The sequence below is a fragment of the Cellvibrio sp. UBA7671 genome (genome assembly GCA_002483145.1).
Classification (GTDB): domain Bacteria; phylum Pseudomonadota; class Gammaproteobacteria; order Pseudomonadales; family Cellvibrionaceae; genus Cellvibrio; species Cellvibrio fibrivorans.
Window position 1 is genome coordinate 115,343 of record DLHJ01000002.1, and the last position, 115,343, is coordinate 230,685.

General features: G+C 48.4%; 82 protein-coding genes, 1 tRNA gene and 1 other RNA gene (2 of these 84 running past the window's edge). 38 read left to right on the forward strand and 46 right to left on the reverse strand.

What is annotated here, in order from left to right:
• From alaS to B4E62_RS01045, 5 genes are all read left to right on the forward strand, one after another.
• Positions 1-2,600: the 3' portion of an alanine--tRNA ligase gene (gene alaS / locus B4E62_RS01025; protein WP_310071772.1), read on the forward strand. The gene continues 31 nt to the left of window position 1, outside the view; only the last 2,600 of its 2,631 coding nucleotides appear in the window; the start codon falls outside the window, past its left edge; the stop codon is at positions 2,598-2,600.
• Between the two features lie 309 nt (positions 2,601-2,909).
• On the forward strand, positions 2,910-3,449 hold the full coding sequence (locus tag B4E62_RS01030; protein ID WP_331350722.1) for a hypothetical protein: 540 nt from the start codon (positions 2,910-2,912) through the stop codon (positions 3,447-3,449).
• 34 nt (positions 3,450-3,483) lie between these two features.
• On the forward strand, positions 3,484-4,731 hold the full coding sequence (locus B4E62_RS01035) for an aspartate kinase (RefSeq protein WP_310071776.1): 1,248 nt from the start codon (positions 3,484-3,486) through the stop codon (positions 4,729-4,731).
• Between the two features lie 223 nt (positions 4,732-4,954).
• Positions 4,955-5,146 carry a carbon storage regulator CsrA gene (csrA, locus tag B4E62_RS01040; RefSeq protein WP_062060719.1) on the forward strand — a complete coding sequence of 64 codons (192 nt, stop codon included), beginning with the start codon at positions 4,955-4,957 and terminating at the stop codon, positions 5,144-5,146.
• A gap of 245 nt (positions 5,147-5,391) precedes the next feature.
• Positions 5,392-5,482 (forward strand) — tRNA-Ser (locus tag B4E62_RS01045).
• A gap of 211 nt (positions 5,483-5,693) precedes the next feature.
• On the opposite strand, the gene B4E62_RS01050 is transcribed toward B4E62_RS01045, so the two are convergent.
• The gene (locus B4E62_RS01050; protein WP_331350723.1) at positions 5,694-8,549 is read right to left on the reverse strand and encodes a valine--tRNA ligase; all 2,856 of its coding nucleotides are present in this window, start codon (positions 8,547-8,549) and stop codon (positions 5,694-5,696) included.
• Between the two features lie 155 nt (positions 8,550-8,704).
• On the opposite strand from B4E62_RS01050, the gene B4E62_RS01055 reads away from it, so the two are divergent.
• Positions 8,705-9,775 carry a Stealth CR1 domain-containing protein gene (locus B4E62_RS01055; RefSeq protein ID WP_331350724.1) on the forward strand — a complete coding sequence of 357 codons (1,071 nt, stop codon included), beginning with the start codon at positions 8,705-8,707 and terminating at the stop codon, positions 9,773-9,775.
• A 14-nt stretch (positions 9,776-9,789) separates the two neighbouring features.
• Here B4E62_RS01055 and B4E62_RS01060 read toward each other — a convergent pair whose 3' ends face one another.
• Positions 9,790-10,950, reverse strand: a complete 1,161-nt coding sequence (locus tag B4E62_RS01060) for a glycosyltransferase (RefSeq protein WP_310071788.1) — start codon at positions 10,948-10,950, stop codon at positions 9,790-9,792.
• A gap of 247 nt (positions 10,951-11,197) precedes the next feature.
• Between B4E62_RS01060 and B4E62_RS01065 the strand changes: the two genes are divergently transcribed.
• A complete protein-coding gene (locus tag B4E62_RS01065) occupies positions 11,198-12,187 on the forward strand; it encodes a glycosyltransferase family 2 protein (RefSeq protein ID WP_331350725.1) in 990 nt (329 codons plus the stop codon).
• A gap of 66 nt (positions 12,188-12,253) precedes the next feature.
• On the opposite strand, the gene B4E62_RS01070 is transcribed toward B4E62_RS01065, so the two are convergent.
• The 3 genes from B4E62_RS01070 to B4E62_RS01080 form a co-directional block, all read right to left on the reverse strand.
• Entirely contained in the window at positions 12,254-13,432 is a 1,179-nt protein-coding gene (locus B4E62_RS01070; protein WP_331350726.1) for an acyltransferase, read from the reverse strand.
• An 81-nt stretch (positions 13,433-13,513) separates the two neighbouring features.
• Complete coding sequence (locus B4E62_RS01075) at positions 13,514-13,879, reverse strand: DUF2956 family protein (RefSeq protein WP_331350727.1); 366 nt, start codon at positions 13,877-13,879, stop codon at positions 13,514-13,516.
• A gap of 35 nt (positions 13,880-13,914) precedes the next feature.
• The gene (locus B4E62_RS01080) at positions 13,915-14,388 is read right to left on the reverse strand and encodes an acyl-CoA thioesterase (protein ID WP_310071799.1); all 474 of its coding nucleotides are present in this window, start codon (positions 14,386-14,388) and stop codon (positions 13,915-13,917) included.
• A gap of 252 nt (positions 14,389-14,640) precedes the next feature.
• On the opposite strand from B4E62_RS01080, the gene B4E62_RS01085 reads away from it, so the two are divergent.
• Both B4E62_RS01085 and B4E62_RS01090 read left to right on the forward strand, forming a co-directional pair.
• Positions 14,641-16,155 (forward strand): mannan-binding lectin, encoded by a 1,515-nt coding sequence (locus tag B4E62_RS01085; protein WP_331350728.1) that lies wholly within the window; start codon positions 14,641-14,643, stop codon positions 16,153-16,155.
• Positions 16,156-16,773: 618 nt separating this feature from the next.
• Complete coding sequence (locus tag B4E62_RS01090; RefSeq protein ID WP_331350729.1) at positions 16,774-19,488, forward strand: TonB-dependent receptor; 2,715 nt, start codon at positions 16,774-16,776, stop codon at positions 19,486-19,488.
• 88 nt (positions 19,489-19,576) lie between these two features.
• On the opposite strand, the gene B4E62_RS01095 is transcribed toward B4E62_RS01090, so the two are convergent.
• The 22 genes from B4E62_RS01095 to B4E62_RS01200 all read right to left on the reverse strand — a co-directional run bounded on the left by B4E62_RS01095 (position 19,577) and on the right by B4E62_RS01200 (position 48,200).
• A complete protein-coding gene (locus tag B4E62_RS01095) occupies positions 19,577-21,220 on the reverse strand; it encodes a family 43 glycosylhydrolase (RefSeq protein WP_331350730.1) in 1,644 nt (547 codons plus the stop codon).
• A gap of 416 nt (positions 21,221-21,636) precedes the next feature.
• On the reverse strand, positions 21,637-23,196 hold the full coding sequence (locus B4E62_RS01100; protein ID WP_331350731.1) for a pectate lyase: 1,560 nt from the start codon (positions 23,194-23,196) through the stop codon (positions 21,637-21,639).
• Positions 23,197-23,523: 327 nt separating this feature from the next.
• Positions 23,524-24,168, reverse strand: a complete 645-nt coding sequence (locus B4E62_RS01105; protein WP_310071811.1) for a sulfotransferase — start codon at positions 24,166-24,168, stop codon at positions 23,524-23,526.
• Between the two features lie 19 nt (positions 24,169-24,187).
• On the reverse strand, positions 24,188-24,712 hold the full coding sequence (locus B4E62_RS01110) for a lipocalin family protein (RefSeq protein ID WP_310071813.1): 525 nt from the start codon (positions 24,710-24,712) through the stop codon (positions 24,188-24,190).
• A gap of 134 nt (positions 24,713-24,846) precedes the next feature.
• The gene (locus B4E62_RS01115; RefSeq protein ID WP_310071814.1) at positions 24,847-26,031 is read right to left on the reverse strand and encodes an immunoglobulin-like domain-containing protein; all 1,185 of its coding nucleotides are present in this window, start codon (positions 26,029-26,031) and stop codon (positions 24,847-24,849) included.
• A gap of 160 nt (positions 26,032-26,191) precedes the next feature.
• Positions 26,192-26,587: a hypothetical protein gene (locus B4E62_RS01120; protein ID WP_310071815.1), complete on the reverse strand. Its 396-nt coding sequence runs from the start codon at positions 26,585-26,587 to the stop codon at positions 26,192-26,194.
• A gap of 48 nt (positions 26,588-26,635) precedes the next feature.
• Complete coding sequence (locus B4E62_RS01125) at positions 26,636-27,802, reverse strand: hypothetical protein (RefSeq protein WP_331350732.1); 1,167 nt, start codon at positions 27,800-27,802, stop codon at positions 26,636-26,638.
• A 34-nt stretch (positions 27,803-27,836) separates the two neighbouring features.
• On the reverse strand, positions 27,837-28,478 hold the full coding sequence (gene tmpT / locus B4E62_RS01130; protein WP_310071817.1) for a thiopurine S-methyltransferase: 642 nt from the start codon (positions 28,476-28,478) through the stop codon (positions 27,837-27,839).
• Positions 28,479-28,505: 27 nt separating this feature from the next.
• Positions 28,506-28,904 carry a hypothetical protein gene (locus B4E62_RS01135; RefSeq protein ID WP_310071819.1) on the reverse strand — a complete coding sequence of 133 codons (399 nt, stop codon included), beginning with the start codon at positions 28,902-28,904 and terminating at the stop codon, positions 28,506-28,508.
• 221 nt (positions 28,905-29,125) lie between these two features.
• On the reverse strand, positions 29,126-30,301 hold the full coding sequence (locus B4E62_RS01140; protein ID WP_331350733.1) for a polysaccharide lyase family 7 protein: 1,176 nt from the start codon (positions 30,299-30,301) through the stop codon (positions 29,126-29,128).
• Between the two features lie 790 nt (positions 30,302-31,091).
• Complete coding sequence (locus B4E62_RS01145; protein WP_331350734.1) at positions 31,092-32,105, reverse strand: energy transducer TonB; 1,014 nt, start codon at positions 32,103-32,105, stop codon at positions 31,092-31,094.
• 66 nt (positions 32,106-32,171) lie between these two features.
• Positions 32,172-32,804, reverse strand: coding sequence for a hypothetical protein (locus B4E62_RS01150; RefSeq protein WP_331350735.1), 633 nt, complete (start codon positions 32,802-32,804; stop codon positions 32,172-32,174).
• A gap of 105 nt (positions 32,805-32,909) precedes the next feature.
• The gene (locus tag B4E62_RS01155) at positions 32,910-33,746 is read right to left on the reverse strand and encodes a hypothetical protein (RefSeq protein WP_331350736.1); all 837 of its coding nucleotides are present in this window, start codon (positions 33,744-33,746) and stop codon (positions 32,910-32,912) included.
• 245 nt (positions 33,747-33,991) lie between these two features.
• Entirely contained in the window at positions 33,992-34,453 is a 462-nt protein-coding gene (locus tag B4E62_RS01160; protein WP_331350737.1) for a hypothetical protein, read from the reverse strand.
• A 112-nt stretch (positions 34,454-34,565) separates the two neighbouring features.
• The gene (locus B4E62_RS01165) at positions 34,566-34,793 is read right to left on the reverse strand and encodes a hypothetical protein (RefSeq protein WP_331350738.1); all 228 of its coding nucleotides are present in this window, start codon (positions 34,791-34,793) and stop codon (positions 34,566-34,568) included.
• 137 nt (positions 34,794-34,930) lie between these two features.
• A complete protein-coding gene (locus B4E62_RS01170; RefSeq protein WP_331350739.1) occupies positions 34,931-36,148 on the reverse strand; it encodes a hypothetical protein in 1,218 nt (405 codons plus the stop codon).
• 181 nt (positions 36,149-36,329) lie between these two features.
• Positions 36,330-37,619: a hypothetical protein gene (locus B4E62_RS01175; RefSeq protein ID WP_331350740.1), complete on the reverse strand. Its 1,290-nt coding sequence runs from the start codon at positions 37,617-37,619 to the stop codon at positions 36,330-36,332.
• 185 nt (positions 37,620-37,804) lie between these two features.
• Positions 37,805-39,115: a ribonucleotide-diphosphate reductase subunit beta gene (locus tag B4E62_RS01180; protein ID WP_331350741.1), complete on the reverse strand. Its 1,311-nt coding sequence runs from the start codon at positions 39,113-39,115 to the stop codon at positions 37,805-37,807.
• 154 nt (positions 39,116-39,269) lie between these two features.
• Positions 39,270-42,212: a ribonucleoside-diphosphate reductase subunit alpha gene (locus tag B4E62_RS01185; RefSeq protein WP_331350742.1), complete on the reverse strand. Its 2,943-nt coding sequence runs from the start codon at positions 42,210-42,212 to the stop codon at positions 39,270-39,272.
• 742 nt (positions 42,213-42,954) lie between these two features.
• Positions 42,955-44,247, reverse strand: coding sequence for an AGE family epimerase/isomerase (locus B4E62_RS01190; RefSeq protein WP_331350743.1), 1,293 nt, complete (start codon positions 44,245-44,247; stop codon positions 42,955-42,957).
• 238 nt (positions 44,248-44,485) lie between these two features.
• Positions 44,486-46,273 carry an alkaline phosphatase PhoX gene (locus tag B4E62_RS01195; RefSeq protein ID WP_331350744.1) on the reverse strand — a complete coding sequence of 596 codons (1,788 nt, stop codon included), beginning with the start codon at positions 46,271-46,273 and terminating at the stop codon, positions 44,486-44,488.
• Positions 46,274-46,517: 244 nt separating this feature from the next.
• The gene (locus B4E62_RS01200) at positions 46,518-48,200 is read right to left on the reverse strand and encodes a hypothetical protein (protein WP_331350745.1); all 1,683 of its coding nucleotides are present in this window, start codon (positions 48,198-48,200) and stop codon (positions 46,518-46,520) included.
• Positions 48,201-48,438: 238 nt separating this feature from the next.
• Here B4E62_RS01200 and B4E62_RS01205 point away from each other — a divergent pair, with 238 nt between their 5' ends.
• Positions 48,439-49,299 (forward strand): HDOD domain-containing protein, encoded by an 861-nt coding sequence (locus B4E62_RS01205; RefSeq protein ID WP_331350746.1) that lies wholly within the window; start codon positions 48,439-48,441, stop codon positions 49,297-49,299.
• A 59-nt stretch (positions 49,300-49,358) separates the two neighbouring features.
• On the opposite strand, the gene B4E62_RS01210 is transcribed toward B4E62_RS01205, so the two are convergent.
• Positions 49,359-50,384, reverse strand: coding sequence for a DUF72 domain-containing protein (locus B4E62_RS01210; RefSeq protein WP_331350747.1), 1,026 nt, complete (start codon positions 50,382-50,384; stop codon positions 49,359-49,361).
• A 113-nt stretch (positions 50,385-50,497) separates the two neighbouring features.
• On the reverse strand, positions 50,498-51,979 hold the full coding sequence (locus tag B4E62_RS01215; protein WP_310071891.1) for a tryptophan 7-halogenase: 1,482 nt from the start codon (positions 51,977-51,979) through the stop codon (positions 50,498-50,500).
• Between the two features lie 288 nt (positions 51,980-52,267).
• Between B4E62_RS01215 and B4E62_RS01220 the strand changes: the two genes are divergently transcribed.
• From B4E62_RS01220 to B4E62_RS01245, 6 genes are all read left to right on the forward strand, one after another.
• The gene (locus tag B4E62_RS01220; protein WP_310071896.1) at positions 52,268-53,158 is read left to right on the forward strand and encodes an AEC family transporter; all 891 of its coding nucleotides are present in this window, start codon (positions 52,268-52,270) and stop codon (positions 53,156-53,158) included.
• A gap of 64 nt (positions 53,159-53,222) precedes the next feature.
• Positions 53,223-53,828 carry an aspartyl/asparaginyl beta-hydroxylase domain-containing protein gene (locus B4E62_RS01225; RefSeq protein ID WP_331350748.1) on the forward strand — a complete coding sequence of 202 codons (606 nt, stop codon included), beginning with the start codon at positions 53,223-53,225 and terminating at the stop codon, positions 53,826-53,828.
• Complete coding sequence (locus tag B4E62_RS01230; protein WP_331350749.1) at positions 53,825-54,991, forward strand: sulfotransferase family protein; 1,167 nt, start codon at positions 53,825-53,827, stop codon at positions 54,989-54,991. The genes B4E62_RS01225 and B4E62_RS01230 overlap by 4 nt, the downstream gene beginning before the upstream one ends.
• Entirely contained in the window at positions 54,981-55,463 is a 483-nt protein-coding gene (locus B4E62_RS01235) for a GNAT family N-acetyltransferase (RefSeq protein ID WP_310071903.1), read from the forward strand. Before B4E62_RS01230 ends, B4E62_RS01235 begins: the two co-directional genes overlap by 11 nt.
• A 302-nt stretch (positions 55,464-55,765) precedes the next feature.
• Positions 55,766-56,335: a phage tail protein gene (locus B4E62_RS01240; RefSeq protein WP_331350750.1), complete on the forward strand. Its 570-nt coding sequence runs from the start codon at positions 55,766-55,768 to the stop codon at positions 56,333-56,335.
• Between the two features lie 152 nt (positions 56,336-56,487).
• Complete coding sequence (locus tag B4E62_RS01245; RefSeq protein WP_331350751.1) at positions 56,488-63,675, forward strand: fibronectin type III domain-containing protein; 7,188 nt, start codon at positions 56,488-56,490, stop codon at positions 63,673-63,675.
• A gap of 106 nt (positions 63,676-63,781) precedes the next feature.
• On the opposite strand, the gene fusA is transcribed toward B4E62_RS01245, so the two are convergent.
• Complete coding sequence (gene fusA, locus B4E62_RS01250; RefSeq protein WP_310071909.1) at positions 63,782-65,872, reverse strand: elongation factor G; 2,091 nt, start codon at positions 65,870-65,872, stop codon at positions 63,782-63,784.
• A 220-nt stretch (positions 65,873-66,092) separates the two neighbouring features.
• The gene (locus B4E62_RS01255) at positions 66,093-67,490 is read right to left on the reverse strand and encodes a PLP-dependent aminotransferase family protein (RefSeq protein ID WP_331350752.1); all 1,398 of its coding nucleotides are present in this window, start codon (positions 67,488-67,490) and stop codon (positions 66,093-66,095) included.
• Positions 67,491-67,676: 186 nt separating this feature from the next.
• Between B4E62_RS01255 and B4E62_RS01260 the strand changes: the two genes are divergently transcribed.
• Both B4E62_RS01260 and ilvE read left to right on the forward strand, forming a co-directional pair.
• Positions 67,677-68,489, forward strand: coding sequence for a PhzF family phenazine biosynthesis protein (locus tag B4E62_RS01260; protein WP_331350753.1), 813 nt, complete (start codon positions 67,677-67,679; stop codon positions 68,487-68,489).
• A complete protein-coding gene (ilvE, locus tag B4E62_RS01265; RefSeq protein ID WP_331350754.1) occupies positions 68,482-69,396 on the forward strand; it encodes a branched-chain-amino-acid transaminase in 915 nt (304 codons plus the stop codon). Before B4E62_RS01260 ends, ilvE begins: the two co-directional genes overlap by 8 nt.
• A gap of 37 nt (positions 69,397-69,433) precedes the next feature.
• Here the strand turns inward: ilvE and B4E62_RS01270 are convergent, their stop codons facing one another.
• The gene (locus B4E62_RS01270) at positions 69,434-70,555 is read right to left on the reverse strand and encodes an acyltransferase family protein (protein WP_331350755.1); all 1,122 of its coding nucleotides are present in this window, start codon (positions 70,553-70,555) and stop codon (positions 69,434-69,436) included.
• Between the two features lie 504 nt (positions 70,556-71,059).
• On the opposite strand from B4E62_RS01270, the gene purU reads away from it, so the two are divergent.
• Positions 71,060-71,920, forward strand: a complete 861-nt coding sequence (gene purU, locus B4E62_RS01275) for a formyltetrahydrofolate deformylase (protein ID WP_310071918.1) — start codon at positions 71,060-71,062, stop codon at positions 71,918-71,920.
• A 97-nt stretch (positions 71,921-72,017) separates the two neighbouring features.
• Here purU and B4E62_RS01280 read toward each other — a convergent pair whose 3' ends face one another.
• Positions 72,018-73,223 carry an MFS transporter gene (locus B4E62_RS01280; protein WP_331350756.1) on the reverse strand — a complete coding sequence of 402 codons (1,206 nt, stop codon included), beginning with the start codon at positions 73,221-73,223 and terminating at the stop codon, positions 72,018-72,020.
• A gap of 178 nt (positions 73,224-73,401) precedes the next feature.
• Between B4E62_RS01280 and B4E62_RS01285 the strand changes: the two genes are divergently transcribed.
• Positions 73,402-73,842 (forward strand): DUF4174 domain-containing protein, encoded by a 441-nt coding sequence (locus B4E62_RS01285; protein WP_331350757.1) that lies wholly within the window; start codon positions 73,402-73,404, stop codon positions 73,840-73,842.
• A gap of 37 nt (positions 73,843-73,879) precedes the next feature.
• Here the strand turns inward: B4E62_RS01285 and glgP are convergent, their stop codons facing one another.
• The 3 genes from glgP to B4E62_RS01300 are packed head-to-tail and all read right to left on the reverse strand — an operon-like array spanning position 73,880 to position 80,230.
• On the reverse strand, positions 73,880-76,426 hold the full coding sequence (gene glgP / locus B4E62_RS01290; RefSeq protein ID WP_331350758.1) for an alpha-glucan family phosphorylase: 2,547 nt from the start codon (positions 76,424-76,426) through the stop codon (positions 73,880-73,882).
• Entirely contained in the window at positions 76,413-79,199 is a 2,787-nt protein-coding gene (locus B4E62_RS01295; RefSeq protein WP_331350759.1) for an HAD-IC family P-type ATPase, read from the reverse strand. The genes glgP and B4E62_RS01295 overlap by 14 nt, the downstream gene beginning before the upstream one ends.
• 32 nt (positions 79,200-79,231) lie before the next feature.
• Positions 79,232-80,230: a 2-hydroxyacid dehydrogenase gene (locus B4E62_RS01300; protein ID WP_331350760.1), complete on the reverse strand. Its 999-nt coding sequence runs from the start codon at positions 80,228-80,230 to the stop codon at positions 79,232-79,234.
• 176 nt (positions 80,231-80,406) lie between these two features.
• Here B4E62_RS01300 and B4E62_RS01305 point away from each other — a divergent pair, with 176 nt between their 5' ends.
• Entirely contained in the window at positions 80,407-82,371 is a 1,965-nt protein-coding gene (locus tag B4E62_RS01305) for an AsmA family protein (protein ID WP_331350761.1), read from the forward strand.
• A 32-nt stretch (positions 82,372-82,403) separates the two neighbouring features.
• Here B4E62_RS01305 and B4E62_RS01310 read toward each other — a convergent pair whose 3' ends face one another.
• The 4 genes from B4E62_RS01310 to B4E62_RS01325 are packed head-to-tail and all read right to left on the reverse strand — an operon-like array spanning position 82,404 to position 85,924.
• Positions 82,404-82,985 carry a PqiC family protein gene (locus B4E62_RS01310; protein WP_331350762.1) on the reverse strand — a complete coding sequence of 194 codons (582 nt, stop codon included), beginning with the start codon at positions 82,983-82,985 and terminating at the stop codon, positions 82,404-82,406.
• Complete coding sequence (locus B4E62_RS01315; protein ID WP_310071934.1) at positions 82,978-83,982, reverse strand: MlaD family protein; 1,005 nt, start codon at positions 83,980-83,982, stop codon at positions 82,978-82,980. The genes B4E62_RS01310 and B4E62_RS01315 overlap by 8 nt, the downstream gene beginning before the upstream one ends.
• On the reverse strand, positions 83,979-84,749 hold the full coding sequence (locus B4E62_RS01320; protein ID WP_331350763.1) for an ABC transporter ATP-binding protein: 771 nt from the start codon (positions 84,747-84,749) through the stop codon (positions 83,979-83,981). The genes B4E62_RS01315 and B4E62_RS01320 overlap by 4 nt, the downstream gene beginning before the upstream one ends.
• A gap of 2 nt (positions 84,750-84,751) precedes the next feature.
• Positions 84,752-85,924, reverse strand: a complete 1,173-nt coding sequence (locus tag B4E62_RS01325; protein WP_310071937.1) for an ABC transporter permease — start codon at positions 85,922-85,924, stop codon at positions 84,752-84,754.
• 150 nt (positions 85,925-86,074) lie between these two features.
• Between B4E62_RS01325 and B4E62_RS01330 the strand changes: the two genes are divergently transcribed.
• Positions 86,075-86,446, forward strand: a complete 372-nt coding sequence (locus B4E62_RS01330; protein WP_310071938.1) for a DUF6164 family protein — start codon at positions 86,075-86,077, stop codon at positions 86,444-86,446.
• Positions 86,447-86,493: 47 nt separating this feature from the next.
• Here B4E62_RS01330 and B4E62_RS01335 read toward each other — a convergent pair whose 3' ends face one another.
• On the reverse strand, positions 86,494-87,348 hold the full coding sequence (locus tag B4E62_RS01335; protein WP_331350764.1) for a 6-carboxytetrahydropterin synthase: 855 nt from the start codon (positions 87,346-87,348) through the stop codon (positions 86,494-86,496).
• A 245-nt stretch (positions 87,349-87,593) separates the two neighbouring features.
• Here B4E62_RS01335 and B4E62_RS01340 point away from each other — a divergent pair, with 245 nt between their 5' ends.
• The 6 genes from B4E62_RS01340 to B4E62_RS01365 are packed head-to-tail and all read left to right on the forward strand — an operon-like array spanning position 87,594 to position 99,428.
• On the forward strand, positions 87,594-88,148 hold the full coding sequence (locus tag B4E62_RS01340; RefSeq protein WP_310071942.1) for a YfiR family protein: 555 nt from the start codon (positions 87,594-87,596) through the stop codon (positions 88,146-88,148).
• A gap of 1 nt (position 88,149) precedes the next feature.
• A complete protein-coding gene (locus tag B4E62_RS01345; protein ID WP_310071946.1) occupies positions 88,150-90,867 on the forward strand; it encodes a response regulator in 2,718 nt (905 codons plus the stop codon).
• Positions 90,864-93,323, forward strand: coding sequence for an EAL domain-containing protein (locus B4E62_RS01350; protein WP_331350765.1), 2,460 nt, complete (start codon positions 90,864-90,866; stop codon positions 93,321-93,323). Before B4E62_RS01345 ends, B4E62_RS01350 begins: the two co-directional genes overlap by 4 nt.
• Position 93,324: 1 nt before the next feature.
• Entirely contained in the window at positions 93,325-95,328 is a 2,004-nt protein-coding gene (locus tag B4E62_RS01355; RefSeq protein WP_331350766.1) for a TonB-dependent receptor, read from the forward strand.
• A gap of 45 nt (positions 95,329-95,373) precedes the next feature.
• The gene (locus B4E62_RS01360) at positions 95,374-97,407 is read left to right on the forward strand and encodes a TonB-dependent receptor (RefSeq protein WP_331350767.1); all 2,034 of its coding nucleotides are present in this window, start codon (positions 95,374-95,376) and stop codon (positions 97,405-97,407) included.
• A 23-nt stretch (positions 97,408-97,430) separates the two neighbouring features.
• Positions 97,431-99,428 (forward strand): TonB-dependent receptor plug domain-containing protein, encoded by a 1,998-nt coding sequence (locus tag B4E62_RS01365; RefSeq protein WP_331350768.1) that lies wholly within the window; start codon positions 97,431-97,433, stop codon positions 99,426-99,428.
• A gap of 58 nt (positions 99,429-99,486) precedes the next feature.
• Here the strand turns inward: B4E62_RS01365 and metE are convergent, their stop codons facing one another.
• A complete protein-coding gene (metE, locus tag B4E62_RS01370) occupies positions 99,487-101,913 on the reverse strand; it encodes a 5-methyltetrahydropteroyltriglutamate--homocysteine S-methyltransferase (protein ID WP_331350769.1) in 2,427 nt (808 codons plus the stop codon).
• Positions 101,914-102,167: 254 nt separating this feature from the next.
• Here metE and B4E62_RS01375 point away from each other — a divergent pair, with 254 nt between their 5' ends.
• Positions 102,168-103,085: a LysR family transcriptional regulator gene (locus B4E62_RS01375; RefSeq protein ID WP_310071961.1), complete on the forward strand. Its 918-nt coding sequence runs from the start codon at positions 102,168-102,170 to the stop codon at positions 103,083-103,085.
• Here B4E62_RS01375 and B4E62_RS01380 read toward each other — a convergent pair.
• The 4 genes from B4E62_RS01380 to tpx form a co-directional block, all read right to left on the reverse strand.
• A complete protein-coding gene (locus B4E62_RS01380; protein WP_331350770.1) occupies positions 103,082-105,553 on the reverse strand; it encodes a two-component system response regulator in 2,472 nt (823 codons plus the stop codon). The genes B4E62_RS01375 and B4E62_RS01380 overlap by 4 nt on opposite strands.
• A 29-nt stretch (positions 105,554-105,582) precedes the next feature.
• Positions 105,583-106,014: a response regulator gene (locus B4E62_RS01385; protein ID WP_310071965.1), complete on the reverse strand. Its 432-nt coding sequence runs from the start codon at positions 106,012-106,014 to the stop codon at positions 105,583-105,585.
• Complete coding sequence (locus B4E62_RS01390; protein ID WP_331350771.1) at positions 106,007-107,473, reverse strand: PAS domain-containing sensor histidine kinase; 1,467 nt, start codon at positions 107,471-107,473, stop codon at positions 106,007-106,009. Before B4E62_RS01390 ends, B4E62_RS01385 begins: the two co-directional genes overlap by 8 nt.
• Before the next feature lie 248 nt (positions 107,474-107,721).
• Positions 107,722-108,219 carry a thiol peroxidase gene (gene tpx, locus B4E62_RS01395; RefSeq protein WP_310071968.1) on the reverse strand — a complete coding sequence of 166 codons (498 nt, stop codon included), beginning with the start codon at positions 108,217-108,219 and terminating at the stop codon, positions 107,722-107,724.
• A gap of 275 nt (positions 108,220-108,494) precedes the next feature.
• Here tpx and ffs point away from each other — a divergent pair.
• The 9 genes from ffs to B4E62_RS01440 form a co-directional block, all read left to right on the forward strand.
• An RNA gene (ffs, locus tag B4E62_RS01400) (signal recognition particle sRNA small type) lies at positions 108,495-108,590 on the forward strand.
• A 195-nt stretch (positions 108,591-108,785) separates the two neighbouring features.
• A complete protein-coding gene (gene dnaX, locus B4E62_RS01405) occupies positions 108,786-110,744 on the forward strand; it encodes a DNA polymerase III subunit gamma/tau (protein ID WP_331350772.1) in 1,959 nt (652 codons plus the stop codon).
• 31 nt (positions 110,745-110,775) lie between these two features.
• Positions 110,776-111,096: a YbaB/EbfC family nucleoid-associated protein gene (locus tag B4E62_RS01410; protein WP_310071974.1), complete on the forward strand. Its 321-nt coding sequence runs from the start codon at positions 110,776-110,778 to the stop codon at positions 111,094-111,096.
• Between the two features lie 112 nt (positions 111,097-111,208).
• Positions 111,209-111,802 (forward strand): recombination mediator RecR, encoded by a 594-nt coding sequence (gene recR, locus B4E62_RS01415; RefSeq protein ID WP_331350773.1) that lies wholly within the window; start codon positions 111,209-111,211, stop codon positions 111,800-111,802.
• 5 nt (positions 111,803-111,807) lie between these two features.
• The gene (gene rnd / locus B4E62_RS01420) at positions 111,808-112,959 is read left to right on the forward strand and encodes a ribonuclease D (protein WP_331350774.1); all 1,152 of its coding nucleotides are present in this window, start codon (positions 111,808-111,810) and stop codon (positions 112,957-112,959) included.
• A gap of 17 nt (positions 112,960-112,976) precedes the next feature.
• A complete protein-coding gene (locus tag B4E62_RS01425) occupies positions 112,977-113,273 on the forward strand; it encodes a YcgL domain-containing protein (protein ID WP_310071980.1) in 297 nt (98 codons plus the stop codon).
• 36 nt (positions 113,274-113,309) lie between these two features.
• The gene (locus tag B4E62_RS01430) at positions 113,310-113,753 is read left to right on the forward strand and encodes a YcgN family cysteine cluster protein (protein WP_310071982.1); all 444 of its coding nucleotides are present in this window, start codon (positions 113,310-113,312) and stop codon (positions 113,751-113,753) included.
• A gap of 42 nt (positions 113,754-113,795) precedes the next feature.
• Entirely contained in the window at positions 113,796-114,311 is a 516-nt protein-coding gene (locus tag B4E62_RS01435) for a hypothetical protein (RefSeq protein ID WP_310071986.1), read from the forward strand.
• Between the two features lie 201 nt (positions 114,312-114,512).
• Positions 114,513-115,343, forward strand: the start of a protein-coding gene (locus B4E62_RS01440; protein WP_331350775.1) for a vWA domain-containing protein. 1,149 nt of this gene lie beyond the right edge of the window; only the first 831 of its 1,980 coding nucleotides appear in the window; it begins with the start codon at positions 114,513-114,515; its stop codon lies off the right edge, out of view.

Consider the following 115,343-nt stretch of genomic DNA (forward strand, 5'->3'; position numbering starts at 1 on the left):
TGAAATACTTTGAGAGCAAAGGTCACACCATTGTCGCCAGCAGTTCGCTGGTTCCTGAAAATGACCCTACGCTGCTGTTTACTAACGCGGGCATGAATCAGTTCAAAGATGTTTTTCTTGGCGGTGACAAGCGCTCCTACAATCGCGCTACCAGTTCCCAACGCTGCGTGCGCGCTGGCGGTAAACACAACGATCTGGAAAATGTTGGTTATACCGCACGTCACCACACTTTCTTTGAAATGCTGGGCAACTTCAGTTTTGGCGATTACTTTAAACACGACGCTATTCGCTACGCATGGGAATTCCTCACCGCAAAAGATTGGCTCAATATTCCCGCAGAAAAACTCTGGGTTACCGTCTATGCATCAGACGATGAGGCCTACGATATTTGGAATAAAGAGGTGGGCGTACCTGCAGAACGCATCATCCGGATTGGTGACAATAAGGGTGCTCCTTACGCATCCGATAACTTTTGGGCTATGGGTGATACTGGACCATGTGGCCCCTGCACCGAGATTTTCTACGATCACGGCGCGGATATCTGGGGTGGCCCACCGGGTTCGCCAGAAGAAGATGGTGATCGCTACATAGAAATCTGGAACAACGTGTTCATGCAGTTCAACCGTACTGCAGACGGTGTTTTACATCCGCTGCCAGCGCCATCCGTCGATACGGGAATGGGCTTGGAGCGTATTTCAGCCGTAATGCAGCATGTGCATTCCAACTATGAAATCGACCTGTTTCAGCATTTGTTGCAAGCTGCCGCTGATGCGACTGGCAACCACGACATGGAAAACAAATCCCTGCGTGTGATTGCTGACCATATCCGCTCCTGCTCCTTTCTGATCAGCGATGGTGTTGTGCCATCCAATGAAGGCCGCGGCTATGTGCTGCGCCGCATCATTCGCCGCGCGATCCGCCATGGCAACCAACTCGGCCAAAAGCAACCTTTCTTCCACAAGTTGGCTAAAGCTCTGGCGGAAGTAATGGGTGATGCATACCCCGAGTTGCATAAGAACCAAGCGCAAATCGAGCGTGTGCTGCTGCAAGAAGAAGAGCAGTTTGAAAAGACGCTCGATAAAGGCATCGCCGTCCTTGAGGATGCTCTGGGCAAACTCTCCGGGACTGAAGTCCCTGGCAAAATCGTTTTTACCCTTTATGACACCTATGGGTTTCCGGTTGATCTGACAGCTGATATTGCTCGTGAGCGAGGCCTGACCATTGATCAGGAGGGTTATGAAGCCGCTATGGCTGAACAGCGCGCTCGCGCTCGCGCTGCTGGTAGTTTCAAAGTGGATTACAACGCTGCCGGCCTCGATTTGCCCGCCAGTGAATTCCTTGGTTATAGCTCTTTGGCAGAGCAGGGCAAGGTTCTCGCACTGGTTAAGGATGGCAAAAAAGTAGAGCGTTTGGTTGAAGGTGAAGATGGTGCAGTAGTGCTTGATCGCACTCCTTTCTACGCTGAATCCGGTGGTCAGGCAGGCGACTGTGGCTATCTGGAGTTAGGTGGTAATCGCCTCGAGGTGCGCGACTGCCAGAAGCAGGGCGCATCGCATGTGCATGTTGTACGTGTGCTGCAAGGTGCTGTATCGGTGGGCGACGGTTTTGCCGCCAAGGTTGATGCCAATGTGCGTCAGGCGACTGCCTTAAACCACTCGGCCACCCACTTGATGCATGCTGCGCTGCGTAAAATTCTGGGTGAGCATGTGACTCAAAAGGGCTCGTTGGTAGATTCCGAGCGCCTGCGTTTCGATTTTTCTCATTTTGAGGCATTGACTGCCGAGCAGTTAAAAGCCATTGAATTGTTGGTCAATGACCAGATTCGCGCCAACTCGGCGGTTGCCACCGAGCTGTGTAATATGGATGCAGCCAAAGCCAAAGGTGCGATGGCGCTGTTTGGCGAAAAATATGGCGATACTGTGCGTGTACTGACCATGGGTGATGGCTTCTCTGTCGAACTTTGCGGCGGTACTCACGTTAATCGCACTGGTGATATAGGCTTGTTCCGTATTACCTCTGAATCTGGTGTTGCTGCCGGTGTGCGTCGTATTGAGGCTATTACTGGTGCAAAAGCTCTGGCGTTGTTTGATCAGGTTGAAGCGCTGGTGGATACCGCTGGTCGCAGCTTAAAAGCCAATCGCGACACATTGATTGAAAAACTGGATGCGCTGGTTGCGCACAATCGTAAGTTGGAAAAAGATCTCGCTGTCCTGAAGACCAAACTGGCCACTGCTGGGAGTGGTGATGTGTTGTCACAGGCTGTGGATATCGCAGGTGTTAGAGTACTGGCCTTGAATCTTGAGGGTGCAGATGCCAAATCCTTGCGTGAGACGGCAGATCAATTCAAAAACAAACTTGGCTCGGCGGTAGTGCTATTGGCCACCGTTGAAGACGATAAAGTGGCGCTCATTGCAGGTGTTACCCAGGATGTAACTAGCAAAGTGAAAGCTGGGGATTTGATGGGTTTTGTTGCAGCACAACTGGGTGGCAAAGGCGGCGGCCGTCCAGATATGGCGCAAGGCGGTGGTACCAATGTCGCAGGGCTGGATGCTGCTTTGGCTTCAGTAGTGCCTTGGGTAAAAACCCAACTCGGTCAATAGCTGTACAGAAAGATGAAGGAAGTGTGATTAATCCGCTTTTAATCATCCATTTGGGTTAACTTTTGTCGCAATCTGGTGTTTAATTGGCGCCTTTTTGTGATCTGGTTGCCAGATGATTTAGGGGCTTACCCTAAGTATTTAGTACTAGTGTCAATAGCGGGTAGTAGAAGTTGTCGATTGCTGTGGGCTGATTTTTTCGGTTTAGGCAATCATGTAAGTAGTGAGTGATGTGTTGAGGTGAGATTAAGCAGGAATTTAACGGTGAGTGATATGTTTGCTCACTTTAGTGCACAAATCATGTGCAAGTGAATGCAGTCGACAATAAGTGTTGTTTCAGCGTTCTTTAATCAAAAGGAAAATGCCATGCCGCTAATTCAATCTATCGAAGTTTACGTTGTTGTAAATGGTGCCTCTGCCACCACTGCCGACCCTGTTTATGTCGGTGTAGTTACCAAGCATTATGGTGGTCGGGAGTTTCCGCTCCGCTATCAGCAGACGGGTATGAGTTTTGTTAGTGGCCATACTTACAAGTTTGGTTTTAGTGCGACTGGTGGTGATTATCCACCAGCATGGGATTCTCAAGGCAATGGTAGTAATAGTTTAAGTGCCTACCCATTGGAGGTCTCAGATGGTGCGCAGTTTGATCAGCGTGTTTATCTGAGAAAAGAGCCTATCCGGGCAGAGGGGCAAGCGGATAGCGCTTTATTCTTGGATGATGTTTCAGTGACGTTGCGTCTCGATTCTGGAGAAGCATTTTTTTATCGTACAAGGTACTCAACAAATGAAGAGCCATCTTTGGTTCGTCTTGCCAATGAATATGGTCAGATGGTGTATTTGTACCCGGTGTAAATTAGCTTTCAATTGATAAAGGATAGGCTGTGTAATGAGCTTATTAGTTCAGAAGTATGGTGGTACCTCAGTTGGTTCGATTGAGCGTATAGAGCAGGTTGCCGATAAGGTGGCAGGTTTTCATGCCCAAGGTCATGAAATGGTTGTGGTACTCTCAGCTATGAGCGGGGAAACCAATCGCCTGATCGGCTTGGCGCAACAAATTCAGGATACCCCCGATCCTCGTGAATTGGATGTATTGGTATCTACCGGCGAACAGGTGACTATTGCACTCTTGTGTATGGCACTAAAAAAGCGTGGCGTAGATGCGCGCTCTTACACCGGCGGCCAAGTCCGTATCCTAACGGATAATGCCCACACCAAAGCGCGTATCCAGTCTATCGATGAAGAGAATATGCGTGCCGATCTTAAAGCAGGTCGTGTGGTCGTTGTTGCCGGTTTTCAGGGTGTGGATGAGCAAGGCAATATCACCACGCTTGGTCGCGGCGGTTCAGATACTACCGGTGTTGCGCTTGCTGCTGCACTGAGGGCGGATGAATGCCAGATCTACACCGATGTAGACGGCGTATACACTACTGATCCACGTGTATGCGAGCGTGCGCGTCGTCTGGAAAAGATTACCTTTGAAGAAATGTTGGAAATGGCCAGCCAGGGTTCCAAAGTTCTGCAGATTCGCTCAGTTGAATTTGCCGGCAAATACAAGGTGCCTCTGCGTGTTTTGCACAGTTTCAAAGAAGGCCCTGGAACCCTTATTACCCTCGATGAGGAAGACTCAACTATGGAACAACCTATTGTTTCCGGTATTGCATTTAACCGTGATGAAGCCAAAGTAACCGTTGCTGGTGTACCTGATACTCCTGGCGTGGCAGCAAAAATTCTCGCGCCTATTGGTGCCGCTAATATTGAAGTAGATGTTATTGTTCAGAACGTGTCAGCAGATGGTACTACTGACCTGACGTTTACTGTGCACAAAAATGATATGAGCAAAGCCGTTGCTGTACTGGAAGCGGTTGCCAAAGAAATTGGTGCACGCGAAGTGCGTAGTGATGATAAGGTAGCTAAAGTATCTATCGTGGGTGTTGGTATGCGCTCTCATGCAGGTGTTGCATCGCGCATGTTTACTGCTCTTGCAGAAGATCGTATCAACATTCAAATGATCACCACATCAGAAATTAAAATTTCGGTGATCATCGATGAGCGTTACTTGGAGTTGGCTGTGCGCAGTCTGCACACCGCTTTTGGTTTGGATGCCGAACCGTCAGAAGGCCGAGTGAGGGGCTAGGCCTTCTAATAAAAGGCGGTTTAGTTAAGGTGTTTGAGTCGCATTACTGTTTACTTAAAAAATAGACAGAAAAATGTTGGGGGTTTCTTCCCTTTCGCAAAAAGTAGACGATACTTAAATCCAGGCATTCGGTTGTCAGGACGCGACAGGGGGTATTCGGGGGTCGATGGTGGCAAGGGGTGTCTAAGTCGTACTCTTACAGGATGAGTGAAGGAGATTAAAGATGTTAATTTTAACTCGCCGTATTGGCGAAACCTTGATGGTGGGTGACGAGGTTACCGTTACCGTGTTAGGTGTCAAAGGCAACCAGGTTCGTATTGGTGTCAACGCTCCTAAAGATATTGCTGTGCATCGCGAAGAAATTTATCAGCGTATTCAGCGCGAAAAGCAAAATCAGGAAGAGCAAGACAGCTAAGTTTTTACTTAATTGTTTTGTTGTTCGGCGCTTTTCAACTACGCGGCGGTATGAGAAATCATCCGCCGCGTAGGCGTTTATAGGGGTTAAATTTTTAAATGTTTCTCTAATTGAATGTTAATTATTCATACTCAAAATAATCGTTATTTTGTTCTGTAAATTTGTCTTCAAGACTTTGAATTTTAGAGAATTATGGTATTATGCCGCACCTGCTGAGACGGAGCTTATCCCGCTTCAGCAGATGTGGAGAAGTGGCCGAGTGGCCGAAGGCACTCCCCTGCTAAGGGAGCATACCTCAAAAGGGTATCGGGGGTTCGACTCCCCCCTTCTCCGCCATTGAATTCAATTAAAAAGCTCAATCGAAAGATTGGGCTTTTTATTTTTCTGGGATTAAAAAGTTATTTTGTAGGTTGGGTAAGGCCGCCCAGGTCGAGCGCTATGGCTGAGCGCAGCGATGCCCAGCGCAATCCGTGTTAACACAAAAACCTTCCAATAAAAAAGCCGATGTTTCTGCATCGGCTTTTCATAAATCGCAAATAATTAATAGTTACAGCGCGCTGATTTTTTGAATCTGCTCGCGCAACTTTTCCACTGCAATTTTATTTTCCGCAACACGATTGCGCTCATTGGCAACAACTTCAGCAGGTGCTTTTTCAACAAACGCGGCATTGCCAAGTTTTGCTTCAGTGCGCTCAATATCCTGGATTAATTTATTGCTCTCTTTAGTGAGACGGGCGATCTCGGCATCTTTATCAATCAGTCCGGCCATAGGGACTAAAATTTCCATTTGGCCAACCAAGGCTGTGGCAGACATAGGTTCGGTCTCAACGGTGTTTAGCCAGGTAACGCTTTCCAATGATGCTAATTTCTTCAGGAATTGCTGGTTGTTGTTCAAGCGTTGCTGATCTTCACTGGTCCCATTTTTAAATAGCACCGGTAAATCTTTAGCGGGAGAGATGTTCATCTCGCCGCGAATATTGCGCACACCTGCAACTACCGATTGCAGCCATTCAACATCGTTTAATGCCTGTTGATCGATTTTGCTATCATCCGCTTGCGGATAGGGTGCATGCATGATTGTTTCGCCCGCTGCACCCGAGAGCGGTTTGATAATTTGCCAAATTTCTTCAGTGATAAATGGCATCAGTGGATGTACCAAACGCAAAATGGTTTCGAGCACACGCACCAGTGTTCGACGGGTTCCTTTCTTTTGTGCTGCCGTTGCATCGGCATTAAACAAAACCGCTTTGGTCGCTTCCAGATACCAACTGCAGTATTCGTCCCACACAAACGAATAAATTGCTTGTGAGGCTAAATCCAGTCGATAGTTATCCAGATTTTCCGCTACTATTTTTTCTGCGATTTGTAATTTGCTAATAATCCAACGATCACCTAATGACAATTCGTAATCAGTCGAACCATCCTGCCCGCAATCCTGATTTTCACATTGCATCAATGTAAAACGCATGGCGTTCCAGATTTTGTTGCAGAAGTTGCGATAGCCCTCTACGCGGCCCATATCGAATTTAATATCGCGGCCAGTTGATGCAAGCGAGCAGAACGTGAAGCGCAATGCATCTGTTCCGTAAGCCTGGATTCCTTCCGGAAATTCTTTGCGGGTTTGCTTTTCGATTTTGCCGGCATCTTTTGGATTCATTAAACCGGTTGTGCGTTTTTGTACCAGTGTTTCCAAATCAATACCGTCGATAATATCGAGTGGGTCGAGCACGTTACCCTTGGACTTCGACATTTTCTGGCCTTGGCCATCGCGCACCAAACCATGTACGTATACGGTTTTGAACGGAATTTGCGGCGTGCCATCTTCATGCTTCACCAAATGCATGGTCAGCATAATCATGCGTGCAACCCAGAAGAAAATAATATCGAAACCGGTCACCAACAAATCGGTCGGATGGAATTTTTTCAGGAAGTCTGTTTGCTCTGGCCAGCCGAGTGTTGAGAAGGTCCACAAACCGGAGCTGAACCAAGTATCCAGTACATCTTCATCCTGATTCAGTTTTACATCTGCACCAAGATTATATTTGCTGCGTACTTCCACTTCATTTCGACCAACATACACTTTGCCGCTTGCGTCATACCATGCAGGAATACGGTGGCCCCACCACAATTGACGGCTGATACACCAATCCTGAATGTCGCGCATCCAAGAAAAGTACATATTCTCATATTGCTTCGGTACGAATTGGATGCGGCCGTCTTCAACGGCGGCGATTGCCGGTTCTGCTAATGGTTTGGTGCTTACATACCATTGGTCAGTTAGCCATGGTTCGATTACCACGCCTGAGCGATCACCGCGCGGTACTTTCAATCCATGGTCGTCAATTTTTTCCAGCAATTCAGCTGCTTCAAATGCAGCGACAATTTGCTTGCGCGCTTCGTAGCGATCAAGTCCAGCGTATTGAGCGGGCAGGGTGCCGTCGAGTTGGGTATTGAGGCTTCCATCCAAATTAAAAATTTGTGCAACACCTAAAATCGCGGCGTTTTTATCGAGCACATTAATCAAAGGCAAATTGTGACGCTTGCCTACTTCATAGTCGTTGAAATCGTGTGCGGGAGTAATTTTCACGCAGCCAGTACCAAACTCGCGATCAACGTAATCATCGGCCACAATTGGAATCAAACGATTAACCAATGGCAGCAGAACAAATTTACCGATCAGCGATTTGTAGCGCTCATCTTCAGGGTGAACCGCCACGGCACTATCGCCCAGCATGGTTTCAGGGCGAGTGGTTGCAACGACCAAATAATTTTTCCCATCAGCGGTGGTGGCACCATCCGCTAATGGATAGCGCAGATTCCACAGTGAGCCTTTTTCATCGTGGTTTTCCACTTCCAGGTCAGAAATGGCGGTGTGCAATTTGGGGTCCCAATTCACCAGGCGTTTGCCGCGATAAATCAGGCCATCATCAAACAAACGAACAAACGCTTCTTGTACAGCGGTTGATAAACCATCGTCCATGGTAAAACGCTCACGGCTCCAATCCACCGATGAACCCAAACGGCGAATTTGGCGGGTGATAGTACCGCCAGATTGCTCTTTCCATTCCCAGACTTTTTCGAGGAATTTTTCGCGGCCGAGATCGTGGCGGCTTACACCTTGCGCCGCCAATTGACGCTCAACCACCATTTGGGTCGCAATGCCTGCGTGGTCGGTACCCACTTGCCACAAAGTATCGTCGCCTTTCATGCGGCGATAGCGAATCATGGTGTCCATCACCGCATTGTTAAACCCGTGCCCCATGTGTAGGCTACCAGTGACATTCGGTGGCGGAATCATCATGCAGTAGGGGGTTCCGTCTCCAGCAGGCTTAAAATAGCCTTTTTCTTCCCAGGTTTGGTACCACTGGCGTTCGATAGCATGGGGTTCGTAGGTTTTTTCCATAGCAATAACAGACTCTTGCGGATGCCGCTGCGCGGCTGATCAATAGGCGTAAAAACAGGTTGGCGATTATACATTCTGGCACTGGTATGGCCTAGTCGAACATCTGATAGGTTAGAATAATCACCTACAACTTCCTCAATAGTCTTGGGTTGCTTATGACCGATTCAGTAATACAACATTCTCCTATAGATGCGGTGATAACTTGGGTGGATGGTGCTGATCCTGCTCATAAAGAAAAGCTTGAGAAGTATATTTTGAGTATTGGTGGGCAGCGTCCTAGGGCTGCGAGTACAGCACGTTTTCATAGTCTTAATGAAATTGAATATTGTGTTGTATCCTTACTTAAATTTGCACCTTGGATTGGCACTATATTTGTGGTGAGTGATAATCAGGCTCCCGGTTTTATTAAAAAACTTGTTGGCACAAAATACGAGTCGCGAGTGAAAGTAATAGATCACCGGATAATTTTTTCTGGGTATGAAGATTGCCTTCCGTCATTCAGTAGTATGTCCATTGCGAGTTTGCTTTGGCGAATCCCTGGTTTATCAGAGCGCTTTATATTTTTGAATGATGATTTTTGTTTAATTCGTTCATTGTCTCCTAGTGCATTTTATCGAGATGAAAAGGTGGTGTTGCGTGGCTCATGGAAGGTTCAAACAGAGCGACGATTGATAAAAAAAATAGTCAATTGGTTTAAAAGATGTTTTGGTGTAGGAGAAAAAAATACTTCTAATTCTAGGGTGCGATTTATCGGTGTTCAGGAAAATAGTGCAAGAATGTTTGGTTACATGCAGAATGTGTTTCAGTTAGAGCATAATCCACATCCTTGGCGAAAATCAGTGTGGCGTGACTATTGCGAGCGATATCCAGAAATCTTGAAGACCAATATCAGTTTTCGTTTTCGTTCACCGCTGCAATTTGTTCCAGAGGGCTTCAGCGCCCACTGTCTATTAAAAATGGGGCTGGCAGTAGTAGATAATCAGCTAAGAACATTACAAATTAAGCCTGGTGATCAGGCTTTGATACGGATAAAAGCCAAGCTCGCTCAGGCTGATCGTGACGCGTCCTATGTGTTTGCATGCTTTCAGAGTCTTGAAAACGCATCACCGGAAGCACTGGCTACAATTCTTGGCTGGATTGATAAGCGTATTGGTGATCTAGATCATTTCCTGGCGCAGGAAGCAGCTGCTGACCGTGAATTTTACCCTGAATCTAGGTGTATTTGAGTTTTGACAAGTCATCATTGTTTGGAATAAATGGCGTAGAGATTTTCAAGTTCTAAAGCGCAGCTCCTTAGTTGGAACTTGCTTTTTATTAGCTCCTGCTGATTATTAATGATGTCCAAATAGCTTTCTGGAGTAGCGAGTATGTTGGTCAGTATGCTCGCTAGTGCATTGCTATCTTTCTCGGCAAAAGTAAAACAGGTTTCTCTGTCTATCAGATTATCGCCAACTCCTCCAGATGATGAGCTGACCACGAATACACCACTGGCTTGTGCCTCAAGAATAGAGATCGGCAGGCCTTCTGCGTCACCACTATTGGCTGTAATGCTCGGCAAGCAAAATATTTTGCAATTATCGATTTGCTCTTTGACTTGAGTGCTGGTTAACGCACCAGTGAAAGTGACGTCAGATAAGTTTAATTGATTTATCTGATTGCGTAATTGCTCTTCCATTCCGCCCTTGCCAACAATTATTAGTTCAGCATCTGGAACGGCCTTTTTAACTGCCGCAAAGGCATCAATCAGATATTTTGCTCCCTTCTTTTCCACAAGACGACCAACATAAAGAATTCGGTTTTTTCGCTCTAATATTGGAACTGGACCTGGAGTAAAATCTTCAGTATTTACACCTATATAACTCACGGTAATCTTTTCGGCCGGAATACCGAACTTAATAGCACGCTCTTTAATTGCGCTGGACACTGCCAGAAAATGCACTTTGGGTTCTTGGGCAAGTTTCAATAATTGTTGCGGATACTTACGCTTTCTGCGGCCACGTTTACCGGATTCCCACCATTCTCTATAGATACTTATATCAAAACCATGCAGTGTGACCAACATAGGCAAATCCAATGCTTTTGCATAAGGCCAAATGTCAACCGCCGATGTTCCGAAGTGTGCGTGAACCAGATCCGCATTTATATCTTTTAATGTATTGATGCCAGCTGGATCGGCTTTATTGAGCCAGCGATAAGCCATATAGAGCAAGCGGCGGGGGAGAGGGCTTCTCTTCGGTAAGAGTAATTGCGACTGAATCATCGAGAAGTCAAGGCTGCGACCAAGATATTTATGCCCGACTAAAATAGGCTTCCAAGAAACAAGCGCAAGCGCCTGCTGCTTGATAAACGTTTCGGAATAAGACAGCAAACCATCTTGATAAATAATGACTTTTTTGCTCATAAGCATTCTTTGAATATTAGGTCTTAACTGGAGGTGGTTGTATCGGATGGTATTGCAATCAAAAGTTACACAGGTCATTACAAAGTGGCAAGTTAATTATGAATTTTGCGGGCTCTATCTTGTTTGCTTTTTATGCTTGTAGGTATAAAATGCGAGCACAAGTATAGTGGCTGTTAAAAAAGGACAATAACAAGAATAGTTAACACTTTTTTGATCTACGAAAATGAAGTGCTAAAGGAATATAACTATGGCGACGCCTTGGTTAAGTGTTTTAATTCCCGTATACAACGTCAAGGATTATCTTGATGATTGTCTTCAATCCATTCTTTCTCAGTGCGATGAGAATATTGAAATCGTCGCTCTCGACGACCAGTCAACCGATGGTTCATTCGAGTATTTACACGCACTTGCAACAAAAACCCCTCATCCTATAAAAATTCTGCAACATGCACATAATCGTGGACTTAGTGCTGCGCGTAATTCGCTCGTGGCTGCGGCGACCGGTGAGTATGTATGGTTTCTGGACTCCGATGATGTAATAGCTGATGGAGCAATTGATCAGCTTAGAGGTATTGTCAATCGTCATTCACCAGATTTGGTTATGTGTGACTATCAGATATGGCGGCCTGGCGTTGGCATCAATTCTCGCAAGCACAAAAAGGAGTCGCAGGTTACTACCTTCGATGGCAATACAAATTGTTTGTTGGAAGATCCTGAAAGCCTGTTTAAAGGGTTGTATAAAAAGGGGAAGTTGCATGCATGGTCAAAAGTATCAAAGCGCAGCTTGTGGTCGCAGGGGCTGCAATTTCCAGAAGGGAAATATTTTGAGGATATGGTGACGACTCCGCGCCTTGCGTTGGACGTGCGCACTTATTACTACTGTCCGCAAGTGTGGGTTCGCTATCGCCAGCGCGAAGGAAGTATTCTTGCGTCATTCTCGGTTAAAAAAGTGGATCACATGATGTCGGGAGTCGATGGTGTGTGGGCGCTATGGTCTAAAAAATTGCCAAAAATGAAAGTCGCTACCCGTTATTTTTTTGTCCGATTTTGTGTACGAAATTACATTTCTGCTGTTAAAGAAAGTCGGCGTATTGGTGAAAATATTACGTTAGATAAAGCTGCCTATAGATCGCGTCTCTACCATAATATTGGCATGGGCAGAAAGGGGTTGGTTAAGTATTACCTGCTTAATGGTGATTTCTTTCGACTAATGAAGGCGTTGAAAGTGCTGCAGTAATGCAGCACTGCTTTTCTGGTTATAGCTGGTAGGGGAGGGATCTCCTGGGGTGCCAATTTTTTGGTTCTACTGACTTGGTTGTAGATTTTTATCTAGCGTTAATTCTGCTCTTGAATTTGATGGGAAATATTTTCCCCTAATATTCATAAAGGGTGTTTCTACAAAAAAGTAGAGCGCCCATCCGCAAACAATACTCACCGCCATAATAATCACCACCCCGAGCCAGCCATTAATATCAATGCCATATTCTGTGAGCGGCGCCTTCAATACCTGAAATATGGGTTTGTGAATTAAATAAATTGCATAAGACCAAAGTGCGATGCTCGCAGCGCCAGGAATTCGCATGCGATGCAATACTGAGTTTGGGCTGAGTGCGGCGAGTACCAAAATGGCAAAGCAGATTGCCAGAAGCGAATAACCCAAAGCGGTTACCGTCAATGTGGTTCCGTAGGCTTCGATGTAGGCGTAGTTTTTAAATACATAAAACATTATTCCTGTACTTATCAATCCAATAGCTAATAAAAGATTCCCTCTGCGCAGTACTGCAGCATAGGTAGCAGGATGGAAATTTTTCAGTAGCGCAATCGCTACCCCGGGTAATAATTCATCAAAGCGGGTAAAGCTGGAGTAATAGATATGCTCCATAAAGGATTGCATGGAAATTGCAGCCTCCTCATGTTTATACCAATTAAATCCCCGTAAAAATATAGCGAGCAACATGGCGGCGGCAATTGCCACCCATGCAAGAGGGATGGATCGTTTGGCATAAGCAATAAGTAAGGCGATAACTGGAAAAATTAAATAAAACTGCTCTTCAATACACAGCGACCAGGAATGAGTGAAGGTTTCACCTGCGCGCAAATCCAGATTTTGGGTAAAGGTGAGAAACGACCAGAGTGGTGCTGTGTCTGTTCCACTCAGTGCAACTGGAAAAATAAAATAGAGCGCAAGCACAAAATAATAATTAGGCAGGGTGCGCAGGAAGCGGCGAATGTAAAACAGTTTGAGGGAAAAATCCTGCCCTTTGGCAAAGGCTGAGAGAATCTGGTTGCCAATCAAATAACCGCTCAATACAAAAAATAAATCGACACCAGTCCAGCCCAGTTGGCTCATAAACCCGAAAATATTTTCCCTGCTTACCACCACTTTGTAGTGATAGATCAGCACGATAAGAATAGCGATAGCGCGAAGGGTATCCAGTCCGTAGAGACGATTATTGTCATGTATATCCATAGGGTGATGCATAGATCTTCCTGATTTCCTCGGGTTATTGTTAAAAATGTATTGTCATAGGTTGAAGTGTGGCTTCATCATCAATTGCTTTATTTAAATAAAAGCCTTTACAGCTCCTACCACCAAAAACAACCCCCACGAGAGCGCAAGTAGCACCCAAGGTAAGTGGGGATTGGTTTGTACAGTTATGTTTACTTCTTTTTCATCTGCTGGTTTTTGTTGCGTTATTTGATTGGATAGTTGTTTCACTTTTTTTACCCGCTTATCCAACTCGCGTGTTTTTTCACTTTGCTGCCGCAAAAACATTTCCATTCCCCGTTGGATACCATTGGCAATCGCTTTGGTCTCAACCGGAGTCTGGCCTTCTGTTTTTATAGTGTTAGCTATTTTTAACGCTTCAGCACGAAGATCGCGCGCGTCTTTTTTCTGTTTGGTTTTTGCTGCTGGGGGCTGTGTCATAACTTGGATCTCAAATGTCGCGGGGTGAACAGTGGTCAAACAAAAATCTGCATTTCTTCGCCAATTTTTTTGCGCATTTCCATCAGTTTTATTGCGGTGGCGTGTTGTTCTTTATCTTCATCGGTTTTCGGTATCCACGTAGGCACTTGGACGGGTTGGCCGGATTCATCCACGGCGACCATGATTACTATGCAATGGGTTGTCAGGCGACGGTTGAGTGATTTGGGGTCGCATGCGTTCACTTCTATTGCAATATGCATGGACGATTTTCCGGTGTAGATAATTTTTGCGCTCACTTCAACCAGGTTGCCTACATGGATGGGCGATACAAAGCGAATTCCGCCTGCATAAACGGTAACGCAGTAGCGGCTGCTCCAACCGGCTGAGCAAGCGTAGGCCGCTAGGTCAATCCATTTCATGACGGCACCACCGTGAACTTTTCCGCCGAAGTTGACATCTTGTGGCTCTGCCAAAAAACGTAGGGTGATATCGCGCTGTGGGCTGCTCATGTTGGTGCCTCTCTGGGTAATCATTGGTCTGGCTGGGAGGATAAATCACTTTGGCGTTTTAATCACTCCATCTTGTGTAATCCCTACTCAACTTGCCCTTGCGTAATAGGCTGTAATAACTCATTCGCAATTCGCCAACTAGGCTGGTTACGTCTAGCGTTATTGACAGGGCGGATCATTCAGGGATTTGCCTTTATCGTTGCTGATACTTTGTATCGGTGTGATTATTTTCTGCTGAAGGATGAGATAGTTATGATGAAGAATAAATTCAATAACAAAACCCGTGTAGCTTTAAGCGTCGCACTCTTGTGTGCAACTGGTTTTGGTGCAGCCAGTTTAATGGCTGCGAATGAAAAAGCAGCAACGTCGTCAGCGGCTGCTGTGCCTTGTGCTGCTGACCCCACTTGGTTTACTGCACCCAGTATGCCCACTGAGGTGAAACAAAGTGCAGGTGTTGGCGATTCAACCTTCTGCGATTTTTACCAGTTCTCCTGGCAAACCTTTGCTTATTTAATGGCGCAATCCAAAACTGATCCTAAAATCCGGAACTTTGAAGACACTAACCAATATCATGAGCTTGAAGTTAATGCCGATGGAGCACCGGCAAATTCTTGCGATGATAAACATGATTCACACACATTTTTCATTCGCACCAGCAAACCAGAAGAGGCGGGCACTGCTTTTGTCATTCCCGAGCGCATCGGCCAAGCTGGAGGTGGAGCGACTATTTATGACCAGAATCGCAATGTGGTCTATTACGATGTGCGCTTTAGTAAAAATATGTGTGATGTTAACGGTATCAAACAGCAACAAAATTTTCCCGGTGGCACCACCGAATTAAAAACTGCATGGAAGGTATTAGGGAAGGGCGATGATGCCAGTCAGTTTATTACCGTTGATGCACAAATCGGTTCGGAAAAAGGCACTACCAAATTGGGGATGATTGGTTTCCACGTAGCGGTAGCAACACCGGATCACCCTGAATTTGTGTGGGCGACCTATGAGCATAAAATCAATGCACCCGATTGCTCTGCGCCCTCCACTAAAACAGGCTGGTCGTTTGCAAGCCAAACCTGCACGGCCGATTTGCAAAGCAAAGATGCACTCGGCATTGTGCAGTGCCGATTTAATAATCCCTCCGCGCAAAAAAAGGTTACTGGCAACCCAACAGAAATTTGCCGTGAATATCCTTACGGTTCTGCTGAAGGTGATCTGAAATATTCGGAAAATGTTAGCGATATTCAATCGGTAAATGCGGGTGTGCAGCCGTATCTAACGGGTAATTTTGCGGTGTTGACGAATTATTTTAATGTGGGTGCACTTTGGGTTAGCGATATTACACAGGATTCGAATATCCCGAATAAAACTGGCTTGGCGCAAATTTCAAATCAACGCGGCTCATTGCGCCTGGCTAATACGGTTGCTGAAACGGAATATCAGGCGGTGAATACGGCCCCGGGCACGCAATTTATATCCAATTGTTTCGGTTGCCATAATTACACCGGTACAGCATCTCCTGCTTCCGGGAAAAATACGACATCAGGCAGCTTGAGCCATATTTTTGATGATATCGCTATAGGTTCCGGCCAGTGTTTGGATGTGCAGGCAGCAAACCTTATTAACAACCAACAGCAGGCGAATGCTAACTGCCCAACCACCTGTGGTAATTCTTCGTCGCAATTACAATGGAATGGCCAGTGGACAAATCAGGATGCAAAATCCGGCCAGCAATTACCTATGACAGTATGTGGTTGTTGTGGAAAATAATTAACACTTTTTTCGATTCACTTGTTAAACAAAAACCGCGCCCCTCAAAAAGGTGCGGTTTTTCGTTTAATGGGTTCCATATTGTTTGGCTGGTCAACTTCACCCCCGAAAGCAGCCCGGTTCCTGCAACAGGGCAATTCAGGCTCCGGCTTGAACCTGGTTTTGATGCTTATCTTATTGGGATGTTTATCCTACTTTTTTATATTTATTGATGTTTAAATTGTTTTTGTCGTTTATCCCGGTTTTTCACCATTTTATATTACAAGTTTAATGTAACCGTTATCAAATTGGTGTAACTGTGCAATGTAAACGTATTCATTGCAAAAAGTGTGTATTAAATACACAAAAATATATTATCCGATAAAAAGACTCAGTGGGTGATTGCAAATATTCCTGGTGAACATAATAATAATTTTAGGCCATCTGTGAGGATGCCTATTCCCCATGCTTGCCACTGCGTTGTGGTGGCTTTTTTAACGAATAGGTTTCTTGTGGTTGTCGGCCATAAAAAAGCACTTATAAAAAATTAGCTCTGCAGCTAAATCCCATCGGCATGTTCGCGTCTCTAATACCAATAAAAACGAATTGAGTTCATCACAATAAAACCTGGGAATAGCCATGAGAAAATTCACTCTTAATCCGCTTGTGTTAGCCATTGCAGCTGCATCGCTGGCACCTGTTGTTCATTCACAAGACAATACTGTTGAAGAAGTTGTAGTGACGGGTAGTTATGCGCAGAGTTTGAAAAATGCGCTTAACGTAAAGCGCGAAGCAACCGGTATCGTCGATTCAGTATTTGCTGAAGACGTAGGTAAATTTCCAGACCAAAACCTGGCTGAATCACTCGGGCGTATTCCAGGTGTTGCAATTGAGCAGGACGATGGAGAAGGTCGTTCTATCACCGTGCGCGGCTTGGGTGATGCCTACACCATGATTACCGTAAACGGTATGCCAGCACAGTCACTTGCAGCGGGTTCAGGTGGTGTGCGCACCAGCCGTGCGTTTGACTTTAACGTATTTGCTTCTGAGCTGTTCAGCCGTTTGGATGTATACAAATCGACTTCCGGTGAATTGGAAGACGGTTCGCTCGGTGCGACTGTGGGTCTGCGTACCGCGCGTCCATTTGATTACGATTCATTTGCAGCCGCCGCAAACGTTGAAGCAGGCTACTACGATGGTTCGGGCAGTGTTAAGCCGCGCTTGTCCGGTTTGCTGAGTTTCAATAACGATGTATTTGGCTTTCTGACGTCAATTGCCTATTCACAAAAAGAAGCGCCTTTAACTGGTGCTGAAACAGGCCGTTGGAACCAACAGTCAGGATCTAACCGTTTTGTTTGTACTACTGCAAATTGCGGTGCAGATGCAAATTTGGTTCGCTCCTCGTGGCATCCACGTATTGCGCGCTACGCCGATAAAACTAACGACCAGGATCGTTTGGGTGTTACTACCAGTTTTCAATGGCAAATTGCTGATGCGACTTTGCTAAGTGTTGATGGTCTCTATTCAAAAATTGATGTGACTCGCGATGAGCCATTTATGGAAGCCATTTCACTTGCGCGTAACGATGCCACCGGTATGCGTCAAATGAGCGTGTTGGATTATCTGGTTGATTCCAATATGACGTTGGTGAAAGCCGAAGTTACCGATGCTGACTTCCGCTCTGAAGCGTTTCGTGCGGATTGGTCTTCTGAATTCACGCAGTTTTCTTTGGACTTGAAACATGAGTTCTCTGACAACTTCCGCATGAATATCTTGGCTGGTCAAACAGAATCTGTATTGGATAACCGCGAAGTGACTGTAATCTACGAACACTTTAGCAGCAACGATACGCGCGACTACGTTACCTATGCCGACCCGAGCGATACCATCAGTTGGGATTACACCAACATGAAATCGCCGGTGCTCAATTACAGTTTCGATACCTCAAACCCTGCTAACTGGGAATTCTCTGAATATCGTGACCGTATTTACGATGCCACATCAGACACTGATATGGCGCGAATCGATTTTGCCTACGATATCGCTGATGGCTACACCGTCAAGTTTGGTGCAACGCAAAAATCATACGGTTATGAAATTACCCAAATGCAAGCCGATAACCCGTTCTCTACTGTTGATGTAGCCAACGGTGGTGCAAAAGATGGTAATGCTTGCGGAATTACGCCAGCGCTCACTGCCGATGATGGTTTTGTTAAAACTGCTGGTGGCCAAACATTCTTCTACCCTGACTTTAACCGTAGAACTGAATTCCTTGATTCAGGCTGCTGGAAGTTCACTGCTGTTGCTAACAACACCCGCCAGGTAGAGGAAGAGGTGTTTGGTTACTTCGCGCAGTTGGATATAGATACCGAATTATTTGGCAACCGTTTGCGCGGTAATGTTGGTGTGCGTGAAGCGGAAACCGATTTGGTTGCAGGTGGCATCACCGTTGTAAATGGCACTGTGATGCCCGTTGTGTCTAAAAATAACTACAGCGATACGCTGCCGTCGTTAAGTTTGGCTTATAACCTGACTGAAGATTTAGTGGTACGCGCTGCGGCAGCCAAAGTCTTGGCGCGCCCTGAATTAACTGATTTGAACCCGGGTGGATCTGTTTCTACTTTTGGTAACTATCAAGTGAGTTACGGCAACCCATTGATTGAACCATTCCGTGCAGACTCTTTTGATTTGGGGTTGGAGTGGTACTACTCGGAAGATGCTTTGGCGGGTGTAACTCTCTTCCAAAAAGATGTTGAATCTTTCCCAACGTCTGAAGTTACTCAAGACGTTCCGTGGTCGCAACTCGGCTTGCCTGACAGCCTGCTCGGTGCTCAAGCTGACAGTCTGCGCAATGAACCTTTTGATGTGAGCCGTAAAGTTAATGGCGGTGGCGGTAATATCCAGGGCGCAGAAATTTCCTGGCAACAACAGCTGTCATTCCTTCCTGGTCCAGATTGGGTACGTGGTTTTGGTATTCAGTCGAACTACACTCTGGTGGATGAGGCAGAGCTCGACAGCGGCTCGCCGATGAGAAACGTATCGAAAGATTCTTACAACTTCACTCTTTATTGGGAAGGTGAGAGATTTCAGGCGCGTATCAGCAACTCTTATCGTGGTGAATACTATTCCAATACTTCCAGCACTACTCCATGGCAGACTCGTGTAGTGGATGATAGTAATTACGTTGGTGTGTCAGCAAGCTATGATGTTACCGACCAGCTGAAGATTACCTTCAAAGGCGTCAACATCACCGATGAGTCCAAGCATGAATACGAGACTGAAGGTGTTGCTCGTTTAGTGTTGGATCACTCAGCCGGCGCAAGTTACTTTGTAGGTGCCAGCTACAAGTTTTAATTAACGTTGTAAGTTGTTAAAAAGGGATGCCAGTTAACTGGCATCCCTTTTTTATTTATTGCTGATCAAGAAATTGAAATGGTTTTATTTACGGCAGTGCGCGATACACCAAATTGCTAAAACGCACTTTACCTTTGCCCGCAGCATAAATTGCTGGACGCAAACTCATAAATCCGTAAGCAACGTTGTGGTTGTAGCCAGTCACGTCCATTTGCACACCGTATTTCACCCAGGTTTTTCCTGCATCAGTACTGGTGTGAATTGTTAAGATATGGCGATTGTTGGTAACGCGGATGCGCAATGTGTTTTGCATATCAGCGGGTTTGGCTGTGGTGCGTTGATCCATGCCGTAGCGATGCAACACCATGCCATTTTTATTAATTCCCACACCGGCATAAAGTTTATCGTTGTAAAACAACAGCGCGCCACCTTGTGCATCCGGGTCGATTTCCATGTCCACTTCAAATTGGTACGCTTGATCACCCGTTAAAAATGTCAGCGGTGATGTGTTACTGGGCGAAGTGCCTTTTGCGGTTAATTCGAGTGCACCATTTTTATAATTCACTCGCTTGTTTTCAGTGACATCGCCGCGGAAAAAACTCCACTGGATGCCAAATTTATTAGTGGAGAAATCATCGGATAACGCCATGCCGTGCGGCACGACTTTACCACCTTTTGGTTTGCGAATCGGTTTACCTACATCAACGCCTTTGGCTTTGAACCAGCCATCTTTGGTCCACTCAATCGGCTCCATCATCGCTTGGCGGCCGAGCGTGTGAAAACCATTTTCGTAAGCGTGATACATCATGTACCAATCAGGTTTCTTGCTAGAGCTGGCGGGTCCCGCTACTAAGGTTGCGTGACCTTTTGACCACCATTTCTCTGCTGCTGATTCAGTGCGGATAATCGGATTGTAAGGTGAATTTTCCCAGGGGCCATGAATCGATTTTGCGCGCGCAGAAACCACCATATGGCCTGTTGGTGGGCCAGCGGTGCCGCCGAGTGCGAGCGTCATGTAAAAGTAGTCCCCGTGCTTCATCATTTTGGGGCCTTCTTGCGCGTAACTTTCTACGTCCCACTCTTCCGGATATTGCCAACCATCGTAGACGTGCTCCATTTCGCCCACAATTTTTAACCCGTCATCACTTAATTGCACGCGGTCACCGTGGGATAAAAACAAATAGCGCTTGCCGTCTTCGCCTACAATATGGCCCGGATCAATTCGGTCATTATTGAGTGCGACAGGCTCAGACCAAGGGCCGCGAATATCATCCGCCCAGATCACGTAAATATTGTTGTTGCCGGGTAATTTTGCGGGGATGTACAAATAAAATCGGCCGTTGTGTTTGGTCAATTCCGGCGCCCAAATACTGCCCACATATTTTGTCAGCGCGGGGCCGATGGGCTGCCAGTTCACCAAATCTTTTGAATGCCAGATGGTCAGGGCAGGGTAGGCCTCAAACGATGAAAACGTCATGTAGTAATCATCGCCATCTTTAAGCACGCTGGGGTCGGGATGATCGCCAGCCATAATCGGATTTAAATAGTTGCCATTGCCGAGATCAGCTTTACGCTGGCCTTCAATGCCCTGTGCCCATTGCTGGCAATGTTTCAAAAACGCGTTGCCTAAATGCGGAGTACATTGATTGTTGGTGCGGCTTTCGCCAGCGTGGCTTCCGGCACTTGCCGCGACCAATAACATACTGAATAACAGTTGATAATTCTTTTTCATAATCGTCTCGCAATCATTTTTATGCGGGTAGTTCTTGAATATAACTGTCTTGCTGATGGTTATATCTACTGAGCTACTTTGGATTGGTTGAGACCGAAAATACATGCCGGATAAAAGATTTTATTATTGATTCGATGCAAACAATTCAGGTTTGCAGGATCGCGCAAAACCGGAAAGCTGTCAGCTCTGATTGAAATTTATTACATATCATTACCTAAGTATCGATGATAGTTCAGCTGGCAAAACGCAAGTGCCGGTGATACGTAAGGGGTGCATATTGATGATGAATAAAGTAAAACGCAGGAAACTGGTCAGGCGAGGGGAGGTACTTAATCGAGCCAGCACATTGCTGTAGATAGTATGTTTGAGCACATGGCATCAGGCAAAACGGCCGGAGCCGTTTTGCCGCCACACAATTAACGCTTATAAGAACACTTGTTAGGATCGCCCAGTGGATCGGAACCAAATGCAGCAACGGTACATGCGATTGAACCCGGTACAGAAACGCGCTTGGTGACCCACTTGCCTTTGCGGCCGAAGGCTACCCAACCATCGCCAGAAGTGACTGAACAGGTACCACCCAAGTCAGCGCATTTGGAGAAACCATCGGGATAATCACCGGTGCCCGTTAACACCGGAGCGCCACTGGCTGAGCTTGCTGGTTTGCTGGATGCGGCAGTTGAGCTTGCTGGCCTGCTGGATGCAGCTACTGAGCTTGCTGGTCTGCTGGAAGCTGCCACTGAACTGGCAGGTTTGCTTGATGCAGCCACGGACGATGCGGCGCCACCACAAGCTGCTGCCGTCAGTTGCGCACCGTTTTTACCAACACCCGCAAATTGCGCAAGCTTATCCTTCACGCACTGTGGCGTTACCGGTGCGTAGCTGTAGGGCAAGCTAATCGGGAAGGTTGCAGTGGTTGTCCAGTTGTTGGCATCGATGGTGCCGCCGCTGGTCCAGGTAATGTTATAGGTGGCAAAGTCACCTGGGTTGGTGATGTTGTTGTTGCGCAGATCCCACTTACCGCAGTTGCTGCTGTCGTAACGGCAGGTAACCGGGTTAACGGAATTTTGGAACCAGTTGCTTTCAATCAATGCATAACCCGCTTGACGCACGTTAATACCGGAACCGGTAATGCCGTCGTACAAGTTGTTATACATGTGCGTCCAACCGCCGCGTTGCAGTGGCAAACGCGCATTTACGTTGCGATAAATATTGTGATGGAAAGTGATCTCACGGCCGCCGGCAATATCAGTGCTGCTTGAACCATCAAGACCGACTTTTTTGCTATCGCGAATAATGTTGTACGACACAGTGATGTTGTGCGAATCTTTTTTAATGTCGATCGCGCTTTCAAACGTCAGGTCGCCATCGGGTGAGCCGTTACATTCGTTATTCACCGCAAACAATTCGTTGTGGTCGATCAACACATTGCTGCCGCTGTCGATACGCAACATATCCGCATCGTTATTTGCGCCGGCCAGTGCGCCGATTTTCATATTGCGCACAATCACGTTGTTCGATTTATTAATCACAATACCAAAGTTGGCCGATGAACCATTTGCTCCGAGGATGGTGACACCCTTGGTGAATTCTTTGATTTCCACAAAGCGGTAAGCATCATTCCAGCGTGGCTTGGGGCAGTTGCCTGCGGCATCAACTGTGTGATCTTTAATGACTTGGTTGATCAACGCATCTTCATTGCCGGTGTAGGTGATGACAACAGGATAAGCACCGCCGGTAACTTTGTTGCCATTGGCATCGAGTTTGGCGTTGGCGATGATAGTGTTGATTTGTTCGTAAGTGGATGCGGTAAAAGACTGAGCGCCTGATACGTTGCCACCATCGGTAGTGGAGAAACCACCGGTTGCCGCTGCATAAGCTGAACTGCCAGCACAGAAAGCGACGGCGGCAGCGATGGTTTTCAAGGTGAAGGTTATATCTCTCTCAAGAGGTTTAGCTGTTTTTATAGTGAACATAATTACAATCTCGTCTTAGTTATTAAAATTAAGGACGGATTGACCGATATGCCATTCTGCAATTTGAGGAATTACATCTTTCCAGAAAACAACGCAGTATTATTGTTATATGTGACTACCCAGTGCGGCTATCGATACCTGCTGTAGATCAGCGCTTGGGGAAGTGCCCGGCACTACCAAGGAGGTGTGACGTGCAGCTATTCTTGCATTTATAGGATTAGAAATACAAATAAAATGCTGGCACTGATTTTGGCTGTTTCAAAAAGTGACAGAGCTGCGCGCACCTGTGCCCTGATGCTACCTGAGTAAACTATTGACGCGGTCTTTCTACTGAATAACTATGTCTTGATAATCAAAAAATTTTCGGTGTTCCTTACCAGCACTGAGCGAATTAACTTTATTGGGATGCTTATATTCCTTCCAGTTGTCTACTAGCTTGCCGATATTTAAATGGGGAAATTCCCCTGTGTCCTCAGTGTTAATACCTAAAAACGCCAGCAGTTTATGTAGGCTTCCGCTGTGGCTTATATCTATTTTTAACAAGTCATTCCTGGTTGAAAAATAGTGGAATACTTCTTGTTGGTGTGCACGATAACAGCGCTCCAAATGCTCTGTATCTAATGAATTGTCTGTCGTTAATGGCGCAAAGGTTTTATTGATACAGCGTTTCAAAACCGGATTGAGATAACCCGATTTTGGTGCTAATTCCGGTAGCATTTTATTCAGTAGCATTTGCATGGAGGGCACCCAATGTTCCAACGCCCTATCCAAATAAACGAATTTTGATTCGGGAAATAATTGATCTAACTCTTTATAGTCTGCAAAACAGGGTGCATCGGAAATAACATCGGCCAACTCAAAGGCACGCTTGGTGTAGGCGGTATGGGCAACCTTAAACCCGTAATCCAGCAGCGCCACACTGATACTGGTAGTGCCGGTGCGGGGTAGGCCGATGATGAAGAGTTTGTTCATAGTGTTGTGGATGCACCGCTTATTGCGGTGTGCCTGAATGATTCACAATAATTAATTTTTCGGTAGCAAAGCCGAGCGACTTTGCCTGTGCAATCAGGCGCTGAAGAAGGGCGGGGTCCATTTGTGGCTGGCGAGCGAGTATCCAGAAATAGTCTTTATCCGGGCCGCTGATCAGCGCGTAATGATAATTTTCTTTATCCAACTCAAATACAACATATGAGCCATAGAACGGCCCGAAGAAGGACACTTTCAAATAACCAATATCCGGCGTATCAACAAAGTAGGCTTTGCCCTCGGCTTCTTTCCACGCTTGGTCTTCCTGCGAGTATCCGCGGTTAATGACTTTCACTCCGCCATCATCACGCAGGGTGTAGTTAGCCGTTACATGACTTAAACCGCGTTCAAAACTGTGGTCAAGGCGAGCTATTTCATACCATGTGCCCAGGTAGCGCGGCAGTTCGAATTGCGCTACGGGTTTAATATTTTCCGGCATGCCGGTGCAACTGGCTAATAGCAGGGTGATACTCAATAAAAAATACTTCATGGCAATGCTCCTGTAAAAATTGAAAATGGGTTTTTCGATTGAATCCCAAGTAAAACCAATTTCAATTTTGGCCTATTGTATTCTGCTTATCGGTGCGCAGTACCACCGATAAGGCTTAACATACAGAGGATTTTTTATTCGTTAGTTTTGTCGAGCGTGAAGCGTAAAAACCAATCGTAAATGGACTCGCTTTGGCGGTCATATTTTAAATCACCTTTGCCGATATAACTGTCGTCCCATATTTGGTTGGCAATAACGTGATCACCATTGCTGACTATAGTGACTTTAGGTGTAGGGCTGGTCAGGCATTGTTGCTTGAGAATGTCGATTGTATAAAACGTGTGGTTTACGGGGACTGTGGAATCTGCATCACCGTGAAATGCCCATATTGGTAGCTGCGTCATGGCTTTGCAAAATTGCGTAATTGCAGTGGGATTCTCGACCGGGCCTCCAGCCGACATAGGGGCAATCGCGGCAAGACGATTGGGATAGAGCAGAGGATAGCGGTAGGTGAAATAGCCGCCCGCACTCATGCCTGTCATATAGATCCGTTGTGGATCCACAGGGTAGGCTGCCAATGCCCATTCAATTAATTGATCAACCTGATGCCACTCATTATCGCCAATGTCCAGACAGCGCTGCGGTTCCAGTACGATAAATGGGCGCGAGTCAGGCCAGCGATTTTCGTCGAATACCCGATAAATATTGGCGCCATATTGCAATGTCAGTAAACGGTTATTAACGGGGGACTGCTGAACAAAATGCTCCCAACCGTGAGCAACAATTAACAGCGGATATTGTTTATGCGGCTCGCTGCCGATATATACAGGTAGATGTTCAAGAAATCCCATAGGCGCACTGGTGCTATCAAAAGGACGCAGGCTGTATTTTTTGGGCGTATTAGTGAATACCCGCACAATGCGATGTTTGGATGCAGCGATCCGGCCAGCGGAATCTTTAACGTCATAGCGAATAAAATAATCTGCTTGTTGATTAGTATTGATTTTATCTAGCCCCGTTGTGCTTATTAGGGATGTTAAATCATTGCCATTTTGGTCTTTCGCGATTGCACCGGCATCCAGGTAAGTGCCTCCCAAGGGAATATCTATCACCCGGTCGCCATTGAGTGTGATCAGCGGTGCATCTGTTGCTACAGCGACTACCGGTTGCAGTATGCACTCGCGTGGTAGTGGCGCGGGAACAGATGAGTTGGAGACTACTGGTGGTCGGTTTTCTGAACTGGAGGATCCTCCACCGCAGCCAATGAGCAAAAAAACAAATGCCAACGCTGCAAAAAAAGTCAAATTATTTTGTATCATTTTATCCACTTGATAATGAGCTATGGCGTTAATTGTGATTTGCTGTGATGTAACGTGTTCTCTGAAAAGCCAAAGCTTGATTAATTTTACTTTTATCTACTGCATTAAAACAAAATAATCCGCCAGGTTTGAGTGCGCGGTGCGCGCTGGCAATGCAATCCTAGTCCCTACACCAACCTTCACCCAGGCGTACTCGCAGGCAATCCGCTTTTTCAGCAAGCCATTTCATTCCGGTATCAGTTCCGTTGCTGGATTGAATTGTTTCAGTGGTTCCATTGCGCTCAAAGGATATTTCGTTGCCTTTATTCATACCTTGAAATTGCTTGGGACCGTCAAGATCTTGAATGGTGATCTTATAGTTTCCATTGTTACCGGAAATTTCAAGAAATGTTCCCTCGGGGCCATTCCACTTACCAACCCATGCATCGGTTGCAACTGGTGTGGCTGCTGTGCTTGAAGCAATGTTGGAAGTGGAGGGGGCTGCTTTATCGTTACATGCGGTTAACAGCAGTAATATCGATGGCAACATGAATGCCTGGATGCTTGATTTTTTCATAAATATATCCGCGTAGAAAAAATAAAAAATATTTTTTGTAAAGTGCGTTTATTCAATCGCCATAAAATACATATCATCCCAATAGGTACTGAACTCACCCTTGCCATCAATCGTTTGGATTGCATCGACTGAGACGCTACGCGAATTAGGTGCTGCTTCTAACAGCGGGACAGACAGTGGCTGCCAACCAGCGATTTTCTGTGGATCAACGTGACGCCCATCGGTGCTATGGCGACCCTGGCAGTTTTCCTCTTCATACCAGCTCACTCTCATTCGTCCACCGCCGGTTTGATTTGAATGTTCATCCGCTTTAAAACTCACGCCCATTTTAAATTGACGTTTGTAGCCGATGTTAACGCACTGTTCAAATACACCCGTGCCCATGGAGCCGTCATCGGACGTTAACGTGATGCGAATGGCTCCCTCAGAGTTGTAACCTTCATCGGTGCTCCATTCGCTGTGATAATGTTTCCAGTGTTCAAGCCCGGTATCAAAGCTGCCATTGCGCAATAAATTCGTATTAGTTGGCACACTCGGTGCTCCATCAAATTGGTTACTGGGGTGTTCCGGTTCTTCCAATTGGGTGATTTGTAAATTGAGATTGTCCCAATAGCCTCTGGCAAGTGTATCGTCGCCAAAGACCCCTAATTTTTCAAGCAACCAATAATAAGCCGATTCCAAAACGCCAAAATCTTTACGCGATAGTTGTTGGTCTTGCGTAATTTCCACTTCAACTGCCTGTGCATTCAATGCGGGGCTCAAGTCGTCAATCAGCAGCGCTTGCCAGCCATTTTTAATTTCAGGTTCAAGATAGGTACCGAATTGCGCGCTGCCAGAGCAGTCAGATTGGTAATGCCAAATTAGATTGGCTCTGTGGCCATAGTTGCTTGCGGGCAACTCATCCGGGTAAAGAAAATTGCCGCTGAATTGCAGCTTTCGTGCATCGCCAATAGGAATGCATTGGCGCGCGTTGCGCGAATGAATATAGCCATCCTTCGGCGCCTCTTGTGCGCGCATTAACAAGGAGGCTGGGGCATTGGCAAAAACGTCCGGGTCTGGTGAGGGCGGAACTGATACCTCTATCTCCGGCTCCAGTCGCCAGCCCTGAGTACCTTGCGCAAAGCTGCCATTGACAATGATATTTTCATGCGGCGATTGCGCGTTGCTTGTAGCGCAGGCGATGAATACCAAACTGGTTAAGGTTTTCTTGAGCATGAGTCGTCCTAGTACAGAAAAAGCTTGAATTGGCTTAAAGTCTGTTATCCAGTAACCAAACATTTTCGAAAGCAGGGCACTGGCCCTTTAATTTTCCTGAGACCTCGACGCTTTCTAATAGCTTGAGTGCGTAGTCGAAACTGTAATGCGCTTTTACCTCATCATCACTGATAGAGAAAGGTGGGCCTGCGAGTTGGCTTTGGTCGTATACAAAACAAATCATCAGCTGTTTGGCGTTATGAGTGATTGTTTTTAAGTGGGATGTGTAATGCGTGCGCATATCAAAGGGCAGGGCAACCAACGCTGCGCGATCATAAATGGCGTCGACCTGGCCGAGTAAGCTTGCAGTGACAGTAAAAATATCACCTACAAAAATATCGATATTGGGCGCTCGATAATGTTGCAGGTTTTCTAGCTGCGTAATCTCGGGTGCTACTCCCAACTCATCAAAAAGCTGTTCGATGGCGATAGGGCTTAACTCTGCTCCCACTACCTGAAAGCCTTGCGCGAGCAGCCAATGAATATCCAAAGTCTTTCCACATAAAGGCAAAAATATCCGGCTACCAGTTGCCAAATCCAGTGCGGGAAAGTGTTTAACTAATAGCGGGTGTGCATCATTGTTGTGAAAACCAATATCGCTTTCTTGCCATTTCTTATGCCAGAAGTCGTGTTGCATAAATTGCTCTTTTATATAGGCGATTTTTTAATATTTCTTTATTTCATTTTCCATATTTTTAAGGGAAATTTCCCACTGTTTTATGGCTCTCTCATGATTGAGCTTGGCAAGGTTTTCGATGGTCGCGCAGTCTTTTTTGCTAATAGCGGTCATCATTGTCATCATGTCCGCTTGCAGGTCACGTTGCTCGTTCATTACTTCGTCGTTTAAGACTGCGGCCATTTTTACTCTCATAAGTTGTTCATCGGACATGCCTGCTTTCTTTTGCAGCTCAAGTCCCAAGGCATCGAATTTCTTTTCATAATCCGCATCGATCTGTTCGGTTTTTGCTTTTGCCTGCTGGGCTGTCACTAGTGGGTCGCAGTCTTGGGCGAGGGCAGGTGTACTGACGAGGGTTAACAGCAAGAATAACGATAGCGGTTTCATAGACTTCCCTAGAGTGTTTAACAAGTGGGGTAATTGATGGTGTTAGTAAAGCATGAGCAAGAAGTTAACGGCAGCCAGAATAGCAAAGGTTAGGGGGTTTGCACATAAAGTGGTGTGCGGATTAGGGAGCGTAGAGAGGATAATTTTAGGGGCGGGGTGCTTCTCTATTTTAATGTGAAAGCGCTGAGATAAATATTGAACCTCAGCGCTTTATCAATTACTTACTGGATGCGTACGTAAGTTAGGTTGGTAAATTCTACAATGCTGGTGGTGATGTTATTTTTTCGATAGAAATCGCCAAACATACTGCTGTTTTCTACCTGATCCATAGTGTCTGGATCTTGAGCTTGCAGGTAATTACCAAATTTGAAGAATGCGCCCGGGTCGTTCTTAACACGCAGGTAGGCACTGGTACCGAGCGCACTTACGGTTACATCGCCATAATTATTCACGATGCCCAGTAAAAAGCTGCCGCCGCTTTTGATTGAACCAAGGCTAAACTTTTGCTCTTTACCGCTTTCGTTTTTCATTCGCACATAAACATCAAAAATGCCATCAGTCGATACGCTGTTAGAAAAGCCTGATTCAGATGTATCCGACACATATACCTTTACCAAAGTGCCCGTATCGGCAGCATGAAATTGCGAAATGATGGTTTTGGAGCCTTTGGATAAATTCACACTCACCCTTGCAGAAAGGCGCTCATAGGTTTTATTAAATGCGGTTCGCAGTGATTTTTTAATCGTTAGCTCATTGCGCCAGCCGTGGCCATTGGGTGTGACATGTTTAGACGCAAGTGCATCAAATCGCAGAAGGCCAGTGCTGACATAGGGCGAAAGACCCTCTACATCAAAATACTTTTGCAGTTCTTGTTGAGATGTGCAGCCACTACAGACCGGCTCGGTTGGCGCCGTTGCGAACAACTGAACTTCAGTGATGCTATTCCAATTATTGTTGGTGTTGCCATGCCCGATAATTCTTACGTAACGCCCTTGAGTCGCCTTTAAGTCGAAGCGTTGAAAGCCTAACGTGGACGAGGAGCTGTAACCGCTAAAGGCCGTTTTCCAATTTGTTTGATCGGTAGACGTTTTAATTTCAATATTGGTTTTGCGAATATCGCCTTGGTGAAATGCAATATTCATATGCGCCAAGGTTTTGATCGAGCCAATATCATAGTTAATCCACTGACCATCACCCTGGGCAGACCAGCGCGAGTTTGGATCCAGACTGTTGTCTAAAGTGAACGCCGGGAGATGCCCATCATTACTGCTGGCCGACGCCTTGATCGTCACATTGCTAATTTGTGTTGGTGTTTGCGCCCAGGCCTGCGTGCATAAAGCAGGGACGGCGATGAACAGCAGTGTTGTGCCGAGTTGACTCAATAGGTTATTGCGCATATGTAAAATACCTCGAGAAATTATTTTTATAGTCGAATGAATAGTTGCTGCAGTAGGTTTCGCTAATGTCCTTCCCTCTGACCGGTGCGATTACAAGACTTATAGAGATTATTTGTAATCGTTCGCCGTCATGGCAAAAAAGCGTGAAGCAGCAATGACAAATACTAATAAGTGTATTTTTTTATGCTAGTCATCCGCGTCAGAATGCACAGATGGTTAGTTGGGCGCCAACTTGGAGTGCGGAAGTGTGAACTGGGTTGATTTTGTGGTGCACAGCCGCCGGATTGATCAGGCCGGAGCGGCGCAAGGTTTTAAGCTCCAGATGGTTTGCCCTGGCACAGGTGTTACGTTAAACAGCGCCTCGTTCACAAGCAAAGTCTGTTCTTAATCTCTCTTTGAAAACGGGTTGATAAATCAGGCCGACCCTTCCCTTAGGTAACAACAACTCCCTTCTTGCGGGGTAGAGGTATTTACCCCTACAGATTGAAAATGCTTGTACCTTTAATTGAGGTTTTGGTTATGTGTTTCTATGAGGTATAGGCTGTTTGGAAAAATGCACATGGCTAGGTTGCGCCCCTACACAACTTATCCTTCTGACCGCCCCTGCTGTTGGTTATTTTACATTGCGGAGGGGCGCCGGCCGGTGCAGCAAAACCCCACCAGGTGCGCCGGACTAATATTGTTTACATTGCAATTGCGTGCTTACTTTACTACTGTTCTTGAGGCCCTCGTGTATACGCTGATTTTTTTCTCCTCAAATGACCAGCATAATCACTTTCTCATTTATTGATTAAGGGTTTATGTAAAACGTGAATCGATTTCGTAAATTGTGCATTTCGACGGGTAAACCATCGGGACCAATATAGGGTTTGTAGAGAAATTGTTTTGCAGCCTTGATACTCTCTTTGCCAAAGTAACCTTCTGGATATTCCTCAATGATGGTTATATCTTTGGTTTTTCCATTCACGTCAACCGTATATTCAGCAACGGTGTATCCATTGATTCCACGAGCAAGGGCTGTTCTCGGATAGAGTGGTGGCACCTTTTTTATCGGCAGCCATTCATCTGCGACATTCTTTTTCCAGGCTACCAGTTGGCTCCATTTTATGGTTTTATTTTCGCTGGAGTATTGAGCGGCAATTTTTTCCAAGACGTCCTGACGTTTATGGAGCGTTGCATTTTTTATATAAGTTGCAAAATAAAGATAGCGTTGAGTGTCATTGTATTTTTTTGATTCTTCATCCGCCAAAGCGAATAGCTTCTCCGCTAAATCAAATCGTAGATTTTGTGAGTAAAGCTCAGCGATCAACAGTATTTGGTTCAGTGATAGGCTCGGAAGGTGTTTCGGAGCTAAGGCGTTATAAACTTCGTCCATTTTTTTTGCTTTGACGCTAGCTGCTAATAGTTGGTTGATTGAAAATCTGTAGGAGCCATAGTCGTAGGGCGAGCGATTTTCCAGCGAGAGCATGTAGTAGTTGATTGCTTCAGATGGATTATTATCCTCAGCATATAGCCAGCCGACGTGACTATAAAATTGTGCTAAATCTACGTGGCTATATTTACTAAAGTCAGGTCCTGTTTGTATTTGTTTTGCCGTTTCGATAGCTTTTTTTACATCGGAATTTTTATTGTCATATGCAGCTATTTTTACAATTTTCTTGAGGCCAGCGTTGCCGAGCTTTGTGGCTTGCGAAAAATGTATCTCCTGTTCGTTGAGTTCTTTTTTATCTTCGGCTGCATTGGCAAATTGTATCGTTAGGGTGGCAATTAACATTATATAAAAGGTGGAAATTCCAATTTTCATATTTGTCTGGTTCCGATGTTGTTGGCGTAGTGTTAAGGGTTGTAAGTGGGGTACGAGTGCGTTTTATTAAGGGTAAACTTCCGTTACCAAGAAATAAATGAAGGTGTGGCGTGCGCTGCCGAAATTGCTCATCGCACTTTCGTAAGTGGGTAGGCTTAGCGTAAATGTTTTCCCGTCATCGATAAAATAGGATTGTTTATGCTGCATATAATGACCGCGTAACTTAAACGGTGTCCCTTTTCCGTCAAATGGAATATCAAAAAATTCCAGCTGTTTTGCGACTGCTTCATTGGCAGGGATCAGTAACATGCTTTGCAGATTTTGGTGCATAAATGACACCGGGCAGTCTTTGCCGGGTATTACATATTCCTGTTGGTAGGTTTTGAATGCCGCAGCAGTGAGTGTATGCACTTTTTTAACAGCGGCATATTTTCTGAGTACACTGGCATCGCGTATGCCAAAGCTGAGTTCGTCAATTGTTTGCAATTCACCCAGCGTGAACTGGTGCGAATTAAATTCACCCTCGGCATCCAATGTTACCGTAAATGTATTGGCTTCTGGTTGATAAAGGCGCTCTTTGATTTCAATATCATCCATGAAGCATACGGCGTTATCACCAAAACAAAAATTGTCGCAGCCGGAGATGCCAAGCAATGTGGCCAAGGTTGCTGCAGAGATAAATCCTTTCGTTATTTTCATAGTGGTTCTCTGTTGGTTTTTCGCTTGAATTAAATGGTGTGCCATCGATGAGGACGAGTGTTGCGTTTCGTTCCTCAGCCTACGCAGCCCGAGTCTATCTATCTGTTACTCAGCCTTTTGAGTCATTTCTTTGATGGGCACAGCTTTAGTGTTTTTATTATCAATTGCTAGCTGCATGACCTTTTTGGCGAGCAAGTAAAAATCATTGCTTTTTTGTTTTTCAAAAGTTGGTGTGCCTATGGCATTTAACTGTTGTTGAGCCATTTCGAACTGACCGGTGCGGCGATACATGTCGGCAATGATTATGCTCATAGGCCAATACTCTTCATCTTTATCGGTTAGCTTGGCTTTTTGAGTGCTAGCTTTTTCAATCACTAATGTGGCGTACTGATTATATTTCTTGTGGTCGCCGCAGCCATCTGCTTCCCAAGTCGCTTGCAAGTAATACCACCAGAGATTATCCAGATTTTCTTGTAAGGCTTCTGATTGTTTGGCAAATAAGAAGAAGGAAGCGTGTTTTTGTTTATAGAGCTGTTGGTATTCTGCAGATTCAATATAGGCCTTGCGCGCAGCTAATGCTGTTCCTTTAATGTCTGCTTCATCAACAATAAACCCGTTAGGGCATACCGGGATGGCAACGGGAAAGCGCATATAAGAAATGGGTTGCCAATCCAAATGCAATCCCATGGTGGAGTGGGTACCTAACTCCAGGGCTTTGAATTTTTTGCCATTGCTAGGGCAGGTGTAGTCAGCTTCATAGACGTGGTATCCACTGGGGCCAACGCAATTTAATATTTTGGGATTGTATTGCTTGATGGCGGAGTCGTCGTGGTCGTGTTGGTGATCAGATTGTGTACTTGTGTTGGTGCAGGCGGTTAGCAAATAGGCCAATAAAATTGTACCCGACAAGGTTGCAAATGACGTTACACGCTTGAGTCTCATTGTTTTTCCTTATTTACAGGTGCCGCTATTTATTAGTGTAGGTAGGGCCTGGCTGCGTAGGCAGTCATGCCCAATATGTTCATGTTTTCTATTAAGCCAAAAATTAAAAATGTGATTCTGTGTTTTTAATTGGCATTGTTCTGGCTTTTTTGATTATCGAAATAACCTGTTGGGCATTGCTGTCTGTGTGCTACATAAGCCCAACCACGGGCTACGAAATTTTCGTTAGTTGCAGTAGGTGCACATTATGATTGGGACGAAATTGACCAATCTTCCAGTAGGAAATCTTTCATTCTGCGACTCCTTTGGGCAGTAAGTGTGATGCGTGCGAGTGCTAGTGTTCCCTCGTCTCCCAAGCGTCCCTTTGTAAACACTAACCATCTGGGGTCCAGAAGTCTTCGGCTCCTTCTTGCAATATATATTTCAATGTTAGGGTCATCGGATGCATCTAGGTGAATATATTTTTCATAGTCGACTCGCCATAATCCAGCCCAAAATATTGCTGCCTGTTTCTGGTTGAGTTCAATACGAACTAGTTCCAACGTTTTATTTTGAGTCTCGTCCTCGAAACGTATCTCACGTTCGACAATTATGTGTTTTATTCTTTCGTTATCAACTACCTTTCCTTGATCTTCTACGTAAAGAATCTGATTTCCAGGCCGTGGCCCAATGCCGTCAATGCCAATTAACGTTTTTTTTATAGCCATAATAAGCTCGGCAAATTGATATGGTGTATTCAGGCGTGGGGACGGACATATATGTTAATGCGCCAGTAACCACTAAAATCAAAGCGCATGTGTCATTGGTAGGTTTAGAGTATCAATTAAGCACAAATAATTTCAAATAAACCGCGCCGAGTGTCACAAATGTCATTACCGTAACGGCATGTCCCATCGCTTTTGCGTCACCTTTTTTCATGCCAATCTTTACCAGCTCTTTTGCAATAAAACGATAACCAAAAAGCATCGATAGAATAGCCAAAAAGAGCAGGGCGATTATCGCCGAAAGAAGTCCATTGCTCAGTTGTGAAATGAATTCGTTATTCATGATTCACCTTTTCGCAGGTTTCGGCGGGCGTGTAGCCTGAGGTGCGAGCTGCAATATGACCATACCCCCGCAGTCTTTAAAATTAAAATGCATGTGCCTTTTTGAATAGTTATTCGCATTCACCATAGGCTATGCATTTAAAATGGAAATTCCTCTTTGGATATTTCAGAGGACATCCATGGATATATTGTGGATCCGGCTACAATGTCATGCTCATTGCTAAAGAAATCTCCCCAGTATTCATCGGGATCATCTGGTTGATAACTTCTTTTTAAGTTGTTGTATTCGAATTTCCAATATTTTCGATCCCCGGTTTCGAGTCTATGAGCGGAGCATGAGGCCGTTTCGAGTAGGGTTCCTTTTGCTAAATTGTCTTGTATTAAAAGTTCAGATTCTTCTGAGATTTTACTAATAATATTTTCAATTCCCATCAAAATTGCTTCACTATTTTCTCTTAGAGCTTGTTCCGATAGTACAATGTTGACTATTTTTCTTATGTGAATATCGTGATCTTGATTTATTCCCGGGTACCGAATGCTCTCTGATATGTATGTTACTAGGCTAGATAAATCTGTGAAATCTCTAGCTATGTTTGGTGTTATTAGTTTTGCTATTTTGTAGGCAACATAGGTATCCCCATATTTATTTTTTTCTAACATGGGTGAGCGAAATATCAACTGCAAATTTATCCATTTCTCATCTTTACTGATTAATGGATTGGTTGTTACAAAGGTGTTTCCAAGGGTGCTAATTTTCTTGTACCAAGAGAAGGTCGAGTTAGTTGGTACTTTTTGTTCTTGATTGAAAATATTATCCAAACATTTTTCTATTTCAATCAGTGTGTGTTTTGCATTCTGCTTGATTATTTCTACGTCATCGGATTTTATTGGTCTAAAATGCGCTAATGAGTTCCTAATACTCCCGATTTCTAAAAGTTTATTTTTTATTATTTCTTTATTTCCTCTGAAGTGCGATTTAAATAGTGGCCAGTAGTTATCACTGGTTAGTAGTTCAATTAATTCGCCGCTTGTTAGGTGCATGATTGGACATTTTACATCGTAGCCAAGATAGCCGAAATTTTCTGCCTGAGATATTCTTTTGGCTGCCAGGTTCTGAATTGATTTTTGTTGACTGTCACCAGTGTTAAATGTTTGTGTCTTCCATTGCTCGTAGTATTTATTCTTTAATACAGCATACACAAAGACTCTTAGTGAATTTTCAAATCTGAATAAAATATTTAGTGCTTCATAGTAGTGAAGATGTAGCCATCGTTCAGGTATTTTGTATTCGTTATTTTCTTTTGCGGTTGCAGTTTGCCATTCCATAAATAATCTCTCTAATTTAAAAACCGCCATTAAGTTCCATCAGAAAATTATCTGGCAAAATTCAATAGCGGTTTAGGTGTATTAACTATTGCTATAAATCCACAACCACCAAAAAATGCATATGCTGTTGATAGTTTTTTATATTCACAAAACAGAGTGCCATTTTTGATTGCGAATATTGGGGCGGCTCATCGATAGCTTGTACGCTTGATTATTCGGTTTCTGATGGTTTTTTTGATGTATTTTTTCTGGGTATATTAATTTTATCGAGCCCCTTTTTTGATATATCAATAAATGTCTCTTTTAGTTCAGGCACTGTGTCTATAGCCTTTTGAAAACCCTTCGAGGATATTAATTCATGCCATGGGCTTCCGTGAGTAATATCCTCAACTAACCTAAGTGGAGCTTCTTCTAATCTGCTTAAGGTTGAAGCAAATAATCTTGCTTCAAACGCACTATCAATTCTTGCAGCTTCTTTTCTGTAGCCTTCATAAGCCTTTGCAACAGATGCTTTAAATCCGTAATCTTCAGCAAGCCTAAATCTTTGTCCAATTTGCTTGGTTGCTAACCAAGCAAACCAAAGTGGAGCGGCGACACTTAGTAGTGAAAGCAACATATGCATTAGGATTACACCCCATTGCGGATCAGTGAGTGTAATTGCCGCAGACAATAGTTCAATTCTTTTCGTTCCAAGGTTTGCGCCTATTCCGAGGGCTGCTAGTAAACCTATAACCCAAATCCACATTGACCAACTAAGTCTTATGGCTCTTTGATCAAACGCTGCAGCTAAACCTTTTGTTGTGGTTATTCTATAGGCCTCCTCGCATTGCAAAACTAGTTTTTCAGCTTCATTTTTCTGTTTTAAAATTTCGCTGAGAATTTTTCCAGCTTCAGTGGATCGATCTGTTATTTTTCCAAAATGTTCAGCAGATTCCGTCGATAGCCTGTTTACTGTTGCACGAGCTTCTTTTAGTGATTGTAAGTCGGCTGGCAAGGATTCGGCGGTTTCAGTTGCTTCTTGAATAAGTTTAACTTGTTCTTCCAATGTCTCTTTGTTTGGAACCAATTCTTCTATATCGGCCTGTATGCCTCTCAATCTTTTTGCTAATTGATAGGGCATAGCTTTATTGTCTTGAAGTGTTTGCCAATCTGGGTGCGTGCCTAGTAATGTACGAATCCAATTGATTGTCTCTAGGTATGCAGGTACTGCCTGATGGCCATTGCCATTAAACATTAGAGGAATTGTGTCTGTTTTTAAAAGTGAAAGCCGTCTTGGAGTATCAGCTAATCTGGCAAGTTTATTTGAATCAATGGTTTCAATGTTTATTTTTTTTATTTGATCTAATAGGTCTACTGCAATATCTGCTAAGTCATGCCTTGTAATTGCAGGGTGATGCCACCCATAGACTTCTCTTAGTGTTCTGTCGTCATTCCATGACTTTCGAGTAAAGGATGCGATTTCTTCGAGAGCGTTGCAGATTTCTTCAATTTGATTGCTCAAAATATTTTTTCCTATTCTAAAATTAAAAAACCGCTACCGAGCCCCACCAGAAAACTCTCTGACAAAACTCAATAGCGGTTTAGGTTTATTCACTCCGGAATATGTAATCCGTTCGTATTAAATGCCCGCTAAGCGGGTCTTTCTACTACAGTGTGTGTTTTACTCCAATTACAGGGGATTACAGATTAATCCCAGCTCAACGCCCCACCAGTCTGATATTCAATCACTCGCGTCTCAAAGAAATTCTTCTCCTTACGCAAATCCATAATCTCACTCATCCATGGGAATGGATTCTGTGCGCCTGGGAATTGCTCTTTCAAGCCCACTTGTGAGCAGCGGCGGTTGGCGATGAAGTGGAGGTATTCTTCCATCATCGCGGCATTCATGCCGAGTACGCCGCGTGGCATAGAATCGCGTGCGTATTGGATTTCCAGCTCGGTGCCTTCCAAAATCATTTGGATAACTTCTTGTTGGAATTCTGCGGTCCACAAGTGCGGGTTTTCCAATTTGATTTGGTTGATTACATCGATACCGAAATTCAAATGCATGGATTCATCGCGCAGGATGTATTGGAACTGCTCGGCAACGCCGGTCATTTTGTTGCGGCGGCCCATGCTGAGGATTTGGCTGAATCCGCAGTAGAAGAAAATACCTTCAGTCACTACATAAAATGCAACGAGGTTGCGCAGCAATTCCTGATCGGTTTCTGGTGTGCCGGTAGTGAAGGTTGGATCGCCCAGGGTTTGGGTGTGCTTCAAACTCCACGCAGCTTTGTTCGCAACGCTTGGCAATTCGCGGTACATGTTGAAGATTTCGCCTTCATCCATGCCCAGTGATTCAATGCAGTATTGATAGGCGTGGGTGTGGATCGCTTCCTCAAATGATTGACGCAAAATGTATTGGCGGCATTCGGGGTTGGTGATCAAACGGTAAATCGCGAGAACGAGGTTGTTCGCTACCAATGAGTCAGCAGTAGAGAAGTAACCGAGGCTGCGCATCACAATGCGGCGCTCGTCATCGGTCAGGCCGTCTTTGCTGCGCCAGGTGGCGATGTCGGCGGTCATGTTTACTTCTTGTGGCATCCAGTGGTTGGAGCAGCCATCAAGGTATTTTTGCCAAGCCCAGTCGTACTTGAATGGAACCAGTTGGTTCAGGTCGGCGCGGCAGTTGATCATGCGCTTTTCATCTACCTGAATACGGGCAGCGCCCATTTGCAATTCTTCCAAGCCAGGAGCTGGATCAAGTGCGGCGAGGCTCGCGCGCGCTTTAGCGAGTTCAGGGCTGATGCCTTCTTCTTTGGCAGCTGCAGCAAAGGCGGTGTTAACGGCGTGTGCATCGGCAGCGGCGTTTACTTGAGTCGCTTGCGCTTGTGCAATTTGCGCCTGGGTTGGTTGCATCACTGGCTCTGCAGCTTTGCTGATGGCATTGCTAATCGCGTCCTGACGGGCGGTTTCTCTTACGGCTTCTTCGCTGTCGAATTCATCCCAACTTAGCATGTGATCCTCGTTCTCTCTGTGTTGCGCCACTTAGGCGATCAACGATTCGTGTGATGTCGCTACTGGGCTAATCGTCATACCCGCGTACGCGGGCATCCATGTTTTAAGAGCTGGATCCCCGCATTCGCGAGGATGACGACGTCCTGGTTAGATATTATTGGCAGGCTTCGCAATCCGGATTGTCTATCGAACACGCCAATGGCACTGGCGCTGCTTCGGCGAAACTCGCGGCTTCTACTTCTGATACGGCAGGTTTGGCGGTAACAGGGGCAGCAGACAAACCGCTCGCGCCACCACCGGCAGAGACTGCGTTCAATGCACCGGTGTTAATGGTGGATTTCTCAGTCGTCGTTGCAGCCAAGGCACGCAGGTAATACGTAGTCTTTAAGCCGGAGAACCATGCCATGCGGTAAGTAATGTCCAACTTTTTGCCGTTAGCGCCAGCGATGTAGAGGTTCAAGCTTTGCGCCTGGTCTATCCACTTCTGGCGACGGCTGGCGGCTTCTACGATCCACTTGGGTTCTACTTCAAACGCGGTGGCGTAGATGGCTTTCAGGTCGGCTGGAATGCGGTCGATCTTTTGCAGTGAGCCTTCGTAGTATTTCAAATCGTTAACCATTACTGCATCCCACAGGCCACGGGCTTTGAGGTCGTGTACCAGGTGCGGGTTAACTACGGTGAATTCGCCCGACAGGTTGGATTTCACGTAGAGGTTTTGGTAAGTCGGTTCAATCGACTGGGTTACGCCGGTGATGTTAGAAATAGTTGCGGTTGGTGCAATCGCCATCACGTTGGAGTTGCGCATACCCTGTGCTTTAACTTGTGCGCGCAGAGTCGCCCAATCGAAAGTTTGGCTGCGGTCCACTTTGATGTAATTCTCGCCACGGTTTTGTGCGAGCAGTTCAATCGAGTCAATCGGCAGAATGCCTTTGCTCCACAAAGAACCATCAAAGGTTGAGTACTTGCCGCGCTCGGCTGCCAGTTCGCTTGAGGCTTTGATCGCGTAGTAGCTCACGGCTTCCATTGAGGTATCAGCGAAATCTACTGCTTGTTGTGAGCTGTAGGCGATACGTTGTTCATAGAGCGCATCCTGGAAGCCCATGATGCCGAGGCCGATAGGACGGTGACGCAGGTTGGACGCTTTGGAGGTCGCAACGGCGTAGTAGTTAATATCGATCACGTTATCGAGCATACGGATCGCAGTTTTAACGGTGCGCTCCAGTTTTGCTTGATCAAGTTTGCCATCCACAATGTGTTGCGCAAGGTTGATGGAGCCGAGGTTACATACCGCGATTTCATCGTTCGCCTTGGTGTTCAAGGTGATTTCAGTACACAGGTTGGATGAGTGAACCACGCCAACATGCTGCTGCGGGCTGCGCAGGTTGCATGGGTCTTTGAAAGTGATCCATGGGTGGCCGGTTTCAAACAGCATGCCCAGCATTTTTCTCCACAGATCCAATGCGCGCACGGTTTTGAACACTTTGATTTTGCCAGCAGCAGCCTGGGTTTCATAAAACGCGTAACGCTCTTCAAAAGCCTTGCCGTACAAATCGTGCAGGTCAGGAACGTCGTTCGGAGAGAAGAGGGTCCACTCTTTATCATCAAACACGCGCTTCATGAATGCATCGGGCACCCAGTTAGCGGTGTTCATGTCGTGGGTACGGCGGCGGTCATCACCAGTGTTTTTACGCAGTTCGAGGAATTCCTCGACATCCATATGCCAGGTTTCCAGGTACGCACACACAGCGCCTTTGCGCTTGCCGCCCTGGTTTACTGCTACCGCGGTGTCATTGGCCACTTTCAGGAAGGGGACAACACCTTGTGATTTGCCGTTGGTGCCTTTGATGTACGCGCCGAGTGCGCGTACTGGCGTCCAGTCATTACCCAAACCGCCAGCGAATTTGCTCAGCATGGCGTTGTCTTGCATGGCGCCGTAAATACCGTGGAGATCATCGGGTACGGTAGTCAGGTAGCAAGAGGACAACTGCGGACGCAAGGTGCCTGAGTTGAACAGGGTTGGGGTAGAGCTCATGTAATCGAAGGAAGAGAGCAGACGATAGAACTCAATCGCGCGGTCTTCACGATTGTCTTCCTGAATCGCCAGGCCCATCGCCACACGCATAAAGAAAATTTGCGGCAGTTCGATGCGGGTGTCATTGCTGTGGATGAAGTAGCGGTCGTACAGGGTTTGCAGGCCGAGGTAGGTGAACTGCAGATCGCGCTCGGCGATCAGAGCTTTGCCCAGTTTTTCCAAATCGAAATTCAATAATTCAGGGGATACCAGCTCCAGCTCAACACCTTTTTTGATGTAGAGCGGCAGGGTTTGTGCGTAGTAGGTTTCCATCTCGGCTTGGGTGGCAGAGGTTGCCACACCAAAGAAGCTCAGGGCTTCAGCGCGCAGTTTGTCCATCAATAGGCGGGCAGTAACGAACGAGTAGTTAGGCTCTTTCTCTACCAGCGTACGGGCGGTGATCACCAGTGAGGTGTTCACGTCTTTTTCGGCCACGCCGTCATAGAGGTTGCGCATGGCTTCATCGAGGATGGCTTTCTCTTCCACACCGGCCAAACCGGCACAGGCTTCACGCACGATGGTGCGCATACGGCCAATGTCGAGCAGGGCGCGGGTGCCATCGTCCAATACGACGTTCAATGCGGGGTAATCCGGATCTGGCTCTTGCGATGCAGGTTGTTTTTGGGCGCGCATACGAGCGTGCTCTTCGCGGTAGAGCACGTAATCGCGGGCGATTTTTTGTTCGCCAGAGCGCATCAGGATAAGTTCAACCTGATCCTGGATCTCTTCAATATGGATAGTGCCGCCTGAGGGCATACGGCGCTTGAAGGTGGCGGTGATTTGTTGGGTGAGGCTGCTCACCACTTCGTGTACACGGGTAGAGGCAGCGGCAGTGCCACCTTCTACAGCCAAAAATGCCTTGGTCATGGCGATGGCGATTTTGCTGGCATCGAAAGGAACCACCGTTCCATTGCGCTTGATCACACGCAATTGCCCCGGCGCTGTTGCGGTAAGGCTCGACGTGCCGCCGTGGATGTCGTGTTGGATGTTGGTCGTGCCGGTGGTTTGTTCAATGTCAGTATGCATAGACGTCTCCCGCGTGAGGTCATTCCCGATTGAAGTTGATTCTGTTTGTTCTTACAAAAAGCATTGTCGATATAAAGGCAGTGCTGACTAGCGTTTGCGATCTTGCTGACCCGCTTGCCCGCCGAATCGATGGCGGTTGGATTATTAAAATCAGGGTTCAGAACACCGTTTTCTGCTGATTAACACACCACTAGATATAGTGGTCGGTAATCAGCCGGTTGTGCCCATACTACTGATGCCTTCCCAGTGTATTGAAACGACAGGTTGGCCGTTAATGACAGCTGGTTTTTACGCAGTGACTGTGATTAACGTTCAATTGGGTCAAAAATCTGCTTGACGATTTGCTCCATGAGCGATAGGCGATATTGTGGTGTTGGGCACCGGTAATACCTATATCTAGGGGTAAATCGTGAATGGGCTACAAGATAATGCGGTTAGGGGTTTTATGCAAGCTTGAAAACCTGTGGATAAGGTGTGGGTGGAGCTGGTAAAAACTGGGGGCAAGTGGCGAAATCGCTGTAGAACTACGGGAAATCCAGTGTTGCCGTGACTCATACCCAAAATGACAGTTTGTCGTGCAGCTTAGACTTTTTTTGCATGTAGATATGGATGTGATATGACTACATATTGTGTTTGCAGTTTTTAACAGCTAATTGGGTTTAGGCGACACAAAAGGCGTGGTTTTTGAGCGCCGCCCTTGTGCTGCAAGGGCGGCTTGAGTTTGCTGGTGTCAGTGTCTCTATTAGTGTTTGGCAAGCGTCGCCAAGCGCTGTAAACGGCGTGCACTTTCCATCATGGCGCGGCTATTGTGGTAAGGGCACTTCCACATACTCAGGGTAGGTTGGAGTATCACTTGGCCGGATTTGTTTGTCCCCCAGTGCCACTCACCGGTTTTATTGTTCACCAGGTGCGCCTTGATAAAACCCCATGTACGCGTAGTTGCACTCAGGTATTTGGTATCGCCGGTAATTTCATAGGCGTTGATAAAACCGACCAGGGCTTCTGCCTGCGCCCACCAATCCTTGCCGGCATTAGTCAAACCTTTGTGTGCCGAGGCTTCGTTGTAGATGGCGCCATCCGTATCCATGCCTTCAGCGAGAGTTGTATCGGCAATCTTCACGGCCAGCGCGCGGGTGCGGTTGATCAGGTCGGGATCACCCAATACTTCAGCGGCTTCCACCATTAGCCAAGCGGCTTCAATATCGTGACCGTAGGAAATGCCATCGCCTTGCACCTGCCAATCGGCATCCATAAATAGGGCGAGATGGTTGGTTGTGCGGTTGAGGATTTTGCCGAGCATGATGTCCAGCAGCGCTGTTTGCTGTTTTTTCAGCTGCCCATCCGGCCAAACGCGCAATAAATTGGTGTAAGCCTCCATCACATGCAGGTGCGTATTTTGCGATTTGGCGGTTGTCACACCGAGGCTATTTACGGGTTTGGCGAGTGGTCGCCAATCTTCACCCACTACTTCCAGATAGCCGCCATGCTCCCTATCCAACGCGTATTGTTCGATTAGTCGATACAGGGTTTTAGCGCGTTCCAGTGCCTGCTGGTTACCGGTCGCGCGGAAGTATTCGCTGTAGCCGTAGATACCAAAGACCTGCCCGTAAATCTGTTTATGGGTTTGCGCTGGTTTACCATCGCCCGCTACTGACCAGTAAAGGCCGCCATTTTTGTTATCCCAAAAAGTGGCTTCCAGATCTTTAAATGCGCTATCGGCCAGCTTGCGATAGGCCTCATCCCGGTAATTCCGATACGCGGCTGAGTAACTCCATAAAATCCGGCTGGAGAGCAGGGCGCCGCGCTCGGCACTTGGGTCGGGTTTGCCGTCGGCGCTGACTTGCCCGTAAAAACCGCCGGTCTCGGGATTGGGTGCCTGTTTAATCCAGTAGGGCAGGATATTGCCGGTGAGTTCCTGCTCAAACTCACCAGCCATCTGCAATAGGGCTTCTGTTGATGGTAGGTGTGCTGTGGGCTGCGCAAGCACGGTAGCTGGGAGCACCGCGAGCGCGAGGCTAAAAAAGAGTTGTTTCATGGGGTTCCTGATTATTCGAATGAGCTGCGTTCGGGCGGTGTGCCTGAGCGGGCGCATATTACAGTAACCGGTTACATTTGAGTGTAAAAAAAGGGGCCTGAGCCCCTTCTGATGCATGCAATAACCTCCTTGTATACCTCCTTGCCTGTTGTCTTCCTTGCTCTAACGCTTTTTATGATGAACTGAATGCGTTACAGCTTGATGACGTATTTTTATCCTGAAACACTTTTTTCGGTTATCACACACCTTTAGGGTTATAGATCCATAACATGTTGTTAACGTGGTTGCTGGTGTCTTCACCAATCAGTACGCGACCGTCATCCAATACTTCGATGTTGTCAGGCTGAGCTATGCCGTTCACGTCACACTTGTCGGTAGTGCTGCTGCCGTTGTAAGCGCCGCCCACGACCACAGGTTGCATGCGATCCACGTTGTAGTTCATGTCGAAGCCGAAACGGTAAACAGCGCCGCAACGGTTTTCTTTAACCTGAATGTCACCGGTAGTGTCGGCCATTGCACCGCGTACTTCAGCCATGGCAACGTACATGAATGGCACGCTGCGATCTTTGGCGCCATCGTAGTTGATGTTGATACCTTCCATCTTGTTGAACTCAACGGTTGCGCTCTTGGCTTTGGCAGCGCGCAGAGTTTCAAGGAACGCAACACGGTTGTCGGCAGCACCACCAGCGGCCCAGGTAGCAACTTCAGCATCGCTGATAAAGTTGGTTGAGCCGGATACATAATCCGTTTCATCAATGCCATCGTAGCTGCGTACCCAGCTTTCAATTTGCGCGTTGGTCGCGTGTGCCAGCATGATCCACTCGATATCAAAACCGGCTTTAGCGGTATCGTTGGTCGCGTCTTGAGTTACTTTTGCAGCGTAAAGAGTACCTGCTGACAAATCGCCGGCAACGTCGGCTACGAACTTGTAGAAGCCTTTGTTTGAGCCGTCATCGGTCAGGTAAACGGTTTTCTTGTCGGGCATGATCACCGGGTTTTCATGGGCTGAACGGCCCAGAGTGAAATGCTTCACCGCGACCGGCGTAGCCGCTTTTGGTTGGGTTATTTCAACGATGTAGCCGTAGTCATAAGGGTTGGGGAAGGTGCCTCCCAGGTAATCCTTAATCTTCAAAACATCAGCGTAGTTCGGGTAGCCAGTGGAGTAGGTCATGTCGTTCCAGCGCACTGAATTTTCAGCTTCGTAGTTTTCTTCTGAGGTCAGCGGAGTGCCCCAAGGAGAAACGGTACCAAAGCAGTTGATCATGGTGCCTTTAACATTGCCAAAGTTAACGTTCATGGCATCGTTTACGCGCCAGGTGCCATCGCTTTGTTTGGCGATGTTCAGACGGCTTACACCGCCCGGACGATCTTCCCATGCGCTGAACAGGTAGCCTTCGCTGCCGGTGGCGTTGCTTGGGATAAATGCGTTGAAGTCAGGGTTGTTGGATTGCTTGATGCTGACGTTGCCCGCAGGGTTGGTGATGTTGCCAAAGCCGAAAGGCAGTGCACCGGCATAGGTATCGCCTTCACGGCCAAGGGCTTGATAGCTACCTACGGCAACTTTGGTAGTTTGTGATTCTGGAGAGCCTTTCACTGGAACTGGAACCGGGGTGATTTTGGGATCAAGATTATCCAAATCTACGCCATTCCAAACACCGACTGCCGCTTTTTTCTCATCACCAGGTAGTGTGTCTGACGGGTGTTGGATATTGAAAAAGAATTCACCATTATCGGTCTTGAACATACCAGTTAATTCAGAGCCCATTGGTGTAGTAGCGAGGCGAATCATTTTGGCTGGTGCTGTTGCGTCAGTTCCATTGCTACCATTAGAGCCATTACTTCCATTTGAGCCGTTAGATCCTGCAGGACCTTGCGGGCCAGTCGCTCCAGTGTCACCTTTTGGGCCAGTTGCTCCGGTAGCTCCTGCTGGACCCGTAGCACCATCTTTACCGTCATCACCGCCACAGGCAGTGAGCATAATGGTGGAAGAAATTAACACGGCTAATATTTTTTTGTTGAAGGTCATGGTTATTGATCCCAAGGTTGGTCTTTAAAAAGTTTACTTTCGAGGACTGAAGCCTAGGGATGCTGTATGAAGGTTTGACAACATATTTGTGTCATTTAAATGAAGGTTTTTTGACGCCAAATGCACTTAATTTTCGTTGCCGTCTCCATGTGTGGTTTCAGCGCGATGTTTATCAAGTAAAAATAAAAAAGCACTGCCGCTTTCGCGACAGTGCTTTTTTATTTGTTCAATTTTGCCATTTAATCTACTGGAGACTGCTCCAGTCCAAACGAAGATCCCAATTGTAAAAACGAAATTCCGGCGCAAGGGGTGGTTCAGATTCATCGATGGTTTCAAACACATTGTTTGCGGTCAGCCAAGTCGCATCGCGCCCATAAATATAACTTTGGTGACGCACTATGTGGGTATAAGCCTTATTCAACTGCATAGCGCGTTCCCGCGAAGGGGAGATCAATGTGTACACATCGGCGGATTTCACTTTTTCGGTATCGACAATCCCGTTTTCGGTAAACCAGCGGCTGAGCATCTCCGGATTTTCGCGGAATTCACTGCCGCCACCGGCGCGCTGTAAGTAATGCAAAATTTCACCACCGGGTTCACTTACGCTGGGCGCATCCAGCATGCCTTTCAAGTTGATGTAGCCCCAGCCTTGCGCACCGGTGACTTTGCGTGCAAACGCAAATGTTTGGTCGATAGTGGCGCCCACTGCGGCGTGGCAGCCCATGCAAAAGAAGGTTTCTTCATGGGTTTGCGGACGCAACTTGCCATCGTGGTCTTCTATATAGCCTTGCAGCATCCAGCCAAACCCATTTTCCATTCCCAGTTCGCCGTGATCATTGAAGTTCGGCAATTGCTCCAGATTTTTTTCTTTGCGTTCACGCGCGTAGCGGCTGGCGACATCGTATTGTTCCAGTGCCCGAATTTTTTTCATGTAGCGCAGTTCTTTCATGCGCGCGGGCACAAAAATATTGCCCTGTTCATCATTACCTACGTAGCGAACTGAATGCATGAATTCGGTATTTTCCGGATATTGTTGGGGGATAACCGCTACCTGCGCTGCATCGCCCAAATATTGATCGCGTTTTACCAGTTGCACTGCTTGGCCCAAATTGCCATCGCCATCCAAATCAATGCCCAGCTCCTTTTCATCTTGCGGCGCGATACTGATGTTCGCCAGTTGTTTGATGTTTATTTCAACCAGCGATAAATTTAAAAAATACATCGCTGCATTGTATTGGCCGTTGATTTCGCGAAACTGCGCCGGTAGACGAATAACTACATCGTCTGTCGCACCGTTAGTGGGCCAGAAAGTGCCGGGGAAAGGTTTGTAATTAAACGCGATCCAGTGACTGCCGTCTTTCGCAATGCCTTGCTCATCAAAGGCGGCGGCGGCCTGGTGGAAATTTTGCAAATCAGGAATAAAGCCTTTCCAGTTGCGCGCGGTCAGATCATTTGGGAGTTGGCTGTAGTTCTCGGTATTTACATAGGTTTGAATTGAGCTATCGCTTATGCTGTTAATCCAATCCTGACGATCAACAAACAGATTCTTCCAATGGTTACTCAAGCCATCCTCAGAAAAAATATAAGCACCTTGTAAGCCTCCGTCATCCAACTCATTCATGCGAAACTCGCCTTTGCTTCGGTCATACATTTGATGGCATGTGTAGCAGGGGTTGTGGCGATTCTCAGTTTTGGTGTAGCACTGTGAGGGGATGGGCGCTTCGAGATTGGTAATGATGTCGTCAGACACCTGAACGCGCTTTTCCATGCTAACTTCCGGTAAGCGCGAGCTAGCTTGAAGGTTTTCCGGTGTGGCGTCTGCATTGGGCGAGGCTTGTGCTTGCCCGTTAAGCTGTGCATCACAGCCCGCAAGGCTGACAAAATAAAAGAGCACGAAAAGGAGGGTAGGCAGGGCTTTGGGTTGCATGTTGATTGCTCGTGTCGCTTGGTTGGCACTTAAATGGCGCTCCAGCCTAGCAAGGCTTTGTGACACTTTTCTTTCTGCAGTACTTTTTTCTGGCCCTATACAAGAGTACTTATGATCCAATAGTACCTGATTGGATGCACTTGCTGGTGCTGACTCAGCTATTACCCCAACGGGCAAATCTGCTACGCTTGGCGGCAAATACTCTCTAATTACCAATGTGTGTGCTATGGATTCCAGCGTGACAGCAGTTCAATCAGATTATTCAGTGTATCGCGGTGTGATCGGCGATCTATTAAGCGGTCAAGAGCAATTGCCGAGCCTGCCGTCTATTACGTTTGAAATCCGCAAAGCCATGGGGCAGCAAGATCTCTCCATGATGGAATTGAGCAGGCTGCTGGCCAAAGACCCCGCCTTGTCAGCGGTGTTGTTGAAATATGCATCAAGCCCCTTGGTGGGTAGCCAAACACCACCGCAAAACCTGCTCGATGTGATTCGCCTGCTGGGAATGAATCAAGTGGAGCGGATTACCATGGTGCACTCGATAAAAAGTTTGTTCTCGGTGCATTCGGTAAAACACAAACGGCTTTTCTTAGAGGCCTGGCGTCGCCTGGCATTGAAGGCGAGTGTGAGTACCTATATTGCCAAGCATATGCATTTCAAAAATGTACTGCCCGACAATGTACTGATGGCGGCACTTTTGAGTGAAGTGGGCACATTGGCTGTACTTTCAGCGTTTAGAAACAGTGACGATACCCCTGATATCCCGGCATATGTCGCGCTCTGCCGTGAATACGCGAAATCCCTCGGCGTAATTACCCTCAAGCAGTGGCAAGTGGATGAGCAGTACCTCAAGGTGGTGCAGGAGATCGGCAATTGGAAAGGCGAGAGCCCCGGCCCAGCCAATCTTAGCGATCTGATTAACCTTGGCTTGTATCACTCGCTCAAATTAACCCACACCAAAACCGATTTGCCACCCATTCAGGAATTAACGGCCTACCAAAAATTGGAAGAGCCGGAAAATTCTGTGGTCGCTGGTGGACTCACGTTTGTGATGAGCAACGTGCAAGAGATTCGCATTGTGGCGAAGAGTTTGTTTTAGGTTTCAACAATAAAAACCCGGCATCGTTGTGCCGGGCTTTTAGTTATTTCACGCTGCGTTTATGTGTTTCCACTCGGGTGATTATCCGCCCGAATCGCCCTTGCCAATTCAATCACGGAAAGCGGCGCTGACCCCTCTGCTTTATTGCTCAGCGTAACAAAAACATTTTGCCCGGCGCTTGCGGTACCGGAAATTACCCGTACCAGGGCTGCGCGCGTTTCCGGATCGGGATCCATCATTTTGTCGTAAGGCGAATAGAGTGCTTGTGCATCTTCATAACCGTAGGCGCCATGTAGTGGATTCAAATTCCAGCGGCATACCAATGGCCCTGGCCAGAGTGCGCGCAAAATCGGAAGTTGTTCAGTGATGCGCGGCATTTTGGCGTGCAGGCCCATGCAATAGGTTGCGCCGGTGTCGCGCAGTGCATCGACAAATTGTGGTGTTAACCATTGTGGATCGCGCACTTCTACTGCGACAACGCCATCAGGCGCAATGCTTTTTAAATCGGGAATGGCTTTTAATAAAGTGTGTAATCGATCGATCAATTTCGGCATTTGCCCAAGCCATGCGGTGGGTAAGGGGCTGATCTGAAATACCAATGCCCCGAGTCTGCGCCCTAAGCCTTCCAATGCCGGTTCAACAAACATCTGCACTGCCTGTTCTGCATTGAGAAAATTCGGGTTTTGTCGCATGCCGCGTCCGGATTCGTCGCGTACCAACGCATCGGTGATTAAACTCGGCGCTTTTACGACGAAGCGAAAATGCTGTCCCACCTGCGATGCATATTCTGCAAACTGGGCGACGTTTAGTGGCCGATAAAAACTGCGATCAACACTCACTGTGCGAAACAACGGGTGCTGTGCGTAAGCTGCGAGTCCGTAGCGCGACAGATTGGTTTCGGGATATTCGCCATTCCACACCAAGCCATTCCAACCCGGATAATTCCACGAAGAGGTACCCAGACGTAGATGCGCAGGCAGGCTTTGTGCGAGTTCGATCAACGCCGGATCGATAATCGCTGGCTCTACGACTTTACCGGATTTTTTCGCAGGCTTGCCGGCGTCACCAAAAAGAGGATTCTGCATAAGTAATAATGTGTCGTGAGAGTCAATTAATAGCATCAGAGTGATGGAGCTGACTAATTATGACACACACATCATTCGGAACTCACTCAACGCGAGTTCCGAATGTATACAGATTATTTTACCGAGCAATAGGCTTTGAGAAAGTCAGCATGTGAAGGTAATTTTTCAACAGCGGCGGCAATATTTGATTTTATTGAGATAAGGCCGGCAAAAATTTTCTCATCACTCATCGCGTGCGGAATGTGATGATAACTGCGCGGCTCTATTCTTTGCCCTAACATTACCTGGAGCCAGGAAGTTACTCTAAAAATATCATCGGGATGATGGTAGATTTGACCGGTTGCTTTAAACAATTCAATCTTCTCTGCAAGCGAATCGGGGATGGACATATCACGGCAGTCGCGCCAGTAAGGGGTATCGTCGCGCTCAGTCGCTTTGTAATGCAAAATAATAAAATCCCGAATCCATTCGTACTCGGCGTGAGCGAGGTCATTGTAACGTCGGATCAAATGCTCGTTGCATCCTTCAAATGGAAATAATTGCAATAACCTGATCACGCCTATTTGAATCAGGTGAATGCTGGTTGATTCCAACGGCTCAACAAATCCACCGGCCAAGCCTATCGCAACACAATTTTTGACCCATGATTGCTTGCGGCGCCCTGTGTGGAATTTCAGCAGGCGAAGTTCTGCGCGTATGTCTCCATCCAGATTTTCCAACAAGGTTTTTCTTGCATCTTCATCAGAAATATATGAACTGGAATAAACATGGCCTGTACCCTGACGATGCTGCAACGGAATCTTCCACTGCCAACCGCTGTCATGCGCAATGGCGCGCGTGTAAGGCGGGATATCGCCAGAAAATTCAGTTTGTAAAGCTACGGCGCTATCATTACGCAGCCAATGCCCCCACTTCTCGTAACCGGCCTTTAAGGTTTCCTCAATGAGTAATCCACGAAATCCTGTGCAATCGATAAAAAAATCACCTTCAATACTCGCACCTGATTCCATTACCACAGACTCAATAAAACCCGTATCCGGATGTTGCTTGACCCCAACTATTTTTCCTTCAAGGCGACGCACACCTTTTTCCTCACTAAGCTTACGCAAAAACTTTGCGTAAAGGCTTGCGTCAAAATGATAGGCATAATTCAGTTTTGGATTTTCGGTGAGCGCAAATTTATGGGCTTTAGCAGCCTGCAACTCGAAGCATAAATCGTCAATCGAACCATCATAGCCGCGAGCTTTGGCGGCCAGCCAGTAGTGATGAAAGTCCCCCAACCAGTTTGACTTCCCGAATGTGCCAAAAGGGTGGATGTACCTATCGCCCTTGCGGGCCCAGTTCTCAAAGGAAATACCCAGCTTGATGCTACCCAGGGTTGCATTTAAAAATTCCTGTTCATCAATGCCCAGAATTTTGTGGAAAGAACAAATAGTCGGGAATGTCGCTTCGCCTACACCTACCGTGCCGATTTCAGCAGACTCGATCAATGTAATATCTAATAGGGTTCCTAAATGACGTGATAAAGAAACAGCAGTGCACCAACCTGATGTTCCTCCTCCAGCAATCACTACCTTTTTTATTTTTTGAGACATACCCACCTCTGAAGTCAAAGTAAAAATCGCACAATAAATGCCACGGCTACTGGCATTAGGGACGCGTTTGTATCCGAGATGTTTTGGCTTCACAATCAAAAGGCTATAAATTTTGCCTATGGCTTGCGGAGTTAATGAGTGGTAAGAGTGAAAATGACATCGCCTGGATAGTAGTATTTCAGTTTGATGAGGCAGTTACTGAAAACAACTTGATTCTCGTACCTGCTATCGTCAATCAGCTTGTGCCGGTAATATATGCGCCTTTCATCGTAGATTTTGGATTCTCTTATGTTGAGCGAACTGCTCGCTATTCTCGCGCCTATTATGATTTCAGTCGGCGCGGGTTTTATCTGGGGTAAAACAGGCACTGAATTTCCCTCGGATTTTATCTCGCGCATTGTGATGAATATAGGCACGCCCTGTTTGATCATTAGTGTGATGGCAAAGGTCGATGTGCAGCCAGCGGTGATGGGGCAGGTCGCGCTCGCTACTGCTATCGTTATGACCGCTATGGGTTTATTTGGCTGGGCGTTATTGCGCTGGATGAAACTTGAAATTGGTACTTATCTGCCACCTTTAATTTTTCCCAACAACGGCAACATGGGTTTGCCGTTATGTTTATTTGCCTACGGTCAAACCGGTTTGGCACTCGCGCTGGGCTCGTTTATGGTGATGATGGTTGCAACCTTTACAGTGGGCCTGCTGTTAGTGACAACCAGTGAAGGCGGGATTTTTAAACGCATGGAGGCAATCGCCAAACAGCCGGTGATTTATGCAATGATCATCGCAGTCATCTTGCTCGTTACGCACACCGAATTGCCGCGTTGGATTAGCAATACACTCGACTTGCTCGGCGGCATCGCCATCCCGTTAATGACGATTGCACTGGGTGTATCACTTGCAACATTAAAAATTCATTTTTGGAAACGTAGCCTATTATTTAGCTTTCTACGTGTAGGTGGTGGGTTGTTATTCGGGTTTGTCGTGTGCGAATTAATGGGGCTGACAGGCGTCTCGCGTAATATTGTGTTATTGCAATCTGCCATGCCTATAGCAGTATTCAACTATTTACTGGCGTTGCGTTATGATCGCCATCCAGAAGAAGTAGCTGCTATGGTGTTAGTGTCCACACTAGTGGCGTTTATCGGCTTGCCGTTTTTGCTGGTTGCGATTCTGTAAATCTGTTTGTGGGTAGAGGTATTCGTCAGAAAAGGATTTCATTCAATAAATAAGAGCATTGTGAATGGAAAATCCTGTTGTTTCCTTTGTAAAACTCCCTTGCGCTATTCAACTCGGTGCACTGCAAGCGGAGGTTGAAGCACTGCTGCACATTTCCCCGCTCGTTGACGTCTGGGTTGATCACGTTAATAAAAATGATTATGCCGGTGGTTGGGATGTGTTGCCCTTACGCTGCCAGCGGCAACATCTGAATGCACATCCTGTCTTGCAAGGCTTTGCGATTGCCGATGGCGATGACTGGGAAAACTTGCCGGTGTTGGAGCAGTGCCCGGCAATCGCCTCCATTTTTAATCAGCTGCAATGCCCCATTAAAGCCGCGCGTTTAATGCGCTTAAAAGCCGGCGCAGAAATAAAACCCCATCGTGATCATGAGTTAAGCATCGAATTTGGTGAGGCGCGTTTGCATGTGCTGATTCACACCAGCGCTGCGGTGAGTTTTATCGTTGATAACAAAATAATTCCTATGCGCGCGGGCGAGCTGTGGTACTTCAATGCGGATCAGGTACATGAAGTTTATAATCGCGGTACGGAAGACAGAATTAATTTGGTAATCGATTGTGTTGCCAATGAATGGTTGTGCGAGCAAATTCGTTCGGGAGTATCGCAGTGAGTGATTTGTTTTCGGCTTACTGTGAATTGATCAGTTCGCCCGCACAATTGGAGCGCTGTCAGGAGGCTGTTTCTGTCAGTGAGTTGTTGTCTGTCATTAAAAAATTGTGGCAACAAACAACGCTCAGCGATGACCAATTACTCGCTGAATTGGCGCAACTAAACCAACTTGTTTTAGATAGCGATAAAATTCAATTGGCAGGAAATTGGTTGCCTTATCGCTATCATGCAAAAAACCGCTGCATTCATTGGTGCTTGCCTGCCGGACATGCCACTGAGCCATTTCAGGATGAAACTATTTCCCGTTATCGACAAACTGTTTTAGTTAATCAATTCATTACACCTAAAACTGCTTTGTCGTCGCTGGATGTTCAAGCGCAGGCTGTGCAGCCCATAACACCGGCAGGATTTATTTTTCATTTATCCCGTTGCGGTTCAACGCTGATTTCCGGTTGTTTGTCCGAGTTAGATACTACTTGCGTGTTTTCTGAATCCCCGGTGTTAACCGAAATCCTGCTAGATCAAACGCTCAAAGAGGCTGCCCAGCAACAACATCTGCAGCAGCTTATCAATTTACAAGCGAGTGTATTTCCTACGCGGCCAGATGTTGTTATTAAATGGAATGCCTGGGATATTTTCCGTTGGGATTTGATTCGCGCAAATTACCCGCAAGTGCCGGTGGTTTTTTTGGTGCGCCATCCGGTGGAGATTTTGGCTTCACATCATCGCTCGGCAGGGCGGCATATGATTGGTGATCCGAGCTTGGCAGATTATCATCCGGTATTTGCTGGTTGGGATGATGCAGGTACGCTGTTGGCGAAAAGAGTGCAGGTATTGCATGGATTGTTATGGGCAATGCACGATTGTTATCCTGGGCAGGGCGGACTCGTAGTTGATTACTGTCAGTTGAATGTTGACACTATAACAACACTATTTCAGTTTTTAGAAATTGCATTCGATGAGCTTGGTTTTTTTAAAATACAAGCTCGCATGCAGTTTCATTCAAAGAGTCCGGGGCAAGTGTTTTTACCTGATGCAGAAAAGAAGCAGTCTTTGTTTACGCGACAAGAGCAGGAAAAAATACAAGCACACCTTTCTTCTACTTATAATCGTTTGTTGGTGTTAACTAATAATTCGATAGGGACAGTTATAAATGCTCAATGACATTTCTTTGCCGCTGGGGTTGCACCTGCGCGAGCTGCAGCCGCAAGACCAAGCCTTTGCAGAAACCTTGTTCTTTTCTACACGTGTATTTCTCTATCAAATGCCACTGCCAAAAGCGCAAGTGGATTTGCTGATAAAGCAACAATTCATCCTGCAGCAGGCTTCTTATGGCGCTTCCTTTCCTTTGGCAGAAACATTTATTATCCATCTGTTTGCAGAACCTATTGGAAAATTAATCTTGAATAATACTTCCGATAGTCTGCATCTGATCGATATTGCTTTTTTGCCCTCCATGCGTAGCAGAGGCTATGGGTCAAGTATATTGCGTGCGCTTAAACATTTGGCTGATCAAGCGAGGCGGCCTGTGCGCCTTGCCGTTGATCAACAAAACACCCGCGCAAAAAAGCTTTACCTGAATCTTGGGTTTGCATTATCCGAATCATCTACTACACATGACATATTGTTGTGGTAGTAGAGCTTGTTTGCTCATTAATTTTGTCTCCTGTTATGGGGCGTAATAGGATGCACAACCGAATTCTTATAAACTCAAGTATGGGTATTTTGGGTGACGCAATTTGGGCATAAGAAAATACAAATCGGTGTTTTTTTGAATATCAGTCAAGATTGATTCACGTTTTTTTATTGCAAAAGCATGAGTTTTTATTGGGAGTTGTGCTGTTTTTTGATTAGCCTGATGAAAAATCAGGCGTTATTAAAAACACAAGGAGTAAATTCTGTACACATTAAGTAAACCTAAAACTAGTTAAGGAGAAAATGATGGCTGATCCATTTATGGGTGAAATTCGCATGTTTGCTGGTACTTATGCTCCGCGAGGTTGGGCATTCTGTAACGGTCAATTGTTGGCAATTTCCAGCAACTCTGCTTTGTTCTCGCTGTTGGGAACCAATTACGGTGGCGATGGTGTAACCACTTTTGCATTACCTAACTTGCAAAGCCGTAGTCCGGTAGGTACGGGTACCGGTGCAGGTTTAACTAACATCACATTGGGTCAAGTGTCAGGTACAGAGAATGTCTCCCTTACAACTGGCCAATTACCTAGCCATGCTCCAACGGTAGCTGTGAATGTGGCGATCCCGGCTGTTGCAGCGAGCACAACAGCGGTGGGAGCACCTGCTGCAAATCTCAATCTTGGGCCAGTGGCGGCTGCGGGACGGGCAGGTACTCTATACGCTGCGGATACTCCTGATGTAACACTCAAACCATTTGCCGCCGGAGTTACCGTCACGCCGGTAGGAAATAACTTGCCTGTGCCAATCCGCAACCCGTATTTGGGTATGAATTTTATTATCGCACTGGAGGGAATTTATCCTTCGCGCAATTAATTTGAATACTGAATACAAGTTGTGTAGTAACTATTGATTCGAAATACATGGGCTCGCAACGGATGCGTCCCATTTGAATAGAAAAATTTTGAATCTTGTGCCGAATATTTACAGAAAATGTAAACACCTCTAACGATTACCGGGGAAATATCATGTGGTGGATCACCTCAAACAGCGTCAAACAAATAAAAGCGGCCTACGCCAAAACACATCTCTTGAAATGGCGCTCACTGCTTTTTGGCGCTGCATTGGCAATGGTGATGCCAACCGCTTATGCCGTTACCCCAGCAGATCAAAATTTTAATGCCCAATCAGTTGGTAACAAAGGAAGCAACTCTGTCACTATCGATGGGATTATCTACAGCAACAATGACGTTGCCCAAATTCAGATAGTTAATGATGGCGATATTGCCACTGGGGCAGAATTTGCCTTGGGTTACCGGAGTTCGGGTCCAAATTCTTCAACGGTTGTGGGTTTTAAAACGAGTGATGGTGATGAGTTTAAACTCAACACTTTTGTGGTCTCTACTGGCCTTGGTGGTACTACTAATCTCACCATAAAAGGTTACCGTGATAACTCGGAAGTGATTAGCACTACGTATAATTTGGGTGGCATCTTTTTTGGTATATTTAATGTGTCCGCTAATGCCAGTTGGGAATACATTGATGAGGTTCGTATATCTGGATCAGATTTAGATATTGATATTGATGATATTGATTTCAGTCCACCAGTGATTCCAGCTCCCACCATCACCTCCGCTACTTACAACACCTCCACGGGTGCGTTAGTCGTGACTGGCACCAACTTCACGGCAACCGGCGGTGCAACCAATGATGTTGACGCTAGCGATTTTACCCTGACCGGCGAAGGTGGCAGCACTTACACCCTTACTGATACGGCCGATGTAGAGATTTCTTCTGTTACCAGTTTCACTCTGACACTCAGCGCGACTGATCGCGCGGCAGTGAACTTAATCGTCAATAAAAATGGCACCAGCTCCACTGGTGGTACTACGTATAACCTCGCTGGTGCGGCAGGTTTTATTGCAGACTCGGCGGCCACTGCTGATCTAACAGGTAACGGCATAACGGCGACTGTTGCTGCACCCACTGTTACATCAGCTACCTACGATGCCAGTACAGGCGTATTGGTCGCTACTGGTACCAACCTGAAAAAACTCACTGGCGCCACTAACGAAATTATTGCTAATAAATTCACGCTGACGGGCGAAGGTGGCAGCACTTACACTCTCACAGATACTGCCAATGTGGAGATTTCAAGCGGCACCAGTTTTACCTTGACGCTAAGCGCTACCGATAAAGCGGGCGCTAATCTGATCCTGAATAAAAATGGCACTCTCTCTACAGATATTTCTACTTACAATCTGGCTGCCGCTGAGGATTGGAATGCGGGTGCTGATGCGGGAGTCGCTATTGTTGATACAACGGGCAATGGCGTTACCGTCAGTAATGTGGCTGCACCGACCATCACCAGTGCCACCTACAATGCATCGACTGGTGCGCTGGTGGTAACGAGCACCGGATTGTTGAAATCAAATGGTGCCACCAACGACATCGTTGCCAATAAGTTCACGTTTACCGGCCAAGGTGGAAGTACTTACGCACTGACCGATACCAGCGATGTAGAAGTAACTTCCGGTACCAGCTTTACCCTGACACTCAGCTCAACCGATAAAGATGCGGTTAATCTGATTCTGAATAAAAATGGTACTAGCTCAATCGGTGGTACAACCTACAATCTTGCTGCCGCTGAAGATTGGGCTGCGGGTGCCGATTCCGCAGTTGTTGTAGCTGATTTAACAGGCAATGGCATCACGACCAGCAATGCGTTGTCAGCTCCCGATGCACCCACCATCGGTACAGCCACTGCAGGCGACGGCCAGGTATCTGTCACCTTCACAGCTCCGGGCAACAACGGTGGCTCAGCAATTACCACTTATACTGCAACAGCTAGCCCCGGCGGTGCGTTTGGTACCTGTGCCGGACCAGCAGCGTGTACTGCTACAGTAACTGGCCTGAGTAATGGAACTGCTTATACATTTACCGTTACAGCGACCAATGCAATTGGTACCAGTACCGCATCGGGTGCATCCAACTCGGCGACGCCTAAAGCTAACCAAACTATTGCCTTCGCCAACCCCGGTGCGCAGAACTTTGGTACTACGCCGACTTTGAGTGCATCAACAACGTCCGTGTTGACGGTCACTTTCAGCTCATCCACTACCGGTGTTTGTACCATCACCAGCGGTGGCGTACTGACCTTCGTGACAGCCGGTAGCTGTACTATCGATGCTGACCAAGCGGGTGACTCAGCTACCAACCCAGCCCCGACGGTATCCCAAACCTTTACTGTGAATCCGGTAGTTCCCGGTGCCCCAACGATAGGCACTGCAACCGCCGGTGATACCCAGGCGACAGTGACCTTTACCGCACCGGCCAGCACTGGCGGCGCGTCGATCCTTGCTGGTGGATACACCGTCACTGCAAGTCCCGGCGGCGCAACCGGTACTGGTTCAAGTTCGCCAATCACGGTGACCGGGCTGTCAAACGGAGTGGCTTATACCTTTACTGTGACCGCTACCAACTCGGCGGGAACGGGCGCAGCATCGGCTGCCTCCAACTCGATTATCCCGGCATCTCCGCAAACCATTACCTTTGCTAATCCAGGAACACGGAGCTTTGGTACTTCACCAACGCTGACCGCAAGTTCGTCGGCAGGTGGTGGTTATGTTGTCACTTTCACCTCATCTACCACCAGTGTTTGTACTATCACCAGTGGCGGTGTGTTGACCTTTATAACTGCAGGAACCTGTACGATCAATGCGAACCAGGCGGGCGATTCGTCTTTCCTGGCTGCACCACAGGTGAGCCAGTCTTTCACAGTTAGCCCCGTAGTTCCCGATGCTCCAACCATAGGAACTGCAATAGCCGGTGATACCCAAGCGAGTGTTGCTTTCACTGCGCCGGTGAACACGGGCGGCACCAGTATTACTGGCTACACGGTGACAGTGAGTCCGCCGGACGTTGCTCCAGTAAATGGAGCTTCTTCACCCATTGTGATAACAGGTTTGACTAATGGACAAGCCTACACCTTTACTGTGACGGCGGATAATTCAGCCGGCACCAGCCCGGCATCAGCTGCGTCCAACTCGATAACACCTGCGGCAATCCAGACCATCACTTTTGCGAATCCGGGTGCGCAAAATTTTGGTACCTCGCCAACACTTACTGCATCTACGGATGCGACTGGTTTAACGCCAACCTTCACCTCATCGACGCCTGCTGTTTGTACTATCACGACGGGCGGTGCTTTAACCTTTGTAACTGCTGGTACTTGTACTATCAACGCTGATCAGGCAGGTGATGCCAGCTATTTACCTGCCCCCCAAGTTACTAATAGCTTTACTGTGAACGCAGTGGTTCCGGGTGCTCCTACAATCGGCGCTGCCACGGCCGGTAATGCCCAGGCTACGGTCGCGTTTACTGCACCTGCGTCAAACGGTGGCTCAGTTATCACTGGTTATACCGTCACCGCCAGCCCCGGTGGTGCTACAGCATCAGGTGCGAGTTCTCCTCTTACCGTTAGCGGTCTGACCAATGGCACCAGTTATACCTTTAGTGTCACTGCAACTAACGTTATCGGTAGCGGTAGTGCTTCCGGTGCATCCAACGCAGTGACGCCGCGAGGCACGCAGACCATTAACTTCTCTTCACCCGGTAATCAGATACTGGGTACGCCTTTGACTGTGACTGCCTCGGCATCGTCCGGCCTTACACCAGTGTTCAGCTCGACAACTAACGCGGTTTGTACCGTTACTAGCGGAGGAGTGGTCACTCTGGTAGCTATAGGTACCTGTACTCTGACAGCTGATCAGGCCGGCAATGCAAGTTGGTTGGCGGCGCCATCGGTTAGCCGCTCATTTAGCGTCAACCCTGCCGTGCCGGGCGCTCCTACCGCTGCTATAGCGGTGCCGGGTGACACCAGTGCCAGCGTCAGTTTTAATGCACCGGCTAACAATGGCGGAGCGGCCATTACCAGTTATACAGTGACAGCAAGCCCGGGCGGGATCACCGCGACAGGCACTGGTTCCCCAATTAACGTAACTGGTTTGACGAACGGAACTGCCTACAGCTTCCGTGTTAGTGCCAGCAACACTGCAGGTGCAGGTGCCCAATCGGCGGTCTCCAATACAGTCACTCCTATTGGTGGGCAAACGATTAGTTTTACTGATCCGGGCGACCATCCCCTGGGTGTCGCACTAACCGTTACTGCTACTGCCTCATCTGGACTTGTACCAGTTTTTACATCATCAACATTATCGATTTGTACGGTGACACCAGAAGGTGTTGTGACTCTACTTATGGAAGGCACCTGTACACTCAATGCAGATGAAGCAGGTAACACTGCTTTTAATCCTGCGCCGACAGTTAGTCATTCATTCACCGTATTGCCGCCGCCGAACCAGCCACCCGTTATTAGCCAGGGTTCTGAGGTTAGTGTCACCATGAGTGAAGACGGCGTGCCGACCGCCTTTGCATTGATGTTGGATGCAACCGATGGTGATAGTGACCCCTTGAGTTGGACCATGAGTGGTCCAGCCCAGCAGGGTACTGCCAGTGTTTCTGCTACCGGTAACGTGAGTTATCAGCCAGCAGCGGATTATCACGGCAGCGACAGCTTTGTCGTGCAGGTAAGTGATGGTGAAGATGCAGCCAGTATTACCGTCAGTGTCACTATAGAATCCGTTAATGACCTGCCTGTCATCAGTGGCGCTCCCGCGCTTACGGTAGACCAGGATGTGGCCTATGGCTTCACTCCGACGGCGGCTGATGTAGATGCAGCTGATGTACTGACTTTCAGCATCGCCAACAAACCTACCTGGGCCAGTTTCAACACAGCAACGGGTGCCTTGACTGGTACGCCTGCGAATGCCGATGCCGGTATTTCTGGCGGTATAGTGATTAGTGTTAACGATGGCACTGTAACAGTGGCGTTGCCCGCATTTGAAATTGAAGTCATTGCGACTATTGACCCGCTGCAGCCGATTGTTACTCCACCCGCTGATCTGGAATTGAATGCAACAGCGTTATTTACGCCGGTTAGCTTGCGTCAATTGCTGGGTCTTGCCAGTGGAGCCACTCAGGCACAGATAGAGCAGGCGCTGAAAACCATGGCCAGCGATGGAGTCAGTGGCAACAGTTGCTGCACTGCAAGCTTGGAAGGGTTGGGTGTTAGCAACGTATTGCAGTTGTCCCCCGGCCGCCATGAAATCAAATGGAAGGCTACTAATGCAGTGGGCGTAACGGGAGAGGCGATTCAGGTGGTCAACATCAAACCATTGGTGTCCCTGAGCAAATCCCAGGTTGCGGTGCGCGGCAGTAATGTGGAATTCAAGGTGTTGCTGAATGGCGTATCACCGGTTTATCCATTAACTGTTCCCTATGTGATAGATGCATCGACTACAGCGACAGCGCAAGAGCACAATCTGGTGAGCGGCACTGCAACCTTCACCCAATCCGGCCAGATAGAGCTAGCAATTCCCGTTGCGCTGGCGGCGGTTACCGGTTTTAGCGACAGCCAATTGGTGGTAGTGCTTGGCGATGGCGTCAATGCCGGTGCTGCCAATCGCCATGTCATCGATCTGCGTCAGGGAAATGTGCCGCCAGTAGTCAGCATGGCTATCTCCCAGGGTGGAGTGGGTACCAGCCTGATTACTACCACTGGCGGGCCTGTGACGGTGACGGCGACGGTGACTGATGCCAATCCTGGTGATACCCATAGCTTTAACTGGTCAGCCACCAGCGGCTTGGCTGATACCGATGGCAATCCAACCAATGCAACCCGTGTATTTGATCCATCTGGTTTGAACGGCAGTAACCAGGTGCAAGTTGCAGTCAGCGATTCCGCTGGTGTCACTGTGAATGCGTCGGTTTACTTCCGTGTAGTCACTGCACTGCCGGTGTTGGATACCAACACCGACACCGATCTGGATGGTATTGGTGATAGCCTGGAAGGTACCGGCGACAGCGATGACAACGGTATACCGGATTATCTGGATAACATGCCGTCCAGCAATATTCTGCCGCAGCAAAGTAATACTACTAATGCCTATCTGATTGAGTGTGATCCGGGTGTACGTTGTGGTCTGGGCCTGTTTGCACGCAGCGGTAATTCCGGTGGTGTGCAAATACTGGATCAGGAGGTCGGTACTCTGGATGATTTGGTGATTGACCCGGCCTTTGAGCCAGTGGGTGGTGTGTTTGACTTTGCAATACGGGATTTGCCGACACCAGGCCAATCAGTGCGTGTGGTAATACCCCAACGTTCGGCAATTCCAGCCAATGCGGTTTACCGCAAATACCAGCGCGGAGCTTGGGTTACGTTTGTATCGGATGCTGATAACGCGGTGCATTCAGCGGCTGGCAACCCAGGTTATTGTCCACCACCGGGTAGCGCCGAGTGGACGCCTGGTTTAACTGCAGGCCACGTTTGTGTGCAATTGACAATTGAGGATGGTGGTCCGAATGATGATGATGGTTTGGTCAACTCTGCTGTGGTAGACCCGGGTGCAGTTAGTGAGGCCAAAGCAGTTGAGCCACCACCGTCCAAGCCACCCGTTCAAGTGAACTCCAAAGGTGGCGGTGCAGTACCTGTGCTCTGGCTGTTGCTATTGGGTTGTTTGGTAATCGCCAAGCGCGCTACACCCGCGCGCTTGGCGGCCATCGCGCTCGCTGCGTTTTCTATTAACACCCAGGCTCTTGAAAATACCTATTTTCGATTGGATGTTTTCACAGTCAATAGCAGCCAAAGTGAGGCGGATTTTACCGGCGCGCTGCAAGATGCGGGACACGAGTTCACTCTTGATAGTTATGATGACAGCCGCACCGGTTTTCAGATTGCCGCTGGCTACCACTGGAGCGAGCTGACCTATAGTGAAGTGGGGTATCTCGATCTGGGTGATGTGGAAGTCAACTTGACATTGGATGGAGATGCAGACCTGGATGCCTTTGCTGGCGACTTTGCAAAAGAGTATCCAGTTACGGCAACCGGTGTGACTTTGGTGCAGGGTTTGAGTTTCAAGACTGGCCCTGCAGTCACACTTTCAGCAGAAGCGGGTGCTTTTATCTGGAGAGGGGAAGTGGAATTGGCTAATGCTGCTTTCGTTTTGGAAGAGGGGGATGGTGTAGATCCTTTTGCGGGTTTGAAAATCGATCTTGCGCTCAGTGATACCCTGAGCCTTGGGTTAAGTGGTCGCCGGATATTCTTTGATGACCAGGATATCGATTTGTATGCTTTAAGTAGTAGTTTCCGCTTTTAGTATTGATTATCTCAAACTCTGTACTGCGGCTAAAAAGTAGAGGTTATAATAAAAAAGCCCCGCCAATTTGCACTGGCGGGGCTTTCTTTTTGCGGTTGCCTAAAACTTACTTGGCAGCTGCAGCTTTCTTTTCTTTCTCTTTGGCGATTACTGCTTCAGCTACGTTCGCAGGGCATGGAGCGTAGTGAGAGAATTCCATGGAGAACTGACCGCGACCTGAGGTCATGGTACGCAGGGTGCTGATGTAACCAAACATTTCTGAAAGGGGTACGTTAGCTTTGATGCGCACGCCAGTTACGTTAGCTTCTTGGCCAGAAATCATGCCGCGACGACGGTTCAAGTCACCGATCACATCACCTACGTGATCTTCAGGGCTGTACACATCAACTTTCATGATTGGTTCAAGCAGTTGTGGGCCTGCTTTTGGCATAGATTGACGGAAAGCGCCTTTTGCCGCGATTTCAAACGCAATTGCCGAGGAGTCAACGGCGTGGAATGCACCGTCGAACAGGTCAATTTCAACGTCCAATACCGGGAAGCCGGCCAATGGACCAGTGCCCATCATAGAGGCAAAACCTTTCTCAATTGCTGGGTAGAATTCTTTTGGAACGCTACCGCCAACGCATGAGGTTTTGAATACGAAGCCGGTGTTTGGCTCGCCCGGGTTGATGCGGTAGTCGATCTTACCGTACTGGCCAGAACCACCTGATTGCTTCTTGTGGGTGTAACTGTCTTCGATGCCGCGAGTAATGGTTTCGCGGTAGGCTACTTGTGGTTGACCAACGTTCAGCTCTACACCGTAGGTGCGCTTCATGATGTCCACTTTAATATCCAAGTGCAATTCACCCATACCTTTAAGGATGGTTTCACCTGAATCCTGATCAGTCTCAACGCGGAAGGTTGGATCTTCAGATACCAGTTTGCCGATGGCAGTAGCCATCTTCTCGATCATGCTCTTGTCTTTCGGAGTTACCGCAATAGAGATTACTGGCTCCGGGAATACCATAGGTTCAAGAGTACATTCATGTTTTGGATCACAAAGGGTGTGACCAGTTTGAACGTTCTTGAGACCTACCAATGCAATGATGTCGCCCGCCTGAGCGGTGGTCAAATCGGTACGATCGTTAGCATTCATCTCCACCATACGACCGATACGCTCGGTTTTACCGGTAAAGGAGTTAAGCAGGGTATCACCCTTGTTTAACACACCTGAGTAGATGCGGCAGAAGGTGAGGGCACCGAAGCGGTCGTCCATGATTTTGAACGCTAACGCACGGAATGGCTCATCAGCAGAAACGATAGCGTATTGGCCAGTTTCATTACCTTCAGCGTCAGTCAGTGGCTGTGGATTAACTTCAGTTGGGCTTGGCAGATAATCAACAACGGCATCAAGCAATAATTGCATACCTTTGTTTTTAAATGCAGAACCACAGAAAGTTGGGAAGAACACCAGATCGCGAGTACCTTTACGGATGCAGCGTTTGATGTCTTCAATCGAAGGCTCTTCGCCTTCCATGTACGCCATCATCAGATCGTCGTCTTGTTCTACAGCAGTTTCAACCAATTGACCGCGGTACAACTCAACATCGTCCACCATGTCAGCTGGGATTTCGACAACTTTGTAGTTTTCTGGCAAGCCAGAGTCATCCCATACATAGGCTTGACGGTTCAACAGATCAACCACACCGACGAAAGTGTCTTCGCGGCCGATTGGCAGGGTCATCAGCAATGGATGAGCGCCCAGAACTTTCTTCACCTGGTCGGTAACGCGCAGGAAGTCCGCACCGATACGGTCAAGCTTGTTTACGAAAATCAGACGGGCAACTTTAGAGTCGTTCGCATAGCGCCAGTTGGTTTCTGATTGTGGCTCTACGCCGCCAGAACCACAGAATACGCCGATACCGCCGTCCAATACTTTCAATGAACGGTAAACTTCTACGGTGAAGTCAACGTGTCCGGGGGTATCGATAACGTTGAAGCGATAACCTTTCCAGAAACAGGTAACCGCTGCCGATTGAATGGTGATACCACGCTCAGCTTCCTGAACCATGAAGTCAGTGGTGGATTCACCTTCGTGAACTTCACCGATTTTGTGGATTTTACCGGTGAGCTTGAGGATACGCTCGGTGGTAGTGGTTTTACCGGCGTCAACGTGAGCGAAGATACCGATGTTTCTGTAAAGGGATAAGTCAGCCATAGGACTCTCTTTTATAGGTTAAGCAAGGTTAGAAAAGCTGGGTTGTAAAATAGCGGCGTAATATACAGGAAGTTATCCAAAAATGCCCAAAGAAAAAGTGGTCAATTTCGTTAATCTATCGTTGTTAGGTTACAGCCAAGCGGCAAATGCATGCAGGCGGGCGATTTAACGTGATCTTGCCTAAGTAAATGCGGTGTCTGAACTTGAATCCTATCTACCGTCACAGTAGCCCCGCCAAACTCACCAATGCCCGTTCAATCCTATTTCCCCATACACAAGCGCACGAGAGCCGGATAAATTGCCGGTATTTTTGGCTCGCCGAAAAAATCGGCCCGGGTGCAATACTAATTCCTTGGCCCAATGCCTTGCGGGCCAGTGCAAAGCTATCCACATCGCCCGGCAGCTCCAGCCAAATCACAAAACCACCTTCCGGGCGCGAGATTTTAGTGCCCTCTGGAAAATAATGGACGATCGCATCGGTCATGCGCGCTACTGCCTGTGCATAATCCCCGCGTACGCGTCGCAAGTGACGCTCGTATTGCCCGTTTTCCAATAACTCGGTCACTGCCAGTTGCGGGATAGTGGTTGTCGCCAGATTCAGCACGTATTTCATGTACTCGACTTTATCCTGATAGCGCCCCGGCGCGATCCAGCCTACGCGCAAACCAGGTGACAGGGTTTTGGAAATCGAGCTGCACAGAATGACATTCTCATCCAAACCCTTGAGCAGCGAAGGGCGCGCATGGCTGAAACTCAAATCGCCGTAAATATCATCTTCAATCAGCGGAATTTCCCGCGCCTTGAGCATCGCCACTAGTTTTTGTTTGTGCGCATCTGGCATCAGGCAGCCGAGCGGGTTACTAAAGTTGGGCGTGACGACACACGCCTCTACCGGCCAGCGGCTGAGCGCCAATTCAAGCGCTTCCAACGACATACCTGAGTGCGGATTGGTAGGAATTTCTAACGCCTCCAAGCCCAGCGATTCGATGACTTGTAACAATCCATAAAAGGTCGGCGATTCGATGGCAACCACATCGCCCGGCGATGTCACCGCGCGCAACGCCAGTGTAAGCGCCTCTTGGCAGCCATTGGTGATTACCAGATTATCCGGGTGCACTGCGCAACCGGCATCAGCCAGGCGGCGCGATAAGTGCCGCCGTAGTTCCGGCGCGCCGGGGGAGAACTCATAGTTAGCAGTGCGCACCCGATACTGGCGCGCGGCCTTGGTAAGCGCCTGTTCTATCGCGCGGGTCGGCAAAAACTCCGCTGCGGGAACCGCCGCCCCCAGTTGCACAACAGCGGGGTCATTGGCCGCTTTAATTAATTGCAGCACCATATCCTGCCCGGTAACCGGAGCAGGGCGCATGGTGGTTACCACTATGCGCGGTGGAGCCGCTGCTGCGGCAGGTTTAGTTTTAACGTAAAACCCCGAGCGGTTGCGCACTTCCAGCAAACCCCAATCCTCGAGTTGGCGATAGGCTGCAATCACTGTGGCGATGCTCAAACCACGCAATAGCGCCTGATTGCGCACACCGGGCAAGCGGTCTCCCGATTGGAATCCGCCGGCGTTAATCAGGCTGGCCAGTTCATCGGCAAGTTTGCGGTAAAGAATGTCCATCCAAGCTCCATGCTCGCGCTCTATAGATACAGTTTCGATAAAAATCGATAGGTACAGATACAGTTAATCCTATCTGTACCGTATCAATTATATAAATTTGAAACTGTAATGGTTGTTGCACAACAAATACACTGCTTTTTCGAAAAACAATCACTACCACACTGCAAGGACATAACAGGAGGAGTCATGAGTCACCCACTATTTTTGGTCGATGCTTTTATTGCCACGCCGTTAAAAGAGGGGCCATTTAGCGGCAACCCCGCAGGTGTATGCATTCTGGATACAGAGCAGCCTGCCAGTTGGATGCAAAATGTTGCCTTGGAAATGAATCAGGCCGAAACAGCTTTTGTCCACAAGCGTGACGACGGCAGCTGGAACTTGCGCTGGTTCACCCCGCAGGTGGAAGTAAACCTATGCGGTCACGCCACTCTCGCTGTCGCTCATGCGCTTTGGCAGCACGGGGGTGAAAATGCCGCGATATTGGAATTTCACACCCTCAGTGGTCTGCTTTCCGCCAAACGAGTAGGCGATGAAATCCAACTGGATTTTCCCGCTGATTTCCCCCAGTCAGTCGCCACCGTTCCTCCTGCGCTTTTGCAATTACTCGGCGGCCAACCTCATTGGTTTGGGCAAGGTCGAGACGATTTAATCGCAGTGTTGGATTCGGCCGCTGCAGTACGCAACTTTGTGCCTAATGCAGAACAAATCGCCTCCTTCACCACACGCGGATTAATCCTCACCGCACCGGGCAATGCAGGTTCCGGCCTAGACATGGTCTCGCGTTTTTTTGCACCCAAGGTCGGCATCAATGAAGATCCCGTCACGGGTTCCGCGCATTGTTTACTCGCCTGCTACTGGGGCAATCGCCTCGACAAAACTCATTTGCGCGCGCAACAAGCATCACCGCGTGGCGGTTTATTAACGCTGGATTGGCAAAATGATCGCGTCCTAATAAGCGGCAAAGCCCGCACTATGCTGACTGGAGACTTTTATGGTTAATTTAAGCATGGTTGATTTAGCGATTGCCGAGCAGAAACTTACTGCAGCCACTCCGGTATGCTGGCGCAACGGCCAAATAGTCCCGCTCGAACAAGCGACCGTTTCTGTTTTCGATCACGGACTTTTATATGGCGATGGCGTATTCGAAGGAATACGTTTTTACAACGGGCGAGCATTTCGTTTGCAAGCGCACCTTGAGCGATTATTTCTCTCGGCGCGTGCGATTGCACTCAGCATTCCCTACAGCATCGAACAATTAACTCACGCTGTCATTGAAACCATTTCTGCCGCACCGGAAGCAAATGGTTATTTACGTTTAGTCGTCACGCGCGGCCCCGGCCCGTTAGGAATTGATCCCGCGCGTTGCCATTCGCCGGTAGTGTTTATCGTTGCCGATCGTTTGCAATTGGTGAGCGAAAGAGTGCGCAGCGAAGGTGCAAAAGTCATTATCGCCGCCACGCGCCGTTTAGGTGCTGATGGCCTAGACCCACGCATCAAAAGTTTGAATTATCTCAACCATATTCTCGCGCGCATGGAAGCCACCCACGCGGGCGCCGATGAAGCAATCTTGCTCAATAGCGCAGGCAGGATTGCAGAGGGTAGTGCGGATAACATTTTTATCGTGCAACGCGGCGAATTACTAACACCGCCCGTTATTGAAGGCGCACTCGACGGCATCACCCGCCAAGTGGTATTGGAACTCGCTGAAAAACTCGGCATAAAAGCGCGTGAAATTCCACTCGCTCCTTACGATTTATTCACCGCCGATGAATGCTTTCTCACGGGGACCGGAGCGGAGTTAATTCCAGTAGGATATGCAGATGGCCGCGAAATACCGGAGTGCCCCGGTCCGATTTATTCGCGGTTGGCGGCGGCGTTTAGGGAACTAGTGAATAAAGAAGTTTGAGAGTAGGTCTATGTTAGACGGGGGTACGGTTTTGGTGTCACATTTCTTCTTTCGCTATTTTTCGAGTGTGCCTGTAAAAAATTAGGGTGGTTATTTTTTGAAGTATTACTGCGGAGCATACGGCAATAGTAAAAAATATTAAGCACATAATGAGTGAATAAAACCATTGATCTTTTGCTATTGCATAATCTAGCCAAGGTTTTCTTAAAAATGCATTGACAAGGAATAGAGGCATTGAATAAGTTCCCATAAAAATTAATATTTTATTTGTGGTAAAAGAGGTTTGTATTTTTGGAAGGAGAGGAATGATAGCTGCTAAAAGTAATATCAGAAAAAAAAGATGACTAGTGTACCAAAATAGTAAGTATACGTTCCCCAATGAAAATGCCACAAAAGCAACAGGTATGATGAGATATGGAATTTTAATTGCTGAGCTATCATTTTTGGCCAAATATATACCTAGGCATATAACTGGAATGTGGGCAATAACGGTAAAAAATAAGGGCACCCCCTTAATGTTGGCGTTGAAAGATATAACTACAGTTAGTGCAAGCAAGGTGATAGCGATGAGGAATTGTGTACCATAACGGCATGTGCATTTTAAAAGTAACGGGAAAATAATGTAAAGCTGAAATATAAATGATAAAAACCACCAAGGACCAACAGGTATTAAAGCCTTGCCTGGTACAAAATTGGATAAAAGAGACAATCTAAGCAATAGATTGGTTTGATGTTCAATAATTATTTTGAGAGGATCAAAAGAATGGAATCTGTAAATGCTTGTGTAAGTTGCCCAGAATAAAATGGCGAGCAGAAATGCGGGATATATTTTTTTCAGCCTACTGAAAATGAAATACCAATATTTAATATTTTCCGATAGCATTTTCTTTGTAAGCCCATATGCACTTACAAAAACGAAAACTTGGACTCCAAAGTGACCAAAATATGAAAATAAAAAAACAGCAGAGTTCTCGGGCTCGCTTAGTATTAGATCGAATAGTAGGAATATTCTACCTGGATCAAAATAAAATTCATTTTCTCGTGGTGAGGGGAGAAGGTGCATAAAGTTGTGGAATACTATTAAAGTAATGGCAATTCCCTTTAGTATGAGAAGGTCTTTTTTACCTAATTCTTGCCAAAAAAAATTTTTGGGTATCATAAGATTCCATGTCTAAATAGGTGGATTGTAATAATTTACTAAAAAATGGATATAGGTGTCGTGGTTCTTGTTTCGGTGCAATATCGATAATCAATACAGTTGTCATAAATTGTTTAGCGTGAAATTTCAGAATATCTTACCCTCTAAAATGTCCCATGTAGCTCTTCTAGTCGATCTTCCTTGTCCTTAATGTGTTTTGCCGTTACTGATAATCAATTTGAGCGGTTAAGGTTTATCCGGTGAGTGTACCCAGTCCACCACTTATGATACTCAATGGTGTTTTGAGCTCCCATACGGTTGGAGTATCAATTGTTAGGTTGAAATTTAACCGTCTTTCCGTGGTAATAATAGCGGTTTTGCTGGTTGCTTACACAAATCAGTACAAGTAGCATGAGGCCTTTAGTTTCTTATGCGCTGGTTAGCTATGATTCTGTCAGGCTATTGCCGTCAATCGTCAGATTGCACCTTATTGTTAATTATTGAATTATACAAAGAGAAAATCACATGTCTGCTGTTAAGGAAATCGTTTTAACCTTTAGTTGTCAGGATTCCAAAGGCTTAGTGGCCGCTGTTGCTACCTTATTTGCTACCTTGGGTTTTAATATTAAAGAGTCTTCTCAATTTGAAGATGTGCAAAGTAACCGCTTTTTTATGCGCACCGTATTTGAGTGCCCGGTGGGTTACAACCTTGGGCAGATTCGCTCGCTGTTTAAGCCGCTCGGTGAACAGTATCAAATGGATTGGAATATTTTCGATAGCCACACCAAGCCGCGTGTGTTGATTGCAGTTTCCCAGTGGGGACATTGTTTGAATGCGCTACTTAATAGTTGGAAAAATGGCTCGCTGCCGATTGATATTGTGGGTGTTGTTTCTAACCACAATGTAATGCGCGATTTAACTGAATGGTATGAATTGCCGTTTCATTATTTACCGATTACTCCAGATACCAAAGCTGAACAAGAAGGGCAGTTGTGGCAATTGATGCAGGATTTGCAGGCGGAATTTTTGGTGCTCGCACGCTATATGCAAATTCTCTCCGACGATTTGTGCCGTAAATTAAATGGCCGTGCGATCAATATCCATCACTCGTTTTTACCGGGTTTTAAAGGTGCAAAACCTTATCACCAAGCTTTTGAGCGCGGTGTAAAACTGATCGGTGCGACCGCGCATTTTGTTACGGCCGATTTGGATGAAGGCCCGATTATCGAGCAATCTGTTGAACGTGTATCCCATGTGAATTCGCCGGATGAAATGGCGGAAATTGGGCGCGATATTGAGGCGGTGGTGTTGAACCGCGCGGTGCGCTGGCATGCTGAGCATCGGGTGTTGTTAAATGGCACCAAAACGGTGGTGTTTTCGCGATAAGACTTTTCATAAGTCTGTTGGTGAAGAAGTGTATTATAAAAAACGCGGCGATATGGTTATCGCCGCGTTTTTTATTGGAACCAATAATGTGGCTACACTATTTGCTAGTCGCTTTTTTAGCCGATGCTGCCAGCGCCAACAGCCCCAGCGCAACAATCCCAAACGACACATTCAAACTGCTCAACTCCGCGATAAAACCAATCACCGCTGGACCTGCCAATAATCCCGCATAACCCATACTGACCACTGCTGAAATTGCCAAGCCCATCGGCATGGAATCTTGATTGCCGGCGGCGGTAAATAGCACCGGCACTATGTTGGACGCGCCCACGCCGATTAGTGTAAAACCGATAAATGCGACGGCAGTAAAGGGGACAAATACGACGAATAAAAATCCTGTGGCGGCGCAGAGCCCGCCCCAAAGCACAACCCGGGTGCCGCCGAGGGCGTTAACAATTTTATCGCCAGTGAAACGGCCAATGGTCATAGCGACAGAGAAACAGGCATAGCCCAAACCGGCGTGGACAGGATCGATCTCGCGTACGCTGTTGAGGAATACAGCGCTCCAATCCAGCACCGCACCTTCCGATAAAAAGGCGATAAAACAGAGGCTGCCGAGCAGTAATACTTTGCCGCGCGGCAATACAAAAAAGGGTTCGCGTTCGCCGCTGATGTTGTCGGGGTTGTTGTCGTTATTGCTCTTGGGTAAAAGATCTTTTGCGCAATAGGCCAGCATCAGCAGCAATACGGAGGTGAGGCTCAAGAGCGCGTGAAAGGGCGATAAACCCAGCCACAACAATGCGCTCATTACCACTGCCCCGAATATCCCGCCCAAACTGTAAAAACCGTGGAAGCCCGACATCATCGCCCGGCCGCTGGCTTTTTCCACGACTACGGCTTGCATGTTCATGGCCACGTCGGTCGCGCCGAGCATCATCCCGAATATCAGCAAGTTAACAGCCATGCCCGGCACGCCGGGAGCGATCGCGAGGCACACCAAACTCAAACACATCAACAATAGGCTGCTGGTGATAACACGGCGGCACCCGTAGCGATTCACTAATAATCCCGTGACTGGCATGGCGAGTAGTGATCCAACACCAAAACACAGGATTAAGAGGCCGAGTGTGGATTCGCCAATCGCGAGGCGCGCTTTGACAAACGGAATCAGCGGCGCCCAAGCGGACATGGCGAGGCCAGTGATGAGGAAGGCGAAGCGGGTTGACATTTGTTGAGCGAACCCCAAGGTTTGGGGGGCTCCGGTGCTGAATGTCGCTGGAGCGGGTAGATCCTTGTCAAGCATAGGTTTTCTCAAATAACGGTTGTGAACTGCGGATAGTAAGTACTAAGGTGGGGGATAAAAAGTGATTGGTACTATAACATCGGGTCTGCATCGCCCGAGTGAGGATTTGTTAATTGCAAGCCGACTAAGGGCTTCGCCCGAGGCAAAAAAAGCCAATTACGCGCGGAGGGTAAAGTTTATGAGATCGGTTTTTATTTTTATCCTGAGTTTCTTCTCCATGTCTGTTGCTGTGAGCCAGGACAATCCTTTTGGTGTGTATCAGTGGCAATACAGGATTCTCGTAATTTATACAGCAGATAATTCCACTGACGAATTTCTTGGGCAGGTACAAGAATTTACTCAAAACAAGGATGCCTTTGAGGAGCGGGATTTGGTTGTTTTCCAGATTCACAATGATGTGCTTGTCGCCATGACCAAACAGCCTGAGATGGCAACTATAAACGCGTTGTCCGTCAAAACTGCCTTGGGTATTGCCAAGGATGATAAGTTTCAGGTGGTACTGATCGGTAAGGATGGTGGCATAAAGCTGCGAGAGAGTCAGATGGTTTCCAGCCAGAAGTTATTTACGTTAATTGACGGCATGCCCATGCGGCGCAGCGAAAAGAAAACCCCGAATTAAATCCTGAGGCCTACCTCTCCAGGTCATGTATTGATGATTACGTCTGCCAACAAATCAGAGTGGTCTCGATTGGCACTTGCACCTGTGGGTGAGCGGGAATCACCCGCAGGCTAAAATCGCCAGCGGGGCGGGCCTTCGGCAGCAAGCCGCTGTAGTGATAGGTGTTGGCGATACCGGCGCGGGTAAGTGTCAGGCTGATGCGTTCTGCGGGCTGTTTGCCCTCGTTATCGGCGATTGCCTCCACGGTAATATTGTCCGGTGTAATCGCCCCGAGGTAGATATTCACCTCCAACCGCCAGCCTGTCTCGGCGTCAGTGAAACTGCGCTCTCCGATATGAATTTCATGCCAATGCCTGTGTAAATGTCGCGTCCAGTCATTGAGGGTTTTGGCGAGCTGACCGTGGTTTTCAACCCGCGCCTGAAACGCCGTGGCGGCGGGTAGGTAATGCTTCTCGATGTATTCCTGCAGCATGCGATTACTGCTAAAACGCGGTGTGAGTTGCGCCATGCTGCTGCGCATCTGCTCAATCCATTCACGGGGTATGTCTTCGGCATCGCGCGCGTAAAAGCGCGGGATAATGTCGTTTTCCAACAGTCGATAAAGTTGCTCCGCGTCAGCGCTGTCTTGCGCAGGATCATGCTCCTCGCCGTCACCAAGCGCCCAGCCAAATTCCGCTTTGTAAGCCTCGGCCCACCAGCCATCCAATGTGGATAAATTCAATCCGCCATTAACCAGGATTTTCATCCCGCTGGTACCACTGGCTTCCCAGGGGCGGCGCGGGTTGTTAATCCACACATCCACACCTTGAACCAAATGTTGCGCGAGGCTGATGTCGTAATCTTCGATAAAGAGCAAATGCTCCGCTACCTCTGGCCGTAGCAAAAACCTCTGCCAACCCTGCAGTTTGGTTTTGCCGATAGTGTCGGCTGGATGCGCCTTGCCCGCGACAATCAACTGCACCGGGTATTTGGGATTACACAGGATACGTGCCAGTCGCTCAGGGTCATGCAGCAGTAAATCAGGGCGCTTGTACTCGGCGAAACGCCGCGCAAAACCCAGGGTGAGAATATTGGGGTCGAGCGGCAGTTCAATCGGAATCTCGCAGTTGGGGGAGCCCGGGGGCAGGTTGGTTTCAACGAGTACTTCATGGCGCCATTGGCGCGCGAAACGCTGGCGGGCGTAGTCCACCAAACGCGCCCGTCCGCTGGCGGCCATATGCCAGAGCTGTTGGTCAGTGACTTGTTGCAGGGCGTTGGGATTCATTTTTTGCAGGTCATCCCTCCACCGCTCTTTGCCATAGGCTTGGGTCCAGATGGCATCGGCTTCGGGGGAATCCCAGGTCGGCATATGTACGCCGTTAGTGACATGGCTTACGGGCACCTCGCGCTCGGGCCAGCGCGGAAATAAGGGTTGGAAGATCCGCTGGCTCACACGCCCGTGCAGTTCGCTTACGCCGTTGCTGTGCGCGCAAGTGCGCATAGCGAGATAGGCCATGTTAAAGGGTTCATTGGTATTTTTGGGATCGGCGCGCCCGAGGACCAGAATATCGTCCAGCGTCACCCCCATTGCCAGCGCCGATTCTCCCGCATAACGGCGCAATAATTCGGTGGGGTAGCGATCAAACCCGGCGGCAACGGGCGTATGAGTGGTAAACAAGTTGCCCGCGCGCGTTGCCCAGAGTGACTCCCAAAAGCTGGTGTTATTTTCCACGCTGAAGCTGCGGATGCGCTCAAGCGTGGCAAAGGCCGCGTGGCCTTCGTTCAGGTGGCAGATGTCGATATCCAACCCGAGCGTTTCAATCAGCCGCCAGCCGCCAATGCCCAGCGCGATTTCCTGCACCAGCCGCAGCTCGGTACCGCCACCGTAGAGTTTGCTGGTGATACCGCGGTCGTGTGGCTGATTGCAGGGATGATTGCTGTCGAGCAGATAAAGTTTTACTTTGCCGACCTGTGCTACCCAGATACGAAACCGCACCCGGCGGCATAAAAATCCGGTTTCGATATCCAGCCAGCGGCCATCGCTGTCGCGCAGGGGGCGGATGGGCAAACTGCCAGGGTCGTTATAGAGATAAGTTTCTTCCTGCCAGCCATCGCGGTTCATGCTTTGGCGAAAATAACCCTCTTGATACAAGAGCCCAATCCCCACCAGCGGCAGCCCCAAATCGCTCGCGGTTTTGAGATAGTCGCCAGCGAGAATACCCAACCCGCCAGCATAGAGCGGCAGGGCATCGCAAATGCCAAACTCCATACTGAAGTAGGCGATACCGCGCACCCCGGTGTTGGGTTTATCGGGTTGGTTGAGATAGGTGCGCGAGTACCAACCCGGGTCGAGCAGATAATATCGCCGTGCATCGACAACTTGCTGAAGTTGCGTAAGAAATACGGGGTCACCGGCGAGCCGTTCGAGTGTGGCACCGCTGGTGAGTTGCAGCACACTTACCGGGTTGCGGGTCTGCTCCCAAACCTCGGTATTCAGGCTGCACCAGAGTTGGTCGCTGGCGTGGTTCCAGTTCCAATGCAAGTCAGCGGCAAGCTCCTCCAGTATCAGCAGCGGCTCGGGTAGCAGGCGTTCAAAACCGGGCATGGGCTGATACTCCCTTGGTGATTTTGTTGTAACGTCGGGCGATAACTTTCTCCAGCTCGACCACCAGCAAGATCGGGCTGGTGGCAAGTGCAATGATCAGCCAATCCGCAAGGCTTAGAGCGGCGACGGCAAAAATGGTGTGGCTCAGAGGAAGATAGGTGAACAGCAACTGGAAGATAACTACCACAATAATCGCCAGGAGGCTGGGGCGTATGCCTTGCCAATACCGAGTGTGCCAGATCGAATCGTAAAACGTGCGCGCTGTCAGCAGATAAAAACATTCAAACAGCACTAGCGCATTCACCGCCATAGCGCGTGCCTGTTCGATACTCGCTCCCTGTTCCAGCTTCCAGCGAAACAGCGCAAATACGGTGGCGGCTCCCAGCCCACCGACCAGCAAAATCCGGTATAGCAACGCAGTGGTGAGTAAGCCCTGGCGGCGGTTACGCGGCGGGCGCGCCATGATGTTAGCCTCGCTCCGTTCAAATACCAGCGCCAACGCGAGGGTGACAGCGGTGATGGTGTTGACCCAGAGAATTTGCGCCGGGGTGATGGGTAGCATCCAGCCAAACACTATGGCGAGGATAATAATGCTCGCCTCGGCCAAGTCGGTCGGCAGGATAAAAGCGATGGATTTGACGATATTGTCGTAGATGGTGCGCCCTTCAGCGACGGCCTGCTCAATAGTGGCGAAGTTGTCATCGGTCAGCACAAAGGCGCTTGCCTCGCGCGCGGCGTCTGTCCCTTTCATGCCCATCGCGATGCCGATGTCAGCAGTGCGCAGGGCGGGGGCATCGTTAACCCCGTCACCGGTCATGGCAACCGTGTGGTGGCGTGTTTGTAAGGCTTCAACTAATTGCAATTTATTGGCGGGGCTGGTGCGCGCAAAAATGTCCACCGTTTCGGCGATCTGGCTGAAATCAGCGGAGCCCAGTAAGTCCAGTTCGGCACCGGTCATCACCCGTTTGGCATTGAGCCCTAGCTCCTTACCGATGGCAGCTGCAGTGACCGGATTGTCGCCGGTAATCATCATCACCCGGATGCCGGCACTGTGGCAGGTATCAATCGCGGCAATTGCCTCGGGGCGGGGCGGATCGCTCAAACCGGCGAGTGCCACCATCACCAGGCCTTCGTCCATATCCTGGTGTGTTAGCGATTGCTGGTCGTCGGGAAGATGTTTGTAGGCCAGCGCCATTACCCGCATGCCTTGCGCGGCCAGATTATTGAGTTGCTGTAGCCAGTAAGTTTTATCTAGCGGCTCATTTCCGGTGATACCTAACTGCCATTGGCAAAGTTCCAGCAGCCGGTCGGGCGCCCCTTTTACGGCCATGGTTTGGGCACCATTTTCAGCGCTGTTTGATACCGCCATGTAACGCTTTTCCGACTCAAACGGAAGTGCATCCAGCCTCGGCCTCAGTTGTGCCCGCTCAGCGGACAGGCCAAATTTGAGCGCCAACACGTAGAGTGCCCCTTCGGTTGGGTCGCCATGCAGCTGCCAACGATTGTTGTCATGTGTGAGGTTGGCGTCGTTGCATAACAGCGCGATGCGGCAGGCGCTGGCCAACTGCTGATCATCAGTGTGAATTGAGCTGGCGTGGTGTTCACCCTTGCGGCGGAAATCCCCGCGCGGTTCATAGCCTTCGCCACTGATCAGATAATGGTTATTGGCGGTAATCAACTGGCGCGCAGTCATGGCATTGGCGGTAAGGGTGCCGGTTTTATCGGTGCAGATCACATCCACCGAACCCAGCACTTCCACTGCGGGCAGGCGGCGCACCAGCGCATGTTCCGTTGCCATGCGCCCCACACCCAATGCCAAGGCAATAGTCACTATTGCGGGTAGTCCTTCAGGAATGGCGGCGACGGCGATACCAATGGCCGCCTGGAACATCTGCGCGATAGTGTAGTCGCGCATCAAAATACCAAAGGCCATAGTTGCTGCCGTCACCACCAAAATCACGAATGTCAGCTGCTGTGCGAGTTTGCCTAGCTGGCGCTGTAAGGGTGTTTCAGTGACTTCGACTTTCTGCACGAGTTTATTGATAGCGCCGATTTGAGTACGGCTGCCAGTGTTAACTACCAGCCCGCGCGCAGTGCCTTGCGTCACTAGCGTGCCCATGTAGGCCATGTTGTGGCGCTCTGCCAGTAAGGTGTCGGCTGGGAGCGTAGTTGTTTTTTTGGAGGTGGATTGGGATTCACCGGTCAGCAGGGCTTCATCGCAGCGCAGCTCCCTGACTTCAATCAAGCGTAAATCAGCGGGTACGCGATCACCCGCTTGCAACATCACCAAGTCACCCGGCACCAGATGGCTGCTGTCAATAGTGATGCCGGCGCTCACCATGCCCGCATTGCTGCGCACCACCATGCATAGGCTTTTGCTCAACGACATAATTGCGCGCAGTGCCGCTTCGGCTTTTCCTTCTTGCACATAACCTATGCCAGCATTGATCAACATGACGGTAAAAATCACGCCTGCGTCGATCCAATGCTGGAGCAGCAGGCTAATCGCCGAGCTAATTAACAACACGTAAATAAACAGGTTGTGGAATTGCCGCAACCAGCGGCGCCAAGCGGGAGTTGGTGGCGTAACCGGCAATTGGTTGTCGCCCCAGCGCCTACGCCTTGCAGTGGCCTCAGCCTCGGTGAGGCCAACGGCGCTGCAATTAAGCACGCTAAATAATTGTTCTGGTGTTTGGGCGTGGGCGTCATCCACTAATGGGGGATCTTTTAGTGAGGGCGAATCGTCGGCGGTTGAATCAGTGATGCTATCCATCGAACTATTCCTTTGTGCCATTGACCAGTCAATTAATTCACGATGCACATCTGTGATAATTCTTCACTCTCAAAGTGCGTGATATTTGCAAGCGTAATAGCAGCGATGGCAGTTAATGCCTCGCGCGTAAAAAATGCCTGGTGGCCGGTGATCACCACATTGGGGAAGGTCAGCAAGCGTGCAAATACATCGTCTTGCAGCAGGAGGTTGGAATTGTCTTCAAAAAATAAATCACCTTCCTCTTCGTAAACATCCAAACCAAGGTAACCAATTTTTTTGCTTTTTAAACCGTCAATCACTGCCGGCGTATCAATTAATCCACCGCGCCCGGTATTAATCAGCATCACCCCCGCTTTCATTAGGCTAATTGCGTCGGCATTGATTAAATGATGAGTGTTTTTATCGAGTGGGCAGTGCAGGGAAATAATATCGGCCGTAGGCCATATATCGCTGAGCGCCACGTAATTCACTCCATTCGCGGCGAGGATCGGTGCGGGTTGGGGGTCATAGGCTATTACTCTGCACCCAAGACCCTGCACAATTTTTGCAAATACCTGGCCGATTTTTCCGGTGCCAATTACCGCCACAGTTTTATTCACCATATCAAAACCGAGCAACCCATTTAATGAATAATCATTTTCACGCACGCGGTGATAGGCACGATGCAAATTCCTGTTGAGCATAAGGATCAAGCCCAACGCGTGTTCCGCAACGGCATGGGGAGAATATTCGGCGACGCGCGCAACAACTATGCCGAGGTTTTTTGCGGCCACCAAATCTACCTGATTAAAACCGGCGCAACGCAGGGCAATTAATTTCACTCCCAGATTGGTCAATTGTTGCAAGGCGGTTGCATCCAGGTGGTCGTTCACAAAGCAACACACGGCAGTGCAGCCTTGCGCAAGCAGCGCGGATTGTGGATTGAGCTGGGTTTCATGAAACACTAGTTCATGGGGTTGGGTAAGTGCGCTGTTGGCGTTCGTTAAAAATTCGCGATCGTAGGGTTTGGTACTGAATATGGCGACTTTCATGGTGGGTTTCCTTTCAGTAGCGATTCACAATCACATCATAGCCCCAGTTAAGGCGCCTTGTCTGCAAAGGTTGGCGGGTGGCGCGAGAAGGCCAATTTTAGGGTAAGTGCGGCCGCGCACAGAGTTCTGAATACATTTGCAGCGATGATTAAACTGAACCCTTCTTTGGATTTTTTATGCCTCTGTTTTACCTGCCTAAGCGTCCCTTTGTATCGACATTAGTTGGAGTCATCGCTGCCGCTGTGTTACTGATTTCAGTGAGCCTGCTGAGCGTCATACTATTTTCCGAATCTTTGTTGCGCGCGTTGATCGAAGTCAAAGGAAGCCAATTTTTGGAACGTGAAGTAGCAGTAGAGGGCAAAATCAAGGTCGAATGGCATTGGGCATACACCCACATTCATGTTGAAAAACTGCGTTTACGAAATGCCACCGATTTTAGCGAGCCGGATATGGCGCGGGTCGAACTTGTTAATCTCCGGTTTAAACCGCTCAATTTGTTGCGCGGTTATATTAATATCAGCGAAGTCAGTATTATCGCACCTGAAATTTTTTTGGAGCGAAAATCAGTTGATGTCACCAATTGGAATTTTTCCTCGCTCACTAAAACGCAAGCCGATGAAATGGTTCCGGATGGTCGCTATGATTTCCCGGTTATTGATCAACTGAAAATCAGTCGCGGGCGCATCTTTTTTAAAGATGGCTTTAAGGGCTTGGATCTTGATTTGAAATTGGATTCTGTTACGGCAAATGACAAAACTACCTTTTCCACTGGTCCGGGTTTTGAAAAAGGTTATGCGGTGAGAGGAACAGGGAAATTACAGGAGCAAGATTTCAGTATTGTTGCGTTTGGTGGCGCGTTGAGCGAGTTACGCGATGCTTCAGTGTCTTTTCCATTGCGCATACAACTTGAAATGGGTGACACCAAGGTATCGATTGATGGGCGATTTCAGGACCCGATAAAAATGGAGGGTGTCGATGCGGTATTAAAAATAGAAGGGGCTAATCTCGCCGATATTTTTTACCTCACCGCCATCCCTTTGCCACCTACACCGAATTACACCTTGGAAGGTCAGCTCACCAAATCCGGCACTGTATGGGCCTATCGCGATTTTAAAGGGCAGGTGGGAAGCAGTGATTTGGCGGGTACTCTGGCATACGCTATTGGTGGCGAGCGTGGTTTTTTAACTGCAGATTTAACATCCAGTGTGTTGGATGCTGCAGATCTCGGTGGATTTATTGGCCTCTCGCCCAATAGTGATTCGCGCAAGTCCACAAAATTAATTCCTGATGTTCCTTTGAGTCGCGAGCGTTTACTGGCTACCGATCTAAACATACATTTAAAAGCTGAAAAAGTGGAGGCACCGAACTTACCCTTTAAAGGAATGGATGTGCACTTCGATTTGCGCGCCGGGGTTTTAAAACTTGATCCGCTCAATCTTGTGCTTGCCGACGGCAGGGTGGAGGGCACAATTGAAATTGATGCGAACCCTGCATTGCCACCCATGAAAATGAATTTAAAATTGCGTCAGCTAAATCTCACTCAATTTTTTAAAGGCACACGTTTTGAATCCAACACTAACGGCTTGTTCGGAGGGAAGTTGTCTCTCGCTGGAGAGGGTAAATCGCTCGCCGACGTGCTCGCAACCAGCAACGGCGATTTAGCGTTAATCATGTCTGGCGGAGAAATCAGTTTACTGTTGATCGAAGCGGCTGATCTCGACATTGGGCAGGCGCTGCCACTGTTTCTGGGGAAAGATAAATCCACGCGTATTAATTGTGGCGTAATGAATTTTAATGTTAAAGATGGATTGCTCAGTTCTAATGTGGTGGCTCTGGATACGAAGGATTCACTGTTGGTTGGCAATGTGGATATCGATTTAAAAGATGAAATGATTGATGCACGTTTGGATGCAAAACCTAAAGATAACAGTCTGCTTTCGTTGCGCATTCCGATTACGATCACCGGAGATCTTAAATCCCCATCAATTGGAATCGACAAGGAAAAAACAGCCAATCGTGGTGTCACTGCTATTGTATTGGGGGCGCTACTAACCCCTTTCGCAGCACTGCTTGCATTTGTGGAAGATGGTGACGCGCCTGATGCAAACTGTCGTGCTTTGATAAGGGATGCTCGTAAATAATGGCCACCCCAATAAACAAAAATTCATCGTGGTTAGTTTTGTAGCGCAATGGCTTTATTCATTTCTCCCGCCAATTCGACCAGCAATTTACTGTAAATTCCAGCAATTTGTGCAGGGCTATCTCCGCTGGGTTTGTTGCGCACAAAATGTTGCTGTGTCAGCACGGCTTTGGTTTCGTTATTGATTAATTTCCAGCTGGCGTTGATAAGTGCTTCACCATTGATTATTTGTAAATCGTAAATGCTGAGGCGCAAGCTGAATTTAGGCGCGGAATCACTACGCCAGGGAAATGCTTCGATGATGGTGTCTGGTTGATGATTCATTAAATTTACCGTCAACACCCGCATAATTCCCTTTTGTAACGGTTCGCCCCAGTAGGCGTTGTCAGTGGTCAGTAAATGATTGGCATTGCGATTAATCGTTATTTGGGAATTACGTAAATAATCGGCAACGTCGATTGGTCCCAATCCCAGCGTTCGGGTTATTGCTATCCCGTGATTCGCTGTGGGGGTCGCACTGAGCAAATAATATTGTTTGCGTGGCGACTGCTGACAGCCAGTTATTAAACTGCCGACTAAACATAAAATAATAAAAACGCGCATAGTCTTATTCATCCTTATCCGTTAACTTTTTACCGCGTAAAAATGCTTCAGGTTGTTGGTCGATGGTTTCACTAAGTGTGCGGAACGCCTGTGCAGAACGGCTTACCTCGTCGAGTGTTTCGTTGAGCTGGTTTATCAGTGGTGCATCTTCAGAAAAACTTTGGTGTACGCTATTAGTGGCTTTATCCAATTCCACTAAACTTTTTTGTAGCTGCACCATGCTCGCTCTCAGTTCATGGGCAACTATCGGTGTTTGCTGGTTAAGGGATGCCAATAATTGATCCAGTTGGCTGCTGGTGTGGCTAAGATTCTTGCTGAGCAGACTCACGTCCTGCCGCATTGTGTTGGCCGTGAGTGTGAAACTGTCGGCTGCTGATTTGACGCTACCCAGTGTTTGTTCAATCATGCCGCTTGCTACAATTTTGTTAAGGTGCAAAGTCAGCTTGTCCAAATTATTAACCAAACCTTTCAAGTTAATCTCTTGCAGGTTTTTGGTGAGTTCTTCAAAACCCGTCGCAACAGTAGGTAGCTCCAGGTGATTTTTTTTGAAGCCATAAAGTGTAGCGGGTGTGTCCGGGAAAAAATCCAATTCTACGTAGAGTAGCCCTGTTAAAAAGCTTTGGAAGTTCAGTTGTGCACGCAGCCCATTTTTTATGGCTTCTTCAAAGAATTCAATCGACACTTCAGTTCCCTTGCGGCTGATACGTTTTAGCGCTAAATCACCGGTCACTGCAGTCACAATGTTTTTTGCGGAATTATTTTTGTTGCCATTATCTTGCGCATTGCTGTCAAAGTTAATTTGAATGTCGGTTATTTCGCCCAGGATCACGCCTTTTAGTTTAATTGGTGCGCCTACTTGCAGGCCTTGCACCGAGCCCTCGAAATACATGACTACGCGTTCCTTTTGCGAAAACAAGTCTCCGCCGGAAAAGAATAGGAGTGCCAGAAAAACCAGCAATATTGCACCGACGATAAAAGCACCTATGCTGAGCGATTTATTCTTCTTCATTGATTCTCCGCTGCCGCTGTTCCTGCACGGCTTAAAAATTGGCGCACTTTTTCGTGCTGACTGTGATGGAGTAATTCTTTCGGGTCACCTGAGTCCAGCATGGTTTTGGCCTGTGCATCCAGAATCACGCAGTGGGTTCCTATGGATAAAATACTGGGTAGCTCGTGTGAAACGATAATCACTGTTGACCCCAATGCTTTACATATCTGTACGATTAACTGGTCAAGGCGCAAGGAGCTGATAGGGTCTAACCCTGCTGATGGCTCGTCAAAAAATAATAATTGCGGGTCGAGTGCAATTGCGCGTGCAAGCCCCGCGCGTTTGTGCATGCCGCCGCTAATTTCGGATGGATAAAAAGTTTCGTAACCTGCCAGCCCCACCAACGACAATTTGTATGAGACTGTTTCGGCGATCTGTTTTTCCGACAAGTCTGTATAAAGCTGCAGGGGCAGGGCGACATTTTCGGCAAGCGTCATGCTGGAAAATAAAGCGCCGGATTGATAAGTAATGCCCCAACTCTGCAACAGTTTTAGTCGGGTATCTTCACTCGCTTGATAGTAATTAACGCCTTCATACAATACCTGACCTTTACTGGGCGCAATTAAACCAATCATGTGTTTGAGTAATGTGGTTTTACCACAACCGCTGCCGCCAATAATAAAAAATATGTCGTTTTTACCAATATCAAAATTTAAGTTTTGCTGCACCACCCGGCTGCCATAACCGATGCTGAGATCGCGCACGCTGATAAATGGAGTGGTATTCATCGTTAAATACCCAGCTTGTCGTAAAGAATATTAAACGCAGCATCAGCGACGACCAGATAAACAATGGCACGCACCACGGCATTAGTTGCTGCCATGCCCACCGCATCGGAATTACGACCGCATTCAATGCCTGCCTGGCAACCGGCGATAGCGATTAACACTCCAAAAAATACACTTTTTATCAGGCCTGCCAGGATATCCATCAAGTCAACCGCACCCTGGGTTTGCAAGATGTACTGGCTAAAATTGACATCCATACTGGTGGCAACCAAGGCACCGCCCAACATGCCGACCACATCGGCATAAATACACAGCAACGGCATAATAAAAACCAATGCCAACAAACGCGGCAGCACTAAAAATTCCATGGCGGAAATTCCCATGGTTTTCAGTGCATCAATTTCTTCATTCACCTGCATAGTTCCCAGCTGCGCGGCGTAAGCGGCGCCAGTGCGCCCAGCCATTATGACGGCGGTCATCAGCGCACCCATTTCCCGCACCATTCCAATAGCAACCAAATCGGCTACATATACTTGTGCGCCTAATTGGCGTAGCTGTACTGAACCCAGGTAGGCGAGAATCATACCCACGAGCAGTGCAATCAAGGTTACGATTGCCAGCGCCCGCGGACCCACCTGCTCGATAAAAAAGAAAATATCCTGTGTGCGGGTTTTTGCGTTGCCTCGCAACCAGTGGGTAAATGCAAGGCTGATGTCCCCAATAAAAATGAGCGTATTTGTTAAACCCTCGCCTTGGACTGTAATCGTTTTTTGCAAGCGCGCGAGCAGGCTAATTTTATTGGTGTTGGTGCCAGGCTGGTATGGAGGAATGGCAGTCGCCAGGTTAAGTAGTTGTTGTAATGTTTCGGGTGTGGCGCTGGTATCCAAGGCAATCTGTTTTTGTTCACACCAGCGCGCAAGTTGTAGCAATGTGACTGCAAGGCTTGAATCCCAGTGTCGTAGTTCATTGGTGGTAAGGGCGATGCCGTTGCAGTCAGCTGGAATAGCGGCAATCAGGGTTTCACTGTCCGGTGTATGGCCAAGTTGCCAATCACCACACAGATGCAGCTGCAGTTTTGAGGTGGCTGTAGCTGCGGAAGAGGTGCCCTCTATGGGATCGGCTGTAGGTTGATTCCCGATATCAGACTGTTCAATACGAAAGAGCAACGCGTTCATCCTTATCTTTCAAATTGGGTGTTGAAGTCGATCATAGTCGCTCTGGCGCGGAAAATGAAACGCCTGAGCTGTCAAGTTAATACAAATCACTGAGGGAGAACTGTTATCCTGCGCACTTAGCGCCCTCAATAACAAGATTAACCGGACATTATGGCCAGATTATTATTCAAACTTGCGCAAGTGCCTGACGATGAAGCTCAGGAAATTCGCACTATCTTGGACGAACACCAGATTCATTATTACGAAACCGATGCGGGTTTTTTCCGCGTGGGTTTGGATGCGATTTGGTTAGCCGATGGCACGCAAGAAGAGCGCGCGCGGGAGTTGATTCGAGAGTATCAAGCGGAGCGCGCTGTTCGCCAGCAGCAAAATTATGCGCAGTTGGTGGAAGCAGGGCAGGTACCCAGTGTGTGGCAACATTTTTGCGCGCAGCCCATTCGTTTTATTGCAGTCGCGCTGGGAATTATGTTTGTGGCGGGGTTGACGCTAATACCTTTTGTGATGCTGCTGCGCAATGCCTGATTGGCATTGCACAGTGATTGGCTCGCGGCTTGCGAGCCGGTAAATCGTTAGGCTTCGGCAATCGCGCCTTTATTAATCCCTTCATAGGCCTTCACTCGAATAAAGGCTTCGGGATTTTCCTGCCGGGTTTTTTGCGCGATATGGTGTGCAATAAATTCCACGGTGCTGTCGGTGTCGATTAGATAACAGCAACGCGCAGGTAGGATAATTTCAAACGGGCCTTGCTGCGCCTCGTAATTAAACTGGTAATAACTTATACCGGCGTGTTGTAGTTTATCGGTCAAATCGTCGCGTGTGCCTATATAAATATCCTTCCACTCATCGGCCCAGCGCTGTTCCAGCTTGGGTGATTTTTTGCCATTGGCCCAGATATCGATGCGCGAGCGATGGCCGTGGGCGATACGCTGACAGTTGCCCAGATGTTTTTTCAAGCCGTGGCTGTAATGGTAGTAGGCAGCTCCGTCCATTGCTTCCAGAGTGAAATCCAATTCCAGACGCGCCACCGTCATGGGAAATTGCTGTTTGAGTTGGGTGATGCACCAGGCGGCGACAGTCTCTTGGGTGAGGATTTCCGCATCCACCAAGGCGATTGCATCGCGCGGTGAGCGGGTGCTGAGAAATTCGCCATCGTTGCCGAATTGCCAGTGGATCTGCAAAAAATCACCGTCTTCTTCAATCCGGATATTGGGTGAGTGCACAGGCACCGCGAGGCGGTGGTCCAGCTCGGTATCCAGCCAATGGCGCAGGACTTTTTTCACTGTGCCGAAATCGCACACCATGCCCTGTTCATCCAATTCGCCGAAAAGGCGCACATTGGCCAGCCAGGTTTCGCCCAATAATCCGCGCTCTGGGTCAAGGAAACTGAAATCGACATTGGTGAGGTTATCGACAAACAACAACATAAAAACGCCATTCGGGTAGGTTCGGAAGGGTGGGCATAATACCACTTACCTTCACAGAAGTTCTTTCCCGCGTGATTTTCTGCACATTTTCGCCAAGCGCTGAACTCTGGGCTATTCTCAAGTCACTGATTTCTTCTCAGGGTTATTCCTTTTATAAAAATTATTGTCTTGCTAGCCATGGCCGCAAGGGTTTGGTTTGGCTGATAACACGCTTTGTGCGTGCGTCAGAGGAGGTACTTTTGGTTGTGGTGCAAGTGACATGGGCTAGCAAATTAATGTTGCGCTGGGGGTTAGGCTTAATCCTCAGTGTGCATTGTTTGGTGGCATCTGCTCAGGCATCAGAGGCGGGTCTGCGTGTCGCGTTCGTCTACAACTTCCTTAAGTTTATCGAGTGGCCCGCATTACAAGGCTCACAATTCTCCCTGTGTGCGCTGGGCGCGCAGGATGTAACGCGCCAGTCATTGGCGCAGTTGGACAACAAACCCTATCAGCAGCGCCGTATCAAGGTTGTTTATATCGACTCGCTTGATGTGGTCGCTCAACAACTCACTACTTGCCAATTACTCTACGTCCCCAACACCGGGGCCGATCTCCAATTGCCTCAGTCTTTTCCTTCCGGCGTGTTGTTAGTTGTCGACGAAGCAGACCCCAATGATGCCCGCGTCGGTATTTCGCTGCAGCGCACGGCCGATAACCGTATTGAGTTTGTAATGAACGAACAAGCGATCCAACACGCAGGCGTTAAAGTCAGTAGCCAACTGCTCAAACTGGCGAAGAAGCGTAAAGAGGGAGGCAGCTAAGATGCGCAACGTCTCTCTTGCACGCAAAATCAGCTTATTGGCGATGCTGCTGACCAGCATTGCGGTATTGGGAGCGGCGTTGGCGAGTACCTGGCAGCAGTACAACTACATCTGCAATCAGGTGAACAACCAATTGCAGATCCTGGCGGAAGCGACAGCGCTCAATCTGGCCGCACCGAGTATGTTTATCGATACCGATGCTGCCCAGCAAACCCTTGCTGCCCTGCGCGTCGAGCCCAAAGTATTGGCGGCGCGCCTGCATCTCAAAGATCATCAATTGCTGGCGCAATACCAGGTGCCGCAGGATATACACCTCTCCAAAGACGAACAGATTACCGCCAAGGTGTTTTGGGAGGGCGAGCATCTCGGGCAATTGGAGTTGGATGTAACCCTTGAACCACTGCGCACCCAATTTTATGGCCAGATCATATGGGTGTTGGCGATTGCGGTAGTCGCCTTGTTAGTTTGTGGATTGCTTACCTGGGCGTTGATCTCGTCAGTCCTTCGCCCCTTGGGCAACCTCAGCGAACTGGCGCAAAAAATTGGCCGCGAAGGCCAATATCAGGAGCGTGCACCCGAACCTGCGGTGGAGGACGAAGTCGGCCGGCTTACCCGCCGCTTTAATGCCATGCTCGACCGTATCGAGGCACAAGACAGCGAGCTGCGCCTTAATCAGGAGTTATTGGAACAGCGTGTACTGGCGCGCACTATTGAGCTGCAAACGGCGCGGGAACAAGCCGAGGCAGCGAGCAAAGCCAAAAGTGAATTCCTGGCGGTCATGAGCCATGAAATTCGCACACCGCTCAATGGCATCATGGGTATGACCGGCCTGTTGATGGATACAGAGCTGGATGCCAAACAAAAACGTTTCGCCCGTGTTGCACGCCGCTCCAGTGAAGATCTGCTGCTGATCATTAACGATATTCTCGACTTCTCCAAAATTGAGGCGGGCAAGCTCGAGCTTGAATATCGCCCCTTCCAGCTAAATTTGTTAGTAGAAGATATTGCCGAGCGCTACGCCCCTATAGCCCAAGGCAAAAAGCTGGAATTGCTGTGCAAAACACCTTTGCCACCGCTCTCGGTCGTAGGTGACTCGGCGCGTTTGGGGCAAATCCTCACTAACTTGTTGAGCAACGCGATCAAATTTACCGAAGCCGGTGAAGTGGAAATCGATATCCAACTGATTGCCGAGCGCGATGGCATGGTGCAACTGGAGTTTGGTGTGCGCGACACCGGTATTGGCATCAACCCTGAACAACAGGCACGCTTGTTCCAATCCTTTACCCAAGCCGACTCTTCCATGGCGCGCAGATACGGTGGCACCGGCTTGGGGCTGACGATTTCCCAGCGTCTTACCCAAATGATGGGTGGCGAAATAGGTTTGCAGAGTGATGCAGGCAAGGGAAGTTACTTCCATTTTCAACTCAACCTGCAAAAAGTAAACGACCCCCGCGATTACCAATTGGTCGCTGGTTTTGGCAAGTTGCATACCTTGATCGTGGACGACAACCCCACCAACCGAGAAATCCTTGAATACTGGCTCAAATCCTGGGGGATGGCGCCGCTGCTAGCAGCTTCAGCACCCGAAGCCTTGACGCTCCTACGGCAGCAGGCGCAGGCGGGTACCCCGTTTGAATTGATGCTGACTGACTGGTGTATGCCGGATATGGATGGCGGGCAATTGCTGGATGCGCTCGCTGCCGATGCCCGTTTTAACAACATGGCAATTATCGTATTGAGTTCGGCGGGCATGGCAGCGCGCCCTGAAGTGGCAGAGCGCGCGCCACTGCTGTTGAAACCGGTGCGCCAATCGGAGTTGCACAACCTGATTGCGCAAGTCATTGCCGGTGATTTAACCCGAAAATTCCACAGCTTTGAGCCGGTTGTCAGCACCGCAGCACTGGCGAAACTAACAGGGCGGGTATTGTTGGCGGAAGACAATCCAGTCAATCAAGAGGTGGCCACTGCCATGCTGCAGCGTGTGGGCGTGAGCATGAAAATTGCCAACAACGGCCAGGAGGCGATCGATTTATTGCAACTGGAAAGTTTTGATCTGGTATTGATGGACTGTCAAATGCCGATCATGGATGGCTTTGAGGCAACCGCCAGTATCCGCCAGCGCGAAGCTGAATTGGGTTTGGCGGCCATACCGATTATTGCGCTTACTGCCAACGCCATTAGTGGTGACCGCGAACACTGCCTCGCGCTCGGTATGGATGATTACCTCAGCAAACCCTTCGCACAGGAGCAGTTGCACGAGTTATTGGCGCGCTGGCTACCAACGCGCAGAGCCCAGCCTGAAACGGTTGCTGCACTTGCTGCAGTTACTCCAATAAAAACGCAATTTGCCGCTCCGGCACAGGCTCCATCAATTGAAATTGATCAGCAAGTCATTCGCCAACTGCGTGAACTGCGCGAAGGGTTGTTGCCACGCATTATTGGTTTATTCCGCAGCAGCAGCCCTCCATTGCTCGCCCAACTTGAAATGGCGGTGGCTCAGCGCGATGCAGACCTGCTTTATAAAACGGCGCACAATTTTAAAAACAGTGCTGCCAACCTCGGTTTGGTGGAGTTGGCAGCAGCTTGCCGCGACTGCGAGTCCAAGGCGCGTCAGGGTGATCTGGATCAGGCTGAGCAACAGCTGCATAGCATCCAAACACTTTATGGTTTATCGCTACAGGGGCTAGTTGAACTGGAGCGAAGGGAGCAAGGCGAGTGAAAGAATTAACATCGACAGGCATCGCATCGCCTGATTCAGGAGCCGGAGCGTTGGTGTTGGTCGTCGAGGACGATGAAGCCGCGCGCCTGACCACCAGCATCACCTTGGAGCGGGCGGGTTATCAGGTGTTGGAAGCGGCCGACTGCGCCAGTGCTCGCGAGCGATTTGCCGAGCGTATCCCCGATATTGTCTTGCTCGATGTGCTCTTGCCCGACGGAGATGGCTACAGCCTGTGCCGTGAATTTCTCGCCCATCCGCGCGGGCGCGATTTGCCAATCGCGATGGTAACCGGGTTGGATGACATCAATTCCATCCATCAAGCCTATGAATCCGGTGCAACCGACTTTATTACCAAACCGGTTAGTTGGGGCACCTTGCCCTACCGCATCCAATTTATTTTGCGCGCCAAACAAGCACTTAACGAGGCCAGTATCAGTGAAGGCAAGATGCGCGCACTGCTCGCGGGCATCCCCGACATTATTCTGCGCATAGACCGTGATGGCCATGTGATTGATATGCAAGTCGGCACTTACGTGAACGAGATGGAAGAGTGGGTCGTTTATGACCCTACAACAGGTGAAGGTCATTTACCTGGCCCGGTATACCGGATCCTGGCTCCGCAAATCCGCCGGGTGTTTGCGGGTAAAGGTGAACAGTTGGTCGAGTTTGAATGGTCGCAAGCGCAGAAAAAACAGCGCACCTGGGAGGCACGGGTGATTCTGCGTGAGCGGGATGAGGTGGTGATGGTGATCCGCGATATCACCCAGCGCAAACAACAGGAGGCTGAGCTGCGGTTATGGGCCAAGGTATTTGAGGGCAGCAATGAGGCGATCCTGATTACCGATGCGCATCTGAATATTATTTTGGTCAACAAGACCTATGAAAAAATCATGGGCTACACAGAAGAGGAAGTGCTGGGGGTGGATACCGCAACGGTCGGCACCCGGCTGCACTCACACAGTTTTTTCCGCAACCTTGTACATATTCTTAAGGAACGTGGTTACTGGCAGGGCGAGCTGATTAACAAACGCAAGAATGGCGAAAAGTTTCCGACCTGGTATTCGATCAGCCAGGTGCTGAATGCCGACGGCCAGCCGGAAAATTACATCGCCATTTTCAGCGATATTTCCGAGCGGAAAAAATCCCGCGAGCGGATCGACTTCCTCGCCCATCACGACAGCCTGACTGAATTGCCCAACCGCGCGCTGCTCAATGACCGGTTGGAAATGGCGATCAATACCGCCAAACGGCGTGGCGAAAAAGTCGGAATTTTATTTATCGATCTCGACCGCTTTAAAAATATTAATGATTCGCTAGGCCACGCAGCGGGCGACCAGATTTTGCGCCAGACTGCCGCGCGTTTAAGTGCTGCGGTGCGCACCGACGATACTGTTGCGCGTTTGGGTGGCGACGAATTTGTGGTGCTGCTCCCGCGTGTGCGCGATGAACGCAGCCTCGCTGAAGTAGCGATCAAATTGCGCGAAGAATTGCTGTTACCTTACATTCTGGAAGATATGCCGCTGCACTTGAGCCCGAGTATCGGGATTGCGGTTTACCCGGATGATGGCGAAACTCCCAGTACGCTGATCAAAAATGCCGACGCCGCTATGTATCTCGCCAAAGAGAAGGGGCGCAACAACTATCAGTTCTACACCCCGGTGTTGAATGCACGCACGCTGGATCGCTTGAAGTTGGAATATGACCTGCGCTCGGCGCTGGAGCAGGGGCAGTTTGAATTGCACTACCAACCGCAAATTGTGGCGGGCAGTAAAACACTTTACGGCGCCGAGGCGCTGTTGCGTTGGCGTCACCCCGAGCGCGGGTTGGTGCCGCCCAACCACTTCATCCCCTTGGCGGAAGAGATAGGTTTGATCATCCCCTTGGGGGCATGGGTTATTGCCGAAGCGGCGCGGCAAGTCAACGCCTGGCATCAGGCAGGCTTTTCCGATTTGATAGTGAGCGTGAATATCTCTGCGCTGCAATTCCATCAGGCGGGTTTTTTAGCAGAAGTGCAGGGGCTGTTGGCGCAAGCGGGTACCCAACCCAGTGCGCTTGAATTGGAGTTGACCGAATCCATGTTGATGAGTGACATGGAGGTGTCGATCCAGGTGTTGCAAGCCTTCCGTGATCTGGGCTACCGCATTGCCATCGACGACTTCGGCACCGGTTTTTCCTGCCTTAATTACCTGCGTCGCCTGCCGGTGAATATCCTCAAGATCGACCAATCCTTTGTACGTGATATGCAGACAGATGGCGCTTCGCTCGCGATCGTAACGTCCATTATCCGCCTCGCTGAATCGCTGGGAATGGAGACGATTGCCGAGGGGGTGGAAACAGCGGAAGAGGTAGCTCTGCTCGCCAGCCAGGGTTGCAGGTTGATGCAGGGCTACCACTTTTCCAAACCTTTGCCACCTGCACAGTTTGAGGCTTGGTTGACGCAGTGGTTGGCATCTTGATATGAGCGCGCATCGTCTATCGATATGGCTTTTGGCGGCCACTGGTGTCATGTCGATGATGGCACGTGGGGCGGATTATTTGGAGATGGATCTGGAGCAGTTGCTGGAGGTCAAGGTAACGGGCGTAACCCTGCGTGATGAATCCCTCAAAACCGTGCCCTCGGTTGTCACTGTGTTTACCCGTGAGCAGTTGGATACTCTCGGGCTGGATTATTTGTTTGAGCTGGTGCGCCTGGTGCCAGGTTTTCAGGTTAACCGGGTCGCTGATAATCCGCTGAATTACACGTTTAGCACGAGCGGTCGGCGCACCGGTAGCCGCGCGCGCGAAATCGCGCTGGTAGTGGATGGCAGGTTATTCGTTGACCCCCGCTCTAGCGGAGCCGACAGTGCTTTTGCATTGTTCCCGCTGGCGAATATTGAGCGGGTGGAAGTCATTCAGGGCCCCGGATCAGCCATTTATGGTTCCGGTGCATTCACTGGCGTAATTAATATCGTGAGTCGCCGTGGCGGTAAATCGCTCAGTGTTGCCACCGGCAGCGACCAAAGACGCAAGGCCGATTTGCAGGTAAACCATTCGCAGGATGATTGGCAATTGAATCTCTTTGCCCATGCCTATGAAGATCAAGGGCAGGATTATCGCTTGGCGAACGGTGCACATACCAGCGACCCGCGTCAGGAACTGGGGTTGGATTTAGGCTTGGCCTATCGCCATACCCGTGTTCAAGTTGCGTGGTTTCGCCTGACTGCAGATGATTTCTATGTGCTTGAAAAAGTGTACAACGAGTTCAATCATTTCCAGCCGCAGTATCGCCACTTTAGCCTTGAACAGGAATTTCACCTGCGTCCCAACTTGCAGACCAAATTGAGTTATCACTACCAGAGCGACGATCAGGATCTACATGCGCTTTTGTCACCTGCAGGTGCACTAACATCGGTCAGCCAACCGGCCAGCGGAGATCCAGTGCTCACCAAAGTTAATTTCTTTGCTGAGGCGCATAAACTCGCCCTGGCAAATGATCTTTCACTGAGCGACGACGGCAGTATCCAATTTGGCCTTGAGGGGCTGCGCGCGAAAGAGATTGATGCCAAGGCCTACACCAATTTCAATCTGGAGCAGATAGTTAAACGGCAGTTTCCAGTGGATTATTACGGTAATTTTGACAACTTCACGGTAGTCGAGAGCGCCGCCCGCCGCGATACAGCCAGTGCCTATGCCCAGTGGTTGCAAGAACTCGGGTTTGATACCCGCTTGACATTGGGCATCCGGTACGACCACTACGAGGAGATTGGTGATCACCCCAGTCCGCGTTTGGGCCTGGTACACCAGCTCAACGAATATCACAGCCTGAAGCTACTGTACGGCGAGGCGTTTCGTGCCCCCTCATTTGCCGAGACGCGGTTGACTAATAATCCGTTCATTCGTGGTAACCCGGAGCTTAACCACGAATTGGTCAAAACCTGGAATCTGGTTTGGGTGGGAATGTGGCAAAACACCAGCACCAATCTGGCCGGCTTTTTTAATCGCTATGAAGATCCGATTATCTCGGGATTGGATGATATAGGCGCACGCTCATACATCAACAGTAGCGATCAGCGGAGTGCAGGTGCTTCACTGGATATCAAACACCAAATTGGCGAAAGCTGGTTAATGCGCCTGAGCCTAACCCGTTTTACCGATCTGCCCGATTCCGCCTTCGCGGAGGCAGATCGGCTGGCAGCATATATACTTAACTACCACAAGGGTGTGTGGAACTGGAACCTTTCGTTCAATTATCAAGGCGAGCGGGACTACCTGCGCACCGCCAGCCAACGAGAGCGTTTGGCAGGCTACTGGTTAGCCAATAGTCAGCTAAGTTACCAATTGGTTAAAGACACACGAATCAAACTAACAATCAAAAACCTTATGGATGAGGACTACGCAAGCCCGCCGCAGGGGGCGGGGATTATGGGGGGTGTTCCCAATCGAGGCCGTGAGTGGGGAATAGGGCTGGACTGGCGCTGGTAGCCATCAACTCACCACCGCTGCCAGGCGAGGGGGGGAGGAGGTGTTATGCCGATCAGGAATTCGAAAGACTTGCCACCGATCATAGTGTTGGTCTTGTTATGCCTGCTCACTAATGGCAGTCATGCCGATGAAGATCTCGCCTATCTCGACCTCAGCCTTGAACAGCTGCTTCATGTACCCGTCACCGGCTCCACTCTGACTGAAGAAACTCTCAAAACCGTACCGGCAGCCGTATCGATATTTACCCGTGAGCAGATTGACCGCTTGGGGATGGATTACCTTTATGAACTACTTAACCTGGTACCCGGTTTCCAATTCAACCGCAATGCCAGTAACGGATTAGCATATACCTACAGCGCGCGCGGCAGGCGGACTACCCAGCAGTCGCTGGAAGTGATGCTATTGATCGACGGCAAAGTGGTGAATGACCCACGCGCCGGCAGTCCGGATATCACCTTGCCACTTTACCCGCTGGCGCGTATCGAGCGCTTGGAAGTGATTCGCGGGCCAGGTTCAGCTTTGTACGGCAGTTCTGCGTTTACCGGCGTTATTAATGTCATCACGCGCAAGCAGCAAAAATCTCTCGCGTTGGCGTACGGCTCGCAGCAGCGGCGTCAACTGGAAGGATTTTGGTCACAATCAGTTGGTGGCTGGGAGTCTGACTTCTTCATTCATGCCTATAAGGACAATGGCGAGCAATTTACCCTGCGCGACAGCTTCAGTGGCCAGCCCATCACCACTAGCGATCCGCGCCAGCAACTCGCCGTAGATTTGGCGCTCAAGCAGGGCAACACCGGTATCAGCCTGTCATACAACCGTGCGGAAACTGAGGATTTTTACCAATCTGAGAATACCGCCAATGGCTTCAATGCCAATGAGCGGGAGCTATGGCATATCGCGTTTGATCAGAGTTTTAAATGGCTTCCTGATACCCAATCGCAGGTGGTATTGAGCTACCAGCAATTTTCCTATGACTTTAAATTGTATGTTACTGCCCCGGGGTTTTTAGCTAACTACAGCAATCCACCTAGCGCTGAGCCTTTCCGGGGGGATGCTGGTTTGGCGGGCGAAAGTTGGCGCTTCACGTTCAGTAATGATTGGGCGATTGATGATCAATCCAGCGCGCAATGGGGTGTGCAGTGGGCGCAGCATGAAGAAATCAGAGCCAGCGCGCGCGGCAATTTTGATTTGATCCAGCTTAGTCACGGGCAATTCCCCGTCGCGTTTTATGGTGATGAGGGCAAGGTTTTTCCTATAGGTACTGAGGCGTCGCAGAGCAACGTCGGTTTTTTTGTCCAATACCTGCGCGACCTGCGTGAGTCCACCCGCCTCACTCTGGGGGGGCGCTATGATGACTTTACAGAGTTGGCTGGGCGTTTTAGCCCGCGCTTGGGTTTAGTGGAGCAACTAAATCAGACGTACAGCCTCAAACTGCTTTATGGCGAAGCGTTTCGTGCGCCTACGTTGGCGGAAATCGGGTTGATCAATAATCCGCTGCTATTCGGTAACCCGGATCTAAACCACGAAATTGTAAAAACCTGGGACATGATCCTGATGGGCAATTGGAAGGCGACTAATCTCAGTGTGGGGGTGTTTGAAAATCGTTATGAGCATCCCATTGAAACTGTATTTGTGGGCGCTGCGCGTACTTACCGGAACGGTCCTGAGGAAAAGAGCCAAGGGGTGGAGGTTGAGTGGGCGCAGGAGTTATCCACCCATTGGTCATTGCGCTCGACTTATACCTACATGGATTTACCTGCGAGCGCATTTCGCGAAGCTGCGCGCACCGGTTCATTTGAAATAAATTACGCTGCTGAAAAATGGAACTGGAATTTGTTAGGCTTTTATCAGGACGAACGCCAAACACCTATTACCCCAACGAGCGAGCAAACGCTGGATGATTTTTGGATGCTCAACACCCAGTGGCGCTATCAATTCTCTGCCGGTTACGAGCTGAAGCTGCAAGTAAAAAATATCACCAACGAAGAAGCCGCAACACCCGCCCAGAGTTTGGGGAAAGTCGATGGAATTCCCAATCGCGGCCGTGAACTTAGTGCTGAAGTTGAGTGGCGGTTTTAATCATGTTTAAACGAGCCCCCGCAATGCTCCGTCTCCTTCGTCTGATGTTGCCGGGTGTTGTGCTAGTGACTCAATCTGTTTGGGCCAATCCGGGCAACTTGCTGGATATGAACCTGGAGCAGTTGCTACAAGTCGATATCACCTCATCAACGTTACGCGCAGAGTCAATTAAAACAGTACCGTCAGCAACGACGGTTTTTACGCGTTCCCAATTGGATGCATTGGGTCTGGATTATTTGCATGAGCTTCTCAGTCTGGTGCCTGGTTTCCAAACCAGCCGCGCCGCCGATGGCCCTTTTAGCTATTCATTCAGTATTCGTGGCCGTCGCCAAAGTGGCCAGTCGCGCGAGGTTATGCTTCTGGTGGACGGTCGTGCGTTTACCGATCCCCGTTCGGGCAGCATCGAGGGTGCTATACATCTTTACCCCATCGCTAATATCGAACAGGTGGAAATTATTCGTGGTCCCGCATCGGCGATTTATGGTTCCGGGGCGTTCACCGGCGTGATCAGCATCACCAGCCGCAAACAAGTTAATCAGGTGACGTTGGGGGTGGGGGAAAATCAAAAGCGTAATGCCGATATTAATCTCTCCTACCAGCTAGGTCATTGGCAAACCCACTTTTATGGGCGCTTGGCACAGGACAGTGGACAGCAGTATCAAATTGGGTCCCAGACGACGCGTGATCCCCACCGGGAAATGTTGTTAGACTGGAATGTCCAGTACCGCAATAGCCGCATACAAGCGTTTTATTCCGAGCAAGAAGCCAGTGATTTTTATGTGCTGGAAAAAATAAACAATGGATTTAATAATTATTGGCAAACTTTCAAGCATTTGCGTTTTGATCACCAGTTAAGTCCGAGCGAAAACTGGAAAATAAATCTGGCGCTCAGCCATGAAAAAGCTCAGCAAGAATTGATGGGAACTCTTTTGCCGGCCGGAGCATTAAGTGTAATCAGTACCCCTTCCAGCGACGCACCTCTGCTAACCAAGGGTGTTTTGGCCAGCGAAGCTTACCGGTTTAATGTCGCTAACGATTTGGATATCAACGCATTGCTTAGCATGCAGTTTGGGATGGAGTGGCAACATCAACGCGAAATTAAGGCGCGCTCCTACAACAATTACGATTTGCTGCAATGGGTCCAGCGCGAATATCCGGTGAACTACTACGGCGAATTGACCAGTGAAACTGTTGTGGGACGGGAGCGGTCGCGCGATTTGACCGGGATTTACACGCAATGGTTGTATCAGTTACGCGATGATACGCGTTTAACGGCCGGGCTTCGTTATGATCATTACGAATTTCTGGAAGCCCATGTTAGTCCGCGCCTTGGAGTGGTTCATCAACTGGATGAGCATCACACGCTCAAATTGCTCTACAGTGAAGCTTTTCGTGCGCCAACGTTTGGCGAAACCGATTTACAGAATAACCAGTTTTTAATAGGCAATCCCGATTTGGAAAGTGAAACGGTTAAATCCAGCGAATTGCTGTGGGTTGGTACTTGGAAACAGCTCACTTTGGGAATGACGTTGAACCACAATCAATATGAAAAACCGATTAGCACAGGTTTTGTTGGTGCGACACGAACATATGTCAATGGCGCCGGCCAAAAAATATATGGCAGTGGGGCACGATTTGAGTGGCAGCTCAATTCTCAATGGATGCTACGTGGTCATGTAAGCAAATTTCATGAATTGCCCGACGCTTTTTTTCGTGAAGCCGACAGCTTGGGTTCATTAGGTGTGAATTATCAGCGTGATCGCTGGAATTGGAATCTATCGGCAATTTATCAAGGCGAACGCCAATACCAACTGACCAGTAGCCAGCGCGCAACATTGGATTCTTATTGGTACTTCAACACTCAGGTGCGTTATGCGGTAGATGCAAAAACTACCTTGGCATTCGCGATAAAAAACTTATCGGATAAAAATTATTTCACGCCATCGCAGGGTACTGGATTAGTCGGTGGTGTGCCCAATCGCGGGCGTGAGGCGAGTATAGGTCTGCATTGGCAATGGTGAGCCAGTTTTAAGTTAGCAAAAAAAATAAAAAGGCTCATCCTTGAGCAGGGGTTAAGTGTTAAGCAAGTTCTGCTGTTTTGTTGGTTTTGGCAGATGCACCAGTGTTGTATTCCACACGCAAAATTTTTGCCGCTTCTACCATGCGCGCCAGCGCTGCTTCAGTTTCCGGCCAGCGGCGCGTTTTTAAACCGCAATCCGGATTCACCCATAAACGCTCTACCGGGATTTCACGTGCGGCGCGTTTCAGTAAATTCACCATCGCCTGAATGTCGGGAATATTCGGTGAGTGAATATCGTAAACTCCCGGCCCAATATCATTCGGGTAATTGAATTGCTCAAACGCTTGCAGCAATTCGCCATCGGAACGCGAGGTTTCAATGGTGATGACATCCGCATCCATGTCTGCAATCGCTTTTATGATGTCATTGAATTCCGAGTAGCACATATGAGTGTGGATTTGTGTTTCATCCTGCACGCCACTGGCGGAAATACGGAAGGCTTTAACTGCCCAATCCAGATATTCCTTGCGATCTTTTTCGCGCAGCGGCAAACCTTCGCGAATTGCCGGTTCATCAATTTGGATGACTCGGATTCCTGCGCTTTCCAAATCGACAACTTCATCGCGTAGCGCTAATGCAAGTTGTAGCGCAGTAGTTGCGCGCGGTTGGTCGTCGCGCACAAATGACCAGAACAACATAGTGATAGGGCCGGTGAGCATGCCTTTTACCGGTTTTTTACTGAGCGATTGTGCATAGCGCGCCCAGCTCACAGTGATGGGGGCTGGGCGTGATACATCGCCAAAAATAATCGGCGGTTTTACGCAGCGCGAACCATAACTTTGCACCCAGCCAAATTGGGTAAATACGTAGCCGTTTAATTGCTCGCCAAAATATTCCACCATGTCGTTGCGCTCGGCTTCACCGTGCACGAGCACATCAATATCCAACTGTTCCTGTTTCGCAATGCAATCTGCAATTTCCTGACGGATACGGTTTTCGTATTCCACAGAATTAATTTTTCCTTGCTTGAACTCGCTACGCGTTTGGCGAATATGTTCTGTTTGCGGGAAGGAACCAATGGTGGTGGTAGGGAATGCAGGTAATTGCAGAATTGCTTGTTGTTTGGCGATGCGCTCTGCAAATACCGAACTGCGTTGTGTGTGTTCTGGCTTGATGGCTTTCAGGCGCGCTTGCACTTCAGGGTTGTGAATTTTTGGGGAGTTCAAGCGCGCGTGTGCCGCTGCTACACTGGCAGCCAAAAATTCCTGTGCGATTGCGTCAAACGGACGTGTCAGTAGTGTTTTTAAGGTGACCACTTCCTGCACTTTTTGTTTTGCAAATGCAAGCCAGCTTTTAATATCCTGCGGCAGTTTTTCTTCACGCTCCAAATTCACCGGTGAGTGCAGCAGCGAACATGAAGGTGCGACCCACAAGCGATCACCCAAACGCTCTCGCGCTTGTTTTAATAGATTGAGCGATTTCGCTAAATCATTGCGCCATATATTGCGGCCATCGACGACGCCGACCGACAGAATTTTATGTGCAGGTAAACGATCAACTACTGCGAGTAGTTGTTCCGGTGCACGCACGACATCTATGTGCAATCCGGCAACAGGTAAGTTGACTGCAGTTGATAAATTTTCACCCAGTGCACCGAAATAGGTGGCTAGCAGCACTTTTAATTTGCGGTGTTGTAAACGGTTGTACACCGATTCAAACGCGCGTTGCCATTTTTCGGGCAAATCTAATACTAAAATGGGCTCATCAACTTGTACCCAGGTCGCCCCAGATTGCGAGAGTGCAGTGAGCAATTGTTGATAAGCAGGTAAGAGATTATCCAGCAAATCAAAACGGTCAAACGCCGCGCCTTTTTCTTTTCCTAAGAATAAATAACTGAGCGGCCCAAGAATTACCGGTTTTACCTTGTAACCTAAAGCGATGGCTTCGGCAGTCTCATCAATAATCTGTGTCCAACTTAGTTGAAATTGCTGGCTCTGGTGAAATTCCGGTACCAGATAGTGATAATTGGTATCAAACCATTTGGTCATATCCGAAGCAGTTGTCGCATTACCGGTGGGCGCACGGCCGCGAGCGACACGGAACAACGTGTCCAAATCGATATCACGGCAAGGTGCCGGGTTAAATTCATTCACATCATGGCTGAGATGTGCGCAGCAGTGTTGGTCGTCATCATGCGCATGTGTGTGGCCAGGTTTTGCGGTTTTACGATGGCGCGCCGGGATATTACCGATTGTGGCCGAGAGGGTCAGGACCTGATCGTACCAGGCGAAATCGCCAGTGGGGATAAGATCCAAACCGGCATCGGCCTGCAACTGCCAATGAATATTACGCAGCTCGCGACCGATGTGCTCCAGTTGCGCCTGGTCTATCTCGCCGCGCCAGTAGGCTTCTTGTGCCTTCTTAAGTTCACGGTCGCCGCCGATGCGGGGAAAACCCAGATTATGGGTGGTGATGTTTTGAGTCATGTGAAATTACCCTTTTCGATTCGTATAACTTTATGCACTGGCAAGTGAACCTATTGTTTCTTAGTGGTTAATATGAATCAAACTGGTAATTTTCAGGTTTAACATGAATAATATTAATGTTTTTGTGTGGGTTGTGGCGGGTCGCGCAGACTGAGGAGCGAACCGCAACACGACCAATTAGCCGAACCACAGGAACCCCAATCGACAAACGTTGCAGTTCGCAAGCTCACCAGCAACCTACGGAGCACATCGCTATGATTGAAATCCGCCATCTGAAAACCTTGATTGCACTGCGGGAAACGGGCAGTTTGGTGGAGGCGGCTGAGCGTTTGTTCCTCACTCAATCTGCGCTTTCACACCAGCTCAAGGAATTGGAATCGCGTTTGGAATGCGAGCTGTTTATCCGCAAAAGCCGCCCATTGCGGTTTAGTGAGGCGGGTAAGCGTATTTTGATGTTGGCCGATGAAGTCATCGCCAAGGTCAGCGAAGCCGAACGCGATGTCAAAAAACTCGTGCACGGTGAAGCGGGACGTTTATATATGGCGATTGAATGCCACAGTTGTTTTAACTGGTTGATGCCGACAATTGATATTTACCGCAATCAGTGGCCAGGTATTGAGCTGGATTTTTCCGGTGGATTTACCTTTGAACCACTGCCTGCGTTGGCGCAGGGAGATATTGATTTGGTGATCACCTCTGATCCGCAACCCATTAAAGGCGTCGAATATGTGCCGCTATTTGGTTACGAAATGCAAATCGCGCTTGCGAATAATCACACACTAATTGAAAAAACTTTTTTGCAGCCGCAGGATTTAGCAGACCAAACGCTGATTAGTTATCCGGTTGCGCGCAATAGGCTGGATGTGTTCAAGCAATTTCTGGAACCTGCTGGTGTTGAACCCAAAGCGGTGCGCACGTCGGAATTGACCTTGATGATGGTGCAGTTGGTTGCCAGTGGCCGTGGTGTGTGTGCTTTACCTAATTGGGTATTGGCCGAGTATGTAGCGCAAGGATTAATCAGTGTACGTTCGGCAGGAAAAGCAGGTGTTTGGCCGACGCTCTATGCGGCGGTTCGTGAAGAACACTTGATGTCGCCATTTGTGCAGGAATTTTTGCAATTGGCAAAAGCGCATTGCCTTAATCATTTACAAGGCGTGGTACAAATTAATTAGCGAGTGCGGTTGCGCAATAATTCTATGAATTTATCTTGTGGTAGTGGGCGCGAAAATAAATAACCCTGGCCCAGATCGCAGCCGCGGCTGGCTAAAAAATCGCGCTGGCTTTCTTCTTCTATACCTTCGCCCACAATTTTCATCGGAATAATTTTACTTAATCCGATAATTGCATTCACCATTTCATCGTGCTCGTTAGCTTCACCTATCCTGCTTACAAATGAGCGGTCGATTTTTAAATACTGGGGCGCAAAGCGCACTATATAACCGAGTGATGAATAGCCAACACCAAAATCATCCAGCGATATATTGATACCAATACTTTTAAGTTCGCTGATTTGTTTCAAGTTGCTTTCGGTATTTTCCAAAAACATTTGTTCGGTAATCTCGATAACCAATTTTTCTGCGGTCAGCTTGGTCTCCGTTAGTGCCTGGGAAAATAATTGCAATAAATTATGCTGCTCAAATTGTCGGACAGAAACATTTATCGATACTGATAGTGGAAAGCCATTGTTGTGCCATTCAGCTGCTTGTCTGCATGCTTGCTGAATCACCCATTCACCGATAGGTGAAATCAGGCCGCTCTCTTGCGCATAGGGAATAAAGTCGTTGGGTGGAATCATTCCGCGTGTCGGGTGATGCCAGCGCAACAGCGCTTCCGCCGATACAATCTGCTGCGTTTGCAAATTGATAATAGGCTGATAATAAAGTTCAAACTCGTCGTTGTTAATTGCTTTGCGCAAATCAGTGTCCATCCGCAGACGATTATGGACATATTCAGTAAGCTCTTTGCGGTACAACTGACAGCAGCCGCGCCCTTTGCCTTTAGCGTCGTAGAGTGCGCTGTCAGCATTGCGCAACAGGGTTTTGGCATCATCACCATCGGTGGGGTAGAGTGCAATACCAAAACTCATGCCCACGTGGACTTTGTTATTGCCGAGGCGAATGGGTTTATTAATTTTTTTTATCAGTTTTTCTGCCACAGTGACGACGGCTTCAAATTTGGTGACGTCATGCAAGAGAACGACAAATTCATCACCCCCCAATCGGCAAATACTGTCCTCATGGCGTAATGCTTTTTGTAGGCGGCGCGCTACGGTTTTTAATAGTAGATCGCCAGCTTCATGCCCGAGGCCGTCGTTAATTTGTTTAAAGTGATCAAGGTCGCCAAAAAGAACACCAAAGGGAGCAGAGTTGCGGCGAGATTTTTGAATTAAAAATTCAATTTCCTCATGCAGTTTGGCTCGATTGCCCAACCCGGTTAGTGGATCAAAATGTGCTAATTTAATTAATTGCAATTCGTAGCGTTTGCGTTCGGAGAGGTCATAAATTTGTAGCAGGTAACAGGGTTCACCGGCGACTTTGTTAATGAATGCCAAACTAATCAATACTGGAACGGAGTGTCCGTCTTCCGCGAGCAGGCGTGTTTCGTATTGAGCAAACGCCAGTTTTTCAATGCGTAATTTTTCTAATTGGAACTGAGTGTTGCTCAAATCTTCCGGATGGACTAATGCCAACAGCCCCGGCATAGCCGATGAATTGGGCGAGCTCTCGTAACCCAGCAGTTGGCGCAGCGCCGGGTTAGCTTGAATAGTGGTGCCATCCAGATTGACCATCATCATGCCCAGTGGTGCGTAATCAAAAGCGGTGTGAAATAGTTGTTCGCTATTGGCAAGGGCTTGTCGTGTTAATTCAATGTCGGTGATGTCGGTGTTGCTACCCAGCCAACGAATAATTTCACCTTTATCATTTTTTTGCGGAACCGCGCGCGTGTCAAACCAACGGTACTCGCCATCGTAACGGCGAATGCGAAACATCGTATACATTTCACTGCCGCTAATAACGGCTTTGGTCCATGCTTGTTGCAAGGGGTCGCGATCATCCGGGTGAAGTTGATTGAGCCATCCATAACCCAATTGCTCTTGTTCACTTATACCTGTGTAGTCACACCAGCGGCGATTTAAGAAGTCGCAGCGCCCATCGGGTAAACAAGTCCATGCCAATTGCGGCAACCCCTCTGCGAGTTGATTGAACCTTAAACGATCTTCTTTCAGTAGACGTTCGGATTCTGCCCATTTCAGGCTTGCGCTCAAGGTGTCAGTTAATTGTCCTGCATCCAAATGACGTTTGGGTAAATAATCAAATACACCATCGCGCATCAGATCAGCAATAACACGTTCATCGCTGTTCCCGCTGATCATAATGATAGGAGTTGGTGCGCTTTTATGATTTTGGATTTTCCTTATTAATTCTGAAGCCATCGCATCTTTTAGTTGGTAATCGAGAATGGCACAATCAAATTGTTGATTATTGATAAGCTCCATGGTTTCGGCAGCAGAAGAGGCTTCTACTATGGTTAATTTGAGTAAGGCCTTATGCAATAAACGAAGTATTTTTTCAAGGTCAACATCATCATCTTCTACCAGTAGAATATTGATAGGTTTATCTGAAATGTTATCGAGCATCATTGCCTTTACCTCTTTCCATGCCGACGGTATTAAGCGGGCAGCGAAACTGTGCTGCGGTAATTGTCCAGCAATGCAGCTAATTTGGCGAATTGTGGGCCGACGGCAGATTTAACCATGTAGCCAGCAATATTTTCATGGTAAGCGCGGGACTTGTCGGATTCGAAATCTGATGTAGTTAGTACAAAGATGATTGAATCGTGTAAATTTTTATCGCTGCGCGCTTCTTGTAGGAACTCAAAACCATTCATGCGCGGCATATTGAGATCCAGCAATATTAAGTAGGGCTTCTCAATGCTTAAATCAGGGTGGGTGTGGCGCAATATTTCCAGCGCTTCAATGCCATCGCGTGCAAGTGTCACCGGAAAATCCATGGCGTGCTTTCGCAGGCTACGTACTACAGATTCAGCGGCGACATCATCGTCATCTACTAATAAAATATTCACTTTGGTCGGGCTATTCATCAATATCTTTCCTCGCAAATCGCGGCCACCACACATGAAAGCTGCAGCCTTTATTATCACTCGTGCTGATTAGTTCAATTTGTCCACCGTGGCTTTCAGTGAGACGCTTGGCTAGCGCCAAACCTATACCGCTACCACTGGTTTCATTGTTGCCAAGCGTTTGAAAAAGGCGAAATACACGCTCCTGTGCTGCTTTAGGGATGCCAGGCCCATTATCGATCACTTTGAATAAACAATAGCTACCACTGGCTTCGGCGCTGATGGTAATGGTGGGGTTGATGCCGCTGTGATGTTTTAACGCATTGTTAAATAAATTGCGCAATACCGTTTCCAGCGGAATTTTTGCAGCATAAATTTCGCTGATACGGATGTCTTGCAAGATTTGAAAGTTAGCGGGAATGGGATGCATTTCAATAATGTCAGCAATCAATGAATATACATCAACTGCTGCCGATTCCTTGGCGCGCTTGCCCGCGCGCGCGTACAACAATAGATCATCAATTAAACGTTCCATCCGGCCAATGCGCAGCTTAATGCGTTCGATGTTTTTAGCGATGGGCTCGGGTGTGATTGCGCCCAAATCTTCACTAATCCATTCCACCAAATCGCTAATGCCGCGCAGTGGTGATTTCAAATCGTGCGAGGCAACGTAAGTAAATTCTTCAAGGTGCGCATTAGCTTGTTTGAGATTTAACTCCAGCCGTTTACGCTCGGAAATATCGGTGACAACCGCGAGCGTTAAATTTCCTGCATCGCTTTCTACCGGGCTTAAACCAATTTCGATAGGAATTTCGGTTCCGCTTTTGTGGCGTCCGGTCAGATCCCGGCCGAGTCCCATTGGGCGTAAACTGGGCTTTTGTACATAGCCCAAGCGCAATTTTTCATGGCCAGCCCGATAGCGTTCGGGTAATAGGATATCCATGGATTTACCCAGCAATTCTTCTTTGTTGTAACCAAAAAGCTGTAGCAAGCTGGGATTGATTAATTGAATGATGCCCTTCTCATCAACCAATAACTGTCCATAGGGGGAGGCGTCAATGACTTTTGCCAGCCGCTCTTCCAATTGTTTTCGGCGGGTGATGTTGACGATGGTAGCAACAATAAGTTGTTCATTGTCGGCGGTTAGCGAACGCAGGCCTATTTCGAGAGGGAATTCACTGTTGTCCTTACGTTTGCCATATAGATCACGGCCCGCACCCATGTAACGTGTAGAAGGGTTGTTGATGTAGCTTTGACGCAATTGTGCATGGTTGTGATTGAAGCGGTCAGGGAGCAATAAATCAATGCTCTGATTGATTAACTCATTGCGGGCGTAACCAAATAATCGTTCGGCCTCTGCATTCAGGTAGCTGATGCGGCCGTCCTGATGGGTGACAATAATGCCTGCGGGCACTGCGTCCAACAGTTCCCTTATGTAACTCGGTTGATTGGCACTCCCGGGCTCTTCCTGAAAGGACATCCTGCATTTTCTCCCTTGTAAGATTGCTTCTCGCTCGTTTTAGCGTCTATGAGCTTGAGTATAGGCATCGTCTATGCACGGGCATTGGCAGGCAAGAAAAAATGGCGGTATTTTTCAGAGTGTTTGGAAATAAAAAATAGTTATTGATAGCAGTTTTTGGCAGGGCTTTATGATTGGGCGATAGGGTGAGTAAAACAACGCCAGCATAGTTGCTGGCGTTATTGATCAATAAAAATGCGTAACGACGATCACGCCAGTGCTTTTAGTGCCGCATCGTAATTAGGTTCATGCGCTACTTCACTTACCAGCTCGGTGTGCAACACTTTGCCTTCGGTATCCAGCACGACAACCGCGCGTGCAGTTAAGCCAGTCAGCGGGCCGTCAACCAGTTTTACGCCGTAATCAGCAGCGAAGTTGGAGCGGAACGCCGAGGCGGGGATGACTTTATCCAAGCCTTCAGCACCGCAGAAGCGTGCGAGCGCAAAGGGCAAGTCCTGCGATGCACAAACGACTACAGTGTTATCCAGTGCGCTGGCCTGGGCATTGAAAGTGCGTACAGATTGCGCACAAGTAGGAGTGTCAACGCTGGGGAAAATATTCAGTACCACACGTTTGCCAGCGAGATCCGCTGAGGAAACCTCTGATAAATCTGTCTTAACCAGTTTGAACGCTGGCGCTTTGCTGCCTGCAGCGGGCAAATTGCCATTGGTGTTGAATGGGTTTCCTTTGAGGGTGACTGTTGCCATTGAAATACTCCTGAACGGTGGGGATGGATTTGTTGTGGTTTTTTTGTCATAGAAAAACACTGCATGAAGCCTAGTTGATCGTGGCGAAAAAGGGAATTGCAATGGGCGCCACAGCAATAAAATCTTTCATTAACAAGCGATTGCTCTAGCCCTATTGCTCGAAAACTACAAAATTGCGCCTTGCATTGGCAATGCAAAGTGATGATAATGCGCGCCTCTTGTGCTGGCCGCCTCTGTCTTGGGGTGATGTTATTAGCAAGCTGCAATGGTGATCTAGCCGGTCCCCTCGCAATGACGATCTGTAAACCCCGCCAGGCCCGGAAGGGAGCAACGGTAGCAGTAAGTTATGTGCCGGGGTGTGGCTGGTTAGGTCACCTCCAATTTTCTTTCCTATTGTTTTCCTTCTGGTTCCCTTTGCATCTCTGGGTGCCTCAAACACTGCTGGCTATAGCGATTCCATCCGATTTTCATCGATTTGAGTTGGTGTCTATTTCCGCCATTGGCCGCTATAATCGCGCCCTGTTTTTGGCAATCCGCCCCCTTTTGAATAGAGAGCAGCAATCGGCATGAGCTATCAAGTTCTGGCGCGCAAGTGGCGCCCGCGTGTGTTCCGCGAAATGGTTGGGCAGGAGCATGTCCTGCAGGCGTTGATTAATGCACTGGATCACAATCGTCTGCATCATGCCTATCTATTTACTGGTACGCGCGGTGTGGGTAAAACCACCATCGCACGGATTTTGGCCAAGTGCCTGAACTGCGAAACTGGTGTTAGCTCTGAACCCTGCGGCCAATGTTCCAGTTGCCGCGAAATTGCCGAAGGCCGTTTTGTCGATTTGATCGAAGTGGATGCGGCCTCGCGCACCAAAGTAGAAGATACCCGCGAGCTGCTGGAAAATGTCCAGTACGCGCCGACTCGCGGTCGCTACAAGGTCTACCTGATCGACGAAGTACATATGCTTTCCAACAGTAGTTTTAACGCGCTGCTGAAAACGTTGGAGGAGCCACCGCCGCATGTAAAATTTTTGCTGGCGACGACCGACCCGCAAAAATTGCCCATGACGATTTTGTCGCGCTGCTTGCAATTTAATCTCAAAAATATGAACCCCGAGCGTATCGTTCAGCATCTGAAATTTGTGCTGAACGAGGAATTGGTGCCGTTTGAAGAATCAGCGCTTTGGCATCTCGGCCGCGCCGCCGATGGTAGTATGCGCGATGCCATGAGCTTGACTGATCAGGCTATTGCTTACGGCTCAGGCAAAATTACCGAAGCTGAAGTCAGCACCATGCTCGGCACCATCGACCAAACGGCGGTCTACGATATTGTCAATGCACTGGCTTCGCTTGATGGCCGCGCGGTGTTGGCGGCGGTGGAGCGCATGTCCGAGCAAGCACCGGATTACGCCAGTGCACTGGCGGAAATGTTGGCGGTGTTGCATCGCATTGCAATCGCACAGGCCTTGCCTGAAGCGGTGGATAACAGCCATGGTGATCGTGAGCGCATCATGCAACTCGCGCAGCAATTACCATCGGAAGATGTACAACTCTTTTATCAAACCGCGTTATTAGGTCGTCGCGATTTACCCTTAGCTCCCGATCCCCGTGCCGGATTTGAAATGGTTCTGCTGCGCATGTTGGCATTTAAGCCTCAGGGTGTGATGGAGGTTCCGACGCAGGCTTTGCCGCAATCGACGACGCCGATTAAGCCCGCAGCCCTGGCGCCTGTTGCCGTGGCAAATGTTGTTGCCGCGAATGCTGCGCCCGCCGCTGTTCCAGTTGCTGCACCGGTTTCCGTAACGGCCCCCGTACCGGCGGTAATGACTTCCCCATCTGTAGCAGACACTCCTGCGCCGGTCATACAGCCAGCACCGACAAGTCCAGAGCCGCCTGTATTCGAGGGCTCTTACGGGAATGGGCCTGATGATGATTATGTCCCCGCCGCAGAAGATGAATACGAGCCGGCGCCTGCATATTACGAAGCCCCGGCTACTGCCGTGCCCGAGGTAAACGAACCAAAAAAGCCTGAGGCGGCTCAGCCGCCGGTAGCAGCAGCGGCGGTTTCAGTAGCGGTGCCCGCCGCAATAGCCCCTGCGGAGCCGATTAAAGTTCCAGCCTCCAAAACCCTGCGCAAGGTACCCTACGAACAGGCGAGCCCTGCCGATTGGACAGAAATTTATTTAGGGTTGGGCGTAACCGGCATTTTGCAAAGCACTGTGGCGAATTGTCAGATGATCAATCGCCAGGGCAATGATTTTTATTTTGTATTGGATAAAGCCAATAGCACCCTTTACGACACCAGTCACGAAAAGCGCCTCGCGGATTTACTCAGCGATTATTTTGTCGAGCCGGTGCGTGCGCATATTCAATTGGGTGAGATCACTGCAGAAACGCCATCGATGATGGCAATCCGATTGCGCGAAGAGCGTTTGCAGGATGCGATTAGCGCGATAAAAAATGATCCTATTGTGCAGCAACTAATTGCGCAATTTGGCGCGACCCTGCGCGAAGAAACTATTCAACCTGTCTAATCTATTTAGTTAATTTACGAAAGAGGATGCTATGAAAGGTCTTGGCGATTTGATGAAGCAGGCCCAGGAAATGCAGGCCAATATGCAAAAAATGCAGGAAGATTTGGCGAAAGCTGAAGTCACAGGCTCTGCTGGCGCTGGTTTGGTGAGTGTAGTGATGACTGGTCGTCACGATGTAAAGCGCGTGCAGATTGATGCAAGCCTGATGACTGAAGACAAAGAAATGTTGGAAGATTTATTGGCGGCTGCCGTGAATGATGCAGTGCGTAAAATCGAAACACAAAATCGCGATCAGATGGCAAAAATGACTGCTGGTATGGGAATTCCGCCGGATTTCAAAATGCCGTTTTGATTCTTGTGATGTTGCTCGTTTTTACATCGTAGGGGCGCTGCTTGCTGCGCCCGAAAAACCGCAAAAACATCTGGGCGCAGCCAGCGGCGCCCCTACAAAATTTGGAAATTGAATGTTCAGCCCGCTAATCGACGATCTTATGGCTTCTCTGCGCTGCTTGCCTGGTGTTGGCCCCAAATCCGCACAGCGGATGGCGCTGCATTTATTAGAGCGCGACCGCGCGGGTGCTGAGCGTCTCGCGCAGAGCTTGCACAAGGCTATTGAAGGTGTTGGCCGCTGCCAGCGTTGCCGCACGCTCACAGAGCAAACACATTGCGGGATTTGCGCGAATAATCGCCGCGACAACAGTTTGCTTTGTGTCGTTGAAACGCCGGGTGATGTATTGGCGATTGAACAGGCTGGAACTTATCAAGGAAAATATTTTGTATTGCTCGGGCATTTATCGCCGATTGATGGCATAGGGCCAGAAGATATTGGTGTTGATCAATTAATTAATTTGTTGCAACAAGAACCGATTACCGAGGTAATTCTTGCAACTAATCCCACCGTAGAAGGTGAGGCGACAGCTTATTATATTAGTGAGCGCGCTAAAAATCTTAATGTGACTGTTTCGCGTATTGCTCATGGTGTTCCGCTCGGTGGCGAGTTGGAATTTATTGACGGCGGAACACTCGCTCACGCTTTTTCCTCTCGCAGAAGTTTGTAATTTTAATGTTGATTCCGAGTGAACCTATCTGGATTGATCAAGACGATCAATTGGCCGAGTTGTGCGCTGTATGGCGTAAACAAGCGGCGATTGCTGTAGATACCGAGTTTATGCGCAGCGATACGTTTTATCCTATCGCTGGCTTGCTGCAAATTGGCGACGGTAAAGGCTGCTATTTAATTGATCCGCTGACGATCAGCAACCTTGCGCCGCTGCGCGAGTTAATGCTCGATACATCGGTAACTAAAGTATTGCACTCCTGCTCGGAAGATCTGGAAGTGTTTCAGCGTTGGTTGGGTGTTGTGCCCGCTCCTTTGTTTGATACCCAAATTGCCGCTGCATTTGCCGGGTTGGGGTTTAGTTTGGGGTACTCGGGATTAGTTAAAAATTTATTGACCATTGAAATCCCCAAAGATGAAACCCGCTCCGATTGGTTGCAGCGCCCACTCAGCGTCGCACAATTAAAATACGCAGCTCTGGATGTTGCGCATATGCTGATTGTGTACGGAAAATTACTGCAATTGCTTAAAACCAGCGAGCGATTGGAGTGGGTAAAAAGCGATTGTGCCGATTTGGTGGCTAATGCACGCAAAGTTGAAGATTATAGCGATGCCTACCAAAAAGTCGGTTTCGCTTGGAAATTGCGCCCGCAAGAATTGGCGATATTAAAACAGCTGTGTATTTGGCGTGAACGTGAAGCGCGCGCGCGTGACTTGCCGCGCAATCGTTTAATCAAAGAGCCGTCGCTGTGGGAAATTGCGCGCAAAAAAATTCAGGACATACCGCACCTGTCCAAGGTGCCGGATATTCCCTCGCGCACATTGAAAAACGATGCTGAAACGATTTTACAGATTGTGCGTGATGCGCTTGAGCTGGATGAATCGAGTTGGCCTGCGCGCCTCGAACCGCCACTGGCGCAGAGCGAAGGGCCGCTGATGAAAGCGCTAAAAAATTATGTGCGTGAATACGCAGAGCAGGCGCAATTGCCACCGGAAGTGTTGATCCGTAAAAAAGATTACGAATATCTAGTGCGCTCCGGCATGCAGGGTGGTGCGTACCAATTGCCTGCGCGTTTAATGGGCTGGCGCTTTACCTTGATTGGTGAAGGTTTGCTTAAGGTTGCCCAAACACAATCCCAGCAGTCTGAAACACTCTAAAGCGACGTCTATTATTTATGAAAATTATTTGCGAAATTTACCGCAGTCCTAAAGAAGAGGGTATGTACCTCTACGTAAAAAAGGAAGAAGGCCTTAGTAAGGTGCCGGAAGAGCTGCTAAAAGTGTTTGGTAAACCACAACAAGCGATGGTGTTGCTGTTAACTCCCGGCAAAAAACTGGCACATGCAAGTGTAGAGAAGGTGGCAGAAAGTCTTGAGGAAAAGGGCTTCTATTTGCAGTTGCCACCGCGCAATGAGCGCGACCCGGAAGCAGAGCGTTTACGCGCGCTTAATTCCAAATTGTCGGGGCATTAATTCGGGCATTCTTGTTATTTATTTGGATAGGCAACAATGGCACAACAGGTTTTTTGGCTGGCTAAGACGCTTGCGCAGATGTCTTCAGAGGAGTTTGAATCCCTCTGCGACGGCTGCGGCAAGTGCTGCCTGCATAAACTGGAAGATGAAGACACTGGCGATGTGTATTACACCAAAGTCGCCTGTCGCTATCTGGATCATGACACTTGCCGCTGTCAGGAATACACTGAGCGTCAGCGTCTGGTGGAAGCTTGCGCAGTGCTGACTCCTGCAAGCGTGCAAGATACTTACTGGTTGCCGGAAACCTGTGCCTACCGCCTGGTGGCTGAGGGAATTCCCCTGTTTGATTGGCATCCACTGATTTCGGGTGACCCTGAATCAGTGCACACTGCCGGTATATCCGTGCGTGGCCGTGTTGTGCATGAAAACACCGTCGATCCGGATGATTTGGAAGACCATGTTGTACGTTGGGTTAATTAATCGACCGCGGTCACAGATGATGGGCCGAAAGGAGACTTGATTGTGGAAAATATAACTGACTATCAATATGCCTGGATGATGTACCTGATCGGCGCAGTTGGCTGCAGCCTAGCGACCTGGTTACTATTTCGCCGTGCAGGGCGCGCCTGGGTGCATTTTTTTGTTATTACGGTAATGGTGATTTTATTCACCCCTTATGCCATTGATGCAGAAACCATGACCATGGCACCTGCGATTTATACGCTCGTGTTTGGGTATTTGGATGGCGGCTTTATCATTATCAAACCCGTGCTGAAACTCATGCTGGGTTTTTGGATTGGTGCCTTGATTCTCTCATTGATCTATCAATTACTAACGCGTAGTAAAACTCATGCATCAAGCGAACAAGGTTATCGCAACGGTCAATCTACAAAAGGTTATGTGCATCCAGAAATGCAGGACGATTACGATTATTCCCCCAATACCCGCCGTACCGCCAGTACCCGCAACTTAAGCCGCGAGGAGCGTATTGCGCGCGATGAGTTGCTGCATGAAGAGCCGATCCGCGCCGTCCGTTAAGCCTTATTCAATTTGTTTAGTGCAATCAAAAGCCAGCCATAGCGCTGGCTTTTTGGTTTTTGGTGAACCACTTTTTACAAAAGTCCCGATTGCCCAAAATGGCGAATTGGCGATGAGCTGCTATAACTAATGGCGATATGAGCGCAAAAAAGTTGCAGGTTCAGCGGCTTGCGCGCAGAGCGATTATTTATGGGAACTCTCATGCAACTTCTTGTTCGTATATTAATGTCCTGCCTGCTATTGGTTGCCGCTACGGCATCCGCGGATGAACTGACCAAACCCCTCCCAGCTGATGTTCGGGTCATTATTGATATATCCGGCAGTATGAAAAAAACCGATCCGGAGAATTTGCGCAAACCGGCGGTAGATTTAATTGTGCGGCTATTGCCCGACGCGAGCAAAGCAGGCCTGTGGACTTTTGGCCAGTCGGTCAATATGTTGATGCCGCACCGCGTCGTAGATCCACAGTGGCGCAGCGAAGGTGCTCAAAAAGCGGCAACGATTAATTCGGTTGCCATGTTTACCAATATCGGTGCAGCACTTGAAAAAGCGACTGAAGATTTCGCAACGCCTGCGCAAGATTATCGCCGCAATATTATTTTATTGACTGATGGTGTAGTGGATATCAGCAAAGAAGCTGTCGTCAATTTAAATGAACGCAAACGTGTACTGACTGAATTGTTACCGCGCTTAAAAGCCTCTGACTACCGCATACACACTATCGCGCTGTCAGGAGATGCGGATCAGGAGTTGATGAAGAAATTGTCCATCGCCACCGACGGTATTTTTGAAGTTGCCGATACTGCCGATGAGTTGATGAGTACTTTTTTGCGAATATTTGATCAAGCTGTTCCTGCTGAACGTGTCCCGCTCGATGAAAATGGTTTTCTGGTAGATGCCAGCATTCAGGAATTTACCGCGCTGATTTTTCGTCGCGCCGAGGTACCTGCAACAATTATTGTTGCACCTGATGGCAAAGAGTACAGCGGCACCGACCCGCAGAATAATGTCAATTGGTATCGCACCAGTAAA

Coding starts and splice junctions, on each gene's coding strand:
- B4E62_RS01355 (WP_331350766.1), top strand. CDS start 93,325: ATGAGCGCGCATCGTCTATCGATATGGCTTTTGGCGGCCACTGGTGTC.
- B4E62_RS01100 (WP_331350731.1), bottom strand. CDS start 23,196: ATGTTCACTATAAAAACAGCTAAACCTCTTGAGAGAGATATAACCTTC.
- B4E62_RS01215 (WP_310071891.1), bottom strand. CDS start 51,979: ATGTCTCAAAAAATAAAAAAGGTAGTGATTGCTGGAGGAGGAACATCA.
- B4E62_RS01060 (WP_310071788.1), bottom strand. CDS start 10,950: ATGAGCAAAAAAGTCATTATTTATCAAGATGGTTTGCTGTCTTATTCC.
- B4E62_RS01315 (WP_310071934.1), bottom strand. CDS start 83,982: ATGAAGAAGAATAAATCGCTCAGCATAGGTGCTTTTATCGTCGGTGCA.
- B4E62_RS01150 (WP_331350735.1), bottom strand. CDS start 32,804: ATGAAAATAACGAAAGGATTTATCTCTGCAGCAACCTTGGCCACATTG.
- B4E62_RS01235 (WP_310071903.1), top strand. CDS start 54,981: ATGCTCAATGACATTTCTTTGCCGCTGGGGTTGCACCTGCGCGAGCTG.
- B4E62_RS01195 (WP_331350744.1), bottom strand. CDS start 46,273: ATGACCTTCAACAAAAAAATATTAGCCGTGTTAATTTCTTCCACCATT.
- B4E62_RS01390 (WP_331350771.1), bottom strand. CDS start 107,473: ATGTCCTTTCAGGAAGAGCCCGGGAGTGCCAATCAACCGAGTTACATA.
- B4E62_RS01325 (WP_310071937.1), bottom strand. CDS start 85,924: ATGAACGCGTTGCTCTTTCGTATTGAACAGTCTGATATCGGGAATCAA.
- B4E62_RS01050 (WP_331350723.1), bottom strand. CDS start 8,549: ATGGAAAAAACCTACGAACCCCATGCTATCGAACGCCAGTGGTACCAA.
- B4E62_RS01305 (WP_331350761.1), top strand. CDS start 80,407: ATGCCTCTGTTTTACCTGCCTAAGCGTCCCTTTGTATCGACATTAGTT.
- csrA (WP_062060719.1), top strand. CDS start 4,955: ATGTTAATTTTAACTCGCCGTATTGGCGAAACCTTGATGGTGGGTGAC.
- B4E62_RS01030 (WP_331350722.1), top strand. CDS start 2,910: ATGCAGTCGACAATAAGTGTTGTTTCAGCGTTCTTTAATCAAAAGGAA.
- B4E62_RS01170 (WP_331350739.1), bottom strand. CDS start 36,148: ATGGCGGTTTTTAAATTAGAGAGATTATTTATGGAATGGCAAACTGCA.
- B4E62_RS01070 (WP_331350726.1), bottom strand. CDS start 13,432: ATGCATCACCCTATGGATATACATGACAATAATCGTCTCTACGGACTG.
- B4E62_RS01115 (WP_310071814.1), bottom strand. CDS start 26,031: ATGATACAAAATAATTTGACTTTTTTTGCAGCGTTGGCATTTGTTTTT.
- B4E62_RS01140 (WP_331350733.1), bottom strand. CDS start 30,301: ATGCGCAATAACCTATTGAGTCAACTCGGCACAACACTGCTGTTCATC.
- metE (WP_331350769.1), bottom strand. CDS start 101,913: ATGACTCAAAACATCACCACCCATAATCTGGGTTTTCCCCGCATCGGC.
- B4E62_RS01270 (WP_331350755.1), bottom strand. CDS start 70,555: ATGATACCCAAAAATTTTTTTTGGCAAGAATTAGGTAAAAAAGACCTT.
- B4E62_RS01200 (WP_331350745.1), bottom strand. CDS start 48,200: ATGCAACCCAAAGCCCTGCCTACCCTCCTTTTCGTGCTCTTTTATTTT.
- B4E62_RS01245 (WP_331350751.1), top strand. CDS start 56,488: ATGTGGTGGATCACCTCAAACAGCGTCAAACAAATAAAAGCGGCCTAC.
- tpx (WP_310071968.1), bottom strand. CDS start 108,219: ATGGCAACAGTCACCCTCAAAGGAAACCCATTCAACACCAATGGCAAT.
- B4E62_RS01360 (WP_331350767.1), top strand. CDS start 95,374: ATGCCGATCAGGAATTCGAAAGACTTGCCACCGATCATAGTGTTGGTC.
- B4E62_RS01410 (WP_310071974.1), top strand. CDS start 110,776: ATGAAAGGTCTTGGCGATTTGATGAAGCAGGCCCAGGAAATGCAGGCC.
- B4E62_RS01255 (WP_331350752.1), bottom strand. CDS start 67,490: ATGGACATTCTTTACCGCAAACTTGCCGATGAACTGGCCAGCCTGATT.
- B4E62_RS01310 (WP_331350762.1), bottom strand. CDS start 82,985: ATGAATAAGACTATGCGCGTTTTTATTATTTTATGTTTAGTCGGCAGT.
- purU (WP_310071918.1), top strand. CDS start 71,060: ATGTCTGCTGTTAAGGAAATCGTTTTAACCTTTAGTTGTCAGGATTCC.
- B4E62_RS01120 (WP_310071815.1), bottom strand. CDS start 26,587: ATGAAAAAATCAAGCATCCAGGCATTCATGTTGCCATCGATATTACTG.
- B4E62_RS01345 (WP_310071946.1), top strand. CDS start 88,150: ATGCGCAACGTCTCTCTTGCACGCAAAATCAGCTTATTGGCGATGCTG.
- B4E62_RS01135 (WP_310071819.1), bottom strand. CDS start 28,904: ATGAAACCGCTATCGTTATTCTTGCTGTTAACCCTCGTCAGTACACCT.
- B4E62_RS01085 (WP_331350728.1), top strand. CDS start 14,641: ATGATGAAGAATAAATTCAATAACAAAACCCGTGTAGCTTTAAGCGTC.
- ilvE (WP_331350754.1), top strand. CDS start 68,482: ATGGTTAATTTAAGCATGGTTGATTTAGCGATTGCCGAGCAGAAACTT.
- B4E62_RS01160 (WP_331350737.1), bottom strand. CDS start 34,453: ATGGCTATAAAAAAAACGTTAATTGGCATTGACGGCATTGGGCCACGG.
- tmpT (WP_310071817.1), bottom strand. CDS start 28,478: ATGCAACACGACTTCTGGCATAAGAAATGGCAAGAAAGCGATATTGGT.
- B4E62_RS01380 (WP_331350770.1), bottom strand. CDS start 105,553: ATGATGCTCGATAACATTTCAGATAAACCTATCAATATTCTACTGGTA.
- B4E62_RS01425 (WP_310071980.1), top strand. CDS start 112,977: ATGAAAATTATTTGCGAAATTTACCGCAGTCCTAAAGAAGAGGGTATG.
- B4E62_RS01330 (WP_310071938.1), top strand. CDS start 86,075: ATGGCCAGATTATTATTCAAACTTGCGCAAGTGCCTGACGATGAAGCT.
- B4E62_RS01220 (WP_310071896.1), top strand. CDS start 52,268: ATGTTGAGCGAACTGCTCGCTATTCTCGCGCCTATTATGATTTCAGTC.
- B4E62_RS01375 (WP_310071961.1), top strand. CDS start 102,168: ATGATTGAAATCCGCCATCTGAAAACCTTGATTGCACTGCGGGAAACG.
- B4E62_RS01035 (WP_310071776.1), top strand. CDS start 3,484: ATGAGCTTATTAGTTCAGAAGTATGGTGGTACCTCAGTTGGTTCGATT.
- B4E62_RS01065 (WP_331350725.1), top strand. CDS start 11,198: ATGGCGACGCCTTGGTTAAGTGTTTTAATTCCCGTATACAACGTCAAG.
- B4E62_RS01180 (WP_331350741.1), bottom strand. CDS start 39,115: ATGCTAAGTTGGGATGAATTCGACAGCGAAGAAGCCGTAAGAGAAACC.
- B4E62_RS01075 (WP_331350727.1), bottom strand. CDS start 13,879: ATGACACAGCCCCCAGCAGCAAAAACCAAACAGAAAAAAGACGCGCGC.
- dnaX (WP_331350772.1), top strand. CDS start 108,786: ATGAGCTATCAAGTTCTGGCGCGCAAGTGGCGCCCGCGTGTGTTCCGC.
- B4E62_RS01190 (WP_331350743.1), bottom strand. CDS start 44,247: ATGAAACAACTCTTTTTTAGCCTCGCGCTCGCGGTGCTCCCAGCTACC.
- B4E62_RS01210 (WP_331350747.1), bottom strand. CDS start 50,384: ATGCAGAATCCTCTTTTTGGTGACGCCGGCAAGCCTGCGAAAAAATCC.
- B4E62_RS01185 (WP_331350742.1), bottom strand. CDS start 42,212: ATGCATACTGACATTGAACAAACCACCGGCACGACCAACATCCAACAC.
- B4E62_RS01295 (WP_331350759.1), bottom strand. CDS start 79,199: ATGGATAGCATCACTGATTCAACCGCCGACGATTCGCCCTCACTAAAA.
- B4E62_RS01055 (WP_331350724.1), top strand. CDS start 8,705: ATGACCGATTCAGTAATACAACATTCTCCTATAGATGCGGTGATAACT.
- rnd (WP_331350774.1), top strand. CDS start 111,808: ATGTTGATTCCGAGTGAACCTATCTGGATTGATCAAGACGATCAATTG.
- B4E62_RS01125 (WP_331350732.1), bottom strand. CDS start 27,802: ATGCTCAAGAAAACCTTAACCAGTTTGGTATTCATCGCCTGCGCTACA.
- B4E62_RS01260 (WP_331350753.1), top strand. CDS start 67,677: ATGAGTCACCCACTATTTTTGGTCGATGCTTTTATTGCCACGCCGTTA.
- B4E62_RS01105 (WP_310071811.1), bottom strand. CDS start 24,168: ATGAACAAACTCTTCATCATCGGCCTACCCCGCACCGGCACTACCAGT.
- B4E62_RS01095 (WP_331350730.1), bottom strand. CDS start 21,220: ATGAAAAAGAATTATCAACTGTTATTCAGTATGTTATTGGTCGCGGCA.
- B4E62_RS01285 (WP_331350757.1), top strand. CDS start 73,402: ATGAGATCGGTTTTTATTTTTATCCTGAGTTTCTTCTCCATGTCTGTT.
- B4E62_RS01080 (WP_310071799.1), bottom strand. CDS start 14,388: ATGAGCAGCCCACAGCGCGATATCACCCTACGTTTTTTGGCAGAGCCA.
- B4E62_RS01320 (WP_331350763.1), bottom strand. CDS start 84,749: ATGAATACCACTCCATTTATCAGCGTGCGCGATCTCAGCATCGGTTAT.
- B4E62_RS01240 (WP_331350750.1), top strand. CDS start 55,766: ATGATGGCTGATCCATTTATGGGTGAAATTCGCATGTTTGCTGGTACT.
- B4E62_RS01430 (WP_310071982.1), top strand. CDS start 113,310: ATGGCACAACAGGTTTTTTGGCTGGCTAAGACGCTTGCGCAGATGTCT.
- glgP (WP_331350758.1), bottom strand. CDS start 76,426: ATGCCCGGTTTTGAACGCCTGCTACCCGAGCCGCTGCTGATACTGGAG.
- B4E62_RS01145 (WP_331350734.1), bottom strand. CDS start 32,105: ATGAAAATTGGAATTTCCACCTTTTATATAATGTTAATTGCCACCCTA.
- fusA (WP_310071909.1), bottom strand. CDS start 65,872: ATGGCTGACTTATCCCTTTACAGAAACATCGGTATCTTCGCTCACGTT.
- B4E62_RS01385 (WP_310071965.1), bottom strand. CDS start 106,014: ATGAATAGCCCGACCAAAGTGAATATTTTATTAGTAGATGACGATGAT.
- B4E62_RS01155 (WP_331350736.1), bottom strand. CDS start 33,746: ATGAGACTCAAGCGTGTAACGTCATTTGCAACCTTGTCGGGTACAATT.
- B4E62_RS01090 (WP_331350729.1), top strand. CDS start 16,774: ATGAGAAAATTCACTCTTAATCCGCTTGTGTTAGCCATTGCAGCTGCA.
- B4E62_RS01110 (WP_310071813.1), bottom strand. CDS start 24,712: ATGAAGTATTTTTTATTGAGTATCACCCTGCTATTAGCCAGTTGCACC.
- B4E62_RS01165 (WP_331350738.1), bottom strand. CDS start 34,793: ATGAATAACGAATTCATTTCACAACTGAGCAATGGACTTCTTTCGGCG.
- B4E62_RS01335 (WP_331350764.1), bottom strand. CDS start 87,348: ATGTTGTTGTTTGTCGATAACCTCACCAATGTCGATTTCAGTTTCCTT.
- B4E62_RS01365 (WP_331350768.1), top strand. CDS start 97,431: ATGCTCCGTCTCCTTCGTCTGATGTTGCCGGGTGTTGTGCTAGTGACT.
- B4E62_RS01300 (WP_331350760.1), bottom strand. CDS start 80,230: ATGAAAGTCGCCATATTCAGTACCAAACCCTACGATCGCGAATTTTTA.
- B4E62_RS01225 (WP_331350748.1), top strand. CDS start 53,223: ATGGAAAATCCTGTTGTTTCCTTTGTAAAACTCCCTTGCGCTATTCAA.
- recR (WP_331350773.1), top strand. CDS start 111,209: ATGTTCAGCCCGCTAATCGACGATCTTATGGCTTCTCTGCGCTGCTTG.
- B4E62_RS01280 (WP_331350756.1), bottom strand. CDS start 73,223: ATGCTTGACAAGGATCTACCCGCTCCAGCGACATTCAGCACCGGAGCC.